The 114822-nt window shown below is 71.0% G+C and carries 99 protein-coding genes, 3 pseudogenes and 1 riboswitch (2 of these 103 cut by a window edge); of the genes and pseudogenes, 39 read left to right on the forward strand and 63 right to left on the reverse strand.

What is annotated here, in order from left to right; genetic code table 11:
* On the reverse strand, nt 1–1020 hold the 5' portion of the coding sequence (locus I8D64_RS05505) for an ATP-binding cassette domain-containing protein (RefSeq protein WP_200501694.1). 219 nt of this gene lie to the left of the window's left edge; the window shows 1020 of its 1239 coding nt (coding positions 1–1020); it begins with the start codon at nt 1018–1020; its stop codon lies off the left edge, out of view.
* Between the two features lie 53 nt (nt 1021–1073).
* The gene (locus I8D64_RS05510; RefSeq protein ID WP_228359400.1) at nt 1074–1718 is read right to left on the reverse strand and encodes an ABC transporter permease; all 645 of its coding nucleotides are present in this window, start codon (nt 1716–1718) and stop codon (nt 1074–1076) included.
* 379 nt (nt 1719–2097) lie between these two features.
* Between I8D64_RS05510 and I8D64_RS05515 the strand changes: the two genes are divergently transcribed.
* Nucleotides 2098–4278 (forward strand): prolyl oligopeptidase family serine peptidase, encoded by a 2181-nt coding sequence (locus tag I8D64_RS05515; protein ID WP_200501507.1) that lies wholly within the window; start codon nt 2098–2100, stop codon nt 4276–4278.
* A 9-nt stretch (nt 4279–4287) separates the two neighbouring features.
* On the opposite strand, the gene I8D64_RS05520 is transcribed toward I8D64_RS05515, so the two are convergent.
* Nucleotides 4288–5496, reverse strand: coding sequence for a M20 metallopeptidase family protein (locus tag I8D64_RS05520; RefSeq protein WP_200501508.1), 1209 nt, complete (start codon nt 5494–5496; stop codon nt 4288–4290).
* A gap of 307 nt (nt 5497–5803) precedes the next feature.
* Between I8D64_RS05520 and I8D64_RS05525 the strand changes: the two genes are divergently transcribed.
* Nucleotides 5804–7195: an NAD(P)/FAD-dependent oxidoreductase gene (locus tag I8D64_RS05525; protein ID WP_200501509.1), complete on the forward strand. Its 1392-nt coding sequence runs from the start codon at nt 5804–5806 to the stop codon at nt 7193–7195.
* A gap of 372 nt (nt 7196–7567) precedes the next feature.
* Here the strand turns inward: I8D64_RS05525 and I8D64_RS05530 are convergent, their stop codons facing one another.
* From I8D64_RS05530 to I8D64_RS05565, 8 genes are all read right to left on the reverse strand, one after another.
* The gene (locus I8D64_RS05530) at nt 7568–8068 is read right to left on the reverse strand and encodes an endonuclease domain-containing protein (RefSeq protein ID WP_200501510.1); all 501 of its coding nucleotides are present in this window, start codon (nt 8066–8068) and stop codon (nt 7568–7570) included.
* Nucleotides 8069–8098: 30 nt separating this feature from the next.
* Complete coding sequence (locus I8D64_RS05535) at nt 8099–8410, reverse strand: hypothetical protein (protein ID WP_200501511.1); 312 nt, start codon at nt 8408–8410, stop codon at nt 8099–8101.
* 350 nt (nt 8411–8760) lie between these two features.
* Nucleotides 8761–9312 (reverse strand): 6,7-dimethyl-8-ribityllumazine synthase, encoded by a 552-nt coding sequence (gene ribH, locus I8D64_RS05540; RefSeq protein WP_200501512.1) that lies wholly within the window; start codon nt 9310–9312, stop codon nt 8761–8763.
* Nucleotides 9309–10835, reverse strand: coding sequence for a 3,4-dihydroxy-2-butanone-4-phosphate synthase (ribB, locus tag I8D64_RS05545; RefSeq protein WP_200501695.1), 1527 nt, complete (start codon nt 10833–10835; stop codon nt 9309–9311). The genes ribH and ribB overlap by 4 nt, the downstream gene beginning before the upstream one ends.
* 35 nt (nt 10836–10870) lie before the next feature.
* Complete coding sequence (locus I8D64_RS05550; RefSeq protein WP_200501513.1) at nt 10871–11560, reverse strand: riboflavin synthase; 690 nt, start codon at nt 11558–11560, stop codon at nt 10871–10873.
* A gap of 104 nt (nt 11561–11664) precedes the next feature.
* Nucleotides 11665–12837 (reverse strand): bifunctional diaminohydroxyphosphoribosylaminopyrimidine deaminase/5-amino-6-(5-phosphoribosylamino)uracil reductase RibD, encoded by a 1173-nt coding sequence (locus I8D64_RS05555; protein WP_200501514.1) that lies wholly within the window; start codon nt 12835–12837, stop codon nt 11665–11667.
* Nucleotides 12838–12993: 156 nt separating this feature from the next.
* Nucleotides 12994–13121: riboswitch (FMN riboswitch) on the reverse strand.
* 77 nt (nt 13122–13198) lie between these two features.
* Nucleotides 13199–14557 (reverse strand): cytochrome P450, encoded by a 1359-nt coding sequence (locus I8D64_RS05560; RefSeq protein ID WP_343068446.1) that lies wholly within the window; start codon nt 14555–14557, stop codon nt 13199–13201.
* Nucleotides 14554–15813 (reverse strand): polyprenyl synthetase family protein, encoded by a 1260-nt coding sequence (locus tag I8D64_RS05565; RefSeq protein ID WP_200501515.1) that lies wholly within the window; start codon nt 15811–15813, stop codon nt 14554–14556. The genes I8D64_RS05560 and I8D64_RS05565 overlap by 4 nt, the downstream gene beginning before the upstream one ends.
* A 149-nt stretch (nt 15814–15962) precedes the next feature.
* On the opposite strand from I8D64_RS05565, the gene I8D64_RS05570 reads away from it, so the two are divergent.
* The 4 genes from I8D64_RS05570 to I8D64_RS05585 are packed head-to-tail and all read left to right on the forward strand — an operon-like array spanning nt 15963 to nt 18879.
* Complete coding sequence (locus I8D64_RS05570) at nt 15963–16598, forward strand: MarR family winged helix-turn-helix transcriptional regulator (protein ID WP_200501516.1); 636 nt, start codon at nt 15963–15965, stop codon at nt 16596–16598.
* Nucleotides 16588–16959 (forward strand): lycopene cyclase domain-containing protein, encoded by a 372-nt coding sequence (locus I8D64_RS05575; protein WP_200501517.1) that lies wholly within the window; start codon nt 16588–16590, stop codon nt 16957–16959. Before I8D64_RS05570 ends, I8D64_RS05575 begins: the two co-directional genes overlap by 11 nt.
* Nucleotides 16952–17287, forward strand: coding sequence for a lycopene cyclase domain-containing protein (locus I8D64_RS05580; protein WP_200501518.1), 336 nt, complete (start codon nt 16952–16954; stop codon nt 17285–17287). Before I8D64_RS05575 ends, I8D64_RS05580 begins: the two co-directional genes overlap by 8 nt.
* A complete protein-coding gene (locus tag I8D64_RS05585) occupies nt 17284–18879 on the forward strand; it encodes an FAD-dependent oxidoreductase (RefSeq protein ID WP_200501519.1) in 1596 nt (531 codons plus the stop codon). Before I8D64_RS05580 ends, I8D64_RS05585 begins: the two co-directional genes overlap by 4 nt.
* A 14-nt stretch (nt 18880–18893) precedes the next feature.
* Here I8D64_RS05585 and crtI read toward each other — a convergent pair whose 3' ends face one another.
* Entirely contained in the window at nt 18894–21569 is a 2676-nt protein-coding gene (crtI, locus tag I8D64_RS17760; RefSeq protein WP_200501520.1) for a phytoene desaturase family protein, read from the reverse strand.
* A 34-nt stretch (nt 21570–21603) separates the two neighbouring features.
* Nucleotides 21604–22092 carry a MarR family winged helix-turn-helix transcriptional regulator gene (locus tag I8D64_RS17200; RefSeq protein WP_343068447.1) on the reverse strand — a complete coding sequence of 163 codons (489 nt, stop codon included), beginning with the start codon at nt 22090–22092 and terminating at the stop codon, nt 21604–21606.
* Between the two features lie 127 nt (nt 22093–22219).
* Here I8D64_RS17200 and I8D64_RS05600 point away from each other — a divergent pair, with 127 nt between their 5' ends.
* Nucleotides 22220–23518, forward strand: a complete 1299-nt coding sequence (locus tag I8D64_RS05600; protein ID WP_425490270.1) for a ferrochelatase — start codon at nt 22220–22222, stop codon at nt 23516–23518.
* Complete coding sequence (locus I8D64_RS05605) at nt 23515–25224, forward strand: SDR family oxidoreductase (RefSeq protein ID WP_200501522.1); 1710 nt, start codon at nt 23515–23517, stop codon at nt 25222–25224. The genes I8D64_RS05600 and I8D64_RS05605 overlap by 4 nt, the downstream gene beginning before the upstream one ends.
* On the opposite strand, the gene I8D64_RS05610 is transcribed toward I8D64_RS05605, so the two are convergent.
* The 4 genes and pseudogenes from I8D64_RS05610 to I8D64_RS05625 form a co-directional block, all read right to left on the reverse strand.
* Complete coding sequence (locus tag I8D64_RS05610; RefSeq protein ID WP_200501711.1) at nt 25172–25582, reverse strand: DUF202 domain-containing protein; 411 nt, start codon at nt 25580–25582, stop codon at nt 25172–25174. The genes I8D64_RS05605 and I8D64_RS05610 overlap by 53 nt on opposite strands.
* Nucleotides 25579–25941 (reverse strand): YidH family protein, encoded by a 363-nt coding sequence (locus I8D64_RS05615; RefSeq protein ID WP_200501523.1) that lies wholly within the window; start codon nt 25939–25941, stop codon nt 25579–25581. Before I8D64_RS05615 ends, I8D64_RS05610 begins: the two co-directional genes overlap by 4 nt.
* Nucleotides 25938–26888: pseudogene (locus I8D64_RS05620) on the reverse strand (formylglycine-generating enzyme family protein); the annotation flags it as partial. The pseudogene I8D64_RS05620 and the gene I8D64_RS05615, both read right to left, overlap by 4 nt.
* Before the next feature lie 279 nt (nt 26889–27167).
* Nucleotides 27168–28517 (reverse strand): sulfatase family protein, encoded by a 1350-nt coding sequence (locus I8D64_RS05625; RefSeq protein WP_200501525.1) that lies wholly within the window; start codon nt 28515–28517, stop codon nt 27168–27170.
* A 128-nt stretch (nt 28518–28645) separates the two neighbouring features.
* Here I8D64_RS05625 and I8D64_RS05630 point away from each other — a divergent pair, with 128 nt between their 5' ends.
* The gene (locus I8D64_RS05630; RefSeq protein ID WP_200501526.1) at nt 28646–30031 is read left to right on the forward strand and encodes a sugar porter family MFS transporter; all 1386 of its coding nucleotides are present in this window, start codon (nt 28646–28648) and stop codon (nt 30029–30031) included.
* Between the two features lie 83 nt (nt 30032–30114).
* Here I8D64_RS05630 and I8D64_RS05635 read toward each other — a convergent pair whose 3' ends face one another.
* A complete protein-coding gene (locus I8D64_RS05635; protein ID WP_200501527.1) occupies nt 30115–31296 on the reverse strand; it encodes an ROK family transcriptional regulator in 1182 nt (393 codons plus the stop codon).
* Between the two features lie 118 nt (nt 31297–31414).
* On the opposite strand from I8D64_RS05635, the gene I8D64_RS05640 reads away from it, so the two are divergent.
* Nucleotides 31415–32836: a sulfatase family protein gene (locus I8D64_RS05640; RefSeq protein ID WP_200501528.1), complete on the forward strand. Its 1422-nt coding sequence runs from the start codon at nt 31415–31417 to the stop codon at nt 32834–32836.
* Between the two features lie 113 nt (nt 32837–32949).
* On the opposite strand, the gene I8D64_RS05645 is transcribed toward I8D64_RS05640, so the two are convergent.
* The 5 genes and pseudogenes from I8D64_RS05645 to I8D64_RS05660 form a co-directional block, all read right to left on the reverse strand.
* Entirely contained in the window at nt 32950–34506 is a 1557-nt protein-coding gene (locus I8D64_RS05645) for an arylsulfatase (protein ID WP_200501529.1), read from the reverse strand.
* Nucleotides 34507–34546: 40 nt separating this feature from the next.
* Nucleotides 34547–35239, reverse strand: a complete 693-nt coding sequence (locus tag I8D64_RS17205; RefSeq protein WP_343068461.1) for an MFS transporter — start codon at nt 35237–35239, stop codon at nt 34547–34549.
* A 109-nt stretch (nt 35240–35348) separates the two neighbouring features.
* Nucleotides 35349–35507 (reverse strand): annotated as a pseudogene (locus I8D64_RS17900) (helix-turn-helix domain-containing protein); the annotation flags it as partial.
* An 89-nt stretch (nt 35508–35596) separates the two neighbouring features.
* On the reverse strand, nt 35597–37339 hold the full coding sequence (locus I8D64_RS05655; protein WP_200501531.1) for a sulfatase: 1743 nt from the start codon (nt 37337–37339) through the stop codon (nt 35597–35599).
* Nucleotides 37336–37959, reverse strand: coding sequence for a PadR family transcriptional regulator (locus I8D64_RS05660; RefSeq protein WP_200501532.1), 624 nt, complete (start codon nt 37957–37959; stop codon nt 37336–37338). The genes I8D64_RS05655 and I8D64_RS05660 overlap by 4 nt, the downstream gene beginning before the upstream one ends.
* A gap of 233 nt (nt 37960–38192) precedes the next feature.
* On the opposite strand from I8D64_RS05660, the gene I8D64_RS05665 reads away from it, so the two are divergent.
* On the forward strand, nt 38193–39548 hold the full coding sequence (locus I8D64_RS05665) for an MFS transporter (protein WP_214651082.1): 1356 nt from the start codon (nt 38193–38195) through the stop codon (nt 39546–39548).
* A gap of 11 nt (nt 39549–39559) precedes the next feature.
* Nucleotides 39560–41248 (forward strand): sulfatase family protein, encoded by a 1689-nt coding sequence (locus I8D64_RS05670; protein WP_200501533.1) that lies wholly within the window; start codon nt 39560–39562, stop codon nt 41246–41248.
* A 12-nt stretch (nt 41249–41260) separates the two neighbouring features.
* Here the strand turns inward: I8D64_RS05670 and I8D64_RS05675 are convergent, their stop codons facing one another.
* From I8D64_RS05675 to I8D64_RS05685, 3 genes are read right to left on the reverse strand one after another with little or no spacing between them, the layout of a single operon-like run.
* Nucleotides 41261–43819 carry a transglutaminase TgpA family protein gene (locus I8D64_RS05675; RefSeq protein WP_200501534.1) on the reverse strand — a complete coding sequence of 853 codons (2559 nt, stop codon included), beginning with the start codon at nt 43817–43819 and terminating at the stop codon, nt 41261–41263.
* Nucleotides 43816–45123, reverse strand: coding sequence for a DUF58 domain-containing protein (locus I8D64_RS05680; RefSeq protein ID WP_200501535.1), 1308 nt, complete (start codon nt 45121–45123; stop codon nt 43816–43818). The genes I8D64_RS05675 and I8D64_RS05680 overlap by 4 nt, the downstream gene beginning before the upstream one ends.
* Before the next feature lie 10 nt (nt 45124–45133).
* The gene (locus I8D64_RS05685) at nt 45134–46240 is read right to left on the reverse strand and encodes an AAA family ATPase (RefSeq protein ID WP_246482758.1); all 1107 of its coding nucleotides are present in this window, start codon (nt 46238–46240) and stop codon (nt 45134–45136) included.
* Between the two features lie 431 nt (nt 46241–46671).
* Here I8D64_RS05685 and I8D64_RS05690 point away from each other — a divergent pair, with 431 nt between their 5' ends.
* A complete protein-coding gene (locus tag I8D64_RS05690; protein WP_200501536.1) occupies nt 46672–48105 on the forward strand; it encodes a hypothetical protein in 1434 nt (477 codons plus the stop codon).
* Nucleotides 48106–48463: 358 nt separating this feature from the next.
* Here I8D64_RS05690 and I8D64_RS05695 read toward each other — a convergent pair whose 3' ends face one another.
* From I8D64_RS05695 to I8D64_RS05735, 9 genes are all read right to left on the reverse strand, one after another.
* Entirely contained in the window at nt 48464–48877 is a 414-nt protein-coding gene (locus tag I8D64_RS05695) for a hypothetical protein (protein WP_200501537.1), read from the reverse strand.
* The gene (locus I8D64_RS05700; protein ID WP_200501538.1) at nt 48867–49457 is read right to left on the reverse strand and encodes a hypothetical protein; all 591 of its coding nucleotides are present in this window, start codon (nt 49455–49457) and stop codon (nt 48867–48869) included. The genes I8D64_RS05695 and I8D64_RS05700 overlap by 11 nt, the downstream gene beginning before the upstream one ends.
* Nucleotides 49458–49459: 2 nt before the next feature.
* Entirely contained in the window at nt 49460–50083 is a 624-nt protein-coding gene (locus I8D64_RS05705; RefSeq protein ID WP_343068448.1) for an RNA polymerase sigma factor, read from the reverse strand.
* A gap of 171 nt (nt 50084–50254) precedes the next feature.
* Nucleotides 50255–50425, reverse strand: coding sequence for a hypothetical protein (locus I8D64_RS05710; protein ID WP_200501539.1), 171 nt, complete (start codon nt 50423–50425; stop codon nt 50255–50257).
* A 52-nt stretch (nt 50426–50477) separates the two neighbouring features.
* Complete coding sequence (locus I8D64_RS05715; protein ID WP_200501540.1) at nt 50478–51212, reverse strand: class E sortase; 735 nt, start codon at nt 51210–51212, stop codon at nt 50478–50480.
* Complete coding sequence (locus tag I8D64_RS05720) at nt 51209–51676, reverse strand: hypothetical protein (RefSeq protein ID WP_200501541.1); 468 nt, start codon at nt 51674–51676, stop codon at nt 51209–51211. The genes I8D64_RS05715 and I8D64_RS05720 overlap by 4 nt, the downstream gene beginning before the upstream one ends.
* Nucleotides 51677–52095: 419 nt before the next feature.
* The gene (locus tag I8D64_RS05725; protein ID WP_200501542.1) at nt 52096–53115 is read right to left on the reverse strand and encodes an HTTM domain-containing protein; all 1020 of its coding nucleotides are present in this window, start codon (nt 53113–53115) and stop codon (nt 52096–52098) included.
* A 71-nt stretch (nt 53116–53186) separates the two neighbouring features.
* Complete coding sequence (locus I8D64_RS05730) at nt 53187–53939, reverse strand: DUF5819 family protein (protein ID WP_200501543.1); 753 nt, start codon at nt 53937–53939, stop codon at nt 53187–53189.
* A 112-nt stretch (nt 53940–54051) separates the two neighbouring features.
* Nucleotides 54052–57144 (reverse strand): choice-of-anchor G family protein, encoded by a 3093-nt coding sequence (locus tag I8D64_RS05735; protein WP_200501544.1) that lies wholly within the window; start codon nt 57142–57144, stop codon nt 54052–54054.
* Between the two features lie 483 nt (nt 57145–57627).
* On the opposite strand from I8D64_RS05735, the gene I8D64_RS05740 reads away from it, so the two are divergent.
* Nucleotides 57628–58983, forward strand: coding sequence for a UDP-glucose dehydrogenase family protein (locus I8D64_RS05740; protein ID WP_343068449.1), 1356 nt, complete (start codon nt 57628–57630; stop codon nt 58981–58983).
* 23 nt (nt 58984–59006) lie between these two features.
* Here the strand turns inward: I8D64_RS05740 and I8D64_RS05745 are convergent, their stop codons facing one another.
* Entirely contained in the window at nt 59007–60272 is a 1266-nt protein-coding gene (locus tag I8D64_RS05745; protein WP_200501545.1) for an arginine deiminase, read from the reverse strand.
* 293 nt (nt 60273–60565) lie between these two features.
* Here I8D64_RS05745 and I8D64_RS05750 point away from each other — a divergent pair, with 293 nt between their 5' ends.
* Nucleotides 60566–61678, forward strand: coding sequence for an adenosine deaminase (locus I8D64_RS05750; RefSeq protein ID WP_200501546.1), 1113 nt, complete (start codon nt 60566–60568; stop codon nt 61676–61678).
* A complete protein-coding gene (locus tag I8D64_RS05755) occupies nt 61678–62430 on the forward strand; it encodes a pentapeptide repeat-containing protein (protein WP_200501547.1) in 753 nt (250 codons plus the stop codon). Before I8D64_RS05750 ends, I8D64_RS05755 begins: the two co-directional genes overlap by 1 nt.
* Before the next feature lie 65 nt (nt 62431–62495).
* On the opposite strand, the gene I8D64_RS05760 is transcribed toward I8D64_RS05755, so the two are convergent.
* Nucleotides 62496–63611, reverse strand: a complete 1116-nt coding sequence (locus I8D64_RS05760) for an aspartate-semialdehyde dehydrogenase (protein WP_200501548.1) — start codon at nt 63609–63611, stop codon at nt 62496–62498.
* Nucleotides 63608–64972 carry an aspartate kinase gene (locus I8D64_RS05765; protein ID WP_200501549.1) on the reverse strand — a complete coding sequence of 455 codons (1365 nt, stop codon included), beginning with the start codon at nt 64970–64972 and terminating at the stop codon, nt 63608–63610. Before I8D64_RS05765 ends, I8D64_RS05760 begins: the two co-directional genes overlap by 4 nt.
* 658 nt (nt 64973–65630) lie before the next feature.
* On the opposite strand from I8D64_RS05765, the gene I8D64_RS17905 reads away from it, so the two are divergent.
* Nucleotides 65631–66038 carry an NUDIX hydrolase gene (locus I8D64_RS17905; protein WP_425490273.1) on the forward strand — a complete coding sequence of 136 codons (408 nt, stop codon included), beginning with the start codon at nt 65631–65633 and terminating at the stop codon, nt 66036–66038.
* Nucleotides 66039–66181: 143 nt separating this feature from the next.
* Here the strand turns inward: I8D64_RS17905 and I8D64_RS05775 are convergent, their stop codons facing one another.
* The 3 genes from I8D64_RS05775 to I8D64_RS05785 all read right to left on the reverse strand — a co-directional run bounded on the left by I8D64_RS05775 (nt 66182) and on the right by I8D64_RS05785 (nt 69170).
* The gene (locus tag I8D64_RS05775; RefSeq protein WP_200501551.1) at nt 66182–66736 is read right to left on the reverse strand and encodes an ElyC/SanA/YdcF family protein; all 555 of its coding nucleotides are present in this window, start codon (nt 66734–66736) and stop codon (nt 66182–66184) included.
* Nucleotides 66737–67034: 298 nt separating this feature from the next.
* A complete protein-coding gene (locus I8D64_RS05780) occupies nt 67035–68117 on the reverse strand; it encodes an erythromycin esterase family protein (protein WP_200501552.1) in 1083 nt (360 codons plus the stop codon).
* A gap of 174 nt (nt 68118–68291) precedes the next feature.
* The gene (locus I8D64_RS05785) at nt 68292–69170 is read right to left on the reverse strand and encodes a phosphotransferase (RefSeq protein ID WP_200501553.1); all 879 of its coding nucleotides are present in this window, start codon (nt 69168–69170) and stop codon (nt 68292–68294) included.
* A gap of 232 nt (nt 69171–69402) precedes the next feature.
* Between I8D64_RS05785 and I8D64_RS05790 the strand changes: the two genes are divergently transcribed.
* The 6 genes and pseudogenes from I8D64_RS05790 (at nt 69403) to I8D64_RS05810 (ending at nt 74358) form a co-directional block, all read left to right on the forward strand.
* Nucleotides 69403–70338 carry a GNAT family N-acetyltransferase gene (locus I8D64_RS05790; RefSeq protein ID WP_200501554.1) on the forward strand — a complete coding sequence of 312 codons (936 nt, stop codon included), beginning with the start codon at nt 69403–69405 and terminating at the stop codon, nt 70336–70338.
* 493 nt (nt 70339–70831) lie between these two features.
* Nucleotides 70832–71959: a PucR family transcriptional regulator gene (locus tag I8D64_RS05795; RefSeq protein ID WP_200501555.1), complete on the forward strand. Its 1128-nt coding sequence runs from the start codon at nt 70832–70834 to the stop codon at nt 71957–71959.
* A gap of 163 nt (nt 71960–72122) precedes the next feature.
* Complete coding sequence (locus I8D64_RS05800) at nt 72123–72839, forward strand: 3-oxoacid CoA-transferase subunit A (RefSeq protein ID WP_200501556.1); 717 nt, start codon at nt 72123–72125, stop codon at nt 72837–72839.
* A gap of 1 nt (nt 72840) precedes the next feature.
* Nucleotides 72841–73479 carry a 3-oxoacid CoA-transferase subunit B gene (locus I8D64_RS05805; RefSeq protein ID WP_200501557.1) on the forward strand — a complete coding sequence of 213 codons (639 nt, stop codon included), beginning with the start codon at nt 72841–72843 and terminating at the stop codon, nt 73477–73479.
* 60 nt (nt 73480–73539) lie between these two features.
* A pseudogene (locus I8D64_RS17910) lies at nt 73540–73611 on the forward strand (hypothetical protein); the annotation flags it as partial.
* Nucleotides 73612–73620: 9 nt separating this feature from the next.
* The gene (locus I8D64_RS05810) at nt 73621–74358 is read left to right on the forward strand and encodes a thiolase family protein (RefSeq protein WP_246482760.1); all 738 of its coding nucleotides are present in this window, start codon (nt 73621–73623) and stop codon (nt 74356–74358) included.
* 23 nt (nt 74359–74381) lie between these two features.
* On the opposite strand, the gene I8D64_RS05815 is transcribed toward I8D64_RS05810, so the two are convergent.
* The 12 genes from I8D64_RS05815 to I8D64_RS05870 form a co-directional block, all read right to left on the reverse strand.
* Nucleotides 74382–75446 carry an alpha/beta hydrolase fold domain-containing protein gene (locus I8D64_RS05815; protein WP_200501558.1) on the reverse strand — a complete coding sequence of 355 codons (1065 nt, stop codon included), beginning with the start codon at nt 75444–75446 and terminating at the stop codon, nt 74382–74384.
* Between the two features lie 22 nt (nt 75447–75468).
* On the reverse strand, nt 75469–77223 hold the full coding sequence (locus I8D64_RS05820) for an ABC transporter ATP-binding protein (protein WP_200501559.1): 1755 nt from the start codon (nt 77221–77223) through the stop codon (nt 75469–75471).
* Nucleotides 77220–78164, reverse strand: coding sequence for an ABC transporter permease (locus tag I8D64_RS05825; protein ID WP_200501560.1), 945 nt, complete (start codon nt 78162–78164; stop codon nt 77220–77222). The genes I8D64_RS05820 and I8D64_RS05825 overlap by 4 nt, the downstream gene beginning before the upstream one ends.
* Nucleotides 78161–79111, reverse strand: a complete 951-nt coding sequence (locus I8D64_RS05830) for an ABC transporter permease (protein ID WP_200501561.1) — start codon at nt 79109–79111, stop codon at nt 78161–78163. The genes I8D64_RS05825 and I8D64_RS05830 overlap by 4 nt, the downstream gene beginning before the upstream one ends.
* A complete protein-coding gene (locus tag I8D64_RS05835; protein WP_246482761.1) occupies nt 79111–80694 on the reverse strand; it encodes an ABC transporter substrate-binding protein in 1584 nt (527 codons plus the stop codon). The genes I8D64_RS05830 and I8D64_RS05835 overlap by 1 nt, the downstream gene beginning before the upstream one ends.
* A 101-nt stretch (nt 80695–80795) precedes the next feature.
* On the reverse strand, nt 80796–81236 hold the full coding sequence (locus I8D64_RS05840) for a thioesterase family protein (protein WP_200501562.1): 441 nt from the start codon (nt 81234–81236) through the stop codon (nt 80796–80798).
* On the reverse strand, nt 81233–82297 hold the full coding sequence (locus I8D64_RS05845) for a 3-hydroxyacyl-CoA dehydrogenase NAD-binding domain-containing protein (protein ID WP_200501563.1): 1065 nt from the start codon (nt 82295–82297) through the stop codon (nt 81233–81235). Before I8D64_RS05845 ends, I8D64_RS05840 begins: the two co-directional genes overlap by 4 nt.
* Nucleotides 82298–82357: 60 nt before the next feature.
* Entirely contained in the window at nt 82358–83242 is an 885-nt protein-coding gene (locus I8D64_RS05850; protein WP_200501564.1) for a beta-keto acid cleavage family enzyme, read from the reverse strand.
* 138 nt (nt 83243–83380) lie between these two features.
* Nucleotides 83381–84154, reverse strand: a complete 774-nt coding sequence (locus I8D64_RS05855; protein ID WP_246482762.1) for a TetR/AcrR family transcriptional regulator — start codon at nt 84152–84154, stop codon at nt 83381–83383.
* Between the two features lie 868 nt (nt 84155–85022).
* Nucleotides 85023–85856, reverse strand: a complete 834-nt coding sequence (locus I8D64_RS05860) for a histidine phosphatase family protein (RefSeq protein WP_200501566.1) — start codon at nt 85854–85856, stop codon at nt 85023–85025.
* 53 nt (nt 85857–85909) lie between these two features.
* Entirely contained in the window at nt 85910–87703 is a 1794-nt protein-coding gene (locus tag I8D64_RS05865; protein ID WP_200501567.1) for a glycoside hydrolase family 3 protein, read from the reverse strand.
* 79 nt (nt 87704–87782) lie between these two features.
* The gene (locus I8D64_RS05870) at nt 87783–89102 is read right to left on the reverse strand and encodes an MFS transporter (RefSeq protein WP_200501568.1); all 1320 of its coding nucleotides are present in this window, start codon (nt 89100–89102) and stop codon (nt 87783–87785) included.
* A gap of 119 nt (nt 89103–89221) precedes the next feature.
* On the opposite strand from I8D64_RS05870, the gene I8D64_RS05875 reads away from it, so the two are divergent.
* The 4 genes from I8D64_RS05875 (at nt 89222) to I8D64_RS05890 (ending at nt 92844) form a co-directional block, all read left to right on the forward strand.
* Nucleotides 89222–90370 carry a TetR family transcriptional regulator gene (locus I8D64_RS05875; RefSeq protein ID WP_200501569.1) on the forward strand — a complete coding sequence of 383 codons (1149 nt, stop codon included), beginning with the start codon at nt 89222–89224 and terminating at the stop codon, nt 90368–90370.
* Nucleotides 90371–90925: 555 nt separating this feature from the next.
* Nucleotides 90926–91132 (forward strand): hypothetical protein, encoded by a 207-nt coding sequence (locus tag I8D64_RS05880; RefSeq protein ID WP_200501570.1) that lies wholly within the window; start codon nt 90926–90928, stop codon nt 91130–91132.
* 381 nt (nt 91133–91513) lie between these two features.
* On the forward strand, nt 91514–92503 hold the full coding sequence (locus I8D64_RS05885) for a hypothetical protein (protein WP_343068450.1): 990 nt from the start codon (nt 91514–91516) through the stop codon (nt 92501–92503).
* Complete coding sequence (locus I8D64_RS05890) at nt 92500–92844, forward strand: hypothetical protein (RefSeq protein ID WP_200501572.1); 345 nt, start codon at nt 92500–92502, stop codon at nt 92842–92844. Before I8D64_RS05885 ends, I8D64_RS05890 begins: the two co-directional genes overlap by 4 nt.
* 46 nt (nt 92845–92890) lie before the next feature.
* Here the strand turns inward: I8D64_RS05890 and I8D64_RS05895 are convergent, their stop codons facing one another.
* From I8D64_RS05895 to I8D64_RS05910, 4 genes are all read right to left on the reverse strand, one after another.
* Nucleotides 92891–93046 carry a hypothetical protein gene (locus I8D64_RS05895; protein ID WP_200501573.1) on the reverse strand — a complete coding sequence of 52 codons (156 nt, stop codon included), beginning with the start codon at nt 93044–93046 and terminating at the stop codon, nt 92891–92893.
* Between the two features lie 156 nt (nt 93047–93202).
* Complete coding sequence (locus tag I8D64_RS05900; protein WP_200501574.1) at nt 93203–93379, reverse strand: hypothetical protein; 177 nt, start codon at nt 93377–93379, stop codon at nt 93203–93205.
* 113 nt (nt 93380–93492) lie between these two features.
* Complete coding sequence (locus tag I8D64_RS05905; RefSeq protein WP_200501575.1) at nt 93493–93651, reverse strand: hypothetical protein; 159 nt, start codon at nt 93649–93651, stop codon at nt 93493–93495.
* Nucleotides 93652–94181: 530 nt separating this feature from the next.
* Nucleotides 94182–94460 carry a hypothetical protein gene (locus tag I8D64_RS05910; RefSeq protein WP_200501576.1) on the reverse strand — a complete coding sequence of 93 codons (279 nt, stop codon included), beginning with the start codon at nt 94458–94460 and terminating at the stop codon, nt 94182–94184.
* A gap of 370 nt (nt 94461–94830) precedes the next feature.
* Between I8D64_RS05910 and I8D64_RS05915 the strand changes: the two genes are divergently transcribed.
* The 4 genes from I8D64_RS05915 (at nt 94831) to I8D64_RS05930 (ending at nt 98000) form a co-directional block, all read left to right on the forward strand.
* A complete protein-coding gene (locus I8D64_RS05915; RefSeq protein WP_200501577.1) occupies nt 94831–95052 on the forward strand; it encodes a hypothetical protein in 222 nt (73 codons plus the stop codon).
* A 502-nt stretch (nt 95053–95554) separates the two neighbouring features.
* Nucleotides 95555–95812 (forward strand): BatC protein, encoded by a 258-nt coding sequence (locus I8D64_RS05920; protein ID WP_200501578.1) that lies wholly within the window; start codon nt 95555–95557, stop codon nt 95810–95812.
* Nucleotides 95809–97044 (forward strand): cupin domain-containing protein, encoded by a 1236-nt coding sequence (locus I8D64_RS05925; RefSeq protein WP_343068452.1) that lies wholly within the window; start codon nt 95809–95811, stop codon nt 97042–97044. Before I8D64_RS05920 ends, I8D64_RS05925 begins: the two co-directional genes overlap by 4 nt.
* Before the next feature lie 137 nt (nt 97045–97181).
* Nucleotides 97182–98000: a ferredoxin family protein gene (locus tag I8D64_RS05930; RefSeq protein WP_343068453.1), complete on the forward strand. Its 819-nt coding sequence runs from the start codon at nt 97182–97184 to the stop codon at nt 97998–98000.
* A 320-nt stretch (nt 98001–98320) separates the two neighbouring features.
* Here I8D64_RS05930 and I8D64_RS05935 read toward each other — a convergent pair whose 3' ends face one another.
* Together I8D64_RS05935 and I8D64_RS05940 are read right to left on the reverse strand one after the other, a co-directional pair.
* Nucleotides 98321–99664 carry a PepSY domain-containing protein gene (locus I8D64_RS05935; protein WP_200501580.1) on the reverse strand — a complete coding sequence of 448 codons (1344 nt, stop codon included), beginning with the start codon at nt 99662–99664 and terminating at the stop codon, nt 98321–98323.
* Between the two features lie 70 nt (nt 99665–99734).
* A complete protein-coding gene (locus I8D64_RS05940; RefSeq protein WP_200501581.1) occupies nt 99735–100361 on the reverse strand; it encodes a DUF5134 domain-containing protein in 627 nt (208 codons plus the stop codon).
* A 235-nt stretch (nt 100362–100596) separates the two neighbouring features.
* On the opposite strand from I8D64_RS05940, the gene I8D64_RS05945 reads away from it, so the two are divergent.
* The 4 genes from I8D64_RS05945 (at nt 100597) to I8D64_RS05960 (ending at nt 104806) form a co-directional block, all read left to right on the forward strand.
* The gene (locus tag I8D64_RS05945) at nt 100597–101508 is read left to right on the forward strand and encodes a CPBP family intramembrane glutamic endopeptidase (protein ID WP_200501582.1); all 912 of its coding nucleotides are present in this window, start codon (nt 100597–100599) and stop codon (nt 101506–101508) included.
* A complete protein-coding gene (locus I8D64_RS05950) occupies nt 101505–102791 on the forward strand; it encodes a sensor histidine kinase (RefSeq protein ID WP_200501583.1) in 1287 nt (428 codons plus the stop codon). Before I8D64_RS05945 ends, I8D64_RS05950 begins: the two co-directional genes overlap by 4 nt.
* Entirely contained in the window at nt 102788–103450 is a 663-nt protein-coding gene (locus I8D64_RS05955; RefSeq protein WP_200501584.1) for a response regulator, read from the forward strand. The genes I8D64_RS05950 and I8D64_RS05955 overlap by 4 nt, the downstream gene beginning before the upstream one ends.
* A gap of 180 nt (nt 103451–103630) precedes the next feature.
* Nucleotides 103631–104806, forward strand: coding sequence for a low temperature requirement protein A (locus I8D64_RS05960; RefSeq protein WP_200501585.1), 1176 nt, complete (start codon nt 103631–103633; stop codon nt 104804–104806).
* 63 nt (nt 104807–104869) lie between these two features.
* Here I8D64_RS05960 and I8D64_RS05965 read toward each other — a convergent pair whose 3' ends face one another.
* Both I8D64_RS05965 and I8D64_RS05970 read right to left on the reverse strand, forming a co-directional pair.
* Complete coding sequence (locus I8D64_RS05965) at nt 104870–106408, reverse strand: mannitol dehydrogenase family protein (RefSeq protein ID WP_200501586.1); 1539 nt, start codon at nt 106406–106408, stop codon at nt 104870–104872.
* Nucleotides 106409–106485: 77 nt separating this feature from the next.
* Nucleotides 106486–107415 (reverse strand): sugar-binding transcriptional regulator, encoded by a 930-nt coding sequence (locus I8D64_RS05970; protein ID WP_246482764.1) that lies wholly within the window; start codon nt 107413–107415, stop codon nt 106486–106488.
* Nucleotides 107416–107848: 433 nt separating this feature from the next.
* Here I8D64_RS05970 and I8D64_RS05975 point away from each other — a divergent pair, with 433 nt between their 5' ends.
* The 4 genes from I8D64_RS05975 to I8D64_RS05990 all read left to right on the forward strand — a co-directional run bounded on the left by I8D64_RS05975 (nt 107849) and on the right by I8D64_RS05990 (nt 112272).
* Nucleotides 107849–109279, forward strand: coding sequence for an ABC transporter substrate-binding protein (locus I8D64_RS05975; RefSeq protein ID WP_200501588.1), 1431 nt, complete (start codon nt 107849–107851; stop codon nt 109277–109279).
* A gap of 3 nt (nt 109280–109282) precedes the next feature.
* A complete protein-coding gene (locus I8D64_RS05980; RefSeq protein ID WP_200501589.1) occupies nt 109283–110248 on the forward strand; it encodes a carbohydrate ABC transporter permease in 966 nt (321 codons plus the stop codon).
* A complete protein-coding gene (locus tag I8D64_RS05985) occupies nt 110245–111171 on the forward strand; it encodes a carbohydrate ABC transporter permease (protein ID WP_200501590.1) in 927 nt (308 codons plus the stop codon). The genes I8D64_RS05980 and I8D64_RS05985 overlap by 4 nt, the downstream gene beginning before the upstream one ends.
* Before the next feature lie 177 nt (nt 111172–111348).
* Nucleotides 111349–112272, forward strand: coding sequence for a hypothetical protein (locus I8D64_RS05990; RefSeq protein WP_200501591.1), 924 nt, complete (start codon nt 111349–111351; stop codon nt 112270–112272).
* Nucleotides 112273–112602: 330 nt separating this feature from the next.
* Here the strand turns inward: I8D64_RS05990 and I8D64_RS05995 are convergent, their stop codons facing one another.
* Together I8D64_RS05995 and I8D64_RS06000 are read right to left on the reverse strand one after the other, a co-directional pair.
* A complete protein-coding gene (locus I8D64_RS05995) occupies nt 112603–113142 on the reverse strand; it encodes a type 1 glutamine amidotransferase domain-containing protein (protein WP_200501592.1) in 540 nt (179 codons plus the stop codon).
* A 209-nt stretch (nt 113143–113351) separates the two neighbouring features.
* Nucleotides 113352–114822 carry the 3' portion of a heavy metal translocating P-type ATPase gene (locus tag I8D64_RS06000; protein WP_200501593.1) on the reverse strand. Its footprint extends 992 nt past the window's final position, so the window shows 1471 of its 2463 coding nt (coding positions 993–2463); its start codon lies off the right edge, out of view; the stop codon is at nt 113352–113354.

The raw sequence follows: 114822 nt of genomic DNA on the forward strand, positions 1-114822 counted from the left end.
GACGAGCATCGTGTCCAGGGCGTCGTTGAGGGTCGCGCCCGAGCCGACGACGGGCAGCGCCGGGTCGAGCTCGGTGGGCAGGCGCGTCATGCGGGAGAGCTCGCGGCGCGAGGGCCAGGAGATGGGGCGTCCGCGCTCGTCGACCACGACCGCGTGGTTGTGGCCCGCCTGCTCGGCGCGGCGCAGGGCCTCCGCGGCGTTGCCGCCGGCGTGCGCGACGACCGCGTCGGCCGCCTCGACCTCCCGCACGCGGCGCAGGCCCAGCTGCTTGAGGGCGGCGCCCGAGCCGATGAAGTTCTCGACGAACTCGTCGGCCGGCTCGGCGAGGATCCGCTCGGGGGTGTCGTACTGGACGATCTGCGCGCCCTCGCGGAAGACCACGATCCAGTCGCCGAGCTTCACGGCCTCGTCGAAGTCGTGGGTGACGATGACCATCGTCTTGCGCACTTCCTGCTGGATGCGGATCAGCTCGTCCTGCAGGCGCTGGCGGGTGATCGGGTCGACGGCGCCGAAGGGCTCGTCCATGAGCAGCACGGGCGGGTCCGCGGCGAGCGCCCGGGCCACGCCCACGCGCTGCTGCTGCCCGCCCGAGAGCTCCTTGGGGAACCGCGAGCGGTAGACGTCGGGGTCGAGGCCGACCAGCTCGAGCAGCTCCTCGACGCGCTCGGCGATGCGGGCCTTGTCCCAGCCCAGCATCTTGGGCACGAGCGCGACGTTCTGGGCGACGGTCATGTGCGGGAACAGGCCGCCGGCCTGGATGACGTAGCCGATGCGGCGGCGCAGCTCGTCGCCGTTGATCGTGGTGACGTCCTCGCCGCCCAGCACGATGCGCCCCTCGGTGGGCTCGATGAGGCGGTTGATCATCTTCAGCGTGGTCGTCTTGCCGCAGCCGGAGGGGCCGACGAGCATGACGACCTGGCCCTCGGGGATCTCGAGGGTGACGCCGTCGACGGCCGGGCGCTTCTGCCCGGGGTACCGCTTGGTGACGGCGTCCAGGAAGATCGAGCGGCCCGATGCCACGCCGGAGGCGGATTCCGCGGCGGCGGTGGTCTGGGTGCGGGGGTCTGAGTCGGTCACCGGATGCCCTTCGAGGTCGTGAGCCTGCCGAGGCCCAGCAGCAGGAGGTCGAGGATGAGGGCCAGGAGGATGACGCCGACGGTGCCGGTCACCACCGACTCGATCGCCCCGGCACCGCCGAGGCGCGAGAGGCCCTGGAAGATGAAGCCGCCCAGCCCGGGGCCGAGCACGTAGGCGGCGACCGCCGCGACGCCCATGACCATCTGGGCGGAGACGCGCACTCCGCTGAGGATCACGGGCCAGGCCAGCGGCAGCTCGACGCGGAAGAAGATGCCCAGCCGGCTCATGCCCAGGCCCCGCGCCGATTCGACGAGCGCCGGATCCACCCCGGCGAGGCCCACGATGGCGTTGCGCAGGATGGGCAGCGCCGCGAAGAAGACGACCACGATGACCGCGGGCTTCACCCCGAAGCCGAAGGGCGCGACCATCAGGCCGATGAGGGCGAAGGACGGGATGGTGAGCCCGACGGCGCTCACCGAGTTGGCGGCGGCGCGGCCGAGGCTCGAGCGGTGCACGAGCGCGGCGATCGCGACCGCGATGACCGTCGCGAGGACGACGGACTGGGCGACGAGGCTGAAGTGCTGGGCGGCGGCGAACAGGATCTCGCTCGAGCGGGAGCTGAGGAATTCGCCGAAGTCCACGGAATCGCCTGCGCTCTCGTCGGGGGTCGGGGTCTGTGGGCCGGACAATGCTGCTCGTGGGCGGTGACGGGAAGATTCTCCGGTCGGCCGCACGGATCCTTCCGGTCCGTGGCGGCAACGCGGCCCGGCGATCGCATCGGTCGTCACGCGCTGCAATGCCTCGTCGACCGTAGGGTGCCGCGCGCCCCACCTCAAACCGCGGAGGCCGACGAAACCTCTCATACCGGGAGGAAGCGGGGCGACGGCGCGCGCCGTGGAGTGGCGCCTCGGAGCGGCGTCATGGGCGGTCAGCGCCGCTTTTCGCCGACGAGCGCCGCGTGAACGGTCACGATCACGTCACGATCGGGCGCCGCTCGCCCAGCGCTGTAGGTTCGAGGGCGTGCACCCCTCGGACATCCGCCACCTGCTCTCCGTCTCCACACCCGCCCTCGCTCCCGACGCGAGCTTCGCGATCGTCGCCGTCTCCCATCCGGACGAGGGGGCCGACCGGAGCGTCGGCCAGCTCTGGAGGTTCGAGCTCGACGGCGCCGGCCGCAGGCACGGGGCTCCGCGGCGGGAGAGCGGCGCAGCCCGGCGCCTCACCCGCGGGATCTCCGACTCCGCGCCCCGTCTCTCCCCCGACGGCTCCGTCCTCGCCTTCCTGCGACCCGACGCGCGCGGCCGCGCGCAGATCCATCTCCTGGATCCCCGCGGCGGCGAGCCGATGAAGGTCACGGACGCCCCGCTGGGCGTCGGGGAGTTCGTCTTCTCGCCCGACGGCTCCCGCCTCGCGTTCCTCGCGCGGATCCCGGAGCCCGGTCGCTACGGCACCGTCGACGGCATCGGCCCCGATGCGGAGCCCGCGCGGCGGGTGGACAGCGTGCGCTGGCACGCCAACGGCGTGGGCTGGAGCATCGACCGATCCCGCCAGGTGCACGTCCTGGACCTGCCGTCCCTGGACGACGAGCCCGAGTACCCGCAGGCGCCGCGGGTGGGGACGGGCAGCGAGGGCGGGGCCGACGGGGTTCGCGGTCCCGCCGAGTCCGACGGGGCCGAGGGCGCCGACGGGGCCGAAGACGCCTCCCCTGCTCCCGGCACGGTCGTGCAGCTCACCGAGGGCCCGGACGATCACACGGCGCTCGCCTTCGACACCGACGGCACGCGCGTGCTCGCGGTGCGCGACCGCCTCGAGTCCGACGTGCGCGACCTGCGCTCGGTGCTCGTCGCGATCGATGCCGGGACCCCGTCGTCCGCATCGATCCTGCTGGAGGAGGCCGACGGCCTCTCGATCGACCAGCTCGTCGCGCTCCCCGGCGGCGCTCTCGCCCTGCTCGCCTCCGAGCCGATCGACGGCCGTGACGCGATCGCGCCGGACCGCGCCGTCTGGCTGCTGGACCCGCCGAGCGGCTCCGCGTCCGGCCGTCCGCGCCGGATCACGGATCCCGAGCAGCTCGAGCTGACCTCAGCCGGGCCACTCGAGACGGCGGGCGATCGGGTGCTCGTCCACGAGCTGACGCGCGGGCGCATCCACCTGCACCTGGTCTCCCGCGACGGCACCACGCAGGAGGTGCTCGGCGGCGACCTCGAGGCGCACGGCGCCGCGGCCGTCTCCCCGCTCGGACGGGCCGGCGAGGTCGTGGTCCTCGCCGCCGTCTCGACCCCCACCAGCGCGGGCGAGCTCGTGCAGGTGCAGGTCCCGGCGCCGGGCGAGTCCGACGCGGACGCGGCGCGTGCCCTGCCGTCGGCCCCTCGCGTGCTCACCGACCTGGGTGCCGACCTGCGCGCCTGCGGGCTCGTCGCCCCGCGCGAGCTCGAGGTGGCCGGCCGCGATGGTCACCCGGTCCACGGCTGGCTCGCGGTGCCCGAGGGCGAGGGCCCCTTCCCCGTGATCCTCATAATCCATGGCGGACCGTTCGCGCACTACGGCGTCAGCGTCTTCGACGAGGTGCAGGTGCTCGCGGGTGCCGGGTACGCGGTCGCCTACTGCAATCCGCGCGGCTCCGCCGGGTACGGACGGGCGCACGGTCGCGCGATCAGGCACCGCATGGGCACCGACGACTTCGCCGACGTCATCGACTTCCTCGAGGGCGCGATCGCGGCCGACGCCGCGGAGCATCCGGGCCGGCTGGACGCCTCGCGCCCGGGAATCATGGGCGGCTCCTACGGCGGCTACCTCACCGCGTGGACCATCGCCCACGACCATCGCTTCGCCGCGGCGATCGTCGAGCGCGGCTTCCTCGATCCGGCGAGCTTCCAGGGCACGAGCGACATCGGCTCGTACTTCGGCGACGAGTACGTGGGCACCGACCCGGCCGACATCGCGCGGCAGAGCCCGTTCGCGCACGTGGGCGACGTGCGCACGCCCACCTTCGTCATCCACTCCGAGCAGGACCTGCGCTGCCCGCTCGAGCAGGGCACCCGCTACTTCGCGGCGCTGCGCCGCAACGGGGTGCCGTCCTCGATGCTGGTGTTCCCCGGCGAGGACCACGAGCTCACCCGCTCCGGCCGCCCCCGGCACCGTCTGCAGCGCTTCGCCGCGATCCAGGACTGGTGGGAGCAGGCGTTCAGCGGCCGGGCATGAGCGCGACGCTCAGCGGCCGCTCGTGAGCGCCTCCCAGGCGAGCGTCGCGAGCAGCAGCGCCTGGTCCGCGAGCACCGAGTCGTCGAACATCGCGTACGCGGAGTGGTTCGAGGCCGGCGGGTGCTCGGGGTCCCAGTCGGCGGCCACGCCCACGAAGCCGTAGGCGCCGGGCACCGCCTCCAGCACGCGCGAGAAGTCCTCGGATCCCGTGCGGGGCCGCTCGAGCTGCTCGACGCGCTCCTCGCCGAACAGGTCGCGCGCCACGCGCGAGAACTCCTCGGCGGCGGCGGCGTCGTTCACCGTCGCGGGAAGGACCTCCCGGAACTCGACCTCCGCCTCGAGTCCGTGGGCGGCGGCCACGTGGCGCACCAGCTCGGGCAGCTCGCGCGCAGCGCGTCGGACGGCCTCGGCGCTGAACGTGCGCACGCCGGCGCGCAGCCGCGCCCGCTCGGGGATCACGTTCGGGGCGGATCCGGCATGGAGCTCGCCGACGGTGACCACGACCGGGTCGAAGACGCTGAAGCGGCGGGTGACCTCGGTCTGCAGGGCGAGCACGATCTCCGCGGCGGCGGGCACGGGGTCGCGGGCCTCCTGCGGACGCGAGCCGTGGCCCCCGGTGCCCAGCACCGTCACCTCGAGGATCGAGTAGGCGGCCATCAGGGTGCCGCCGCGCACCCCGATCCGCCCCGTCGGCGAATCGGCGTGGACGTGGATGCCGAAGGCGCTGGTGGGACGCTCGCCGGCGACGTCCAGGAGCCCCTCGGCGAGCATGCGGCCGGCCCCGTCGTACCCCTCCTCTCCCGGCTGGAACATGAGGATCACGGTGCCCGGCAGCTCGTCGATCCGCGCGGCGAGGAGGCGGGCGGCGCCGACGAGTCCGGCCACGTGCAGGTCGTGCCCGCACGCGTGCATCGCCCCGTTGGTCGAGGCGAAGGGCAGGCCCGTCGCCTCGGTGATGGGGAGCGCGTCCATGTCGCCGCGCAGCAGGGTCACCGGTCCCGGTCTGCCGCCGCGCAGCACGCCCACCACCGAGGTCAGGTCACGGCCCTGGATGATCTCGAGGCGGTCGCCGTCGAGCCCGAGGCCCTCGAGCTCGCGCAGGACCCTCTCCTGGGTCCACGGCAGCTGCAGCCCGACCTCGGGATGGGCGTGCAGGTCCCGGCGCAGCGCCTGGAGGTCGGCGAGGAAGCCGTCGGGGAGGGCGAACGGTGCGGGCATGAGGTCTCCTCGGTCGTCGTCGGATCGGGTCCAGTCTGCCCGGATCGGTGCGCCTGCGCGTCGCGGGTGCCACACTGGTGGCGCGCAGGAGGTGATCGCCTTCTCTTTCCACGCCCGGGGTGGAGACCGCGACGGAGGAGTGGACTAGCATCGATCCGGCCCTCGATACCGTCGTGGAGGACAGCCTCCGGGGACGCGGTCGATGCTCACGCCCCCTGGGATGTCCGCCCGCCGTGATCCTCGCGCCCGCCAACCCCCAGGCGTGCCCGCCGCCGACACGTCTCCATCCCGTCCATCGAGGAGAAAGATGTTCGAGTTCCCCTTCGGCAGTCGCCGGACCGTTCCTGCCAAGGACGGCGCGAGCTGGCCTCACGTCATCATCATCGGCGGTGGCTTCGCCGGCGCCAACGCCGTGCTGGGCCTGCGCGACACCCGCGTGCGCGTCACCCTCATCGACCGCAACGTCTACAAGACGTTCCAGCCGCTGCTGTACCAGGTCGCGACCGCCGGCCTGAACCCGGGCGACGTCACCATGTTCCTGCGCGGCCTGTCGCTGAACGTGCCGAACATGCGCTACCGCCAGGGCGAGGTCGTGGGCGTCGACCCGGAGCAGAAGGTCGTGCGCCTCGAGAACGGCACGGACAGCCCCGACGAGCTCTCCTACGACTACCTGGTCCTCGCCAACGGCGCGACCACCACGTACTTCGGCACCCCGGGCGCCGAGGAGCACGCGATGCCGATGTACACGCGCTCCCAGGCGATCGCCATCCGTGACCGCGTGTTCTCCGAGCTCGAGCGCACCAGCCGCATCGAGGACACCGACCGGGTGCACGTCTCGATCGTCGGCGGCGGGCCGACGGGCGTGGAGATCGCCGGCGCCCTCGCGGACTTCCGCATGCAGGAGCTGGACATCCTCTACCCGGAGATGGACCCGGGCACTCTCCAGATCACGCTGCTTCAGCGCGGCGGCGAGCTCATCAAGGAGTTCCGAGAGGAGTTCCGCGAGTACGCGGCCGAGGAGCTCGAGGCCCGCGGCGTCGAGCTGCGCCTGGGCCACGGCGTGAAGTCCGTGGGCTACGACTTCGTCGAGCTCGACGACGGCTCGATCCTCGAGTCCGACATCACCGTGTGGGCCGCGGGCGTCGCGATCGCGGAGACCGTCAAGGACTGGGGCCTGCCCCAGGATTCGCGCGGACGCCTCGACGTCGACGAGAACCTGCAGGTCAAGGGCTTCCCCGGCGTGTACGCGGCCGGCGACATCGCCGGCGGCGAGAACGCCCTCCCGCAGCTCGCGCAGCCCGCCATCCAGTCCGGCCGCGCCGTCGCCCGCATGATCGACGCCGACGTCCGCGCCCAGGGCAAGGACAAGAAGCCCTTCCACTACGTGGACCTGGGCACCATGGCCACGATCGGCCGCCGCGCCGCCATCACCGAGCTGCCCGACCTGCCGATCGCCGGCTCGATCGGCCTCTCCGGCACGGTGGGCTGGTTCGCCTGGCTGGGCGTGCACGTCACCAAGCTGCTGGGGCACCGCAACCAGCGCGCGGTCTCGATGAACCTGCTGAGCCTGTACGCCGGCACCCGCGCCACCCACCAGCCGAACCCCGTGGTCGGCGAGGTCGACTCGATCGCCGCCGCCACGACCTTCCGCGAAGAGGCCCAGCACCGCCTGTTCGGCCCCGACAAGCAGCACAGCTGAGCCCGGGCTGGGCCCGGCCGGTGCCTGGGTGGGGCAGGTCGACTGCCTGGGCGCGGTCGGCCGACTGGCTGGGCGCGACCGGTTGACTGCCTGGTATGCGCGACCGGTTGACTGCCGCGCCCGGACAGTACCGGCGCGGCTGCCCCCGGGGACTGGAACGTCGTCGATCTGCGGATCGCGGGCACTCGGCGGGCGGTCTCCAGCGGGGGCGTGCACTACGCGTAGTCATAGGTCGGGTGACGTGCTCTATTCGTCGTGACCCGACCTCCTGCTACGCGAAGTGCACGGGGCACCCGGAGACCCGTGTCAACGCCGCGGTGTCGCCCCGTCCGGCGGTCGCCCCTCGGCCCCTCGTCGCAGCGAGCCTTGTCCTCAGCGCAGTGACCGACGCTTGCGGTGCAGACGGTGGGCGACGATGGACCTCAGAAGCTCACGGGTCCGTTCCCACTCCTCGATGACGTCCTCCCAGGTCAACCGTAGAACCACATAACCCTGCGCGATCAGCAGCTGATCCCGGCGCCGGTCCTCCGCGTACGCATCCGGGTCCGTGTGGTAGGCAGCGCTGTCGCATTCGATGATCAGACGCTCACCCACACGGATGTCGGTGCGGCCCACGGTGTCGACGTACCACTGCGGCTCCACTCGAACCCCCAGGCGCTGCAGGTACCTGCGCACCCGAGTCTCCGTGCCCGACTGGGCACGCGGGTCGATGACACCGATGCTCTCGCGCAGCTTCACCGGCAGACCCGCGAGCACCCCGTCGATCTCGTCCGCGCTCAGCAACCCCTGGTTCGCCACGGACTCGAAGGCGATCGCCGCGTCCTCCGCTCCGCGGCAACGCGCGAGGCGGTCCAGTGCGATGCGGATCGGCATGATCGGCTCGAAGTCGGGCCAGCGGTGCTGTTACTTGTGGGGCACGACGCCACGATCAGGGGTGCGCGGCTTCTCCCCGCGCAGGGTCGCCACATGCAGCTTCTCGTCGCGCACCATCCAGACGCCGTGCAACTCCAGGGCGTCCCCGCAGGTGAGGCGGGCCCCGATCTTCAACGCTCGGGCAACCTTCGCGGGGGTCTCCGGCGTTCCGTACCATCCGCGCCCGAGCTGGACGAGCGTCCCCTGCGCGATCTCTCGCGCGATCACTCGGCGGGAGATCCCGCTGTCCTCGCGCACGGACGACGGGATCACGTGCAATTCCTTCTTGTGCTCCGATTCCATGTCGCGGAGCCTCTGCCGTGCGCAGTGCCCCCACCAGCCTTCCGCGCCGATTGTGGATGACAGCGCCCACCCCGGGGTTGGGGAGGACTCGCGGTGCCCGTCCCGCTGCGTCTTCGGCGCGGCGCCGACGGGCGCACTGCCCTCTCTCCGCCGGGTCTCGAGCAAGGGTGTGCACTACGCGTAGTCATGGGTCGGGTGACGTGCTCTATTCGTCGTGACCCGACCTCCTGCTACGCGAAGTGCACGGGGTGCCCGGGGACTCGCGCCGAGACGGCGACGCGGGCCCGCGCGGCCGACCACGCGACGTGCGCGTCCACCCGCATCTGCGCGCTCAGTCGACGCCTGCGGACTCAGTCGACCCCGGCGATGCGGAAGCCGACGCCTCCGGCGCGGGGCGCGGACCTGCCGATCGGCCGGCCCGAGCTCTCCGCCTCCTCCTGCAGACGACGGGTGACGTTGGCGGTCGCGACGGCGGCCTCGGCGGCCTCCGCCCCCTTGTCCTCGATGGAGCCCGCGAGGCCGGCGCGGTCGAGGGCCTGCTGTTCGGTGTCGCAGGTCAGCAGGCCGAATCCGATGGGGATGCCCGTGCGCAGGGTGACGTCGGTGAGCCCCTGGGTGGCGGCCTGGCACACGTACTCGAAGTGCGGGGTGCCGCCGCGGATCACGGTGCCGAGCGCGATGACCGCGTCGGCCGAGGCCGCGGCGTGGAGGGCGGCGACCGGCAGCTCGAACGAGCCCGGGACGCGGACCAGGTCGACCGAGCTGACCTTCGCCTCCTCCAGGGCGCGCGCGGCGCCGTCGATCAGTCCGTTCATGATCTGCTCGTGCCAGCTCGCGGCGACGATCACGACCCTCAGGTCGCTGCCGTCCGTGTTCAGCTGGGGCGCTCCTGCTCCGCTCATGACTGGGGTGTCCTTCCTGTGGTGGTGAGAGGTGTGCTGGCCTGTGTTGTGGCGGCCTGGGTTGCGGTGGCCTGGGTCGTGGTGGTGTCGAGGGGGATGAGGTGCCCCATCGCCTCGGCCTTGGTGCGCAGGTAGCGGGCGTTGTGCGGGGTGCGGCCGACGAGCAGCCGGGTCGTGCGGGCCACGTCGATCCCGTGCCGCGCGAGCTCCTGCGCCTTCTGCGGATTGTTGGTCAGCAGGTCGACGTGCTCGAGGCCCAGGTCGCGGAGGATCGCGGCGGCCGCTCCGTACTCCCGCAGGTCGCCCTCGAAACCGCGCTCCAGATTGGCGGTGAGGGTGTCGAATCCGTGGTCCTGCAGGTCGTACGCGGCGATCTTCTCGAGCAGGCCGATGCCGCGGCCCTCGTGCCCGCGCAGATAGATGACGGCGCCGCCGCGCTCGGCGACCTGGCGCAGCGACTCCTCGAGCTGCGGCCCGCACTCGCACCGCAGGGAGCCGAACGCCTCCGCCGTCAGGCACTCCGAATGCACGCGGACCAGCGCCGGGGCCACCGCGGAAGCCGGTGCCGCCGCGGGTGCCGGATGCGCCGCGGGTGCCGGATGCGCCGCGGGTGCCGGATGCGCCGCGGGTGCCGGGTGCGCCGGGACCGCCGTAACCGCCTCGGCCGGGCGCTCGGGCGGGTCCGCCACCAGGGCGACGTGGTCGGCGCCCGTGCGCAGGTCGCGGAAGCCGTGGATACGGAACGCGCCGTGCCGCGTCGGCAGGTCGGCGCTGCCCGTGTGCTCGACGCGAGCCGGCGCTGCGGCCCGAGGCTCGGGCCCGACGCTGCGCGACTCCTCCTGCCCCGCGTCCTGCCCTGCACGCCCGCGGTCACCCGGGTGCCCCGCGAGTCCGTCGACGAGGTCCGCGATCGTGAGCAGCACGAGTCCCTCGTCGGCGGCGAGGACGCTCGCCTCCTCGAGCCGCATGACTTCGCCGTCGTCCCTGACCAGCTCCCCGATCGCGCCGACGGGCGGGAGGCCTGCGGCGCGGCACAGGTCGACCGCGGCCTCGGTGTGCCCGGGCCGCTCGCCGACGCCACCGGGCACGGCGCGCAGCGGGATCACGTGGCCGGGGCGGATGAGGTCCGCGGGCACGGCCCGGGGATCGGCGAGGGCGCGCAGCGTCGTGGCGCGGTCGCTCGCAGAGATCCCGGTGGTGACACCGCGCGCGGCGTCGACGCTCACGGTGTACGCGGTGCGCAGGGAGTCCTCGGTGCGGGGCACCATGAGCGGCAGCTCGAGGTGATCCGCGATCTCGGCGGGCATGGGCGCGCACAGGTAGCCGGACGTCCGTCGCACCATCCAACCCACCCACCGCGGGGTCGCGAGCTGGGCGGAGATGATGGCGTCGACCTCGTTCTCGCGGTCCTCCGAGTCCGCGACGAGCACGGGCCGACCCGCGCGCAGCTCCGCGAGCGCCGCGTCGATCCGGGCCTCGCGCGTCCCGGGGATCAGGGCCCCGGGAGCCGTCGTGTCCGTCATCGGCGTCGTCCCGGCTGTCGTCGGCGTCGTCCCGCTCATCGCCGCGCCGCCTCGGCCTCGGGCACGTCGGGGGCCTCTGCCACGCCGGGCACGTCGGGGACGGCCTGATCAGGTGCGTGGGCCCCGACCGCGCCGGTCTGCTGCAGACGCGCGACGTATCGCGCGAGCACGTCGACCTCGATGTTCACCAGGCCCCCCTCGTCGAGGCCGCCCAGGGTGGTGGCCTCGAGTGTCGCGGGGATGAGGGAGACGCCGAAGCTGTCCTCGCCCGCGGACGTGACCGTGAGGGAGACGCCGGAGACGGTGATCGCGCCCTTCTCGGCGATCAGCGGCGCGAGCGCGGGATCGATGGCGAAGACGAGGTCGACCCAGCGTCCGCCGTCGCGGCGGCTGCGCAGGGTGGCGACGCCGTCGACGTGCCCCTGGACGATGTGGCCGCCGAGACGGGCGTCGGCCCGCAGCGCGCGTTCGAGGTTCACGCGCGCGCCGGGGGCGACGTCGCGCAGAGCGGTGCGGCGCAGGGTCTCGGGGACCGCGTCGACCGCGAATCCGCCGTCGCCGGTGAGGTCGACCACGGTGAGGCACACGCCGTCGACCGCGATCGAGTCGCCGAGGCGGGCGTCGGACGCGGCGAGCGGGCCGCGCAGCTGCAGGCGGGCCTCGCCGCCGGGCAGCGGGGTGAGGGTCTCGAGGGTGCCGATCTCCTCGACGATGCCGGTGAACATGGGGTCTCCTTCCGGGAGCGGACGGTGGGCGGTCCGGTGGTGGTGAGTCCGGTGGTGGATGGGCGACGGGTGGGGCGTGGGCGAGCGGACGACGGGGGCGGGGATCAGGTCCCCGAGCCAGGTGCGGGAGCGGTCCGACGGGCGATGAGGAGCACGTCCTCGCCCAGGCGCTGCACGTCCTCGGTGTGCCAGCGCGGGGCGTCGGCGAGGGTCGGGATGCCGAGGTCGGAGATCGCCGATCGGCCGGTCGCCCCGAGGTGCAGGGGCGCGAGGTAGGCGTGGATCTCGTCGATCAGGCCGGCGCGGAGGAAGGCGGTGGCGAGCCCCGGCCCGCCCTCCAGCACGGCGTGGCCGACGCCGCGGGCGGCGAGCGCGGCGAGGACCTCCTGCGGCTCGTGCGTACGCAGGTGCAGGAATCGCCCGTCGGTGCCGCGCACTGCAGCGTCCTCGGGGACGTCGCGACGTCCGACGACGACGCGCAGCGGCTGGCTGGACGCGGAAGGTCGGGGCTGCGCGAAAGTTTCGGGACCAGCGGCAGCGTCCCGCCGGGCGGCAGCGTCCCGCCGGGCGGCAGGGTCCGGCCGGGCGGTGAGCGACGGGTCGTCGGCGAGCACGGTGCCCGTGCCGACGATGATCGCGTCGGTCCGGGCGCGCACCGTGTGGGCGTGGGCGCGGGAGGCCTCGCCGGTGATCCACCGGCTGGTGCCGTCGGCCGCGGCGACCTTGCCGTCCAGGCTCGTCGCCATCTTCAGCACGAGGTGCACGGTGGTCGGCTCGGGACTCGGTCCCTGCTCGGAGTCCGGTGCCTGCTCCGGGGCTGTCGCCCGGTCCGGCTCCGACGCCCCGTCGGCGGCCGCCCGGGCGGCCCGCGCGAGCCAGCCGCCCAGGAGCTCGCGCGACTGCTCCTCCCGCAGGCCGCCCACCACGTCGACGCCGGCCGCCGCGAGCTCGCGGGCGCCTCCGCCCGAGGCGGCGCCGGGGTCGGCCAGGGCGAAGACGACGCGGGCGATCCCGGCGTCGCGCAGCGCCCTCGTGCAGGGGCCGGTGCGGCCGGTGTGCGCGCAGGGTTCGAGGGTGACCACGGCCGTCGCGCCCCGGGTCTCGCCGCCTCGGGAGCGCGCGTCGGCGATGGCCGCGACCTCGGCGTGGGGCGTGCCGGCGCCGCGGTGCCAGCCCTCGCCGAGGGTCGTCCCGTCGGCCGCGAGGAGGACGCAGCCCACGCGGGGGTTCGCGTCCTCGGCGAGACCGCGGGCGGCGAGCGCGAGCGCGCGGTCCATCGCGGCGCGCTCGTCGGGCGTCGCGGCTGCAGCGGATGGGGGCGTGTGGTGCCCATGCACGGAAGCCTCCGGATCGGCGGTGGTCCGGGGCGATGGCACGGCGGCAGAAGCGTCACCGGGGCGGACGACGGCGAGCCGACGCCGCGCACAGCGACGCCACATCTCCTCCCATCCGGACTTTTACCGTCGGTCCTGGAGTTCCACCAGGTCAACCGGCTCCCGAGGGAGCCGGGTCGCGGACTGTCACCGCCGGTTCAGAGTTTCACTGACCCCGGAGAATGTGGTTCATTCGCGAGCGACACTAGCACCGCGATCCGGGTGCTCGAGAAGTCGGTGTCGCGGTGTGAACACTGCCCAGCCCTCAGGCGACGCGGTCGGGGAACTCGACCCTCATGCCGTGCAGGCGGTATCCGGCGACGACGTCGTCCCAGGCGATCTCGGGGGCACATGCGAGGCGCGGGGCGGCGTCGAGCAGATGCTCCAGCAGCACCGCCGACTCGGTGATCGCGAGGTGCTCGCCGGGGCAGCGATGGGGCCCCGCGCCGAAGCTGAACCCGGCCGGCGAGACCCCGCGCGGCAGCGGGCGGTGGGGCCTGATCTCGAGCGGATCCTCCCCCATGACCTGCGCGTCCGCGTTGGCGTCCCGGACGTGGACGTCGATCAGGTCACCGGGCCGGACGTCGGCCGACGCGGGGCATCCGGACACGTCGAAGGGCTCCCGCGCGCGGCGGTAGAGGTGCCCGACCACGGGCTCGAGCCGGATGATCTCCCGCAGGATCGCGGCCTTCTCCTCGCGGTCGCCGGCGAGGAACTCCGTGCGCAGCGCCTCGTCGTCCAGGAGGCGCCAGCACGCCATCACCAGGAACTCGCGGGTGGTGATCATCCCGGCGCTCGCGTAGGTGACGCATTCGACGAGGATGTCGGCGCCGCGCGCGCCCTGGTCGAGCAGGTGGCTGATCACGTCGTCGGCGGGGTGTCGGCGTCGCCGGCGGATCGCCGGGCGGACGTCGCGCAGGTGGAAGGCGGCGAGCGGTCCGAGCCCGCGGACGGCGGCGAGCGCCCACTGCGGCAGGGAGCGGCCCCAGCGCGGGCGGGTCAGGTCGACGTCCGGCTGCCGCTGCAGGCGCACGAGCCGGCGCGACATCGCCTCCAGGGGCGAGGCGGTGAGGCCGACGATCTCGCGGCTCACCGCCACCGAGTAGAGCAGGGCGAGCTGACCGAGGTCGCAGCCGCCCTCGCGGACCGCCTCGCCGACGAGGCGGACGGCCTCGCGCTCCATGGTCTCCGCGCTGGAGCGTTCGATGCCCTGCGGGGAGAAGAAGCGGCCGACGGCGCGGCGCTGGGCGTCGTGGCCGGGTCCGTCGGACAGCAGGATCGGGTGGCGGCGCAGCCGGCCGCTCGGGATCGCCTCCGCGGTGAACCCTGCCTGCGTCGTGCCCTCGCGGCGCCGGAGCACCTCGCGCGCCGCCGGGTGCGATCGGATCCTCCAGACGCGCGGGACACGGGCGTCACCCGTCCGGTCAGTGCCCGGATCCGCGCCGGGGACGCGCGGGCCCCGGAGCAGGGACCGCAGGCCGAGGGGACCCGCGCCGGGGATGTCGCTGTGCAGCGGGCAGCCGCGTTCCTCGGGACGATCCGAGCGTCGGGAGCCGGCAGGATCGGCGCCGGAGCCGGTGGGATCGGCGCGGGCGTCGTCGGAGCCGGTGGGGTCGCGGCTCACCGCGACCTCCCGTCGAGCTCCTCGATCACGGCGCCGAGCACGCGGGCGGCGGGTGCGGGGACGACGTCCTGGGCCTCCGCGAGGACGGCGCGCGCCTGCACCACCTCCCGCGCTGCGAGCGCCTGCACGTGCGCCTCGGCGCCGCAGTCCGCGAGCAGTGAGCGCACGTGCCGACCGTCGGGAGCGCACAGGTCTGGGCTTCCCAGGGCCGCCTCGATGAGCGGCCAGTCGGGCGTGCCGCGGGCGAAGTCCGTGATCGCCGTCTGCTTTCCCTCGCGCAGGTCGGAGCTGGGGTCCTTGCCGTGCTCGGCGGCGGACCCGAACACGGAGAGGGCGTCGTCCTGATGCTGGAAGGCGATGCCCAGGTGCCGTCCGGCGCTCGTGAGCGCATCGCGTGCGGGCTCGGGGGCGCCGGCCAGGACGCAGGCCGCGCGCAGGGGCAGCTCGAAGCTGTAGGTGGCCGTCTTGGTGCGGGTCATCTCCGCGATCACGTCCGTCTCGGGGGCGACGATGCCGTCGCTGAGCGAGACGTCGAGGAACTCGCCGACGGCGGACTCGGCGACAGCATCGCCCAAGGCGTCCAGCAGCGCGAGACGCTCGGAGCGGGGCAGGTCGACGCGCGCGAACACCTGGTGGGCGAGGGCGAGCATCTGGTCGCCGACCAGGACGGCGGTGCTGCGGGCCCAGTGGCTGCGGCGGTCGTCCGTCCCCGCCGAGCCAGAGCCGGAGCCGGAGTCCGAGCGCGAGTCCGAATCCGCGGCCGAGCCGGAGCCCTGCTCCTGGGCGATCAGGGCGCCGACGAGGTTGGCGCGGCCGCGCCGGGTGAGGTCGTTGTCGATGACGTCGTCGTGGAGGAGGAAGGCGAAGTGGAGCACCTCGAGCGCCGCGGCGAGACGCACCGCCTCGGCGCGTTCGGCGACGGGACGGCCCGTGCGCGAGGGCAGGTCCGCGCTCAGGGCGTCGAAGGCCTCCAGCAGCAGTCGCGGGCGCAGCAGCTTCCCTCCTGGGAGCTGCGCGGCGGCGAGCTCCCAGAGCTGCAGGACCTCCCCTCCGTGACGGCGTGCGCGCCGGGAACCCTCGTCCATCAGCCGCGCCGTCGCCCGGCGGACGTCCTCGCTCACGTCCATCGCGGACTCACCCGAGCTGGCGGGGACGTCTCCGGCCAGGCGGAGATCCCCCGGGGCGCGAGCGTCGTGCGCCGCGACGTCGACCTGGTCCTCGACGGCATCGATCTCCTCCATCGGCTCGCTGCTCATCTCCACCATCGTCCCCTTGTCTGCATGGTGCCTGCACCTCGCGACCCACGGAACCGAGCGTCGCCGCGGAGTTCCTCAGCATGTCATCTTCCCGGGAAAGATTCCAGCCGTGGAAGCAGAATTCATCATGCGGCAGTAGGGTGGCCGCCATGACCGAGCCCGGCACGCGCGACACCGCCGCACCCGAGTCGCCCACGAGCACGCCCGACCGTCGGCCCTGGCGCGTTCACGACCTCGCCGCGAGCGATCCCGAGGGTGAACTGGCCGACCGCTCGGGACTCGACGAGACCGCCGAGCGCGAGATCGACGACCTGATGGCGGCGCTCGTCGCGCTGCGCCGGGCCGAGGAGGAGCTCTCCTCCGCATCGCGCGCCTTCATGGACCTCGGCGCGACGGACATGCGCGCCCTGCACTACCTCATCGCCGCAGCCCACACCGGTGAGCTGGCGACGCCGGGGGCCCTCGGCGAGCACCTGGGCATCTCCTCGGGCGCGACCACGAAGCTGCTGGACCGGCTCGCCCGGGGCGGGCACATCACGCGCGGGCACCACCCCGCGGACCGTCGGGCGGTGACGATCGCCGTCTCCCCCGCGACCCGCCGCGCGGCGATGGACTCGATGGGCCGCCAGCAGGCGGGGCGGGTGCGCGCCGCTGCACGTCTGAGCTCGGAGGAGCGCGGGACCGTCACCCGCTTCCTGCTCGACATGGCCGGCGAGCTGTCCCCTGCGGGTCTGGACTGGGCGGAGGGCTCGGCGAGGAGCGCTGGAGCACCGCATGCACGGTGAGTACCTGATCCTGCTGGGGCTGTGCCTGCTGGTGACGCTGCCGCTCGAGTTCGTGATCGGAGCGCGCGTGCACCGCAGCCCGCGCCGTCTGCTCGCGACCCTGCTCCCCACCGCGATCATCTTCCTGGCCTGGGACTACGTGGGAATCCACAGGCATCACTGGCGGTACGACCCCGCGAAGATCTCCGGGATCACGCTGCCCGGCGGCATGCCGCTCGAGGAGCTGCTGTTCTTCCTGGTGATCCCGATCTGCGCGCTGCTCACGCTCGAGGCCGTGGAGATCCTCCTCGGCCGGATCCGCCGACGGACCCGCCGTCGGGCCCGCCCCGCCGACGAGGAGACGAGGAGCCGGAGTGCCTGAGTACACGATCCTCACCGTCATCGCGCTCCTCGCCGTCCCCGCGCTCGAGCTGCTGTGGCTGCGCACGGGCCTGTTCCGCCGCCCCGCCTACTGGATCTCGATGGCCATCGTGCTGGGCTTCCAGATCCTGGTGGACGGCTGGCTGACGAAGCTCTCCGCCCCGATCGTCCTCTACGACGACGCGATGACCCTGGGCATCCGCTTCCCCTTCGACATCCCGATCGAGGACTTCGGATTCGGCGCCGCGATGGTCACCCTCGCGATGCTGCTGTGGACGCGCGCGGGATCGACGAAGGCGGCCGACGAGCACCGCAGGGCGCAGCGATGAGCGTACGTCCCGGCCGCGACCGCCGCGCCGTCCTGCATCGCGGGCCGACGGGGCGCGCGAGCGCACCGGCGAAGGACGTCGTGGTGGTCGGCGGCGGGATCGCGGGCATCTCGGCCGCCACCGTGCTCGCCGAGCGGGGCGTGCGCGTGCACCTCCTCGAGGCGCGCGGCACCTGGGGCGGCAGGGCGCGCTCGTGGGACCTGGGCGACGGACGCTCCATGAGCCGCGGCTTCCATGCCTTCTTCCGCCAGTACTACACGCTGCGCCGTCTGCTCGCCCGCGCCGACCCGTCCCTGGCGCACCTGCGGGACATCGGCGACTATCCGCTGCAGCTCGCGGACGGGCCCCGCGACACCTTCCGCGGCATCCCCCGCACCCCGCCGTGGAGCGTCGCGGCCTTCGCCCTGCGCAGCGACAGCTTCCCGCTGCGCGAGCTCGCCCGGGTCGACGTGCGCCGCGCCCTGGACCTGCTGCGCGTCGACTTCCCCGGCACCTTCCGCGCGCTCGACGGGACGAGCGCGCAGGACGTGCTCGATGCGCTGCGCTTCCCCCACGACGCCCGGCACCTCGCGCTCGAGGTCTTCGCGCGGTCCTTCTTCGCCGACCCCCGCGAGTTCTCCGGTGGGGAGCTCGTGGGCATGTTCCACGCCTACTTCATGGGGTCCGCGGAGGGCCTGATCTTCGACGTCCCCTGCGACGCCTACTCCCGCACGCTCTGGGATCCACTCGTCGAGCGCCTGCGCTCCCTGGGTGCGGACGCCCGCACGTCCGCCGCCGTGCACGGCATCGAGACCCTGCCGCGCCGGGCGGCCGACGGGTCGGGGTCACCGCGCGATCTCCTGGTGAGGACCGCCGACGGCGACCTGCGCACCGACGCCGTGGTGATGGCCGCCGATCCCCGCTCCGCGCGCACCCTCCTGAGCTCTACCGCCGCGGCCGTGCCGGGGTGGCAGGGCTGGCTCGATCGCGTCTCCGCGCAGCGCAACGCACCGCCCTTCGCCGTGCTGCGGCTGTGGCTCGATCGACCCGCCGCGCCGGACTCCCCCGCGTTCCTGGGCACCAGCGGCTTCGGGCCGCTGGACAACGTCTCGATGGTGGACCGCTTCGAGCGGACCGCGCACGACTGGGCGCAGCGCCACAGCGGGAGCGTGGTCGAGCTGCACGCCTACGCGCTCGACCCCGCCGCCGCGACTTCCGCCCACGGGTCCGCCGACGAGTCCGCCGACGACACCGCTCGAGGCGGGAGGCTGCGCGACGAGCTGCTGCGGCAGATGCACCGCCTGCACCCCGAGCTCGCCGACGCGCACATCCTCCACGAGCAGTGGCTGGTCGAGGACGACTGCCCGCTCGTGGGCACCGAGCCGTGGGACGAGCGCCCGGGCGTGGGCACGCCGGACGCCCGCATCGTCGCCGCCGGGGACTGGCTGCGCACGCGAGAGCCGGTCGCCCTCATGGAGCGCGCCGCGCTCACGGGGGTGCAGGCGGCGAACAGCCTGCTCGCCCGCTGGGGCGTGCGCGGCGAGGACTGGTGGACGGTGCCGATGACGGGCGTGCTGCGCCGCGCCCGGTCCCGGCGGCCCCGGCGGCCGTGAGATCCCCGCGGTCTCTATGAGATCCCCGCGGACCACAGGGGCTCCGGGAGCGGCGTGCTGGTGGTGTCCCCGCGCAGGCGCTTGAGCACGTTCTCGGCGCTGATCAGGCACATCGGCACCCCGACGCCCGGCACGGTGGTGCCCCCGGCGTACAGGAGCCCCTCGACCCTCCGGCTGCGGTTGCTGCCGCGCAGGAACGCGGACTGCCGCAGCGTGTGGGCGGGCCCGAGGGCGTTGCCGCGCCAGGAGTGGAAGGCGTCGGTGAAGTCGCCGGGGCCGACGGTGCGGCGCAGCTCGATGCGCTCGGCGAGGTCCGGCACGTGCGCCTTCTCGGCGATCTGCGCGATGGCGCGGTCCACCGCCTGCTCGACCTCCGCGTCGCCCGCGCCGTCCCGGCCGCCGCGGCCGATGCCCCGGCCGTCGGCCGTCTCCGGGGCGACGGGGATCAGCACGAAGAGGTTCTCGCTGCCCTCGGGCGCGACCGTCGGGTCCGTGCGCGAAGGCGCGCAGACGTAGACGCTCGCCGGGTCCGGCGCCCGGGTGGCGCCGCGTGCGTCCGCGGGGGTGATCTGCGCGAAGTTCCGATCCCAGTCGTCGGTGAAGAACAGGGAGTGGTGCAGCAGCTCGGGCACTTGCCCGCGCACGCCGAGCATCGCGAGCACCGCCCCCGGCCCGGAGGTGCGCGTCGTCCACGCGGATTCCGGGGAGGTCTGCAGCTCCCGTGGCAGCAGCGCGGTCTCCGTGTGGTGGAGGTCGGCCGCGGAGACGACGACATCCGCGTCGATCGTCTCGGTCGACGCCCCCGCGGCGCGGGTCTCGCCCGCGGTGCTGGTCTCACCCGAGGTGCGTGCCCCATCAGCGGCGAAGGCCCTGCCCGCGGCACGCACCTCGACGCCCGTCACCCGTGCGCGGCGCGCACCGACGCCGCGCCCTGCCGGCGCGGTGCGGATCGCGGTGACCTCGTGGCCGGTGCGGATCTCGGCGCCCGCGTCCTCGGCGAGCGCGCGCAGCACCTCGACGAAGCGCGTGAACCCGCCGCGCGGGTAGCGCACGCCGTCCTCGAGGTCCATGGCGCTCATCAGGTGGTAGAGGCTCGGCGCGGTCCGCGGGGTGGCGCCGAGGAAGACCGCCGGGTAGCCGAGCACCTGGCGCAGTCGGGTGTCGCGCACGGTGCGCGCGGCGAGGTCGTGGAGGGATTCGCCCAGCAGTCGGGCGAGGGCCGGCGAGCGCGGGGCGAGCTCCCGGAGCGTGCGCGCGGGCAGCGTCGAGAACGTGGTGTAGAGGAAGTGGGAGGTGGCCATGCGGTAGGCCGCGCCCGCCGAGTCGAGGTGGCGGCGCAGGGCGTCGCCCGCCCCCTCCTCCTCCGCCTCGAAGGCGGCGGCCGAGCGCTCCCGGTCGCCGAACAGGTCCAGCGGATGCTCGTACTCCTCGCCGAAGACGCGGTAGGCGGGGTCCAGCTCGACCAGGTCCAGATGGTCCTCGAGGCGGGTGCCCAGCAGCGCGAAGAAGTGCTCGAAGCACTCGTGCATGAGCCACCAGGAGGGCCCGGTGTCGAAGGTGAAGCCGCCCTCGCGCCAGGTGCCCGCGCGCCCGCCGACCTCCTGCCCGCGCTCGAGCACCGTGACCCGGTGCCCCTCGGTCGCGAGCAGCGCGGCCGTGGCGAGCCCTGCGATGCCGCCGCCGATGATCACGACGCGTCGGGCGTCGGCGCGCGGGGCGGGGTCCGAGGCCTGCTCCGACGCCGGGGCCGGGGCCGGCCTCGGGCCCGCGGCGGGGGCCGACGCGGGGCCCGCGGCGGGGCCCGCGGGGACCCTGCGCCCGGGGAGGGCGGCGCGCGCGGCGATGAGAGCCTTCTGCGCGGTGGGGACCCGCACGCGCCGTGCGCGCAGGACCTCGGCGGGCGTGCGCCGCAGGCGCGTCGAGAGCGCGGCGAACAGGTCGTGGGCGGACTGCACGGCCGCCCTGCTCGAGACGGGCAGGTGGGCGATCGCGCCCTGGGCGCGCGCGAGGTCCTCGTCGATGTCGTCGAGCAGGTCGAGCTTCTGGCGCTCGGTGGGTCCGTGCAGGTCGATGCCGGGGAAGTAGGTGCGTCCGCGCCCGTCGGCGTCGTCGCGCAGGTCCCGCAGGAAGTTCACCTTCTGGAACGCGGCGCCCAGGCTGCGCGCGCCCTCGACGAGGGAGGGGCTGGGCTCCACGGGGCGGTCGGCCCCGTCGGTCGCGAAGACGCGCAGGCACATCAGCCCGACCACCTCGGCGGAGCCGTCGACGTAGCGCGCGAAGCTCGCGTCGGTATGGGAGGTCACGTCGAGATCGGCCCGCATGGAGGCGAAGAAGGGACGGGTGAGATCGGTGCCGATCCCGCAGGCGCGGGAGGCCGTCGCGAAGGCGTGGATGACGAGATCTGTGCTGAAGCCCGCGGTCATGGCGGCCTCGGTGCGCTCCTCGTAGTCGTCCAGAGCCGCCGCGATCAGGCGCGCGCCGGCGCCGCTGCCGGCCGCGGCGCCGTCGACGATCTCGTCAGCGATCCGCACGAGGGCGTAGATGCTGCGCACGCGGGCGCGCACGGGCTCGCGCAGCAGGCGCGTGGCCAGTCCGAAGCTCGAGGAGTAGCGGCCGATGACGCGCTCGGCGGCGGCCTCGGCGGTGCGGCAGAAGTCGTCGGCCGCCTTCTGCTGAAGGCTGTGCTTCATCAGCGCCCCCGCCCTTCATCGCCCGCTCGGGCGATCAGCTGTTGTCCACGTCGTGGTTCATGCGCCGCAGGAAATCGATGACCACGGCCCGCTCGTGCGGGCTCAGGGAGGAGGCCACCTCGTGCATGCGCGCGTGGGTGTCCTCCAGTGTGCGCCGCACCTCCTGCTCCCCGCGAGGCGTGGGGGCGACCGCCGTCGAGCGGCGGTCGTCGGGATGGGGTGTCCGCTCGGCGAAGCCGTGGCGCACCAGCCGGTCCACGAGGGCGCTCGCCGAGGCCTCGCGCACCTCGAGCCTGGCGGCGAGGTCCCTCTGCCGCAGCACCGTCCCGGCGCTGCGGGCGGCGAGCAGATGGCGCATGGCCAGCAGGTCCTTCTCGCCCATCCGCATGTGCTCGCGGATCCGCGACCGCATGCGGTGGCCGGACTCCTGATAGACGCGCAGCTCCTCGAGCAGCTCGGTCGCCGTGGGCGAGGCCTCGTGGGAGGGCGGGTACCAGAAGCCGTCGGCCGATGCGGAGTCCACGACCGGCCACCTCCTGACTCTCGCCGATGTCGCTGAGCACATTGTGCCCGACCACGCGGGGTCGAATGGACACGCCCGACCTCTTTCCGTAGCCTGCCTAAGTATTCGACACTCTAACGGAGGTCTTGTGGACACGCACATCGAGAACCCCTTCCATGCCGACCTCCGGCCGGACACGGAGGCCTCGCCCCGGGGACGCCGCGCCGTTCCCCAGCCGTACGACGCGGTGCTGCTGGCGTCCTTCGGCGGCCCCGAGGGACAGGACGACGTGATGCCGTTCCTGCGCAACGTCACCCGCGGCCGCGGCATCCCCGACGAGCGGCTCGCGGAGGTCGGCGAGCACTACCGTGCGCTCGGCGGGCGCTCCCCCATCAACGAGCAGAACCGCCGTCTGCTCGCGGCGCTGCGCACCGAGCTCGGCGAGCGCGGCCTCGCGGTGCCCGTGCACTGGGGCAATCGCAACTGGACCCCGACCATGCGCCGAGCTGTCGAGCAGATGCACGAGGAGGGACATCGCCGCGTGCTGGCCATCGCGACCAGCGCCTACTCCTCCTACTCCTCGTGCCGGCAGTACCGGGAGGACTTCGGTGCTGCGCTCGTCGAGTCCGGCCTGCTGGGTCGGATGCGGATCGACAAGGTGCGCCCGTACTTCGACCATCCGGGGTTCCTCGACCCCTTCGTCGACCACCTGGCGGAGGCCCTGGCATCCCTCGCGCGCGCCGGCACGCCGCGCGAGCGAGTGCAGGTGCTGTTCACGACGCACTCGATCCCCCTCGCGATGGCCGCCGCATCCGGCCCCGCCGAGGAGGGGCACGAGGCGCGCGGCGGGTGGTACCTCGCCCAGCACCAGGCGGCCTGCCGGTACGTGATGGAGCACGCCTCCGGCGAGCACGCGCCGGCCGGCGTCGCGGACGACGCAGCCGTCCCGGGCGCCGCGGTCCCGTGGCGTCTGGTCTTCCAGTCGCGCTCCGGGCCGCCGCAGGTGCCATGGCTCGAGCCCGACGTGAACGACGCCCTCCGGGAGATCGCCCGCGCGGGGACGGCGGACGCGGTGGTGCTCGTACCCATCGGCTTCGTCAGCGACCACGTCGAGGTGATCTGGGACCTCGACACGGAGGCCGCGCAGACGGCGCGGGACGAGGGACTCTCGTTCCTGCGCCTGCCGACCCCCGGCACGGACCCGCGATTCGTCGCCGCGCTCGCGGATCTCGTCGAGGAGCGGATGCGCGCGGACGCACCGCGCGGGTGCGCCACAGACTTCGGGGGCACGGCGGATGTCTGCGGGACGGGCTGCTGCCTCTCCGGGAGCTCCCGTTCGAGCGCACGCCCGACCACCTCGGCGCTGGACTCCGCAGCCGACGCCCGCACGGCTCTCGGCGACGACGGCGTGAGGCGTGCGCTCCAGGGGTACGGTGTCGGGGCATGAGCAGTGACCATGCCCCTGCCCCGCGCCTGACGTCGCGGGGCCCGCAGGACGACTCCGCTCGGGCCGGGGCCGACTCGCGCCGGGTCCTGGTGACGGGCGCGACGGGCTACGTGGGGAGCAGGCTCGTGCCCTCCCTTCTCGAGGAGCGGCTGACGGTGCGCGTGGCCGGGCGCAGCCGTGAGCGCCTGCGCGCGCGCCCGTGGTCCGACGAGGTCGAGATCGCCGTGACGGACCTGGACGACCGCACCTCGGTGCGCCGAGCCCTCGCGGACGTCGACGCGGTCGTGTTCCTCGTGCACGCGATGGCCGGAGGCCGCGGTTACCAGGAGCGCGAGGCGCGGATGGCGCGGATCATGGCCGAGGAGGCGCAGCGCGCCGGCGTCGGCCGGATCGTCTACCTCTCCGGGCTGCATCCGCGCACCCAGGAGCTCAGCGAGCACATGGCCTCGCGCGAGCGAGTCGCGCAGATACTGCGCGACGGCGGTGTACCCACGCTGGTGCTGGAGGCCGCGACGGTGATCGGCGCGGGGTCGGCGAGCTTCGAGATCATCCGCCACCTGGCCGAGCGACTGCCCGTCATGCCCGCCCCGAGCTGGGTGCGCAACCGCATCGAACCGGTCGCCGTCACCGACGTGCTGCACCACCTGACCCGCGCCGTCGCCGTCCCCGAGCCGGTGGCGGGGACATACGGCCTGGGCAGCGGCGAGCGCGATCTGCGCTTCGCCGATCTGCTCGAGCAGTACGCCCAGGTGGCCGGTCTTCCGCGGCGTCGCGTGATCGCGCTGCCGCTCCCGGCGCCGTTCCTGTCGGGACTGTGGATCGGGCTGCTCACCCCCGTGCCGATCTCGATCGCTGTGCCGCTCGCGCAGTCCATGCGCCACGAGGCGATCACGCACGGACCACTCGCCGAGGAGGTCCTGGGATCACCGCCCGGCGGCCCCCTGCCGTACCGCAGCGCGGTGCAGGCCGCCCTGGAGGCGCAGAAGTCCGGCGATCTCGCCTCGAGCTGGGACGACGACGCGGAGGCCGCGCGCGGGCCCGAGGCTCCCCTGCCGGAGGATCCCGACTGGGCGGGTCACACCGTGTTCACGGACCTGCGGGAGCGTCGCGCCGAAGGCGTCGACCCGGCGCAGATCTGGCGGGTCATCGAGGGCATCGGCGGCGCGTCCGGCTGGTATTCCACGCCTCTGCTGTGGAGGCTGCGTGGGCTCGCGGACCGACTCATCGGCGGCCCGGGTCTGCGGCGCGGCCGCCGGGACCCGTGGCATCTGCGCGAGGGCGATGCGGTGGACTGGTGGCGCGTGGAGAAGGTCGAGCCCGGCCGGCTGCTCACCCTGCGCGCGGAGATGCGGATGACCGGACGGGCGTGGCTGCAGCTGGGCGTCGAGGGGACCGACGGAGCCGAGAGCGCCGACGGGTCCGGCGCGGCCGACGCTTCCCGAGGAGCCGGTACGGCCGTCTACCGCCAGCGGGCGGTCTACTTCCCCGACGGCCTGCTGGGGCGGCTCTACTGGTGGGGCATCTCGCCGTTCCACGCCCTGGTGTTCCCCTCGATGGCGCGCAACATCATCGCGGCCGCGCGGCGGCAGCAGGAGTCGGAGCGGGGCGATCAGGGAGCGGCGGGATCAGGGGCGACGGAAGGCACCTCCGCTCTCAGGCGCCGAGCAGGCCGATCGCGAGGTAGCCGGCGCAGAGGGCGCCGATGACGAGCACGGCAGCGGTGCCGGCGAGCATCGGCAGGCCGCCGCGGGCGAGGATCCCCTGTCCGCGCAGGCTGTGGTGGGCGCGCCGGTATCCGGTGGCGGCGAGCGCGTAGGCGAGGACGGCGAGGCCCGCGCCGATCACGCCGACGACCACGGCGAGGATGCCCATCGCCTCGACGGTGAACCGCATGCCCACCAGGCTCGCGACCCCGAAGGCGAGGCAGGTCCGACGCCAGGCGAGCAGCGTGCGCTCGGGCTGCAGGCCCTTGTCGAAGACGGCGTCGGGCTCGACGGGCGAGGGACCCGCCGGTCCGCCCGACGCGTCGGACCCCGCGGTCCCGTCGGAGGAATCTCGACTCACGCGTACAGCCCGATCGTGACCAGGGCGGCCGCGACGACGACGCCGATGACGAGGATCCCGCCGACGGCGAGACCCGGCAGCGGGGTGCCGGCGCGCAGCGACTTCTCGGTCGCCTTCCATCCGAGCCAGGCCTGGACGGCGGCGAGGGTGCCGAGCACGAGGAACACGATCGAGGCGGCGGCCCTCCAGCCCACGGCCTCGGGCAGGGCGAGTGCCTCGAGGGCGAAGGCTCCGGCGTACATCGCCAGGGCCGTGCGCAGCCAGGCCAGGAAGGTGCGCTCGTTGGCGAGGCTGAAGCGGGGGTCGGGCTCGTCCCCGTCGCGGTAGACGGAGGCGGGGAAGCGACGCGGGGCGGTCATGCGGTGGCCTTTCCGGGGGTGGTTTCGTCTGGGGTAGCGTCGGCAGGGGCGGTGAGGGCGACGGTGCGAAAGCCGGCGTTGCCCATCGAGGAGTCGGGGGTGTTCTGGGAGCGGGCGGAGTTGCGGTAGCGATTGCAGTAGGAGATGTGGCAGAGGTAGCTGCCGCCGCGCAGGAGCCGTGCATGCCCCTCCTCGGGTCCGGTGGGGTCGGGGACGGCGCCGTCGGCGTCCCTCTCCACGCCCGGCCGCCGGTACGTCGCGGGGTGGAAGAAGTCCTCGCACCACTCCCACACGTTGCCGACGCTCTGGAAGAGCCCGTAGCCGTTGGGGGCGAAGGCGCGCACCGGGGCGGTGGTGAGGAAGCCGTCCTCGCGCGTGTTCGTCCGCGGGAAGTCGCCCTGCCAGATGTTCGCGCGCCAGCCGCCGTGGTCGGCGTCTCCGCCGGTGTCCGGCTCCTCGTCGCCCCACGGGTACTTGGCGCCCTCGAGGCCACCGCGGGAGGCGTACTCCCATTCGGCCTCGGTGGGCAGACGCCGACCCGCCCATGCGCAGTACGCCTGGGCGTCGTTCCAGCTCACGTGCACCACGGGGTGGTCCTCGAGCCCGTCGATGCTCGAGCGCCTGCCGCCCGGGTGCCGCCAGTCGGCGCCCTGCACGCCGGCCCACCAGGGGGTCCCGGAGGCGGGTCCCATGATGTCGGCGTCGTCGGCCGCGATTGCGAGGTGGAAGACCGCGGAGTAGCCGAAGGCCTCGGCCTCGGTGCGGTGCCCGGTCGCCTCGACAAAGCGGGCGAAGTCGGCGTTCGTCACCGTGGTCGCGTCGATGTCGAGGGCGCTGATCGCGACGAGGTGGCGCGGCACCTCGCCGTCGGCGCGGTTCCTGTCCCCGGAGGAGTCGCCCATGGTGAAGGTGCCGGCGGGGAGGTGGGCCTGGGGGACGAGATCATGGCGCCCGCGCCCCGAATCACGGCGGGAGGAATGAAACGCTGGAGGCGAGACCGAGCCTCCAGCGTGCTCGAGATCGTCTCTCGTCGGGTTCCCGCAACCGCACCCACAGTCACACGCATCCGCGTTCATCATTCTCCTCGTCTGCACGATCATCCTCCAGCGCAGTGCTCGACCCAACGCTCCATCGATTCTTGCAGGCACTCAGCCGCGGCGTCGGCGCCACTGCGCCCGGAAAGGACTCCGGCCGAGCCCCTCGGCTCAACTCCCCGCACCGGGTGCTCAGATGGTTGCGAAGACGTTGAGCAGAGGGTCGGCGCTGCGCTCGAGTTCGGCCCTGAGCGCCGTGCGGGCAGCGAGCAGATCGTCGGCACGCGCGGGATCGCCCGCGAGGTTCTCGAGGCAGTCGGGGTCGTTCCGCAGGTCGTAGAGCTCCTCAGGTGCGCGTCGGAGGTAGAACGCCGTGCGCTCCTCGAGGGCGTCGTCACCCTCCGCGGCGCCGACCATCGCCCCCCAGCTGAGCCCCTGCATGTTCTCCGCGCGGTACTCCTCCTCCCCATCCGACCAGGAGTTCCAGACGTACCCCCAGTCGGCGGTCTGCACGCAGCGCATCTCGTATCGCCGCTTGGCGCTCGTCTCATGGAACACCGTGTGCACCCGATCCCGGCCGGCGATCTCGCGCGCACCGGCGCTCTCCTCGAGCAGCGGCATCAGCGTGCAGCCATCCAGGCCCTCAGGGACCTGCGATCCGATGATCTCGCAGAAGGTCGGGAAGAGATCCAGCGTGCTCACGAACGGTTCCTCGAGGACCGCGCCCTCGCGGATCCTTCCCGGCCAGGCGACGATCAGCGGCGTCGAGGTGCTGCGCAGGTAACAGTTCGCCTTGGCGAACGGGAAGGCCATGCCGTTGTCGGACAGGAACACCACGATGGTCTCCTGCGCCTGACCGCTGTCCTCGAGTGCGTCCAGTACCTCGCCGACCACGTCGTCGCAGCGCCGGGCGGAGCTCAGGTACTGCGCGACCTCTCTGCGCACCTCGGGCAGATCCGGAAGGAAGCCCGGGACCTCGACCTCCTCTGCGGAGAACACCCTCGACGGTTCGGGGTACGCGGCGCGCTGCTGTGCACTCCACTTCGCGCGCTCGTCCTCGCTCCCGTGGAACGGGCGGTGGGGGTCATGCGCGTTGGCCATCAGGAACCACGGGCGAGCATCCTCCGCGGCTTCCGCGATGAACTCCCGCGCGGCCCGTCCGTAGGCCTCCGGACTGCGACCGAGGCCCAGCTGCGACATGGACCGGGCGAAGTCCCACTTGAACCTCTCGACGGGTTCGATGTGGTCGACCTTCCCCAGGATCCCCGCGCTGAACCCCTGTTCGTGGAGGTGATCGGTGAGGACCCCGATGCCGTCCGCGATGGGGCCGAAGCCCTCAGCGCCGTTGCGGTGCGGCAGGCATCCCGTCATGATCGCCGACCTGCTGGGCTGACACACTGCGATCGGGACATGACTGCGGCGGAACGACATCCCCGCGGACGCGAGGGCGTCAAGCCGGGGCGTGGCGCAGCGATCGCCGCCGAACGCCCCCGGTGTGCGCGCATCCATGTCGTCGGCCGTGATGAGCAGGATGTTCGTCATCAGGTTCCTCTCGTTCCTCTGATCCGGAGCTTGCCGAGACTCCACTCTACTGTTATTTTCTCCTCTGGAGTAACTAACGTTGCGCCCTGCTCCAGGCATAACACTTCCCGATGAAGCGAGGTCTCCCCGTGACACACGTCGACACCGGCGCACCGCCTGCGCCCTCCCCGACGGCCCGCCGGGTCGCACCCGGAGTCATCTACTTCTTCGGAGCGCTGGGGGCGCTGATCTGGGGGTACGACAACGGAGTGCTCGCCGGCGCACTGCTGTTCATCGAACCGCAGTTCTCGATGACACCGACTGAGATAGGCCTCGTCGGGTCCTTCCTCTCCATCGGCTCCGCCCTCGGGGCCGTCACCTCCGGCCTGCTCGCGAACCCGCTCGGGCGCAAGCGACTGATCTTCATCGCGTCCCTGGTCTTCGCGGTCGGCATCGCCCTGGCGACGTTCGCCAGCGGCGTCCCGATGCTCATGCTCGCGCGCCTCGTGCTGGGACTCGGGATCGGGCTCGTGGCGGTCTCGATCCCCGTCTACCTGGCCGAGATCTCCCCGGCAGGAGTACGCGGGCGCATCGGCTCCCTCACTCAGCTGATGATCGCCTCCGGCATCCTCCTGGGGTACATCGGCAACCTCGCACTCTCCCCGTTCGGCGCCTGGCGACTCATGTTCGCGGTCATGATCGTGCCCACGATCGTCCTCGCGATCGGAGTCTGGGTCCTGCCCGAGAGCCCCCGATGGCTGCTGCGCAAGGGCCGCCTGGACGAGGCTCGCGCCCAGCTCGCGCAGCAGGTGGACGCCGAGGAGCTCGAGCGCACCGTGAGCGAGATGCAGGAGTCCCTCGCCACCCGGCGCCTGCCTCTGCGCCAGGCCTTCGCCACGGGACTGGGGAAGATCATCGTGCTCGCGATCGCCCTGGAGATGCTGACGCAGCTGCTGGGCATCAACACCATCGTCTACTACGCCCCGAGCATCCTGAAGTCGATGGGCTTCTCCGATCACGCCGCTCTCGTCAACACGATCGGCTTCGGCGTGGTCTCCGTCGTGTTCACGGTGATCGCCGGTCGCGTGATCGACCGCTTGGGCCGGCGCTTCCTGATGGGTTTCGGCGCACTGATCATGGCCGCAGCCATGATCACGATGGCCACGCTCTCCGCCACCATCGGATTCACCGTGGGGGTCAGCGGCATCATCGGGATCATCGCTCTGTGCGTGTTCAAAGCGACCTACTCGCTGAGCTGGGGCACCGCGACCCGTATCGTGGTCTCCGAGCTCCTGCCCACCCGCATCCGCGGATCGATGCAGGGGATCGCGCAGATCTTCAATTACGCCGCGACGTTCGTCCTGTCTCTGACCTTCCCGATCCTCCTGGCCACCGGTAGCGGTCTCGCCTTCGCGATCTTCGGGTGCATGGGGATCCTTGCCTCGATCGTCGTCTTCCTGTTCCTCCCCGAGACCAAGGGCAAGACCCTCGAAGAGATCGAAGCGCAGGTGACCGCCCGCAAGGTCGGGCGCTGACGCACCGCGGCGCGGCACCGGGCGACCAGAGCCCGGCGCCGCGCCGACTCCGTTCGGCCCGAGCACCGCGCCCCCAGGGACCCTCAGCCGCGCACGCTGTAGACGAACCTCTCCAGGGCGACAGCCGCGGCACCGACGACGCCCGAGGCGGACCCGAAGGTGGGCCGGGCCAGCAGCAGAGTCTCTCGCAGGAGAGGGAAGACCCGAGCGCGGGTGGCCAGGTCCAGTCGCTCCAGGAGCTCGTCGCTCGCACCGTCGAGGATGCCTCCGACGACCACGAGTTCGGGCCCCAGGAGATTGACCGCCGCGGCCAGGCCGATCGACAGATCGTCCACGGTGCGCCGCAGGAGCTCGGCCACGGCCGGGTCCTGTGGCGCATGCTCTTCCATGCGCCGCAGCGGGTTCTCCCCCTCGCTCCCGGGGATCGCAGCCAAGGCGCGCGTGAGCGCCGGCTCCGCGACGACGGCCTCGAGACACCCCGTCGATCCGCACGTGCAGGGCTCTCCCGTATCGGAGACATGGACATGGCCGAGCTCGCTCACCCCGTGCCGCCCACCCAGGAAGGGCTCGCCACGCAGGACGAGCCCCAGTCCGACGCCCGTCTTGACGTACACGAAGGCGAGACTCGACGCGCGAGCTCCGAAGCGGCTCTCCGCGAGAGCCATCGCGGAGACGTTGTGCTCCGCGATGACGGGGAGTCCGAGCTCGGCTTCGACGATGTCGGCGACCGGGGCGTCGCTCCAGCCCAGGTTCAGGGACAGTGAGTTGGTTCGACCGTCCGGCTCCACGACGCCGGGGGCCGCGACCCCCACGGCAACGGGATCGTGCGCCCCGAGGAGGTCCTCGTCCACACGCCGGGCGATCGAGCGCAGCGCCTCGTCCTGCGGCAGCCCGTCATCGAAGGTGAACACGGTCTGCTCCACCACACGGCCGAGACCGTCGACGATCGCGGCCTGTGCCGTGCCGACCCCGATCTGGATCCCGCACACGGCCAGCGTCTCGGAGCGCAGATGGAGCGCCACCGCGGGCCGTCCGATGCGCGCGCCCCCCGGGGCGGCCCCCTCTTCGACATACCCGGCCGTCACGAGCGGCGCGACCGCCTTCGTCACCGTCGTCGGCGAGAGACCGGAGATCTCTGCGATCTCGCTGCGCGAGAGCGGCCCCCGATCGCGCAGGAGCGTGAGCACGAGACCGTCGTGCCGGCCGCTGAGCGGCCCGGGGAGCTCGACACGTCGACGGCGGTTGCGTGCTGCTGTGGCGGCCATGCCTTGATCGTACAGGCGCGGTGGTTTAGTTTTGTGACTGGAGAAAAGAACGCGGACCGAGTCCGCACCGAGAACGAGAGGGGTCCCCGTGCCCACACGACGACGTCCGAATATCGTCATGATCCTGACCGACGATCACGCCTCGCATTCGATCAGCGCCTACGGGTCGCTCGTCAACACGACGCCGCGGATCGACGAGATCGGACAGGCGGGCGTGCGTTTCGAGAACTGCTTCGCGACCAACGCCCTGTGCTCACCGAGCCGGGCATCGATCCTCACCGGAACGTACTCGCACATCAACGGGGTCTCGACGCTGGTCACACCCATCGACGCCTCGCAGCCGACGTTCGTCTCACAGCTCAAGGCGGCCGGCTACCGCACGGCGATGGTCGGCAAGTGGCACATGGGCCATGGAGGGGAGCACGACCCCCAGGACTTCGACTACTGGGACGTGCTGAGCGGATCCGAGGGCCAGGGGGAGTACTGGAACCCCCTCTTCCTCAGCGCCGAGGGCGAGAGGACGGTCGAGGGATACGCGACCGATGTCATCACCGACATGGCGACGAACTGGGTGGACGCGCTCGACGGCGAAGACCCGTGGTGCGTCCTCATCTACCACAAGGCGCCCCATCGTCCCTGGCATCCGAAGCCCGAGCACGCGGACCGTCACAAGCGCGAGATCCCGCTCCCGGCGACCTTCGAGGACGACCTCTCGACGCGGTCCGCGTCGTCCCGACGCGCGCTGATGCGCCTCGCAGAGAACCTGAACCGCGACGACCTCAAGGAGGACCCGCCCGAGGGCCTCACGTACGAGCAGGCCGCGGTGTGGAAGTACCAGCGGTTCATGGAGGACTACCTCGCGTGCGTGGACAGCGTCGACGAGAACGTGGGCAGGGTCATCGACTGGCTGAAGGCCCGTGGGGACTTCGACGACACCGTGCTGATGTACGCCTCCGATCAGGGGTTCTTCCTCGGCGATCACGGCTGGTTCGACAAGCGGTTCATGTACGAGGAGTCGCTGCGCATGCCGCTGCTCATGAGCTATCCCCACGGGTTCGCCGGACAGCAGGTGCATGAGGGGCTGGTCTCGAACGTCGACTGGGCGCAGACGATCCTCGATGCGGCCGGGGTCGAGAGCCACGAACGCATGCAGGGCCGCAGCTTCTGGTCGGATCTCACAGGAGACGAGGACGGCCCCTCGCCCGCCGAGGGCATCTACTACCGGTACTGGGAGCACGACGACACGTTCCACCGCGCCCCGGCCCACTACGGCTACCGCACGGACCGCTACAAGATCATCTACTTCTACAACGACGGGCTCGGCCTGCCGGGATGCGGCCCCTTCACCTACCCCCCGGAGTGGGAGCTCTACGACCTCCACGAAGATCCTCAGGAGCTGCACAACGTCTATGACGCACCGGGATACGCGACCATCCGCGAGGAGCTCAAGGCTGCGATGTGGCGCGAACAGGAACGCCTCGGCGATGCTCCGCACGCGAGTCAGCCGCGCCCCGTGGCGCTCGAGAGCGCAGGCGCCTGAGCCCTCGAGGGCCCGACGCGCGTCACCAGGAGGGGGGGGGGGGGGGGGGGGGGGGGCCCCCCCCCCCCCCCCTCCCCGTTACGGGGTCCACACCGGCGACACCTCCGGCGCATTCACCCCGCCGCGAGGAGCCCTCGCATGCGCTCCCAGGGGATCACGCCGTGCGCATCGGCCCATTCCTGCCACGACCCGGCGAGCTCCGCGACAAGGTCCGGGTGCGCGTGCGCGAGGTTCGTCAGCTCGGACCTGTCGCTGTCGAGGTCGTAGAGCTCCCACGGCGAGTCCGCCTCGCGCACGATCTTCCAACGACCGGCGCGGGCGGCGCAGTTGCCGATGTGCTCCCAGAACAGCGGCCGCGTCTCGTCGCCGGGCTCGGCACCGCGCAGAACACCGAGCATGGAGACGCCAGGGCCCGCGGGCACCGCCACGCCGGCGGCCTCAGCCAGGGTCGGCAGCACATCGGTGAGCTGATGGGGGGCCTCGAGGATCCGACCGCCGCTCAGCGACCCGCCCGGCCACGAGACGATGAAGGGCGTCGCGATGCCCCCCTCGTGCACCCAGCGCTTGTAGAACCGGAAGGGCGTGTTCGAGAGGTTCGCCCAGGCGGCCCCGTAGCTCGCGAACGTGTCGTCGCCGCCGGGCACGATCTCGGGGCGGTTGCCGATACGCATGGGGCGACCATCGAGAGTCTCCGACGGCTGGCGCTCGAGGAAGTGAGGGGCGTCCGCAGGAGGCAGCTCCTCTGCGCATGCCCCGTTGTCCGAGAGGAACACGATGATCGTGTCCTGCAGGGCTCCGCTGTCCTCCAGCTGACGGAGCACGGCGCCGATCCCTCGGTCCATCGCCTCGACCTGAGCGGCGTACACGGCCATCCGCCGCGACTCCCATGCCGGGTCGCTCGCGTCGTCCCAGGCGGGCTGCTGGGGGTCTCGCGGGCTGAGCCCCGCGCGCTCGTCGACCACACCCTCGGCGAGCATCCGCTCGTAGCGCTGCTGGCGCAGGGCGTCCCACCCGGCGGCGTAGACCTCCTCGTATCCGGCGATGTCCTCTTCTCGTGCGTGCAGGGGCCAGTGCGGCGCATTGAACGCGAGGTAGAGGAAGAACGGATCGTCCGTCCGGGCATGGCTTCGCACGAACGAAGCCGCGCGCTGCGAGATCGCATCCGTGAGGTAGTAGTCCGGGTCCTGCGGCGCCTCCAGCTTCCGCTCTCCGTCCCACAGATGCCGGGGGTGGAAGTAGTCGTCAGCACCCGGGATGATCCCGTAGAACTCATCGAAGCCGCGGCGCGTCGGGAAGGTCTCGTTGACCTCGGCCGTGCGCCCCGTCAGGTGCCACTTCCCGAAGAGCCCGGTCGTATACCCGCCCTCGCGGAAGAGCTCGGCCATCGTCGGCACATCCTGCCGGATCTCTCCGGGGTAACCACCCCTCTCCTCCTGCCGATCCGTGAGCACGCCGATCCCCGTGCTGTGCGGATGGCGCCCCGTGAGCAGGCTCGCCCGGGACGGGCTGCAGCGCGCCGTGTTGTAGAAGCCGCTGAGGCGCACTCCGTCCCGCGCGAGGCGGTCGAGGTGGGGCGTGCGGATCTCTCCGCCGTAGCAACCGAGGTCCGAGAAGCCGAGATCGTCGGCCAGGATCAGCAGGACATTGGGGTGGGCCTCCGAGGCGCGCATACGGCTCCGTACCCGTCGTGATGACACGACGTCTCGATTTCTATTCGTCACTGGAGAAACTAATTCTCCCAGATGCCCCCGTCAAGCCCTCGCGCACCCTGAGGGCGCTGACGGCCCGACGCCCGCGGGGCCCGCAGAGCCCGGCAGCGACGAAGGGGCGCAGGCACGCACCTCCGGACGGGCGCTGGCCGCAGCGGGGGCGCTGCCGCTCACCGCACCGAGCGGATGAATTGGTTGATGATCGCCCCCAGGCTTCCGATGATCTCCCACCGATGAAGAGCGCGGGGTAGTTCTCCCCTCCCCCGCCGATCATCAGGAAGAGTGACGCGGTCACCGGAACGAGGGTCTGCGGCAGCACGTTGGCCAGGTGCAGGACGCCCATGTCCTTCGCGACGTCCTTGCGGGACGGGAGGACTTCGGCGATCAGCGCCCGGTCCACTGCCCGGTACACCCCGTTGGCGAGTCCCGCCAGCGCGATGGCCACGAGCAACACGGAGAAGCTCGGCGAGATCGCCGCGACGATGTGGGCGAGGGCGACGATCAGGGCGGAGATCAGAACGCAGATCTTGCGTCGACGGATCTTGTCCGAGACCCATCCTCCGGCGACGCTGGCAGCCACGGTGCACACGGTGAGCACCGTCGTCGTGGCGAGGACGGCCGTGCCGATGGTCGCATCGGTGCACCCGAAGCGGGAGTCGGAAGCGGGGCACGTCAGCCCTCGACTGAGTGCGATCCTTCACGAGCAGATACCTCAGGAGGGCCACGGCCCCTCCCTCGAAGCGGATCCTTCGGAGCGTCTGCGCACGAGAGGTGTTGCGCTCTCCCAGGAGCGCCATGAGCAGCCCTTCATTCGTCCCGAAGCGGCGCAGGAACCCCTGCACGCTGATCCCCACTGCTGCAGCGATCTCCTGCAGAGATCCTTGCCGGTACGCGCGCCGCCCGAAGACCTCCTCCACGGCGGCGAGTATCTGCGTACGGCGCTCGACCGGCGAAAGACGCACCCGGGCCGAGGTGTGTCGTCACGCCTCCAGCATCCCACGGCTGCCCGGGTGCGCGCCTGGAGCTCACCTCTGGCCCCCATGAGCTGACCTCACCGCGCAGCCAGCGCCTCCCCCACCCGCCGCAGCTGCGCGACGCTCACGAGCCCGGCGGCGGCCATGTCGTACAGGGTCATGCCCGCCGGCACGTTGACGGCCTCGGTGTGGACGACGCCCGGGACCTCGCGGGCGAGCGCCTCGCGGACATGGGAGCGCGAGGCGAGCTCGAGCAGCGGGAGCCCGAGCAGATCGGCACCGGGCAGCTCCTCCCGTGAGGGCATGGCGATCGCCATCTCCGCGGCGCGCTCGGCGTGCGCGCGGGCCAGCAGATGCTCGGTCGTCACCTCGCCCTCGAGGGGAAGGCCGAGGCGCTCGTACTGGCTGCGCGGTGCATCCGCGGCGCGCATCGCCTCGACGAGCTGGCCGGCCATCCGCAGCTCGACCTCGTCGTCGAGGATCGGCGAGTGCTGATCTGGATCGGCCTCCAGGTCGAACAGCAGTGTGCCGTGCTGCCAGGGGTTCATCCAGCCGCCGAGCGCGTCCATCCGCATGGTGCGCAGTCCCTTGGTGAATGCGAAGGGCTCGGCGGGCTCCCATGCGGCGAGCTCATCGACCCCGAAGCGCGAGCGCATGTGCGTGGGCATCAGCGTGAACTCCTCGAGCGGGGCGTTGTCCCTGCCCGCGCTCGAGCGCATGTACACGTACCGGCCATCGGTGATGTTCACGTGCCCGCCGTGGACGCCGAACAGGGCGGTGCGCTCGCGGGCCGAAGGATGCGCGAGGTCCCGTCCCTGCATGTCGGGGGTGGGCTCGATGCCGAAGTAGCGCAGCATCGTGGGGGCGATGTCGATGGTCTGGGCGAGATCGCCGCAGCGCTCGTCGGCCGCACCGGCGCGCGGGTCCCACAGGAACATCGGCAGGTGCACGAGCTCGTTGAACCAGGGCTGCACGGACTTCGCCCACCAGCCGTGCTCGCCGAGCAGGAAGCCGTGGTCGGTGTTGACGATGAGCATCGTGTCATCCCACAGACCGTGGGAGTCCATGGCGTCCAGCACCCGCCCCAGCGAGCGGTCGCACATCGAGACCAGCGCCGCGTATTCGCGGCGGGCATGCTCGACCTGCGCCTCGGGCTCGGTGACCTTCTGATATCCGGGCCAGTCGAAGGTGGGGCCGTCGTACTGGTGGGGGTAGAGATCCTTGTAGGCCTGGTGGCTGAAGAAGGGCTCGTGCGGGTCGAACAGCTCGATCTGCAGCATCCAGTCGTCGGCCGCCGCGTTGGTGTCGATGAAGTGGATGCCCGCATCGACCGTGCGGGTCTGCGAGTGCTCGGCCTCGGTCGCCATGTATGTGCGGTTCACGCTGTCCTGGGCGACCATGCGCTCGTGCAGCGGGGCGTCGGGGGCGCTCTGCGCGACCACGCCCTTCCACGGATCCCCCTCCTGACCACGGAAGAACTCCCAGGTCGAGTACCGGGTGTGGTACGTGGCGCCGCCGTCCTCCCAGTAGTGCGGGTGGTCGGAGGCGAGGTGCGTGTGGACACCGTGGTCCTTGAGGATCTGCGGCATCGAGTCGTCGAAGGGCTCGAGCGGACCCCAGGAGCGGTGCAGGAAGTTGTACCGGCCGGTGTGCATCTCCCGGCGGGCGGGCATGCACGGCATCGAGCCCGCGTAGAAGTTCTCGAAGGTCACGGCGCGCTGGGCGAGGCGGGCGAAGTTCGGAGCCTGCACGATCGTGTCGCGGTACTGCTCGAGCATGTGCCGGTTCAGGCTGTCGAACATCAGGATGATGGCCTTCATCGGGCGCGCTCCTCGGTGGTCTGCGGGTCGTCGGACTGCACTGCGGGCCTCCTCGGCGAGAGCGAGGGCGCATCCTGGATCTGATCGCGCAGCGCCGCGATCCGCGCGATGTGCGCGTCCTTGGCCTCCGCTCCGGCACGGTGGGACCACTCCCCGACCGCGTCCGCCAGCTCCTCGTCGAAGGGCAGCTCCGGGGTGCGCTCGAGGCGCCTGTCGCGGAACCGGTAGCGCGCGACCTCCTGGGTGCGCGCCGCGAGCTCCGTGTCCAGGAGACCGATCAGGTCATCCCGCGACATGAACCCGGCGAAGGCCAGACGCGCCTGGAGATCCGGTTCCTCGAAGCGCGTGGGCGGGCTGTACGGGCCGGTGAGCCAGTCGAGGAAGACGGTCGACCCCTCCTCGGTGAGGCGGTAGCGCTTCGCGTCCGTCGCACCGGGACGCGGCTCGACGTCGTGCACGACCCACCCGCGCTGCTCCATGCCTGCGAGCGAGCGGTAGACCTGGCTCATCTGCGTGTTGGCACGCAGGAATCGGCCGTGGGTGTCCATGTACTTCTTGAGGTCGTAGCCGGTCGCGGGCTTCATGGCCAGCACACCGAGCAGCAGGTGCTCGAGCTTCAACGCGTCCTCCTTCGGAGCTGCAGCTGTGGCTTCCCCACCATTACACATGTGGAATGGATTGCGCAACGGAGCACCTCCGGACGATCCATTGACGGAACCGTTCCAGTTGTGTCATCGTCTGCGCAGCAGGGCATTCGCATTGTGTCATGCCCGACGCGGAAGCCCCCGTCGGCCCGGACCGCTCGTCGGCGAGCAGTCACGCCCCGCACCTGACGACGACGACAGGAGTCACCATGACCCATCCCGCACAGGGCACGGCTGCACCCGCACTCGAACCCACCGGACCCGCCCCCTCCACGAAGGTGCCCCACCGCTGGCGGAACCTCATCACGATCACCGGCGCCGAGGTCGTGGACAACACCGAGGCCGGCCTGTTGAACACTCTCTTCCCCTCGATCGCCGCCGCGCTGCGCCTCGACAACGGCCACCTGGGCATCCTCAGCGCCCTGGGCAAGTTCGCGGCGATCCCGTTCGGTCCGATGTGGGTCTGGATCGCCACGCGGATCGGCCGCAAGCAGGCGCTCGTCCTCAACAACGTCATCGGCGGACTGCTCGGCATCGCCGCCGGCATGTCCCCGGGCTTCATCACCCTGCTGCTGTTCAACACGCTCCTGGCCGGCACCGTGAGCTCGGGCCAGCCGCTGACGAACGCCATCATCGCCGATTCCTTCGACGAGCGGTCCCGGGCGCGGGCCACCGGGTACTACTACGGCATCCTCACCGCCGTGTCCTCGTTCATCGGCCCCGTCCTCGCCCTGTTCTCCGGGCACCCCGACGGCTGGCGCTGGGGCATGTGGATCATCGGCGGGATCTGCCTGTTGTCGTCCCTGCTGATCTCCGCCTTCTACCACGAGCCCGGCATCGGCGCGGCCGAGGCGCAGCTCGCCGATCTCGATGAGTCGCGACGCGCGTCCAAGGTGACCGTCCGCGGCGTCCTCGCGCTCTTCCGCATCCCCACCTTCTCGATCATGATGCTCTCGCGACTGCTCTCGGGGCACCTCCTGATCACCGTCTTCGGCATCCAGTTCCTCGTCACCGAGCGAGGGTTCTCCAACGCCACCGCCGCGACGGTCCTCGTGCCCTTCGGACTGGGGTACGTGATCGCCACCTTCCTCAGCGGCTACGCCGTCGAGCTGCTCGACAGACTCCTCCCCGACCACGGACGCGTCGTGTTCATCCAGGCGGCCCAGTTCCTCTTCGCGATCGCCGCGCTTCTCGGCACTCAGTTCGAGTGGGGCTCGATCGGCGTGTACGCGATCTTCTGGGCGCTGTTCGGGGCGACGCAGGGCATGAACCCGCCGGTGAACCGCCCGATCGTCATGTCCGTGGTCCTGCCGGAGCTGCGGGGCCAGGCCTTCGCGATCTTCCTGACGTTCTTCCAGACGATCGCCTGGGCGCTGTTCTCGCTCTCCGCCGGGTACCTCGCCGAGGCCCTGGGCATCCAGGGCGTGTTCTTCTGGGTGCTGTTCGTGCTCATGGCCGTCAACGGGGTCATCCTCGGCGCCCTCTACTTCACCTACCCTCGGGACGCCCGGAGGGTCACCGACGAGCTCGAGGCGCGTCGTCGCAGCGCCGCGCCCTCCGCCTGAAAGGACCTCGGATGACACACGAGAAGACGCAGTCCCCGCCTCGCAGACCCAACATCCTGTGGATCACGACCCACGACATCAATCCCCACCTGGGCTGCTACGCCGGCGCCTACCCCGGCGCGGAGCACGCGGTGACCCCGCACCTCGACGATCTCGCGTCCGAGGGACTCCGCTTCGACAATGCGTTCGCCTCGGCGCCGATCTGCGCGCCCTCCCGCTCGGCGATCATCACGGGCTGCCATCCTGCGTCCATCGGGACGATCCACATGCGCTCGAAGGCCGTCCCGCCGGCCGGTGTCCGCATGTTCACCGAGCACTTCCGCGAGGCCGGCTACTACGTCACCAACAACTCCTTCACGGACTTCCAGATGGCGACGCCGTCGAGCGCCTTCGACGAGTGCAGCGACACCGCGCACTGGCGAGACCGTCCGGACCCTGACCAGCCGTTCTTCGCGACCTTCCATGGGCTCATCACCCACGAGTCACAGATCCATCTGGACGAGGAGTCCTTCGAGGAGCGCGTGCCGCACGTGCGTCCCGAGGACCGGCACGCCCCGGAGGACGTCGAACTGCCGCCCTACTATCCGGACACCCAGGTGTTCCGGGTCGCCTGGGCCCGCTACCTCGACCTCATCGGCGAGATGGACCATTGGGTGGGCACGATCCTCCAGCAGCTCGAGGACGACGGTCTCGCGCAGAGCACCATCGTCGTCTTCTGGAGCGACCACGGTCGCGGGATGCCCCGTGCCAAGCGCTGGGCGAACGACTCCGGCCTTCACGAACCTCTCATCATCCGCTGGCCTGGTCGCATCACCCCAGGCGCGAGGACAGAGGCGCTCGTGCACCTCATGGATCTCGCCCCGAGCATGCTCGCCGCGGCCGGTCTCGAGGTTCCCGACCACATGCAGGCGAGACCCTTCCTCGACAGCTCGGGCCGCCTCGACGAGCACACCAACGACTATGTCTTCGCCAGCAGGGACCGGATGGGCGATCTGCACGACATGTCGCGCACTGTCAGAGACTCCCGTTACCGCTACATCCGGCATTACCACCCGGACCGCTCGCCGATGCAGCACTGCACCTACCCCGACGGCTTGAGCACCTGGGCGGAGATGCGACGCCTGGCGACCGCGGAGGTCACCCAGCGGGCGATCGGCGATCTGCCGAGTTCCCTCACGCCGCTGCAGAGGACCCTCGTCGCTCCCAGCAAACCCGAGGAGGAGCTGTACGACCTGCTCGAGGACCCGCACGAGGAGCACGACCTCACGGGAGACCGAGAGCACGCAGAGACCCTGGCCCGGCTCTCGACCGCTCTCACGGACTGGCAGGAGCGGATCGGCGACCTGGGCTTCCTCACCGAGGACGAGCTGCAGGAGCGCTGGCGCCCCGGCGGAGACTGGCCGCGCACACCCGAACCCGAGGTCGTCGTCGCGCACGGCGCGGTCGAAGCCCGTTGCAGCGAATCCTCCGCCACCATCATCTGGACCGACGACCCGCCCGCGGCACACGAGCCCGAGGTCCCGCCGTCTGCCGCGGACAGCATGGGCTCACCGAGGAACGCGATCGGCTCCCCCGTCCCCGATGGACGCGCGTGGAGAATCCACTGCGCCGCGTCGCCGATCCCCGCCGACCGCCCCGCGTGGGTCAGAGCCGTGCGACTCGGCTGGCAGCCCAGCGCGGACGTGGCGCTGCGGCACTGAGGGGCAACGACCTCACCGATCTCGCTCCGGAGTGCCCCGCGAGAGCACCACACCGCGCACGGCGTCAGCGTCCTCGCGCAGCGTCTGGGCGCTGGGACGCGCCTGCCCAGCCGCAGCCGACTGCGGGGCGTACCGCGCCGTGGTGACCGCCGCAGCGATCCGCGCGGCCGCCTCGCGAGCCCCGTCCGGCACCTCCAGGCCCGCCGACTCCGCGTCGTCCAGCAGTCGGGTCAGCGCCTCGCCGGGCGGAAGCGCCGCATCGAGCTCGAGCACCACCGGATCCTTGCCGTAGAGCCGGCTCCAGCCCAGCAGGTAGAGCGCCCACGCGCGGTAGTCGACGGCGCGCACCACGTCGGACCAGGCGAGCTCGGCGGCCTGCGACGCGTCCAGCTGCGCCCAGCGCTGCTCGCGCGCGGCCAGCGCACGTCGCCGCACGCCCGAGCGGGCGAGCGCTCCGCCGCCGACGAGGGCTCCGGCGACGCCGACGCCCCCCAGGCCCCATCCCCACCAGGGGACGGCGGCGGGGCCCGCGCCGTCGTCGCTCGCGGAGCTGCTCTCGCTCGATGTTGTCGTGTCCTCCGTGGTGGTGTCGGCCTCGGTGGTCTCCTCGTCGGCGCTCGTGGTGTCCTCGGCCTGCGTCGCCTCGCTGCTGGGGGTGTCCTCGGCGCTCTCATCGGGGTCGGGAGTGTCCGTGGCGAAGGTCGGGGTCGAGACGCCGTTGTCGGCCGCGGCGGGCGTGGGCTCGAAGCGCACCCAGCCGTGGTCGGGGCCGAACCAGGTCTCGGGCCAGGCGTGCGCGTGGTGGTTGGTGATGGTGCGCGCGTCCCCGTCGACATCGCCCGCGGTGAAGCCGATGCTCACGCGCGTGGGGAAGCTCAGGTCGTTCATGACCAGGGCGAACGTGGCGGCGAACTGCTCGCAGTAGCCCACGCGCTCGGCGAGGAAGGCGTCGATCGGGTTCTCGCCGGGCTTCGAGGTGACCGTGAGCGAGTACTCGAAGTTCTCGTGGAAGTAGGCGGCGAGCGCGGTGGCGACGTCGTAGGCGGCCTCGGAATCGGCCTGCTGCGAGATCTCGGTGGCGAGCGCGTGGATCGACGGGGTCGAGCTGACGTTCACGTACCCGTTGTCGTACGGGATGCGCATGTCCGCGTCGGAGACGTCGCGCAGCTCGTCGGGGCCGAAGGAGGTGTCGTCCACGGCGACCGAGTAGCGCATGCCGGAGAGGTCCCGCGCTCCCCCGTCGACCACGAGCTCGCCGTTGCTGGCGCCCGTGCGCGCGAGCTCGGCGGAGTCCCCGGCGTCGGTCCAGCGGATCGGGAACGGCGTGGGCAGGCGGTCGCCGATCAGGTCGGTGATGTGCAGGTCGTAGACGGGATCGCCGTCGGGCCGCGAGGACGCCAGGCGTCGGTCGGAGAACGACTCCGAGGTGGTCCGGGAGGTCGATCCGCGCTGCTTGCCGGCCTGGAAGCTCTGGCCGTCGAACTGGGTGAGCGCCTGCAGGCGCAGGTAGCCGGGCTGCCCCACGTCCGTCGTCATGCGCAGCATCTCGCGCTCGCGGCCCTGCATGAGGTTGCGGCGCACGGACACGGAGTCGTCGATCATCGCCCCGCCGAGCGCCCCGGCGCGTCCCTGCCAGGCGTTGATGCGGTCGAGGTCGATCGGGAACACGGGGTCCTGGGCGCGCGGCAGCACGGCCGAGACCGCCGGCGTCGCGACCGCCACGGCGCCCGCGCCGATCAGGCCGAGCGCGGCGCGTCGGCCCATGCGGTCCCCGGCGGCGCCGGGCCCGGCGGCGCCGGGCCCGGCGGGACGAGCCGCGCCGGACGGCGCGTGCTCGCCCCCGTCGGCCCCCTGCCCACGCGGGCCGCGCGGTCTGCGCAGGCCGAGGCGATCCGGCAGGCCGCTCACGGCGAGGACGGCGAGCGCGGCGAGGATCGGGCCGACGCTGCTCGCGAAGCCGCCGCCGTCGGGCCGCATGAGGGCGGGCACGAGCATGAACCCCAGCAGGATCAGCGCGGTGACCATGTGCCAGCCGCCCTCGACGCAGAGGATGTCCAGCGCGAGCACCACGAGTCCGATGAGGGCGAGCACCACGATGCGCGAGGAGGGCGCCAGGACCAGCGGCGCCTGGGCCTGGAAGAGGATGCTCACGCCCTGGCGGATCACCTCCACCTGCCCGGTCACGAGGGCCGCCGGGCCGCCCACGGGCAGCGCACCGGTGGCCGCCTCGACCCCCACGCACAGCAGGATCAGGCCTACGACCTGCACGGGGAGGGCGCGCATCCGGCGCGGGCTGAAGGCCCGCACGATCGCCCCGAGGCCGCCGACGACGACCGCCGCTCCGAGCGGCAGGGTGAACCAGTCGGCGCCGTCCAGCAGCTGCGAGAGCGGGATGGCGGCGAGCACCACCGCGACGGCGAGCACGAGGCTCATCCGCACAGGGCGCGCCATGAGCCTCTCGCGGAGGGCCTCGCCGGGCGTGCGCGTGCGGGTGGGCGACTGAGCCTCCGAGCCGCGGCTCCCGGGGTCGGTCGAGGCGGCGGTCGCACCGGTCGGGGCTGGGGCGCTCATGATCCGGCCTCGAGCACGTCGCCGAGGCGCGCGTCGGCCGGGGCGTCCAGACGCAGCCAGGTGCCGTCGTGGGCACTGCGCACCCGCTCGTCGCCGGAGGCGGCGGGGCGCACGGCGATCGCGGTGCGCTGCGGGGCGCGGGCGGCGAAGCGGTCCAGCTCGAGGGAGCTGAAGGGGTCGCCGTGGTCGGGGCCGAGCGCGATCGCGAGGTCCACCCGGCCGGAGGCGTGGTCGAGGGCGACGGGCTTCCCCCGCTCCTGCGGGGCGTCGCCGAAGCCCACGCCCGCGAGGTCGATGAGCGCGGCGCGCACGCCGATCGCGCCGGCCTCCGCATCGAGCGGCGAGGCCCCGCCGGCGCGTCCGGCCATGCGGGTGATCTCGTCGCCGTCGGCGTCCACGACGCGCGTCTCCCATCCGTGGGAGGCGAGGCTGACCAGCAGGGATGCGGCATGGTCGAGGATCTTGTCCTGCACCGGGTCGCGGCGCTCGGCGCCCACCTCGTCGCCCTCGGCGTCGCGCGGCAGGCGCGTGTCCAGGACGATCACCGCGCCCTCGCTGCGGGGCAGCTCCTCCTCGCGGGTCATCAGCCGTCCGGCGCGGGCGCTCGCCCGCCAGTGGATGCGGCGCATGTCGTCGCCCGGGGCGTAGGGCCGCGGGATCACGCCGAGCTCTCCGCTGCCGATCGCCGCGCCGGCGCTCTCGAGGTCGCGCCGTCCGATGCCGATCCGGCTCGTTCCGGCGTCGTCGACGGGCTCGACGACGGGCAGGCCGACGACGCGGCCGGGCAGCTCCACACGCGCACCGAGCTGCAGGAGACCGAAGGGATCGCGCAACCGGATCAGGCAGGGGCCGAGCTCGTAGATGCCGCGCCCGCTCACCCGCACGTGGTGGGGCATGCGCGGGGCGAGGCGGAGGTCGCCGGGGCCGCCGAGTCCCGCGGGCAGCTGCGCGGTCACGGTCCCGCTGCCCAGTGGCACGCGGGCGGCGAGCGCCGTGGGCAGCAGGCGCAGGTCCACGCGGGCGGGAGCGCCCGCGGTCACGGCGTCGTCGAGCACGCGCCGCGAGAGCCCTAGCCCGATCCGCAGCAGGAGCACCGCGGCCAGGGACATCAGCAGGGCGAGCACGAGTGCGATGCCGATCAGGCGGCCGGCGGCGAGCCCGGTGATCTCCCCGCCCGCCCACAGCAGCACGGCGACGACCAGCAGGCAGGCGCCGCGGGCCGTCGGCCGGATCCGGGTGCGCCGGGCGCGGGCGCTCGCGACGCCCGCCGTGCCGACGGCTCCGGTCGCCGCGGTCGCCATCATGCGCTCCCCATCAGGCCACCGGGACCTGCGCGAGCACGTCCTCGAGCACGTCGTCGGCCGTGGCGCCGCGCGAGAGGGCGCCGGGGCTGAGATGCAGGCGGTGGCGCCACACGGGGCTGATCACGGCGCGCAGGTCGCCGGGCTCGACGAAGCCGCGGGCGCCCATCGCCGCGTGCGCCTTCGCGGCGCGCAGCAGGTGCACGCCGGCGCGCGGCGAGGCGCCGAGCACGCTGCGTGGATGCTCGCGGGTCGCTGCCGCCAGGCGCACCGCGTACTCGACGAGCGCGGGCGCGGCGTGGACCCGGCGGATCGCGCGCACGTACGCGGCGATCGTCGCGGGATCGGTGCGGGCGCGCACGGAGTCCACGAGCTCGCGGTCGCCGTCGGGCACGGGCCCGGCCTGGGCGGAGAGCATGCGCGCCTCGGCCGAGGCCACCGGGTAGCCCATGGTCATCTGGGCGAGGAAGCGGTCGCGCTGCGCCTCGGGCAGCCGATAGGTGCCCTCCATCTCGACGGGGTTCGCGGTCGCGACCACCATGAAGGGCTCGGGCAGGGCGTAGGTCTGGCCGTCGACGCTGACCTGCCGCTCCTCCATCGCCTCGAGCAGCGCGGACTGGGTCTTCGGGGAGGCGCGGTTGATCTCGTCGGCGAGCAGCACCTGCGTGAACACGGCGCCCGGGCGGAACTCGAAGCGGCCCGCGGCCTGGTCGAAGATGCTCGCGCCGGTGACGTCGCCGGGGAGCAGGTCGGGCGTGAACTGGATGCGGTGGCGGTCGGCGCCGAGCGCCGCGGCCAGGGACTTCGCGAGCATGGTCTTGCCGGTGCCGGGGACGTCCTCGACGAGGACGTGGCCGCCGGTGAGCAACACCATCACGGCGAGCGACGCGGCGTCGGCCTTCCCCTCGACGACCGTCGAGATCTCGTCGACGACGTCGCGCGCGGTGCCGGCGATCTCCTCGAGCGTGGCCGGGGAGAGCGGGGCGTCGGAGGCACCCGCCGCGTCGGACCCGGCCGTGCTGCCGGTCCCGTCGGACGCGCCGTTCGCCCGACGGCGGCCCGTGGGGCCGGTGCCGTCGGGTGCGGGGGTGTCCGCGGTCCTCATCGGGCTCTGTGTCATCTGCTCTCCTCGTTCGCGGACGTCGGACGCTCCGCGCGACGTCGCGTCCCGACCGGGGTCGGGGCCCGCGGGGCGGGCACGAAGCGCACAGTCGACCACTGCGGGCCGTCCCACGCACCCATCCGTGCGCCGATGCACAGGCATGCATGGACCCGGACCACATGTTTGCCAGACCTTGGCCCGGTCCGACGCGCACGGATGCTGTCCTGTTCATAGATTCTACGGAGCGGCCCGCGGGCCGACCAGGGTTCCCGGGCGGTGCACACGCACCGCGCAGTCGCGCCACAGGCGCGGCACAGCCGGAATCGGCGGCCACGAGCCGCCGCCGGCGGACCCGCCCGGCACGGACCGGGACGCAGCGGCCAGGAGCCGCACAGCCATCAGCAGTCGAGCAGCACAGGGCCAGGACCGCCCGCGAGGAGGACGACCACGTGCCCCAGGGACGACGCCGCATCGGCGCCGTGGGCGCCGCGGTGCTGCTCCCCTGCCTGCTCCTGGCCGCCCAGGCCCAGGCCGCGCAGCTCCCCGCGGTGTGCAGCGCGCTCACCGTGGTGGCGGACGCGGAGGACGTCGCCCCCGGCGACAGCGTCCAGGTGCAGGCCTGCGGCTTCTCCGACTCCACGACCTCTGTCGACGTGAACATCGTGGGCGACCGCACGACCACCACGGGCCCCGTCGCCGTCGAGCCCGACGGCACGGTCCGCACGCGCGTCGCGCTCCCCGACTCCGGCGACGTGCGCATCACCCTCGAGGGCCGCGACAGCAGCGAGTCCGGCTCGGTGCGCGTGCACGTCGGCGGGGACGACACGTCGGGGACCGATGGCAGCGGGTCCGACGGGTCCGGGAGCGGGGCCGACGGAGGCTCCGACGACGCGGGCAGCGGCTCGGGGTCGTCGGACGGCGGAGGCAGCGCCGGCAACGGCAACGGCAACGGCAACGGCAACGGCGAGGACGATGGCTCGGACTCGGGCAGCGGCTCCGGCGACGACGGTTCCTCGGGCTCCGGGTCCTCCGGCGCGGACGACGCCGACGACGACTCCGGCACGGGCTCGGGGGCCTCGAGCGGCGGGGGCTCCTCGGCCGGCGAGGACTCGGGTGACGCGGACTCGGGCGGCGCCGATGCTGGCGGCGCGGGCGACGCCGACGGGTCCGACGACTCCTCGTCCGGCGGCTCCGGCACGTCGAACGACTCCGGCAGCACGAGCGGCTCCGATGGCACGGGCGGCGACGGCGCCGGCGACGCCTCCGACGACTCTGCCTCGCAGGATGCGGGCTCGCGTCGGGGCTCGTCCTCCGGTGCGGGCTCCTCGAGCGACGAGAGCGGGGACGACGCAGGCTCCGCTGGCCCCGACAGCGCGGACGCGGCCGAGGACGGATCCGGCGCCGACCGGTCCGATGGCTCCTCGAGCGCCTCGGGCCGCGACGACTCGTCCGGCGCGGGAGCCGCAGGGTCTGACGCGGACGACGGCGAGCGCGCCGAGGGCTCCGGATCAGGAACTTCGAGCGGCACGGCGTCGGACGACTCCTCGCGCGGCACGGCCGATGATGCGCAGGCCGATGGAGAGCACGGCGATGACGCCGGGTCTGCGAGCGACGAGGGCGGCGGCTCGAACGGGGATCGGAGCGTCGACGGCGACGACCGTTCGGCCGAGGGGCACCCCGTCTCCTCCTCCGGTGGACGCGACGCAGACGCGGAGGACGCGGGGGCGCGCGCGGCGTCCGCACGCGAGGGCTCAGGGATCGGCCCGGTCCTCGCCGTCAGCGGTGCGGGGACCGTGCTGCTGGGCGCCGTGGGCGTCGCCGTCGTGATGCTGCGGCGCCGGAGCGCCGCGGTCGGCGGCCACGGCCGCCGCGCCCGCCGCTGACCCGGCGCGTCGGCCCTGGGCCCGTCGACCCGTCGGCCGGGCGTGACTCAGGGCCCCCGGCACGCCCACCTGCGCGCCGAGAGCCCCTGCTCTCCCTCGATCCCCTCGCGGGTCCCTGTCCCCCTCGCTCCCCCGGTGTCCGGGGCTCCCCCGGTTCCGGGTGGATCCCGTGTCCACGGGACTCCCCCGAGCGCCCGGTGCTCCCCCGAGCACCGGGCACTCCCCCCGGAAGTGGCCGGGTCCAATCCGACGCGCACACCCGCGCATCCGCATGGACCCGTGCCTGCCGTCGCCGCTCGCACCCCCTGCGAGCGGCGACGGACTCCTGTGTGTCCGCTCTTCTCCAGCTGACCGCAGCTCAGGCGGACTGCACGCGCACCAGCACATCGAGCTCACCGTGGCCGGCGTCCTCGAGCACCTCGGCGACCGTGGACTGGAGGTCCTCGACGACCTGCCGCAGCGGCTCCTGGGTGCGCAGACCCACCTCGACGACCACCCGGGCCTGCGCCTCCTCGAGGTGCAGGCCGTAGCGGGCGACGGCGTCGGGCCGGCGCCGCAGCCGGGCGTCGAGCGCCCGCAGCGTGCTCGTCACGCCGGGCTCGAGACCGCCGACGCCCGGCACGGCGAGCACGGCCTGCACGAGGTCGTCGGTGAGAACTCCGGTGCTGCTCCTGCTCGCGCGCTCTCCGGCTCGGCCGGTCGCGGCGGCCGCGGCGGGGGCACCGTCGCTGGTGCGGGTGCTCTCACTGATGCGGGTGCTGTCACTGGTCATGGAGGTCCTCGATGTGCACGTCGATGCGGTCGGGGTCGATGCCGAGGTCGCGGTGCAGCGCGGCCGCGGCGGCGCCGCGGACGTCCTCGGCCAGGCGCACGAGGTCGCGCGCGCCGGGGCTGCCCAGCTGGACGGAGATCCGCAGCGTCACCGCACGCGGCATCCCCCTCTCGCCGGACCAGCCGCCGTGCGAGGCGGCGCCCTCCTCCGCGTACTCGACCCGGGCGCGCAGGCTGCGCGCGTCCGGCACCGTGTCCACGGCCCGCCGCAGCACCGTGTGCAGGGTCAGCTCCGAGACCGACATCGGGCCGCGCCGCGTGGGCGGGACCGAGATCTGTGCTCCCCTGCGCACCTCGGCGCGCACGGACCGCTTGAGCGCGGCGAGCGCACCGGAGGACACGGACACGCTGGGGTCGCCGGACTTCTCCAGCGCCGCCCATTCCTGGTGGGCCGAGCGGATCAGGCTGTCGTACGCGGCCGACTGCTCCGCGGTCTCGACGGGCAGCTCGTGCTCGACGGGCAGCTCGTGCTCGATCGGCGCGCCCTGTGCGTTCTCCTCCGGCTCATGAGGCGTCTGCATGCTCACCTCCACTCCTCCATCCTCGCGATGATGTGCGCGCGGGCACGGGCCAGACGGCCGCGCACGGTGGACTCCGGCAGGTCCAGGGCGGAGGCGATCTCCGCATAGCCCAGGCCGTCGATCTCGCGCAGCACCCAGCACTCCCGCTGGCTCGCCTCGAGCCCGTCGAGCAGCTGGCGCAGCGTGCGCATCTGGGCGTCGACCACGACCGCGTCGAACGGGTCGCCGTGGCCGCCCGCGTTCGCGCCGCCGCTGCCGGAGCCGACGGCGCCCACGCTCCCGCCCACGCCCGGCTGCTCGGGGAAGTCCTCGGGGGCGAGCGGGTCCGTGCCGCGCCGCGCGCTGCGGCGCACCACGTCCGTCGACCGCCGGGCGCAGATCTGCAGCAGCCAGGACCGGAACGCGTCCGGATCCTGCAGCAGGTGCAGGCGCCGCCACGCGGTCAGCAGGGTCTCCTGGACCACGTCCTCGGCGTCGGCGCGGTTGCGCAGCGTCGCCGATGCCAGGCGCAGCAGCGCGGACTGGTGCCGGTCGATGAGCACCTCGAAGGCGTCGACGTCGCCGTCCTGGGCGCGCAGCACGAGGGTGCGCTCATCCATGCGCCGCTCCTGGGAGGCCTCGCTCACCCGCCGCTCCTTCATCCTTCGTGGTTCGGCGCCACCGCTGTCGCTGGACCGCGACCACGGGACGCCTCTGCATTCCACCAGGAGGACGTCGTCGCGGCTGGAATCCTCACGCCCGGATCCGGTGACACGCGTCACGCAGGATGACGGATGTGGGGCGGCTCGTGTCGGCTGTCAGGGCGACGGGGCGGAGTCAACGGTTCCGCCGTCGAACGGCAGGTGGGGAGCTATCGCCGGGAACACCCACTGGAAGAGCGCGCCGACGAGGACCACCGCGAGGGCGACGACGAGCACGACGCGAACCCACAACGGCCCGGGCAGGTGTCGGAACAACCAGGAGTACATCGGCAGAACCTCTCGCTTTCGAATCACCATGGACGCCTCGGAAGGCCGGTACTCACGCGCCGCCATCCGCAGGAGCCGCAGACGTCCCGACGAGCTCCTTCGGGATGCCGTCCTCGCGCTTGGTCCAGGAGGTCAGTTCGGCGTGGACGATGTATCGCTCGCGGTCCGAATACATCGGATGGCACGCGGTGAGGGTGAGGAGGCGTCGCGAGGGCTCCGCGCTCGGATCATCGGGATCAGGGGCGATCACGCCGACGTCGCTCGGCTCGACGACCTCGGAGGCCGTCACCTCATAGATGTAGAAGGTCTTCTCCGTCTCGACGACGAGCACCGAGCCCTTCCTCAGCGACGCGATGTCGTAGAACGGCCGACCATACGTGTTCCGGTGCCCGGCCACGGAGAAGTTGCCCACCTCCCCCGGCAGAGCGGTCTGGGGGTAGTGGCCTGCGCCCTTCACATTGAGGACGCGTTCACGGTCGACGCCTTCGGCCAGAGGGATGCGTTCTCGAGGGAAGTCCGGGACCCACAGAGTTCCCCACACCACGCCGTCCTCCGGCGTATCGATGACAGGAGGATCGCCGGCCTGGGGCGGCGCGATGCTCTGGGTGTCCAGGGCCCCCCACCCCTGGTCGAGCTCGCCGAGGATCTGGTCCTGGCCGCGCTGGGAGATGACGTCGGTCCACCACAGCTGCCAGACCAGGAAGAGCGCAACCAGCGCCGCGAGGGTGAGCATCACCTCCCCGAGGAGCCCCACGGCCTTCGCGCCCCGGGAGCGGGCGCGGCTCATGCCAGCCCCTCGTCGTCGCCCTCGCCGCTGGGCGGGACGAAGTAGTCCGCATCCGTGCACGCATGCGCGAACTGGTCGAGCGGCCCCTGCAGACCGTCCGACTGCAGGTCGCCGTTCAGGGCGTCCCGCAGAGGGCCGCGCACGTCCTCGAGGGAGTCCCGCACGGCTCCCGGTTCCGCGGCGTCGATCTCCTCAGTCAGCAGCTGGTCGGCCGCGCGCACGTCGTCCATCCTATCGGCCGGCACAGTCCGCGGTCCCCGGCCGACGAGCTTGAAGAGGTTGGAGGTCAGCACGTTCGCGTTGGCGAAGACGGTGAGCGTCGACGGCGTGTCCACGATGTCCGCGCATACGAGCGCCGACGGCTTCGCGCCGGCCCGGCCGTCTCCCGCCGCCCAGGTCGCGGCCGCCGAATGCGGGGCGCATGACGCCGCGAGGCCGCGCCAGGACGAGACGAATGCGTCCATGTCGGCATCCTGCCCGCGCTGGGGCTGTTCCCGCATCCATGCAGCGAGCTCGCCCGCGGCGTCGCGGGCCCCCGAGTCGGCATGAGCGAAGCCTGCGTCGATGTCATCCCCCGTCATCGAGTAGAAAGCGGGGTCGTCCGGGCCGTTGGCTGCCGCTGTCGCGGCGCGGTCGAGCACGTCACGGGACAGCGGCGCGGCGTAGGTGGGGTCGCCCCAGAACGTCGCGCAGGCGTCGACTGAAGCCGCCTCAGCACTCGGAGAGGCCGACGAGGTGGCTTCGGTTCCTTCGCCCGTGCTCGCGGACTCGTTCGGCGGTCCGGACGGCTGTGCACATCCCGGAGCGAGAAGGACCAGGAGCAACGGCGCGAGCAGGAGTGCGCCGCGCGCTGGACGGCGGGCAGGGCGGCGGGTCTCCGCCTTCATGCCCGGACTCCGGGCTCCGCCGGGGCCGTATCAGGCTCGGCCTCCTCCACCTCGTCGTCCCCGCCCTTCGCAGTGGCTCGGGAGCTGCGCTTCCGGAAGCGTGCGGCGAGGGAATCCGTGATCCTGTTGCCCAGGAGTGTCCCCTTCAGCCAGGAGACGATGGCGATCCACGTCGCGCCCGAGACGAGGACGGCATCGGCCGAAGCCATGATCCCGGAGAAGAACGGGAGGCCCATCAGCACTCCGATGCTCAGGTGCATCCCGAGCAGCGCGATGAGGACTGCGCGGCGCGTGATCGTGTTGAACAGGAGGAAGGGGAATGCGATCTGCGCAAGCACAGTCACGTAGGTCGCGATGAACACGGGCAGGGCGAAGTAGGTCAGCAGATCCGCCAGCCCGGGGAAGACCCCGTAGGCGACGGACTGCAGCGGGTAGTACACGGCCGTGCCGTTCTGCCAGAGGTCGCCCTGGACCTTGTAGAGGCCCGCCTCGAGGTAGACCGTGCAGATCTGCGCCACGACCAGGCACAGCCCGATGTTGTGCAGCACGGATCCCGTCTGCGTCTCCGCGCTGCGCTTCGCAGCTCGCCGCCGGGCGTCCAGGGACCAGCGGCGGGACACGTCGACCAGGATCAGATAGACGAGCATGATCCGGATGAAGTAGTTGCCGCCGTCGGAGATCGGCGTGTTCTGCCCGTTCAGAGTCGTGTAGGCGATGAACAGCAGGGGCGTCACGATGCGTGTGCGCCAGCCGAGAAGGAAGGCGACGACCAACGCGGTGGTGATCGCGTACCAGAGCCAGAAGAGCCCCGGCCCCGCGTGCTGGAGGATGTCGAAGGGGAAGCGGTAGCCCAGGATCTCCCGATAGGGCTGCATGTATGCGGAGCCCGGCCCCCAGATCCGGGAGGCGATGGGCAGGTTGATGAGCAGCCACCCCAGGAGGAAGATCCCGGAGGCGATCCGCATGACCGCGAACCCGTAGTCACCATGACGGTCCTCGATGAACCACGTCGTCACGCGGCGTGCCAGGCGAGCCGGGAGGTGGCGTTGACGCCGGAGCCAGGTGCGGACGGGTGCGGAGTCAGCGCTCAGGACCATGCTGCGCTCACCTGCTCGTCGAACTCCGTGGCGGGTCGCCAACCGATATTCGTCCAGGACTGCGAGCGCGTCGGGTTCTTCTCGTGCCGCTTGTCGAAGGCCGGCACGGATTCCCGCATCATCCGCACCTCGACGAGAGTGACGGAGTCCCCGTACTGCTGTCGCATGTACAGCGTGCCCAGCCCCACGGCGGTGTCTTCGAGTCGCTGGTAGGAGCGCAGGGTGCTGAGCTGAGCGGGCGAGTACTTCTCGGACGCCTTGGACGAATTCAGGTCGACGCCGAAGACGGGATCACCATCGATGTGATTGCCTTCCGCCATGTCGCGCTGCTCGTCGTTGAGCTTCGCGGCGGCGGACCAGAAGCGCCCGTGGATGACCTTCGAGATGCGGGTCTCCCTGTCGGCGAAGACGTTGTACTTCACGGCTTCCTGCTCTTCCGCGGTCACCTGCCGCCACGGCGTGAACTCGGCGCCGGCGTCGGTCCCGCCTGCGCAGACGTCACGATCGCTGACGCAGGCACGGACCAGCATGTACTCGTCCTGGGAGTACGGGCCGGGGGCGAAGAGGCTCCACCCCTGGTCCAGAGGCCCGAGGAAGTAGCGGTTCAGACCGGGCTGAAGCGACTCCTTCACGGGAGTCGCGGGGCCCGTGAAGGCGAGGGTCGCCCCGATGTGTGCGGTCGCGAGGGCACCGACCAGTACGAGGACCGCCGCGGGAAATCTGCGGATGCGGGGCGTTGCCATGCAGGGTGTCCGTTCTGCGAGCTTGTGGCAGTGAGATGGAGGACGGACTGATGGCCGCCTGGGCGACACGGGGGTGTCGCCCAGGCGGCCATCAGCGATGGGTGGGATTCACTCAGCGAGCGGCACGTCGAGAGATCACGACGCTCGCAGCACCCCCGATCAGGAGCAGCGCAGCGATGCCGACCATCGCGGCGGTGCCGGCGGCGCCGGTGTTGGCAAGTGACCCGGTGGGGTAGCTCGACGTCCCGGAGCTGCCTGAGCCGCTGGTCCCGGAGCCGGTGCCACCGGCGTTGCCCGAGGCGTTCGCACTCGAGTTGTCGCCGCTGCCGCTGCTTCCATCGGCAGCGGTCACCGTGAGATCGGCACTGGCGGTCTCACCGGAGTCCGCCGTGGCGACGACCGAGTACTCACCCGGGTCCGAACCTTCCGGAACGGTGACCACGGCAGTGAAGCTGCCGTCGTCATCGGTCGTCACGGTGACAGGATCGCCGACCGCATTGCCATCGGGATCGGTGAGCTGGACGGTGACATCGGTGTTGGGCGGGAAGCCATCGCCGGTCACGGTCGTGGAATCGCCGTCCTCGACCGTGCCGGGATCGACGTCGACCGTCGGATCCTCGGCGTTGTCGCTGCCGTTGTCCGAACCATTATCCGCAGCGTTGTCGCTGCCGTTGTCAGCAGCGTTGTCGGCGTTGCCATCCGCGGTGTTGTCGGCAGTGTTGTCACTGTCGTCATCAGTCGCGTTGTCACCACCGTTGTCGGCCGCGTTGTCACCGTCATCATCCGCGGCGTTGTCATCACCGTTGTCGCCGCCGTTGTCGGCAGTGTTATCGGCGGTGTTCACCTCGGTGTTGTCGGCCGTGTTGTCAGCGGTGTTGTCGGCCGTGTTGTCGGCAGTGTTGTCACTGTCGTCATCAGTCGCGTTGTCACCGTCATCATCCGCGGCGTTGTCATCACCGTTGTCACTGCTGTTGTCACTGCCGTTGTCGGCCGTGTTATCAGCGGTGTTCACCTCGGTGTTGTCAGCCGTGTTGTCAGCGGTGTTGTCGGCCGTGTTGTCGGCAGTGTTGTCACTGTCGTCATCAGTCGCGTTGTCATCACCGTTGTCCGCAGCGTTGTCACCGTCATCATCCGCGGCGTTGTCATCACCGTTGTCGCCGCCGTTGTCGGCAGTGTTATCGGCGGTGTTCACCTCGGTGTTGTCAGCCGTGTTGTCAGCGGTGTTGTCGGCCGTGTTGTCGGCAGTGTTGTCACTGTCGTCATCAGTCGCGTTGTCATCACCGTTGTCCGCAGCGTTGTCACCGTCATCATCCGCGGCGTTGTCATCACCGGGCTCGTCTGCGTTGGTGACCTCGAGGTCCGTCCGAGCCTCCTCGCCTGAGGAAGCGGTGCCGACGACCCCGTAGTTGGAGCCTGCCTCCGTGCCCTCCGGCACCGTCAGCTCCGTGGAGAAGTTGCCGTCGTCGTCCGTGGTGACGGAGACCGGTTCGCCCACAGGGTCACCGTTCTCATCGACCAGCTGAACCGTGACATCGGTGTTCGGCGGGTAGCCCGAACCGGTCACCGTGGTGGTCTCGCCATCCGCGACGGTCCCGGGATCGACGGTGACGGCCGGTGTCGCAGCCTCTTCGCTCACGCGAACGCTGGACGAGGCGAGATCGATGTTCACCGCATCGGCGTTCGGCAGCAGCTCCAGGCTGAGCGCGTTGACCGTGAACGATCCGTCACCGAGGTAGCCAGGCTCCGGCTGCTCGTTGATGGTGATGGAGACGACCTGAGCCAGGACACCGGAGAGCACCGGGTCAAGGGCCTCCAGGACCGGATCGACGACTGCGTCCAGGCCGTCGGCCAGCTCGTCGGTCGTCGTCGTGAGAAGCGGCCCGACGACCGCCTGCAAAGGATCAATGAGTGCGGACTGCACGACCGGCTTGAGGGGAGTCAGCAGCGCTCCGATGCTGACACCACCGGGCAGGCTGCCATCGATATCGATCTCAGGATCACCCTCGGCCGTGCCAGCGAGCTGACCCAGCGTCCCATCGACAGTGATGTCGACATTGCTGCTCAGGAGAGCGACCGTCACCTTGGCAGGGAGTTCGACGTGCACCTCGGTGGCGTTCAGCACCTCGGTCACACCCTCGGTGACCTTGGTGGGGAGGGTCGCGAGCGCTTCGTCGACCGCACCGGTGATCTTCGAGATCGTGTCGGCGGTCAACAGCTCGGTGTTGGGGCCCAGGCCGTTCAGCGTGTCGCCCTCGACGAGGTTCTCGAGGTTGACCGTGATGGTGCCGTCGTTGAGGTCGATGAGGACGATGCCGTTGGCATCGGTCAGCGGCTCGTCCAGCACCGTGGTGCTGAGCTCGTCCAGGGCAGTGTCGAGCCCGTCGATGCCGACCGTTCCACCACCGGCTTCGACCGAGGCGACACCGAGGTTGACGTCGATGTCCACGGCATCCGCGACCTGTCCCAGGGCGCCGTCGGTGCCCAGGGTGTCGTCGATCGTGCTGCCGACTCCGGTGATCGTGGAGTCGACGTCGCTGGCGACGCCGCCCACCAGAGGCGAGTGGAAGCGCAGCTGACCGTCGGCCACGGTGTAGCTGGAAGTGACGTCCTCGCCGTTCGCGGACGCGGTCGATCCGAGCGCGCCGAGCTCGAGGCTCAGCTCGTCGACGATCTCGTCGGTCAGACCGGAGACGCCGGCCTGATCGAGCAGGTCGGTGAGATTGACCCTCGCACTGCCGTACTCGCCCACACCGCCCGGGTCGGGGGTGATGGCTCCGTCCTCGCCGAGCACCCCGGCGCTGGCCGTCGAGGTCGTGGCGTCCGGGGATGAGGCGTAGCTCGAGAAGGCGCCGGCCTCGCCGAGGTACAGCAGCCCGCCGCCATCGGTGTCACTGACCAGGGGGAGGGAGATCGAGCCCAGGTCGACGTTCAGGGCGCCGAGCGCCTCAACATCCAGCGGGTTGGCGTTCGGGCCCGGGTCGCTGAGGTTCCCGCTCGCACTGGAACCTGCGTCCAGCAGGTCCTGGCCCAGCACCTGGCTCGCGATCACCTGCCCCAGCGCTTCGGACTGATCGGTATCCGCCGCGGAGGCGGAGGGGACGGACAAGAGGGTCAATCCGGCCGCCGCCACGGATGCCACCAGCGTTCGCGCCAACTTCGGCCTGGTGCTCCGCGGGGACGGCGGTGGTGTCTGCAGACGTTCCACGTTCGCTCCTGACATGAGGGTGCCCCCGGGGAAGCGTGGGGGATGTCACGGTGTGACCCTAAGCAGACTTACAGAGTCTGTTCAGCTCCGACAGGGGAATCTCGCCAGGAAAGCGCTTTGTTGCGCGATTGTTACCGTCCGGTATCCGACACCGACCCCCAGACCCGAGTCGCTTACCAGCACATTCACCCATACCGGACATCCGGCGCCGATGAGGTCGCGGCCTCCGATGCGCTCGTCGCTCGGCTCATCGGAGCCCTGCACACCACGACGGTGGCGGCCCGCGTTCGCGCCGCTCGATGGACGTCAAGAGTTCATCGCAGCATCGGGCACTGCTCACCCGCAGCGACGGACGATTCTTCGTGAGACCGCGGGACGGTGCCGAGCACAACACCCCAGGAGCTGAGGTCGCCGGGTTCTGCTCGGGCCTCGTCCGATGACGCCAACCGTTTCCCTCCACACCCTCGAGAGGTCGACATCTCCGTGAACACTCCCCGGCCGCTCCCGCCCCTCACGGTCTCCGTGATCGGCTGCGGGTACCTCGGCGCCGTCCACGCGGCGGCCATGGCCGAGCTGGGGCACCGCGTGATCGGGCTCGACGTGGACGCGCAGCGGATCGCCGCTCTGAGCGCGGCGCGTCCGCCATTCCACGAGCCGGGCTTCGCCGAGCTGCTCGCACGCACCGTGGCCTCGGGCCGTCTCACCTTCACCACGGACTACGCCGATCTCGCCGGGACCGATGTCCACTTCCTGGCGCTGGGCACGCCGCAGCGGGCCGACGGCCTGGGAGCGGACCTCGGCATGATCGAGTCGGCGCTGGACTCCCTGGTCCCGCTGCTCGCGGCGCGCGGCGGGGCGCGGACCCTGATCGCCGGGAAGTCCACCGTGCCCGTGGGCACCGCCCGCCGCCTCCACGCGCGCGTGGCCGGGATCGCCGGGGCCACGGTGGTGTGGAACCCGGAGTTCCTGCGCGAGGGCTTCGCGGTCTCCGACACCCTGCGCCCCGACCGGCTCGTCTACGGCCTCGCCGATCCCGCGGGCGCCGAGGCCGAGGACGAGGTCGCACTGCTGGACCGCGTGTACGCGCCGATGCTGGCCACGAGCATCCCGCGGAAGGTGTACTCGCTGGAATCGGCCGAGCTCGTGAAGGTCTCGGCGAACTCGTTCCTGGCCACGAAGATCTCCTTCATCAACGCGATCTCCGAGCTGTGCGACATCACCGGCGCTGACGTCGCCGACGTCGCCGAGGCGATCGGCATGGACGACCGGATCGGCCGGAAGTTCCTGCGCGCGGGCGTGGGCTTCGGCGGCGGCTGCCTGCCCAAGGACCTGCGCGGCCTCATCTCCCGGGCCGGGGAGCTCGGCGCCGTCGACTCCTTCGCGTTCCTGCGCGACATCGACGCGATCAACACCGGACGGCGGGAGTACATGCTGCGCCGCGCCCGCACCGCCCTCGGCGACAGCCTCGAGGGCCGACGCGTGGCGGTGCTCGGCGCGGCCTTCAAGCCCGATACCGACGACGTGCGCGACTCCCCCGCCCTGGACATCGCGGTGCGCCTGGTCGGCGAGGGGGCGGACGTGTCCATCACCGATCCGGCCGCGCTCGCGAACGTGCGCGCCCGCTTCCCCTCGCTGCATGCGATCGAGGACGTCGAGGAGGCCCTCGCGGGGGCCGAGCTCGTGCTGCTGCTCACCGAATGGCCCCTCTACCGGAAGCTGGACCCGGCGCGGGTCGGCACGCTCGTCGCCGCGAGGCTTCTCATCGACGGCCGCAACGTGCTCGATCTCGCGGCGTGGCGACGGGCCGGCTGGGACGCCTCCGGACTCGGCCGGCGCTGAGCCCCACCCGTCGACGCCGAACCTCACCAGTCGACGGGGTCGCGCACGATCGGGCAGGTCATGCAGTGCCCGCCGCCGCGGCCGCGGCCCAGCTCGGCGCCGCGGATCGTCAGCACCTCGACGCCGGCGTCGCGTAGGGCGGCATTGGTCTGGGTGTTGCGGTCGTAGGTGATGACGACGCCGGGCTCGAGGGCGACGGCATTGTTGCCGCTGTCCCACTGCTGGCGCTCGGAGGCGTAGAGATCGCCCGCGGTCGCGACCGTGCGCAGCTCCTTCAGACCCATGGCCTCGGCGACCACATCCACGAAGCGGCGCTCGCCCTCGTCGCGCACCTCCATGCCCAGGGGGTTGTCGGCCGGGCGGATGGAGAAGGCGTGGATGCCGTCGACGATCGCCGGGTGCACGGTCGCGAGGTCGCGGTCGGCGAAGGTGAACACGGTGTCCAGGTGCATGGCGGCCCGCAGCCGCGGCATCCCCGCGACCACGATCCGCTCCACGGCGCCTGCCGCGAAGAGCTCGGCGGCGAGCTGGGTGATGGCCTGCCGGGAGCTGCGCTCGCTCATGCCGATCAGCAGCGTCCCGTTGCCCACGGGCATCACGTCGCCGCCCTCGAGGGTCGCCTGCCCCCAGTCCCGCTCGGCGTCGCCCCACCACACGCGCGAGCCGGAGAGCTCGGGGTGGAAGCGGTAGAGGGCCTGCATGAGCAGGGTCTCGTCCTTGCGGGCCGGCCAGTACAGCGGGTTCAGGGTGAGGCCGTCGCCGATCCAGCAGGTGGTGTCGCGCGTGAACAGGGTGTTGGGCAGCGGCGGCAGCAGGTACTCGGGGGTGCCCACGGATTCGCGCGCGAGGTTCGCGTAGGCGGTGCGAAGGTCGGCGGGCAGCTCCGTCGTGGCCATGCCCCCGATGAGGACGCGTGCGAGCTCGGGGCCGTCGAGCGCGTCGAGGCTGCTGCGGGTCGCGTCCACGAGCCCCAGGCCCACGCGATTGGCGATCACCTTGCGGTCCAGCAGCCAGGTGCGGGCCTCGGGCATGTCCATGGCCTCGCCGAGCAGGTCGTGCAGCTCGAGCACCTCGACGCCGCGCGAGGTCATGGTCTCGACGAAGTCGGCGTGGTCGCGCTGGGCTGCCTCGACCCACATGACGTCGTCGAACAGCAGCTCGTCGCTCGTGGACGGGGTGAGCCGCTCATGGGCGAGCCCGGGCCGGCACACGAGCGCCTTCCGCAGCCGGCCCACCTCGGAATGGACGCCGGAGGGGGCGGGCGCGGTCTCGACGGGACGTTCGGGCATGGTGCCTCCCACGGATCGATGGTGCCGCTCGGCCCCGAGCGGCACGGCGTCGGCGTCGCCGTCAGGACGGCTTCGGACGTCGGGCGCTCCTGGCATGATCGCGCATCGAGGCCGGGATCGGGAGGAGTTCGCCGGAGGCGGGCCGCATCGACCGTCCGGCGTCCGGGGACCCCGACAGGGACCCAGGGCCCGGAGGCCCGGGCGCTGGCGGGGATACTGGACTCGCTGCCCTCCGATCCTCCGCACGGCCTCACCGGTCCGTCCGATCCGCCACCACACCCTCGGGAGAAGCGATGCCCGCCTCCGACGCCTCCGATCTCGACCTCCGCGCCCTGCCGAAGGCAGTCCTGCACGACCACCTCGACGGCGGGGTGCGCCCGCAGACCGTCCTCGACCTCTCGCGCGAACTGAGCATCGAGCCGCCCGCGCCGACCGCTGAGGGCATCGCCGACTGGTTCGCCGAGGCCGCGGACTCCGGATCCCTCCCCCGCTACCTCGAGACCTTCTCGCGCGTGCTCGCGCTGATGCAGACCCCGGAGTCCCTGCGCCGGGTGGCCCGCGAGTTCGTGGAGGACATGGCGGCCGACGGCGCCGTCTACGCCGAGACCCGCTGGGCCCCGGAGCAGCACCTCGAGGGCGGGCTGAGCATGGAGGAGGCCGTCGAGGCGGTGCAGGCGGGCCTCGACGAGGGCACCGCGCAGGTCGAGGCGTCGGGCGGGCGGATCCTCGTCGGCCAGATCCTCTGCCAGATGCGCCAGAACGCCCCGCGCGAGGAGATCGTGGACCTCGCGATCGCGCGCCGGGGCCGCGGAGTCGTCGGCATCGACCTCGCCGGTCCCGAGGACGGCTTCCCCGCCTCCCGCTTCCGCCCGCAGCTCGAGCGGGCCCGCGCCGCCGGCGTCCACGTGACGATCCACGCCGGGGAGGCCGCGGGCGTCGACTCGATCGCCGACGCCCTGGACTGCGGCGCCGAGCGCCTGGGCCACGGCGTGCGTCTCATCGACGACATCGACTCGGGCGAGGTCGGCCCGACGGCCCGCCGAGTCCGCGACCACGGCGTGGTGCTCGAGGTCTGCCCGAGCTCGAACCTGCAGACCGGCGCCTTCGCCGACATGCCCTCGCATCCCGTGGACGCTCTGCGGCGCGCGGGCATGCGGGTCGCGGTGAGCTCCGACAATCGCCTCATGAGCAGGACCCGGACCAGCCGGGAGCTCGGGCGGATCGTGGACACCTTCTCCTGGGGGCTCGACGAGCTCGAGCAGGCGACGCTCATCGGCCTGGACAGCGGCTTCGCCTCCTACGAGCAGCGCCGCGCCCTGCGCGAGGAGGTCGTCGTGCCCGCCTACCAGGCCGCACGGACCGCCGCCGGGTCCCCTGGGGACGGCAGCGCCGGGCAGGCGCTCTGATGGCCGCGCGCCGCGGCTCCCGCTCCCCCAACGCCTCCCGCTCCGGCGGGGCCTCCCGCTCCGGCGGGGCCTCGCGCTCCGGCGGGGCGGCACGTTCGTCCGACGCCGTCGCCGCGCCCCGCGTCGATACGCTCGTGCTGCGGGATCTCGAGGACTCCCCCGCCGATGCCCTCGACTCCTACGCGTCCCTCGAGGGGAGGCGGTTCGACGGGGCCGACGTCTCCGGCCGTGATCTGCACGGGCTCGCGCTCGACGAGTGCGAGCTGGTCGATGTCACGGCGCACGAGACCGACCTGCAGGATGCCCGTCTCACCGAGGTGCGCATCGAGCGCCTGAACGCCCCCGCGCTGAAGGCGGGCCGGGCCACCCTGCACGGCGCCGAGATCACGGCCTCGCGAATCGGCGCGCTCGAGCTGTTCGACGCCGACCTCGACTCTGTCGTCCTCACGGGCTGCAAGCTGGACTGGTTGAACCTGCGCGGTGCGCACCTGGTCGACGTGGTGCTGCGCGACTGCACGCTCGCGGAGCTCGACCTCGGCGAGGCCAACGCGACGCGCGTGTGCTTCGAGAACTGCCGCGCCGAGACGGTGACCTTCACCGGCGCGCGCCTCGCGGACGTGGACCTGCGCGGCCTGGAAACGAGCGCGCTCGCGGGCATCGGCGGCATGCGCGGCGCCGTGGTCTCCGTCGCGCAGGCGACCGCCTGGGCGGAGGACTTCGCCGCCCACCTGGGGATCCGCGTCAGCGGGTGACGGCTGACGAGCCGACGGCCGGCCGAATCGGCCAGGTCCGTCGGACCCGTCGGATATGTGGTCGATCAGGCCTGGCCGGAGCGCTCCGCGGCGACGAGCTCGGCGATCTGGATGGCGTTCAGCGCCGCGCCCTTGCGCAGGTTGTCCGAGACGGCGAAGAGCACGAGGCCCTTGCCACCCGGCACGGACTGGTCCTGGCGGATGCGGCCCACGAAGGTGCCGTCCTTGCCGGCCGCCTCGAGCGGCGTGGGGACATCCTCGAGGGTCACGCCGGGCGCGTCCGCGAGGGCCTCGTGGGCCCGCTCGGGGGTGATCTCCTCGTCGAACTCCGCGTGGATCGCGACGCTGTGGCCGGTGAACACGGGCACGCGCACGCAGGTCCCGGCGACGGGCAGGTCGGGGAGGTTCAGGATGCGGCGCGACTCGTTGCGCAGCTTCTGCTCCTCGTCGGTCTCGCCCGAGCCGTCCTCGACGAGGTTCCCGGCGTAGGCGAGCGCGTTGAACGCGATCGGCTTCACGTAGGTCTCGGGCGCGGGCAGCTCGACCGCCGAGCCGTCCAGGGCGAGCTCCTCGAGGTGATCGGCGGCGGCGCGGACCTGCGCGGCGAGCTCCTTCACGCCCGCGACGCCGGAGCCCGAGACCGCCTGGTAGGTGGCGACCTTGAGGCGCGCGAGGCCGGCCACGGAGTGCAGGGCCTTCAGCGCCGGCATCGCGGCCATCGTGGTGCAGTTCGGGTTCGCGATGATGCCGCGGGGGCGATCGGCGATCGCCTCGGGGTTCACCTCGGAGACGACCAGGGGGACCTCGGGGTCCTTGCGCCACGCGGAGGAGTTGTCGACCACGACCGCGCCGGCCGCGGCGAACCGCGGGGCGAGGGCCTTCGAGGTCGAGCCTCCGGCGGAGAAGATCGCGATGTGCACGGGCGAGGTCTCGAGGTCCGCGGTCTCCGCGTCCTCGACGACCAGGTCGAGCCCGGCGTAGCGCACGGTGCTGCCGGCGCTGCGCGCGGAGGCGAAGGCGCGCACGGCGGAGTGCGGCAGGGCGCGCTCGGCGAGGAGGGCGAGCATCACGCGGCCCACCTGGCCGGTGGCGCCGACGACGCCGATCACGGGCCCGTCGGCCGCATAGCCGGGCGTGGCCGAGAAGTCGACGGCGGTGCGGGTGGTGTCGGTGCTGCTCATCGTCCGGTCCCTCCGTAGACCACGGCCTCGGTCTGCTCGGCGTCCAGGCCGAAGGCGGTGTGGATCACGCGCACGGCGTCGTCGAGCCGCGAGATGTCGGTGACCACGGAGATGCGGATCTCCGAGGTCGAGATCATGTCGATGTTGATGCCGGCCTCACCGAGCGAGCGGAACAGCGTGGCCGAGACCCCCGGGGAGGACTTCATGCCGGCGCCCACCACGGAGACCTTGCCGATCTGGTTGTTGTAGCGGACCTCGGAGAAGCCGATCGTCTCCCGCGCCTGCTCGATCGCGGCGAGGGCCACGTCGGAGTCGGCCTCCGGGAGCGTCAGGGAGATCGCGACCGTGTCGTCGGTCGTCGAGGAGTTCTGCACGATCATGTCGATGTTCGCGCCGGAGGAGGCGACGACGTCGAACAGCAGCGCGGCCTTGCCGGGCTGGTCGGGCACCTCGACGACGGTGATCTTGCCCTCGCTGCGGTCATGGGCGACGCCGGAGATGATCGGCGCCTCGAGGCCGGGATCGGTGGTGTCCACGGACAGCTCCTTGCTGGGGTCGGCCGCATCCAGGTGCGGCACATCGGCGATGCGGACGGTGACGCCGGGGTCCACGGGGACCATGCGCTCGGCGTCGTCGGAGACGATCGTGCCCAGGCGTCCGGAGAACGAGCTGCGCACGTGGAGGGGGACGCCGTAGCGGCGGGCGTACTCGACGCTGCGTCCCATGAGGATCTTCGCGCCGTTCGCGGCGAGGTCCAGCATCTCCTCGCAGGAGATCACGGGGACCCGGCGGGCGCTGGGGACGATGCGGGGGTCGGCGGTGAAGACGCCGTCGACGTCGGAGTAGATCTCGCAGATGTCGGCGTCGAGCGCCGCGGCGAGCGCGACGGCGGTGGTGTCGGAGCCGCCGCGGCCCAGGGTCGTGATGTCCTTCGTCCCCTGCGAGACGCCCTGGAAGCCCGCGACGATCGCGACGTTCCCGGCGTCCAGCGCGCTGCGGATGCGGCCCGGCGTGACCTTCTGGATGAGTGCCTTGCCGTGCACCTCGTCGGTGATCACGCCCGCCTGCGAGCCGGTGTAGGCGCGGGCGGCGACACCGCTGTTGTTCAGCGCCATCGAGAGGACGGCCATCGAGATCCGCTCGCCGGCGGTCAGCAGCATGTCGAGCTCGCGCGGCGGCGGGTTCGGCGTGACCTGCTCGGCGAGGTCGATCAGCTCATCGGTGGTGTCGCCCATCGCGGAGACCACGACGACCACCTCGTGGCCGGCCTTCGCGTACTGGGCGATGCGGGAGGCCACCCGGATCACCGAAGCGGCGTCGGCGACGGAGGAACCGCCGAACTTCTGCACGACGAGGCTCATCGGGTGCGGGCTCCTTCATCTCGGTCACGGGGTCGGTCGGCGTCGGGATCGCCGGCCAGTGGTGGCCGACGAACCGTCCGATCCCGCTGAAAAGTCGGGGCGCACGTGTTCCACCAGGTCAGCGCGGGTGCGCGAGTGCGCGCTGCCGTCGGTCCGGGAGCGCGCGACCGACGGTGGGCACGGAACGCGGGCCCGCGGCGCGCGGACCCGTCGACGATTCTACGATCCGACGGCCGACGGGGCACGGGGTCGCCCGGGGAGCGGACTGCGGGGAGCGTGGGCGGAGCGATCCGGAGCGGGTCGGGCACCATGCGGAATGTGGAGTGGTCTGACCGGGCGATGTCGCTGGTCTCGCTGGCTCTCCGGAGATTCGGGGTCGGTGCTCGGCGCGCGGAACGAGCCGACGTCACCCGTGATCTCGCCGAACGTGTGCCAGTGAGGTGGCCTGCAGGCGAAGCAGAGCAGAGGCGTTGCGCAATCACCGCCTAGGACCCGATCGTGAACCGTAGCCCGTATCGAATGGGGTGTCGCGTTGAGGTATACCCCAGAGCAACAGTGACGCTGCGCCGGAGAAACTGTCGCCCAAGGTCCGCTTCACACGCGCAAGAGATCAGCCCGCCTCACGACGGTCCCGCCACTCAGATGAGAACCTGTTGCTATGCGAACGCGTCGTACGAGAGTTGGGGTCTTCGCCGTGATCTGCGACGGCGCCCGTCTTCTGCTCGCCCATCAAGTCGGGTCCGGCCGATGGTCACTGCCGGGCGGAGGGGTGCACTTTGGTGAACCGCCTGCTGAAGCGTTAATTCGCGAAGTGGACGAAGAAGTAGGGCTTCAGGTGGTTCGGGCAGAGATCCTTGGAGTGCATGACAATGTCTACGATCCCGGGGACGGCGTGCAGCGTCATGGAGTCCGACTCCTGTACAGCGCACATGTAGAGGGGGTGCCGGAGCCGCGCTCTCCCCACGAGGTAGATGAGGTGCGCTTCTTCTCCGTCGATGACCTGCCTGCTCCGTTGACGGAGTGGGCTGCGCGCGCGGCGCACCTCATTGGCACTGGACCCCGCTAGCGCGAGGCTGCCTCTTCGTGAAGAAGGCCTGCACCAACCTCTGACCCGAATGGGACCGCTTCTGGCGCGGGCGAGGGATCGGGTTCGTGCTAACTCGTTTCCGCGATGTGCTCGCGCTGCCCGGCCGTGGGGTGCACTCCCGCTCAGGGCAGGTCTTCCCGCACCGCTCGCAAGGTGCGTTGGCTGTAGGCCGCTAGTGCAGGTTTGAGCGCCGCCCACTCGCCAAATTTGTAGTCGGCAGCCTTGACTAGCTTGGAGGCCAGGTCAGGCCGTTGCCTCCGGACGTACACCCGTGCCTTGAGTGCGTGGGCGGGCAGTGACGCGATCTTGATTCGGTCGACATCTTCAATCATCGGGAGCGAGTTCGCGATGTTGTCCCAGGTTGTGCGACTCTCCTCCTCGAGCAGATAGGCGCCTTGATACCCAAGCTCGTTCACTGCGTAGTCGGCCATCACTCGGGCTTCCGACCTCGTAGCCGCGGTCGGCCCTCCGCTGAAGATCAGTCGCGTCTCAGCGGTCGGATCGATGGACCGTAGAGCTACTTGAACGCGGATCTGGTTGACGAAGTTGGCATCTGGCTGAGGGTTCTTGAATCCCAGCACCACAATCGCCTCCGAGCTTCCGGGCGGGTCGTTGACAAGGGTCAGTGACCATCGGCGGTTCTGCCACTCGCCCCAGGCCCATATTCCTGCAGCCACGGCGCCCGCAATTGCTAGTCCTCGACGCATGCGTCAGACACTAGCGCGCGATATGCCAGGGCACTACCACGTCGTCGACCTCGGCGTACAGGACCGCCGGGCTGTTGACCTCCAACCACCGATTATGGTTCGCCGTCCCCAGCGTGCTTCCAGTCTCTAGCCGGGCGCGCGGCGTCCTGAACCACGCGATCCATCCAGGGTTGGCGAGGCAGGGAGCCAATTACCCCCAGTGGAAATTAGCCGAGCTCGGCTACTTCCTCCATGTATGGTCGCGCCACCGTTAGGGGCTGATGCGAGATCAGGTGCCACCTGCTCGTGCGACAGGTCCGCTCCCCATCGAGGCATCTGCCACGCTGGACGGTAGATAGACGATGGCGTCGAAATCCGTGGAGGGGCGGTGCAGCTCGAACTCTCGACGGGCGGCGAGTTCCGTGAGGCTGCTGTCGAGCTTCCAGCCGATGAATCGGCGCGGCCCGGGGTGAGTGAACTCGGCTGCGGTGACGAAGTCCGCTCGAAGGGATTTCAAGGCCGCCTCTGTTGTATTCGGGCCGGCGGTGGGCAGCGGGACACTGCGGTAATCTTTGTCACCGCTGGAAGGGTCGACCGCTCGGCAGGCACCTTCTCCACACAGGATTCCGATCGACGTGTACCTGGTGCCGATTCGCGAGTGGAGTACCTGGCCCATTGACGGTCCGCCAAAGTTGTCGGGGTTGCGCGCGACGTGCTCGTTGTGCGCCCAGACCACAGTGATGCCTCGATGGGGACGGCTCTCCAGCAGCGTCTCGGCCATGTGCGTGTCGCGTCGGTGCAGCCCTTGCAGGTCGGGTTCAGCAAGGTAGACGTCGATGTAGCGCAGCAGTTGGCGTGCGGCTGCCGAGGTGTGCGGGTTGCGATGTCGAGCGAAGTGTCTGCAGGCCCGGCGTGTTTCGTCGAGCTCCGACTCAACAAGTGGCTCGCGTCGCGCGATCCGTCGCAAAGGCGGCACCCATGCGCCGGCGTCGAGGAGTGCGAGCGCCGAATGGTGCGCGGGCTTGGAATCGATGCCGAGGAAGCGCACGCGTTCCTGAGCCGGCAGGGTCGCGTTGATGGACTGCAGGCGCGCGATCCCCTCGCTGATCGTGGTGGTGCGCCAGAGGCTGAGAGCATCGCGCCAGGGTTCAGCGAGATCTCCCCCGTGGTTCAGAGCCTGGTCGACTCGGGTTCCGAGGACGTAGGAGTCCTCGAATGCGACCGCGCCGAGCAATCCCCTCGAGGCGAGCTCGCAGATCACATCGAACTTCCATGAGAAGGCGTTCGCACTGCCGTGGGTGGGCTCGCCCAGGCCGAGCACGCCGTCCGCCTGAACCAGAGGGAGGATTCGGTCGGTCAGGCGCACGTTCACCTTGCCAGTCTTTCATCGCGACGATGACCGAGCTCGCTCGTCGTGCGATCGGTCCACTCGCGCACCCGTCAACGTGAAGGTTGGCGCAGACCCGGCCACGACGGGCGCGCAGACGCCCGCGCGGCGGGGTGCTCCGTGGAGGGCAGCGCACGGGACAAGACCGTGTGCGACGCGTCAGTCCGGCCTGTCGCCGTTCGGGTCGAACAGGGTGCCTTCATCGGCGCGACGCTCGAAGTTCCCGAGTGCGTGGTCACGGAGGAATCGAAGCCCCGCGAGGTGCGCGGCCGCTGCAACCTGCAGAGGCAGGGCCGCTCGGTGGAGCATCGCCCTTCGGACTTCGTCCGGTGGACCCAGCGGCGCAACATTCGCCGCGCCGTGGAAGCTGATCAGAGGTGCGAGGTCGATCGCGGGATCGCCGATACAGGCATGGTCAAAGTCGATGATCGAGTCGACTCGGTCGTTCGTCCACAGAATGTTGTGAGGGCCGAAGTCGCCGTGACAGAGCGTGAGCGAGGCGCCTCTTTCGGCATCGATCAGGCTCTCCACGCGCTCTGCAGCACAGGCGCGCACCGACTCGTGGAGCAAGGGAATCAAGACGCGGCGAACGATGTCCGGCCAGCGTTCCCCTCCGCACCACGCACGTGTCGGCGGCAGGGTGTCGCCAACGCGTGATGATGCCACTCGGAGCGAATCCAGCGTCTCGGCGTACGCGGCGAGACGCTGGGACTTGCATGTTTGGAGATCGGCTGCGGATGCCCCCGGCGCGGTCGTCACCAAGGTGAGCCACGTTCGCGGAACCTCAGACCAGATCGGCCCCCCGATGACCCTGGGCACGACGAGGGACAGTCGGCAGGCTTCCAGTGCCGCGAGCACGGAAGCTTCGCGCCGACTGCGCTCGCGTCCTCGATGACCCTGGATCGCGCGCACTGTCGGGCCGTCCGGGGCAGTCAGTACGAGATGGAACGCCCCGCGGTGCATGTCGCCTGCGTTCCAGTCGTGTTCGGGCCACCGGGCAACCGCCTCCTCGACAAGGACATCCCGGATCTCTTCCACGAATCCACGGTACGGCCAACGGCCGGATTCTCGCGCGTCGCTGGTGACCCCAATTGCACACATCTGCCCCTTTGAGGCCTACCCTGCGCGGCAATTACGCGACCGTAGATTCCTCGGTCACACAGGGTCCAAAACGGCGGTTCTGTAAAAGATCTCCAGGTCGAGGTAGACCCCAGCCGGACGAACGAAGATCCCGGAAATCCCGTTGCTGCCCGGGGCTACCGTTGGCCCTATGCACTCCATTGGCTGCACACCGCACCTGTCGCCGTGGAACGGGACGATGGACGCCGATGGGTTGGGAATCCAGCGGGCACTGTCCGACATGTTCCCTGCCTGCACGCACCCTGGAGGGCTCGCGTGGGAGATCAGCACGGGCCAGCTTCCCGACCACAAGGTCATCGCTCATTCCCCCACGGGAGTCACGGGATGGGCCGCGTTCTCTGCCGATGACACACGGCTCGAGTGCGCCCCCGAGGACGACGCCACCACAGCAGCCCTCACGTCGTGGCTGTTCGACATCGCCGCCGGCTCGCGGTTCAGCATCGCCGTTCATCACGAGCAGCATTCCCTTCAACAGGATCTGATCAGCCGTGGTTTTGTCGCGGAAGATCTTCCTCTCGCCGGTCTGAGCCATGCGGCCGAGAGCGTCGCAGCGCACGCGCCCTCCGGCTATCGCATACGCCCCCTGGAGGACGGTGAACAGGGGCGGCGCATCCAGACCCACAGGCGAGCATGGAAGCCCGCGGAGCTCCCCTTCACAGATGGCTCCGGTGGGGACATCGACCCGAATGCGGAGAGCAGGTTCAGTTCTTCGGCGCTCGAGAGCATGCTGGCCGCACCGATCTACAGGCGGGACCTGGATCTGGTGATCGAAGCACCGGACGGGTCACTGGCCGGCTGCTGCACCGTCTGGCTGGACCCCGTGAGCGGTTGGGCAGAGCTGGAGCCGCTGGGCATCGTCCCCTCGCATCGAGGACTCGGCCTGGCGCAGACACTCGCACTGGACGCGTGCCGCCTCACGGGCGAGCTGGGTGGGCACTCCGTGTTCATCAACTCTGCCCCGCTGCCCTACTACCGCGCCCCCTGGGACGCGTACCTCAAGGCGGGCTTCACCCCCATGAACAGAGGTACCCGGATGACACAGGCGGAAGACGGCCATTCCCACTGACACCCGCTCCCGACTGACCTCAAACGCACAGATGCACCCCGTTGGAATGCACCCTGCATGTCATCTACGTGGCCGCAGCTACGGCGTCACACACGGTCCACGCCAGTGAGGGACTCCTGCACAGCGCGAGACACCTCGATGGCACAGATTCGTCGCGTTGAGGTCTGCCCTGGGCAACAGTTACGCGACCGAAGTCTTCTCTATTGCACAGGGTCCTAGACGGCGGTTCTGCGACAGATCTGCGGGTTGGGGTGTACCTCAAGTGACGCCAGGCGCGCCTCGTGACGCACCCTCACGCGCTCGGCGTGATGCCTTCGAGAAGCGCTGCTGCTCGAAGGTACTGAGGATCGCTTCTGACCCGACCCTCCACGCTGCGGCCCGGCACGGCCTCGACGAGGACTACTCGACCGACCAGATCGTGGGACACTTGCGCCGCTCGCCGCCGCTCGCCTCGCCCCTGCTCCGCTCCACCACCTTCCCGAGGTTCATCGCCATGATCGCCCCGCCCCGCCCCGTCCTCGACGGGGTCCTCAACGCACTCGCCCGTGCGCATGAGGAGCTCGTGGACCTGACGTGCACTCGCATCCACGACGAACTCGCCTCTTACGCCTACGTCGACGCCTCGGCGCTGGCGGAGGCCGTGGGCAGGAATCTGCGCACGGCGCTCACGGCCCTTCGCACGTCGCGGGTGCCTGATCCCGAGGAGCTGAGCGACGCGGCGCAGACCGCCCGCGAGCGGTTCCTCGCGGACATCCCCGTGGAGGAGATCGTCCGCGGCTTCCGCATCTCCATCGCCCTGATCCATGAGCGGTTCGTCGACCTCGCGATCTCGCAGCAGCTTTCGGCGGCGCAGTCGGTCGCAGGCGTCCGCGTGATGTGGGGCGTGGCCGACGCGTTCACCACCCGGATCATCACCGAATACCACGACCTGGAGGTCGACAGCGCCCTCCACGACGCCCAACGCCGCATGGCGGTAGTGCGCGACCTCCTGGCCGGGGTGCCCCGGCGAGGCATGCTCGAGCCGCGCACCGAGTACGCGGCTATCCGCTGCGCCGTGCCCGAGGGCGCGCCGGCGGAGCAGATGCGACGCCACCTGCAGCGATCCGGCTCACTGCCCGAGGCGAGGGCCCACGTGGTCACCGACGGCAGCTCCTGCTTCGGGATCGTGGCCGGGCGCCCCGCAGATCCCGGAGCGCCCGTGGGGCTGGGCCCCTTCGGACCCCCTGACCAGCTGCCGGTCTCCGACCGGACCGCGAAGGACGCGCTCCACCTCGCTCACGACCTCGGACGCGACGGGGTCCAGTCGATCGAGGACCTCGGGTGGCGGCTCGCCCTCGCCGCCCGTCCCGACGTCCGACGGCACTACGCGCAGCGCCTGCTCGACCCGATCGTCGACCAGGGCCGCTTCGGCGCCGAGGTCCTCGCCGCCGTGGACGCCTGGATCCGCTCGGGGCAGAGCATCCCGCGCACCGCCGAGCGCCTCGTCGTGCACCCCAACACGGTGCGGTACCGGCTGCGCCGGTTCGAAGCGCTCACGGGCGCGGACCTCGCGGACCCCGACGACGTGACCGGCGCCCGATGCGCCATCGAGCTCGGCAGCCCGGACGTGCCCTCGTTGTAGATCCGCACAATCCCGACCGCTCCGGCGTTGTCCGCTCGTGCGTGGCGGTCCGGCCCCGCAGCTCCTAGGCTCGAGGACGACCCGTCTCCCGTGCGCGGCGACCGCCGCGAGCGACCTCGGAGGATCGGGGCGTCCGCGCGACGATCATGCGGGAGGAACAACGGTGTCCAAGGTCTCGGACGACGTGTCGGAGCAGCTCCGGAGCGTCCTGCGCGATGGGATGACCATCGCGGTGGGCGGATTCGGTCTGTGCGGCATCCCCACCGACCTCATCAGAATCGTGCGCGAGACCGGGGTCCGGGACCTCACTGTCGCCTCGAACAACCTGGGGGTGGACGGCAAGGGCCTGGGGCTCCTGTTGGAGAACGGCCAGATCAGCAAGGTCCTCGCGAGCTACGTGGGCGAGAACGCCCTGTTCATGCGCCGATACATCGACGGCGAACTCGACGTCGAGTTCGTCCCTCAGGGCACGCTCGCCGAGCGCATGCGCGCGGGCGGCAGCGGGATCCCTGCCTTCTTCACGCCCACGGGCGTCGGCACCGAGGTCGCCGAGGGCAAGCCGACGGCCGAGTTCGACGGCCGTACCCATGTTCTCGAGCGCGCCATCGTCGCCGACCTCGGCCTGGTCCACGCGCATACCGCGGACACGGACGGCAACCTCCGCTACCGCCTCACCGCGCGCAACTTCAACCCCCTGGCCGCCATGTGCGGGCGCACGACCTTCGCGCAGGCGGAGAACATCGTCGGGGCCGGCGCGCTCGCCCCCGACGACATCCACACCCCCGGCGTCTTCGTCCACCACGTCTCGCAGGCGGTGAGCCCGACGGAGATCGAGCAGCGCACCGTGCGACCCCGGACCGACGAGCAGGAGACGGCCTGAGATGACCTGGACCCGAGACGAGATGGCCGCGATCGCCGCGTCCGAGCTGCACGACGGCGACTGCGTGAACCTGGGCATCGGGATGCCGACGCTCGTGGCGAACAACCTGCCCGAGGGCGTCGACATCGTCCTCCAGAGCGAGAACGGCGTGCTGGGGATGGGCCCCTTCCCCTATGACGGCGACGAGGACCCGGATCTCATCAACGCCGGGAAGCAGACCATCACCCTGCGCCGCGGCGCCTCGATCTTCGACTCCGCCACCTCCTTCGCGATGATCCGCGGCGGCAAGATGACCACGGCCATCCTCGGCGCCATGCAGGTTACGGGCGACGGCGACATCGCGAACTGGCAGATTCCCGGCAAGCTCGTCAAGGGCATGGGCGGTGCCATGGACCTGGTCGCCGGCGCGCGCCGGGTGATCGTGATGATGCAGCACACCGCGAAGGACGGCAGCCCGAAGATCCTCCGCGAGTGCACGCTGCCGCGCACCGGCGTGGGCGTGGTCGACCGGATCATCACCGACCGCGCGGTGCTCGACGTCGGGGAGGACGGCCTGGTGCTCTCGGCCATGGCTCCCGGCGTCACCGTCGAGGAGCTGCGCGAGGCCACCGAGCCGGGCTTCACCCTTGCCCTCGACTGACCCTCCCAACGGGACGAGTGGATCGTCGGCTGCGTCGGCTCGACCGGCCGGGACGCCTACATCTCCCGGCGCGTCAGCCTCGGGGCCGGCGCGCGCGAGAGCTCCACGGCCCTGACCGTCAACCGGCTGTGTGGCTCCGGGATGCAGGCGATCGCGCTCGGCGCCGGGGAGCTGCTCGTCGGCGAGTCGGACGTCGCCGAGCGCTTCGGCGTCGCCCGCGCGGAGCAGGACGCCTTCGCGCTCGAGTCGCAGCGCCGTGCGCGCGCCGCCCAGGGCGACCGCGCGGTTGCGGAAGAGATCATCCCGGTCACGGTCCGCGGCCATCGCGGCGACGTCATCATCGACGCCGACGAGCACCCTCGCGAGGTCACCCTCGAGAAGCTCGCGGGGATGCGCCCGGTCTTCCGCGAGGGCGGCACCGTCACGGCGGGCAACTCCTCGGGCATCAACGACGGCGCCGCCGCCCTGGTCTTCACGCGCGCCTCAGTCGCCCGCGCGCGCGGGGCGCCGCCGATCGCGGAGCTCGTGGACTTCACCAAGGTCGGCATCGACCCGGCGATCATGGGCTACGGGCCGAAGCCCGCCGTGGACCGGCTGCTCGCCCGCACCGGCGTCGACGTCGCGGACCTGGACTGGATCGAGCTCAACGAGGCCTTCGCCGCCCAGGCGGTCCCGGTGATCCGCGACCTCGGCCTCGACGAGTCGGTCGTGAACCCGCTCGGCGGCGCCATCGCCTGGGGCCACCCGATCGGCGCCACCGGCGCCATCATCAGCGCCCGCACGATCGCGGGCCTGCGCCGGACCGGCGGTGAGCTGGGGCTCGCGACCATGTGCATCGGCGGCGGCCAGGCGGTCGCGAGCCTGTGGCGCGCGCTCTGATACGCGCGGACCAGCCCTGACGCCTACCGGCGCGGGCCGGCCGCATGCGCGGCCGCGAACACCCCGGCCTCCGCGAGCGTCTCGTTCGCCGCGTCGAGGATGCGTCCGAAATGCAGGTACGAGTGCAGGATGCCGGGTGCCTCGCGGTAGTCGTGGGGGACGCCGCCGCGGCGCAGGAGCTCGGCGAAGGCGCGACTGTCGTCGGCGAGAGGGTCCAGGGCCGCCGACCGCACGAGGACCGGCGGCAGGCCGGACAGGTCCGCCGTGATCGGACGCGCCCAGGGCGCGTCCGCGTCCGCGGGGTCGGCGTAGAGGGCCTCGGCGAAGGCGGAGAGCTCCTCCATCGCCATCCCGTCCCAGTCCCCGCCCCAGAGGCGGCGTGAGGCCGAGTCCGCGAGGCCGAAGCCGCCGTAGAACAGCAGCAGCGAGCGCAGCCGGTCGAAGACCTCGGGGCCCGTGACGGCGCCGTCGGCGAAGCCGCCGACCTGGTCGTCCCGCAGCTTGAGGGCCGCCCCGATGGAGAGCCCCGCGCCCGCGGAGTCGCCGGCGAGGGCGAGCCGGCGCGGGTCGATCCCCCACTCCTCGCCGCGCACGGCGAGATGGGCGGCGACCGCGGCGGTCTCGTGCATGGCCTGCGGGTGCTTCGCCTCGGGCGAGAGCGAGTAGTCGACGGCCACCACCACCGCGCCGCTGTGGTGGGCGAGCATCCGGTGGATGCGGTCGTGCGTGTCGAGGTCCCCGAGGGTGAACCCGCCGCCGTGGAGGAAGACGATCGCGGGCGCGCCCGTGCGGGCGGCGGTCGTCGGGCGGTGGCACCGCACCGGGACCTCGGCCCCGGCGACGGGGAGCACGACATCCCGCGTGGAGGCCATCGCCGGGCCGCCGACGTTCCAGAAGGCCCGCTCCGCCCGGTAGTCCGCCCGCGCCGCCTCGAGCGGGTCCTCGGGCAGGCTCAGCTCGGCGCGTCGGCGGGCCTCGTCCGCGTACTGGTGCTCGAGCACCCGCCGCATCTGGGGACTCAGCGCCTCGATCAGGTGATCGGGCAGTTCCTCGACCCGCTGCGCCGGGGCGGCGTGTCCGTCGGTCATGGCGACTCCTCGTCCTTCGTGCTCACAGCTGCGGGATGTTCGACAGCAGCGTCCGGGTGTACTCGTGGGTGGGGTTCTCGAGCACGGCGTCGACCGTCCCGCGATCGACGATGTGCCCCTTGTTGAGCACCGCGATGTGGTCGGACACGTGCCGAGCGAGCGTGATGTTATGGGTAACGAAGAGGATCGCCAGTCCGCGTTCCTCACGCAGCGTGTTCAGCAACGCGATGATCGAGGCCTGGACCGAGACGTCGAGCGCGCTGGTCACCTCGTCGCACACGAGCACGCTCGGCGCGTTGACGAGGGCCCGGGCGATCGCCGCGCGCTGGCGCTCGCCGCCCGAGAGGTCCCCCGGACGCCGGTCGTAGAAGGAGCGCCCCAGCCGCACCGTGTCGAGCGCCTCCTCGACGACGGCCCGCCGCCCGCCGCGCGGCAGCCGACGGCTGAGCTCGAGCGGGACGGTGAGCGACTGCCCGATGGTCCGGCGCGGGTTCAGGGAGGAGAACGGGGACTGGAAGACGTACTGGATGCCCTGTCGGCTCTCTAGGGAGCGGGCGCGGGTCGAGCGCGCGAGCTCCTCCCCGTGCAGGCTGACGGAGCCCTCGTAGCCGTCGACGAGGCCCGCCACGCAGCGGGACAGGGTTGTCTTGCCCGATCCGGACTCCCCCAGCAGCATGAGCGACTCCCCCGGCTGCAGGGTCATGTCGATGCCGCTCAGCACGGTGTTCGACCCGAAGCGCATGCTGAGGTCCCTCACCTGCAACAGATCGCCCTCGCGCGCATCGTCCGCCCCGCCGTCCGGGGCCGGGGCGCTCTCGACCGCGGCGGGGGGCGTGTCCCGTCCCGCCTCCGCGTGCTCCGACCCCTCCGCGGTCCCGGCCCGCTCCGTGGCGCGGCCGGGCTCGGGGACCGCGTGGGTGAGCTGCTTGCGGCCCTGCAGGTCGGGCACGGCGGCGAGCAGCCGGCGGGTGTACGGGTGCTCGGCGTCGTGGAGCACCTTGTGGACCGGTCCCTCCTCGACGAGCTCGCCGCGCAGCATGACGGCGACGCGGTCCGCGAGCTCGGCGACGACCGCGAGATCGTGGGTGATGTAGAGGCTCGCGACGTCGTGCCTGCGCGTCATGTCGCGGATGGTGTCGAGGACGTGCGCCTGCGTGGAGACGTCCAGCCCGGTGGTCGGCTCGTCGAGGACGAGCACGTCGGGCAGCATGGCGAAGGCCATGGCGATGCCGATCCGCTGCTGCTGGCCGCCGGAGAGCTGGTGGGGCCAGCGCCGCTGGTACTCCCGCGTCGAGGGCAGCCCGACGTCCTCGAGGGCCTCGCCCACGCGGGCCTCGCGCTCCCGGGCGGAGCTGCCGTAGCCGTGGACGTCGAGGACCTCGCGGATCTGCTCGCCCACGCGCATCGCGGGGTTGAGCGAGAGGGCGGGGTCCTGCGGGATGTAGGCCACGCGGGAGCCGCGCAGCGAGCGCACCTGGTCGGCGCCCAGATCCTCCATCCGCACCGGCTCGCCCTCGCGCGGGAGCAGCTCGATGCCCCCGCCGGTGCGCTCGACGCCTGCGCGATAGTGGCCCAGGCACGCGAGCCCGGCGGTGGTCTTCCCCGATCCGGATTCGCCGACCAGGCCCAGGACCTGCCCGCGCAGCAGCTCGAGGTCGATGCCGTGGAGGATCTCGTCCCCCGCGACGGCGCTCACGCGCAGCTGGTCGATCCGCAGGACCATCGACGGCGCGCCGTCGACGGCCGGGGTCGAGGCGGTGGACGGTGCGGTACTCATAGTCCCTCCACGTTCGTCGAGGCCGTCGCCCGCGCGATGGCGTCGGCCAGCAGGTTGGTGCCGATCGTCAGCACGGCGATCGCCAGGACCGGGAGCAGGACGCCCCACGGCTGGATGCTGAGCGCGATCCGGTTCTCGTTGATCATCAGTCCCCAGTCGGCGGTGGGCGGCTGCATCCCCAGGCCCAGGAAGGACAGCGAGGCGATGGCGCCGATCGAGTAGGTCAGCCGCAGCCCGGCCTCGACGCTCAGCGGGCCGGTCACGTTCGGCACGATCTCGCGGAAGATGATGTGGCTGCGCGGCATGGCGTACATCTCGGCGGCCCGGATGTAGTCCTCGTTGATGACGTTGAGGGTCGCCGCCCGGGCGACTCTCGCCACACGCGGTGCGTGGGTCAGGCCGATGACGGCGATCAGCACCCAGCCGTGGGAGCCGAGGACGACGATCGCGAGCATCGCGAACACGAGCTGCGGGACGGCGAGCAGCACGTCGTTGCAGCGCATGAGGATCGCGTCGAGGATCCCGCCCGCGTAGGCGGCGAGCATCCCGAACGCGGCGCCCACGATCAGGCCGATGGCCGTGGCGGCGACTGCGTAGACGACCAGCAGGGTGCCGCCGGCGAGGAACCGGGAGGCGACCGAGCGGCCCAGCTCGTCGGTCCCGAAAAGGCCCCAGGACTGGAAGGGGCGGGCGGCGAACTCCGTCGGCCCGTGCCCGGTGAGCACCGGGGCGAGCGGAGGACCGGCGAAGGCCAGCACCACGATCACCGCGGTGAGGACGATGCCGATCCGGCCCTCGGACTGCGCCCAGACGCGGCGCAGGATGGGGACGGGGCGGGAGGCCGACTCCTTGACGGCCCCCGCCTCCTCGCCCGGCGCGTCGGACCGGTCGGGTCCGCCGGGTCCGTCCCCGGTGAGCGCAACAGCAGCGGAATCGCTCATGACTGGCTCCTCAGCTTCGGATTGGACAGGATCCCGACGATGTCGGCGAGCAGGTTCACCACGACGTACACGGCCGCGACGATCATCGAGACCGCCTGGACGACCTGGACGTCGCGGAAGTTGACGGCGTCGATGAGCGCCTGGCCCATGCCGGGATAGCGGAACAGGAACTCGGCGACCACGACGCCGCCCGCGAGCCAGGCCAGCTGGATCGCGATCACCTGGGCAACGGGGCCGACCGCGTGCGGCAGCGCGTGGCGCAGGATCACGCGACGCTCGGGCACGCCCTTGAGACGGGCCATCTCGACGTACCCGGAGTCGAGGACGTCGAGCATGGTCGCGCGCATCATGCGGGCGATGTACGGCGCGACCACCAGGGCGAGGGTGATGGTCGGCAGGATCATCTGCGAGGGCAGGCGCCAGGGCGCGACCCCGGGCGGAGCCATCGTCACCGCCGGCAGGACCTGGAAGACCGAGGTGGCCAGGAGCGTGACCAAGGCGATGCCGATCACGAACTCGGGCAGCGCGGCGAGCGCGAGGCTCACCCAGGTCACGGCACTGTCACGGCGGGTGCCGTGGTGCAGCGCGGAGTAGATCCCGAAGCCGATGCCGAGCGGCACGGACACGATCGCGGCCAGGCACATGAGCACGAGACTCGAGACCAGGCGCTGCGAGAGCAGCGCGCTCACGGGACCGCCCGAGGACGTCGAGTACCCGAAGTCGCCGACGAACAGCCCTCCGAGCCAGTAGAAGTACCGAACGATCGCGGGCTTGTCGAGGTCCATCTCGGCGTTGAGCGCGGCGATCCGCTCGGGGGTCGCCTGCTGGCCGAGGATGGCGCGCGCCGGATCGCCCGGCAGCAGCAGGGTCGCGCAGAAGATCACGACGGAGACGGCGAGCAGGATCACGACCGACAGGACGAGCCTGCGCAGGATGAGTCGACGCATCAGGACACCTCCCCCAGCCACACGCGGCGGAAGGTGTACCCGGACAGGGGCAGCCCCGTCGCGTTCTCCACGAGACCGACGACGTACCCCTGGTAGGCGTCGACCTGGTTGCCGAATCCCCAGATGATGTATCCGCCCTCCTCGAAGAGCTGCTTCTGCGCCTCGCGGATGAGGTTCCTGCGGGCCTTTTCGTCGAGTTCGGCGCGGATGGCGTCGATCCGCTTCGCGAACTCCTCGTCGGTGAAGTGGGTTTCGTTGAACGGCGAGCCCTCGAGCACGCAGGAGACCGCCTGCGAGGTGAAGTTGCGCGTGTACCAGAAGCTCTGCGCGAAGTCCCACTGCAGGTAGTCCTCGCCGAAGAACGTGGTGGTGTCCACGCGGCGGATGCTGATCCTGATCCCGGCGTCCTTCGCCTGCTCGGCGAACACCTGCGCGGCCTCGACCGCGCCCGACTGGATCGGGGCCGTGACCAGCTCGACGTCGATGCCGTCGGGATGCCCCGCCTCGGCGAGCAGTCGCTTTGCCTCGGCGAGGTCCTGCTCCCGCTGCGGGAAGTCCTTCGGGTAGTCCGGGTCCAGCGGCGCGAACATGTCGTTACCGGCCCGGCCGTAGCCGGAGAAGACCTGCTCGATCATCTGCGGGCGGTCGACGGCCAGGCGCATGGCCTGTCGCACGCGGACGTCGTCGAAGGGCTTCACGTCCACGCGCATGGTGAAGGGCAGCCACATGCCGGTCTCGGAGTTGAGGATCTTCATCCGCTCGTCGGACCCGAGGACATCCACGAGCGCGAGCGGGATCTGGCCGATGCAGTCCACCTGGCTGGACAGCAGCGCGTTGACCATCGCGTCGGTGTCGTTGAAGTTCAGCAGCTGCACCTGGTCGAGGTAGGGCGCGCCGTCCCAGTACTCGGTGTTGGCCTTCAGCACCGTGGACTGCCCGGGGTCGAAGGACGCGAGAGAGAACGGTCCGGTGCCGATCGGCGCCTCCGGGTCGTAGCCGTGAGGGACGATGCCCTGGGAGTACTGGCCGACGATGTCGTCCAGCGCGCTGTCAGGCTCGTGGAGGTGGAATTCGACGGTGTGGTCGTCGACCGCGACGATCTTGTCCAGGGCGGCCAGGCCCGCGGCGCCCGACTTCGGGTCGTCGGGGTCGATGATCCGCTCGAAGGTGAACACCACGTCGTCCGCCGTCAGCGGGGAGCCGTCGTGGAAGGTCACGTGCCGGCGCAGCTTCGCGGTCCAGATGGTCGCCTCAGCGTTCGGCTCGAAGGACTCGGCGAGCCGGTGCTCGAGCTGGTAGTCATCGCCGCGCAGCAGCAGCGGATCGTACAGGTTGATGACGCGGGCGGAGTCGCCGGAGTTCACGGGCGTGTGCGCGTCGACGCTGTCGGCCGACGAGCCGCCGACCAGTCCGACCCGCAGGGTTCCACCGCGGCGCGGCTCGCCGTCCACGTCGACCTCGGGGGCCGCCGCGCGGCCGCACGCCGAGAGCAGACCCAAGCATCCGATCCCTGCGGCGCCGCCCAGCAGCGTCCTGCGGCTGGGTCCCGCCGGGACCTTGCCCGCCATTCTGCGCCCGCTCATCGCTTCCTCTCCGTCACGGTGTCTCCTCCTCGTGCGTCGATCTGGCCCGATGTCCTGCCCGGGTCCGATGTCTCGCCCGCCGCTGATGTCTCCCCTGGCACTCAGACGCCCACCGACCGTCCCGCCCACGCGGGAGCTCCGGCGAGCGCCGCCTGCGCGGCGGCACGAGTCGCGGCGGGCAGGGCCGAGGCGCGCCCCGTCCCCCGGTCGACATGGATGCCGAGCAGCTCCTCGGTGGCGACCGGCTCGCCGTCGACGGTCATCTCGTGGGCCAGCTGCAGCTTCTTCTCCGCGATGGCGATCACGTCGCTGCGCACCTCGAGCCGGGCGTCCGGCCCGACCTCCCGGAGGTAGCGCACATGCGCCTCGACGGTGAACAGCGAGCAGCCCGTGCTCTCGCGGTACTCGGGCCCGAGGCCGAGGGCGGCCATCGCCTCGTCGGTCGCGTAGCCGAACACGAGGACGTAGTAGGCCTCGGAGAGGTGGCCGTTGTAGTCGATCCACTCGGGCAGGACGGGCGTCGCGAACGTCGTGAGGCTCATGCGCTCGCCCCCGTGCCGCCTGCCCTCTCGCCGGTGCTCGCGCCCATATCTCCGGTGTTCGCCCCCGCGCCGCCGGTCGTCGGCTTCTCGGCGGCACCCGGGAGGGAGGCGCGCAGCTCCTGGGAGAGCCGGCGGATAGCGATGATCGAGGCGTCGCGGGCGGCGACGAGCTCGGTGAAGCTGCGTCCGGCGATCTCGTCCTCGCAGCCGTCGATGACCTTCTGGCGCAGGTCGTCGGTGAGCTCCGGGGCGGTCAGGCGGGTCCACGGCGCGAGCAACGAGGGTCCGAAGTGGTCGAGCATGTGGGCCATTCCGCCCTCGCCGCCGGCCAGGGCGAAGGTGAGCATGGGGCCCTGCAGCGGCCAGCGCAGGCCGGGGCCGTCGGTGATCGAGCGGTCGATCTGGTCGACCGTCGCCTCGCCCGCGTCCACCATGTGCAGCGCCTCGCGCCAGAGCGCCTCCTGCAGCCGGTTAGCGATGAAGCCGGGCACCTCGCGGTCCATGCGGATCACGGACTTCCCGATCCGCTCGTAGAACTCGGCGGCCCAGTCGACGGCAGCCGCATCGGTCGCCTCGCCGCCGACGACCTCGACGAGAGGGATCAGGTACGGCGGGTTGAAGGGGTGGCCGACGACGAGCCGGTCCGCGAGACCCGCCTGCGCGGCCGTCGTGGCCATCTCGGTCATCGAGTACCCGGAGGTCGAGGACGCGATGACGACGTCCGGCGGGGCGGCGGCGGCGACCTCTGCCAGCAGGTCCTGCTTCATGGCGAGGTCTTCCGGGGCGGACTCCTGGACGAAGCCGACGCCCTCGAGCGCCTCGGCAAGGTCGCTGTGCACGCTCCAGGCGGAGGGGTCCGCTCCCTCGGCGAGCCCGAGCTCGGTCAGGGCGGGCCAGGCCGCGTCGATCAGCCGCTCGAGCTTCTCCCCGGCCGTCGGGCTGGGGTCCCAGACGCGCACGCGCAGTCCGTGGGCGAGGAAGTAGGCGGCCCAGCCGCCGCCGATCGTTCCCGCTCCGACGCATCCGACGGTGTCGATGGTTCCGGGCTCGCGCAGTGGCATGGTGTGGTGGTCTCCTCTTTCCTGGGCGGTGCTGCTGTGTGTGGTGATGTGGGACGGGCGTCAGTGGGCGGCGAGCCCGAGGATGTCGCGCGCCTCGTTCGGTGAGGCGACGCGAGCGCCCATGCCCTCGATGAGGGTGCGCGCGCGCTCGACCAGCTGGGCGTTGGTGGCCTTCACGCCCTTGGACAGGTAGAGGTTGTCCTCGAGCCCGACGCGCACGTGCCCTCCGGCGAGGACGGACTGCGCAACCCACGGGAGCTGATGGCGGCCGATGCCGAAGGACGTGAACTGCGCCGTGGCCGGGAGCATGTCCACCATGGCGGTGAGCAGTCCGGTGCTCACAGGCGCGCCGTAGGGGATGCCCATGCACAGCTGGTACATCGGCGGATCGTCCAGCAGCCCCTCCTCATACATGACGTTGGCGAACCAGAGGTTGCCGGTGTCGAAGATCTCGAGCTCTGGCTTCACGCCGAGCTCACGGATCCGCGCCGCGCCCTCGCGCATCATGTCGGGGGTCGAGACGTAGATGTTCGAGCCCTCGCCGAAGTTCAGGGTGCCGCAGTCCAGGGTGCAGATCTCCGGGCGCAGTGCCTCGACGTGTGCGAGGCGTTCCGCCTGCGGGACCAGGTCGGTGCCGTCGAGGTGGCGGGTGGGGTCCTTCGGATCGATGACGAGGTCGCCGCCCATCCCCGCGGTCATGTTGATGACCGGGTCGACATCGGACTCGCGGACGAGGCGCGCGACCTCGGCGTAGAAGGCGGTCTCGCGCGAGCCCTGACGGGTGCGGGGGTCCCGCACGTGGATGTGGATCACGGAGGCGCCAGCGCGGGCGGCGGCGATCCCGGAATCCGCGATCTCCTGCGGGGCGACCGGGACGTGCTCGCTCTTGCCCGCCGTGTCGCCGGCTCCGGTGAGCGCGCAGGTGAGGATGACGTGACGGTTCATGGGGATGTCCTCGGCTTCGTGTCGTGCTGCTGGGGTCATGGCGGTCCTGCCGCGCGCGGCAGAGGGTGATCGTCGGGTCCGTCGCCGGACCTGGCGATGCGAGGGCGGGCGGGTGCGCGGACCCGCCCGGGGATGGTGTCAGGGGTGGGCGGCGAGCTCGGCGTCGATGTGCGCATCGACCATGGCGAGCATCTGCTCCGGGCCGAGCAGCCCCGTGAGCACGCGGATCCCGAGCCCGTCGAAGAGCGCGGTCAGCCGCAGCACGGCGTCCTCGAGGGGCTGCTCGCGGAGGTCGCCCGAGGCGATCCCTTCCGCGACGATGTCCCTCACCGTGCTCTCCCAGCGGCCGTAGCTCTCGGCGTGGTGCACCCGGGTCGACTCGCTGTGCGCGGAGATCGCCCACGTCTGCGCCCAGATCGACCACTCCTCGCGGACGAGCGGCTCCTGCGGCAGCTGGATCCGCACGAGCGCGCGGAGCCGGTCGAGCGGAGGCTGGGCGAACTCCAGACCCGCGACCTGCCGGTCGTACGCAAGCTTCACGCTGTACCGCAGGGTCTCCGCGAACAGCTCTTCCTTGTCCTCGAAGTGATAGTGGACGGTCGGCGGAGAGACGCCGGCAGCGGCCGCGACCTCGGAGATTCGCACCTGGGCGAATCCCCGATCGGCGAAGAGCTGCCACGCCTCCTGGACGATGCGCCGGCGCCGCAGACTGCTCGCGGCGGGAGCCTGGGACTCCCAGGCCGGCAGGGCGCTGCGCGCGGGAGCGGCCGCCGACTCCGCATCCGAGTCCGAGCCGGTGAGCAGCCAGCTGACTGTCACGCCGGTGATGGTCGCCAGGGCGAACAGCTCGTCAGGCTGGAACCGTCGCGCGCCCTTCAAGGACTTCGAGAGCTTCGTTTCCTCCAGCCGCATCTGCCGAGCGACCTCGCGCTGCGACAACCCCGACCCCTGGATTGCGGTCCGGAACCGGACCATCCGGGTATCTCGCTGGGTCGGGGCCGTTTCTCCAAGAGCTGGCGCACCGACCCACCGCTGCTCATGGGTCACGAGCTCCGCGTCGCCACCCGGAACGCCGGGCCGCTTAGGGGGAAGATCGCTCGATGTCACCCGACGAGACTAGGGGGAGCGTGCGAGAATCGCAACTCCTCGATTCGTCGTCAGCCAGAATCGCAAGCATCATGATGTCCGAGCTGGCCGTGGCAACCCAGACAGCTCCGGCTATCCCGACAACCGCGATGAACCCGGCGAGGTCCTGCTGACGGCGCGGCCACTGTCAGAGCCCGGCGCCACGGGAAGTGACCCGCCGCGAGGCACCCATGAGGCGACCACACTGGCGGGCTACCGCGCGGTCGAGGCCGCAATGTCCTTACACCGTGCCTGCCGTCCTCCGCTCCCCCGAACACCTGCGATCACGTGCTCCTCTGCATCTGGAGTCTGACACCTCCAGAATCTTTTCCGTCAGACGGCTCCAGGCACGACTATTCGGCCCATCGGTGTCGGGTCGACTGAGCTTTTCGCTCTTACTACCAGGCCGCGGTACTGCACGGATTCACTCCCTTCACCACCGACTCTTTGTGCCCCGCCCGCGCCGGAAACGTGCTGGTCGCCAGGAGAACGAGCGCGTGGTTCAAGCACCTTCAGCAGCGGCGGCGCCTCATGCTGCTTCACCACCACGAACGTGATAGTGGAGGCACGACTGCGAAGCGGCAGACCGCAGAAGCCGGGGCGCTGCCTTCACAATCGGCCACCGCGCTCTCCGGGATGGAATCGCCTGCCGGCGTCAGTCCGCGGCACCCTCCTCGACGAAGTGGGTGTCGTTCACGGACGTCGCCTTCCACGTGCCCGCCTCGTAGACGAGGGTGCTCACGGCGGCGTTCTCGATGCCTCCGTGCACGTTGCTGAGGTCCGCCTTCAGCGTGGTCAGGACGCACATGATGGTGATGCCGCTGGAGACCACGAGGACATTGCCGCCCCCAGCCTTCGTCTGCGCAGCCCCGATCGCATCGAGTGCCTTCAAGGCGCGCTCGGAGACGTCGGCCGACGTCTCCACCGGGAGATCGGTGTCCCCTGCGACGACAGCGATCGAGTCGAGGACATCGAGGTAGTCGAGCTTCCCCATGTCCGCCATCAGCGCCTTCTGGTCCGCGTATCCCTGATCCTCGGCGATTGCGTCCCACATGACCGCGTTCCTGTCCCCCTCGAACGGGCCGAAGGCCATCTCACGGAGGCGCTCGTCGCGCTCCGGTTCGAGGCTCGACCCGGCGGTGTCGAGCGCGTCGTGCGCGGTCGTGTAGTGGCGCACCATTTCGGCGCAGTATGCGCCGCCGAACTCGATTCCCGCCTTCGCGAGCCCCGTGCCGAGCTGCTTCGCGACCTTGCTTCCCGGATCCGTGAGCGGGGAGTCCGCCCAGCCTTGGACCCGGTCGAGCTCGTTGAGCAACGTCTCCCCGTGGCGCGTGAGGTAGATCGTCACGGGCTCGCCGCCGGCACCCGCTCCGTCGGAACCCGATCCGCCAGAGCCCTTCGACGGTGCGCAGGCGACCAGGGAGGTCGTGGCCGCGGTGGCCACGGCTGCCGCGGCCAGGCCGCGCCGGGTGACTCGCGCTGTGCTCATGCTGGTCTCCGTCTCGTGTGGGGAATCCGCCGCACGCCGGATGGCGGGGCCGGTCACAGCGTCAGTCCGTGGCCGAAGCGGAACAGGGGGTCCGCGGTGTCGAAGGGGACGTCGGAGCGGCTCGCGCGGACGGCCTCCATGCTGCGCGGCACCTCGAACGGGAGCCGGCCCTTCGCCTCGGCCGCGCCGGTGAGCACGTCCAGGAGGGCGCGCGGGCTCGCGCCGAAATCGGCCACGACGGCCGCCGCGGAGTCCACGATCGGCTCGAGGATCGCCGGGCGATCGAGGAACACGTCGACGACGGTCGGCACCTGCGCCGCGACCGCGGCCACATGGTCGAGCACGTGCTGGGGGAAGTCCAGGGAGCCCGAGTGGAAGAAGTTCTCGAAGGTCGTGCCGCGCTCCTCGAAGGGCGCTCGCAGTCGCAGCACGGCGGCGTCGGCCGCGGCCGGATCGTCCACGACGGTGCCGTACTCGGCGGCGACCTCCGGGTCGATGCCCTCGACGTACAGCGAGAGGCCGGAGCGCAGCGGGAGCGCCTGATCGTTGGTCAACACTGTGATCGCCGCGCGCTGCGCGCGCTCACCGGCCTCGCGGAACGAGGCGCTCCCGACGATCGAGGAAGCGCTGAGCTCATCCACGAAGGGATCGTCGAAGAGTCCCAGCCGGAACTTCTCGCGCAGCAGACGGCGGGCGGAGACGTCCAGCCGCTCCTCGCTCACGTCCCCGGAGCGAACCAGGTCGACGAGCAGTTCGGGGCACGACTCGCCGCCGAACTGATCGACACCGGCGTCCAGGGCCGCGACGATGCGCTCGCTCGGGCTCAGGTGCTCGAGCCCCCAGGCCCTCGCGGGGAACTCGTCGCCCATGATCGCGGCGTCGGTGAGCAGTCCCCAATCCGTGCAAACGACGCCGTCGAAGCCGAAGCGCTCGCGCAGCAGCCTGGTGATGACGGCGCGGTTGAAGCCGAACCCGACCTCCTCGAGCTCGGTGCCGACCGGCATCCCGTAGTACGGCATGATCTGGCTGGTGCCCGCGGCGAACGCCGCCTCGAAGGGCTTCAGGTGGTACTCGAAGTTGTGACCGGGGTACACCTGCTCGCGCCCATGGGCGAAGTGGGGGTCCTCGCCGTCCTTCTGTGACCCGCCGCCGGGGAAGTGCTTCGTCATCGTCGCGACCGACCCCGGGCCGAGCTCCTCGCCCTGGAAGCCGCGGATGTAGGCCGTGACCAGCCGCGAGGTCAGCTCCGCGTCCTCCCCGAAGGTCGCGATCTGGCGGGACCAGCGGGGCTCGGTGGTGAGATCGATCTGCGGATGCAGTGCCACGCGCAGTCCGACCGCGGTGTACTCGGCGCGGGCTATGCGGCCGAACTCCTCGACCACGTCGGCGTCGCCGATCGCCGCGAGGCCCAGCTGCTCGGGCCACTGCGAGAAGGACCCGGCCAGCAGCGCGGCTCCCGGATTGTCGGTGAAGGAGTGCCGCGGGTCGGAGGAGAGGGTCACCGGGATGCCCAGGCGGGTCGAGCGCGCGTGGTCCTGGAGACGGTTGTGCCAGCGCGCCATGGTTGTGGCCTCGGGCGTCTCGCCGAGAACGTTGAAGTGCGTGAGCCGCCTGTCGTCGACGTACTCGGGGGTCGACGGCAGGCCGAAGGCCGGGTCCGCCTCGGCGAGCTCGCCGTCCACCCCCACCATGATCATGGCGTGGAAGAAGAGTCCAGCCTTCTCCTCGACAGTCATCTGTCCGAGCAGGTTCTCGACCCGCGCGTCGATCGGCAGCGCGGGGTCGCGGAAGGTCGGGTCGATCCCCACTGCGGTGGGGGTGGTCTCGGGTCGCGGGGTGGTGCTCATCTGTCTCCGTGTTCCTGTCCCTGGTCCTGGTCGTTCGTCTCGGATGCCTCGGCGGGCGTCCGCCGGGCGGTTGGTCGGGTCACTTCACGGACTTGATGCGGTACACCAGGAGCGCGCCGCAGAGGGCGACGAGCGAGCCGAAGAGATACCACGTGGCATAGCCGCCGAGCGGGGTCATGGCTCCGAGCCCGATGATCGTGGGTGCGATGGCCGGGGCGATCGACTGCGGGATCGCATTGGCGATGTTCAGCACGCCCAGGTCCTTCGCGGTGTCCTCCGGGTTCGGCAGCACCTGGGTGGTCAGCGCCAGGTCGACGGAGAAGAAGGAACCGGCGCCGAGGCCGATGATGCCCTGAGCGAGGATCACCAGCGGGATCGTCGGCGCCAGCGACAGCGTGACCAGGCCGATCACCATCACGATTCCTGCCACGGTGACGAAGATCCGGCGCCTGCCGATGCGATCGGACAGGATCCCGCTGAGAGGACTCGAGATCACCATCGCACCGGTCGAGGCGATGTTGGCGAGCAGAATCGTCGTGACGGCCTCCTGCTCGGAGAGCCCGAAGCTCTCGGTGAGGTAGTAGGGCAGGAACGTGGCAATGCCTGCGTAGCCGAACATGATCAGGAACTTGGTGATCCATGCCCAGCCGAAGTCGGGGTGCTTGACGGGGTTGAAGAGGAAGGATCCGAAGAACTGGCCGACCGTGAAACGGTGCGCGGGCTTCTGGGTGAGCTTGCGGTTCTTGAGCGTGATCCCGAAGAGCAGGCACAGCACGAGGGCGAGCGCCCCGGGCACGATGAACCGCGTCTGGTCGTTCGACAGGAAGTTGACGATGAGGCTGCCGGCCAGGATGCCCAGAGGCGTCGTGATGCCGACCAGGCCCGAGGCCTTACCTCTGCGCTCGGTCGGCACCTGGTCCGGCAGGGTGGCGTTCGCGGCAGCGAGCACGGCGTTCATGGCGGTCTGCGCGATGCACCAGCCCACGAGGACGATCCAGATGGAGGAGGCGATACCGATCAGGCCGAGCGCGAGGAACCCGACCACGACGCCGCCGATGATCCACGGTCGGCGCATGCCCAGGCTCGAGGTGGTGCGGTCCGAGAGTCGGCCCGCGAGCGGGTTGGCGACCAGCGCGAAAATAGCGCCGACACCCAGAACGAGACCCAGGTCCGCGGTGGCCTGGGCGGTCGTGGCCGAGAGGTGCTGCACCTTGAAAGCCATCGACACCATGACCGGCGTCAGCAGCGCCACGTAGATGCCGAAGTTCGCCCCGGCCAGCGCGGGTACGTAGCCGCGCGGCTCATGGCCAGGGGTTGTCGGGGCGCTCGACGCGGCGGCTGCGACCAGGTTCTCCGGGTCCGCGGAGAGCGATTCCGGTCGTGATGACGACTCTGTCATGGGGGTGATCCTTTCGGTGCTGGGCGCCACTGCCCACGGGGAGCGTAGCCCAAAAATCGACCGATTGGTTAGCTTCTTGGCTCTCGCATAGAATTGGCCAGCTTGCAGAGGAGGTCAGCGTGGGGACGACGACGGTGCAGCGGTACGCGGCGGGTCGAGCGCGCGAGGTCGAGCTGCTCGACGCGGCGAGCTCGCTCTTCGCCGAACGCGACTTCGGCGGCGTCTCGCTGCGCGACATCGCCGCGCGCACGGGGATTTCGCACGCATCCGTACTGCGCTACTACCCGTCGAAGGACGCGATCCTCCGGGCGCTCCTGGACCGCTGGGAGCAGGGGAACATCGCCTTCTCCCGCGAGCATCCCGAGCTGCGGGGGCCCGAGCTCACGATGGCACTCGCCCGGCGCAACGATGCCGTGCCCGGGTACGTCGAGCTGTTCGCGGTTCTCGCCGGGGAGGCGACGCCCAGCCAACACCCGGCCCATGACCATTTCGCACGCCGGTACCGCGATCTCCGCGGCGGTTTCGACAACCCTGGACAGGCACCCGAACCAGGGCTCAGTGCCCTCTGGGACGGTCTCCAGATCATGTCCTTGTACATCGACGAGCTACAGGTCCCTGACGAGCTCGCCGCGTTCCTCGGGGGCGCCGGCGCGCCAAGGCGCGCGTGGGACCTCCCCGAGCCCCCCGCGGAGGCCCTCGGGCGCGAGGCGGGAGCCGGGTACTCGAAGGGCCGGCGCCGGCGCGCAGAGATTGTCAGAAACGCCTCTCGACTCTTTGCCGAACGCGGCTTCCTCGCGACCAGCCTCAGCGAGATCGCGCGCCACGCGGGAGTCTCGAAGTCGACCCTCGTGCATCACATCGGCACGAAGAACAACTTGCTAGCCTCCGTGCTGCAGGCGCGAGACCACGCGGTCATCGAGACCTTCGACGCCGATGGCGGGATGCGACTCTCTGATCTCGTGACCGGATCCCGGTTGAACGAGCTCAGCTCAGGCCTCGTCGAGCTGTACACAGTTATGGTGTGCGAGGCGACGAGCCCTCTCCACCCCGCCCATGACTACTTCTCCCGGCGCTACCGGAACACAGTCTCCCGGTTCGCCGAGCTGTTGCGCGCCGAAGCACCGGGGATCCCCGATCCGCTACGCTCCGCGACCTGGTTCGTGGCCACGTGGGACGGCCTCCAGATCCAGTGGCTGTACGACCGCGACGCGGTGGACGTCCCCGGAACCCTCGCACGCCTGCTCGCGGACCTCTCGACGCGCGACTGACGACGGGTCGACGCCCGGGCGGACCGGAAGCACGCCCTCGCACGACAGCACCGCGCCCAGCTACGCGACCCCTGTCCTGACAACGGCACCCGTCGCGGTCCTCGTGCCTGCGCCGGTGATCGTCCTCGACATCTTCCCCCATCTCACCGTGGTGGTCATCGCTCTGCGAGCGCCCACGCCAAGCAACTCATCCTCCAGACGCCCACCATCCCCACGGCTGTCGGGTCCCCGCTCGACAGCCCCTCCCCCTCCCCCACCTTCCCCGTCACGCCACCACCGCCCACAGGAAGCACCAAGACGATTCGGTGCACCCCACGGGCCTTGCTCCCTGCGCCGCGTACTGGACGAAGGCGGACTTCCCCGGCAGACAAGCGCGGGGACGGACCCGGCGGGCCATGGTCGCCCCTGCGACTGGCCCCTGAAAGCTCATCGCGCCCACCAGAGCAAACAGTCTCCGCTTCGGTGCGGGAGGTACGATCGGTCGCAGATCCCGGGAGCGGCACAGCAGCCCAACGACGAGCAGGCGCACCTCCCCGAACATGGGTGGAGCCTCCGATGACTACCCTCGAACTCACCGACCCAGACGGCGACTGCCTCACCATCACCATCGACTCCGGATCGATCTGGATCACCTGCACCAACGACGATGACGAGGTGACCGTCGGCCCGTTCGCCCCCGACCAACTGGACTCGCTCTCTCGTACCGCAGCCAGGCACTCACGACCCTGGGCCGAAGCGAACAAGCGGCACCCGCGGCGATAAACATGCGGTCGATTGTCCGGCCCGCCGAGCACACTGCTCCCATGGCGAGGAGCATGCGTGAGCGGGACGCTGAGTGGGCGCACGAGGTGCGGATGAGGATCGAGCATCGGGTGCACCCGTACTTCGAGCCGCCCGCACCGCCAGCCGGTGACGAGTGGGCGCGCCGTGGCGAGGAGTCTCAGGATCCGGGCGACTGGGAGGCAGCGTAGTACCTGAGAGACTGGTGCACACGTTCGAGAGAGTTGGAGGCACACGATGACAGATGGCTCGTACCGTGGCGTGCGAGTGCTCCTGGTGTCGGATCCGGGGCTTCCGACTCGGCGCTCACAGTCCATAAAGGATGACCTTCAGGAACATTTGAATGAGGTGTTCAGTCCGCCGGTGGAGTTGCACACGCGCACGGCGATGCTTCGCCTACGGCCGGATAACTCTCTCGACCTCAGCGATGCAGTGCAGCTTGCGGAGGAGTACGAGCGCCCGGACGTGGTGCTGCTGTTGACGGAGATTCCTCGCCTCACTGACGGGAGACCCCTGATCGCGGAGATCTTCCCCGACGAGCAGGTGGCGGTGATCTCGTGCCCGACCCTCGGAGCGTTCGCCAGCCGGCGACGCATCCTGGACACCCTCATGGACTGCATTCTGAGGATGAAGCCGACGGGCGAACCGCGCGATCCGTCGCCGTTCGGTCGATCCTGGCTTCACTGGAGTGACGCTGAAGAAGCGGGGGCCCACTCGACTCTCCATGCCAACCCGGCGGTCGGTGGGGTGCGGACCGTTCTGGGGATGGTCGCCGGCAATGAACCGCGCAAGACCGCTCCACGGCTCTCGAGCGCGCTGGCAGCGGCCTCAGCGACCGGGGCGTTCGGGATTTTCTACAGCTCGATCTGGGCAATGTCCACGTACCTCTCGACGCCGCGCCTGCTCAGCATCGGAGTGCTCGCGATAGGCGCCATGGTGGTGTGGTTGATCGTCAGCAACGCGTTGTGGGATTCGCCGAAGCGGAGCTCTCTGGCTCGAGTCGTGCTGCTGTACAACCTCTCCACGGTCATGACGCTGCTGGTCTGCGTGGTCGCCCTCTACCTGGCTCTCGTCCTCCTGATCCTGGCCGGTGGGCTGATCGCCATCTCGCCGGATTACATGGCCACGATCATCGGGGAGACACCTACCTTCGCGACGTACCTTGACATCGCGTGGCTCAGTGCGGCGATGGGTGTCGTTGCCGGCGCACTCGGCTCGAGCTTCGATCGGGAGACGAACCTCCGCACCCTCACGCACGGGCAGCGCGAGCGCCAGCGCCGATACACCGAGGAGAACGAGCGCGACTCGGGCCCGGTCGCAACTTCGGCGAATCACGACCGTCAGTCAACGTGAGCGAGCTTGAGCGGTACACGGCATCGGAGCCCATCGAGCAGATCATCTCCTCCGTGCTCATCGGCTACCGGCTCGCGATCCGTGGCGGCACACCGGTGGAGTCGATGCCCTGGCACCGCGACGACACCCTGCCCCGCTACTCCGTGCGGGTGTCGACGCCCGACGACACCATCGTCTACACCGCGCACGTATGGGCGGGCCGCGACGACGAGCTCGAGGAGCACCTGCGCCGGTGGCTGCTCGAGCGGATCAACATCGCGGGCACGAAGCGCGGCCACGGGCGGCGACCGAACCCGTGGTGGTCCTCCGTGCGGAGGAAGGCGAACCCGGGCCGGGCATGACGAAGCCCCGACCTCGACCGTGAGGTCAGGATGGGGCGCTTCGCTGTTACTCCGGGTCGTGATGGCCTCGTCGTGCAGCGTCGCGGTGCCCCTCGGAGACGCCGCGGCGGATGATCCAGATGGCCAGCCTGATCACGAAGGCGAGCACGAGGGCCACGATGATGACGATCGCGATGATGTGGGGCGCGGAGAGTTCACTCATGCGTAGCACGCTATGCACGGCACTCCGGTGTCGGGTCCGTCATCAGTAGCGGATAGAATCCGTCCTTGGTCGGGTGCCTAGTCCCCGGAAGCAGGAAGCGCCCACATCTCCTGGAGGGGGCGGGGGCGCTTCACTGTCTATAGGTAGTCGCTCGGGTCAGCTATCACCGGCGAAGGCTTCGAGCGATGTCTCGCTATACCAGCCTTGAGACCGCTCGTCAGAGCGCACCAAGTACTTGCCTCCGGTCGCGTCGATGTCGAGGACTGTTCCGACGACGCCCCGCATAGGCATGGTGGTGATTCGTACGGTGTCGCCGATCAAGTGGTCGGCCATGAGATTCCTTCCTTGGAAAGGGATCCACCGTAACGGCCGCGCCTGGGTGCCCGTCGAGCATGAGAGCGCTCCTGGCCAGGCGGGGCGTTGCGAGGAGTGCGTCGCCGTGCGGGTTAGCCTCGCCAGCGCGCGACGGCGAGGCGCGCTTCGTGCGGACTCACCAGTGCCGAATGGCGATCCCACGCGAGGGCGACGTACTCGGAGGCCATGTCCTCCGCAGGGCCAGCGTGCAGCATGCCGGCGACGGTGCGCTGTTCGGTCTCGGTCCACATGACCGGAGACGCTACCTGTGGCACATGCTCTGGTGAAGGGGATGTGGGCAATGCGGAAACGCCCCCGCCTCCCGGAGGAGATGGGGGCGCTTAGGGTTGCGGGAGTGGCTGCTCTCGCGACGCGGGGACCTCTCCGACGTTCTACAGAAGAAGCCACCTGACGAGGATGATACGCCCGGGTTGAGAGCACTGGTGGTTGAGTGCGAGAGAGCGCTCCCCCTACCTGCGGCACGTCCATTGTGGCGGATTCCCGATGAGGGTTACCGAGCGGTCACCGCAGGGGCTACGCTTCGCCTCACCGGCCGCCTTGATGGGGGTCAAGACGGCCGGCGCACCCCATCACCGGGGAGGTCCAGGACCGTGTCATCGGGGGTGGTTCCGGACCTGGCGACCGTGGTGCTCCTTTGCTCGACGAAGCGGAGGAGCGCCACGGTTACCTCAAAGTAACCCATGTCGCCCATCTGCGCATATGGTGCCCATCATCCGATTCGAGTAGTTCCCTCGCAGCGCTGCCCCTCGGCCCTCGCGATTCAGATGAGTCGGCCGGCAATCTTGAAGGCACCGTCGACGGGCATCAGCGACCAGCTCTTTGCGGCGAGGTGCGTCCCGGCGTCCGTGACGTACCGGTCGACCTGGAGGATGAAGCCGTCACGGGAATGGTGGACCGCGCCCTCGGCCCGCGAATGGTCGCTGAACAGGATGACGACATCCGTGTGGAGCACCAGGAAAGGGTCCTCTCGGTCAGCGTGGAGCTGAGCGCCCGGGAAGAGGTGGGTGTGGCTCGCGTGGAGGGCGACGATGTCATCCATTGACGAAGGCTACTCCTGGGCGCCTTTGACGGCGGAGTCCGTAGTTGGCTCGGGTTGCGGGGTGCTGGAGGACTGAGACCGGATTGTTATGGACCGAAACCAATTCAGCTGATGGACTGCATGCGAGGGCAAACGCCGCCCTACGGTGTGAGCCCAGGGTCGCAAAGAGGCGGTCGCTGGTGATGTTGTGAATCAGGTGACGGAGGTTTGATCAGTGTCGATCGATCGACGTGCGTGGGTGCAAGCCGCTTCGCGAGGGATGAGCAAGGACCAACGTGACGCGCTCATACGGATGGTGGGCGACTACTTCTCGCGTCCAGGCGCCTCCGACCAGGACCCACCCTCTACAGAGGAGAGGGACAGCGAGGACATGGCGACCCTCGAGGCGATCGCGAAGACGATCCGTCAGGAGGACTCCCTGGAGCAGGCAGCCGCCCGCGCGCGCAGTGCTCAAGTCAAGTTGACGGGCTGGGTTCGTGCGGCAGCCCTGTTCGGCGAGACCGTGCCGATGATTGCCCGGCAAACAGGAATGATGAAACCCACGGTCAGAAGGCGACTCCGGGAGCTCCGTAAAGCCCCCGAGACTCCGTGACGGACCTGCGTGCACAGAGCAGTGCCCCCTCCCGGGCTTCAAGGACAGGAGGGGGCACCGGGATCTAGTCTACCGGCCAAGCGGGCAGAGCGTCACCCCAACGGCTCGATACGAAGGAAGCGCCCCACCCCCGGGCAGGGAGGTGGGGGCGCCGGTCGAGCGGAGCGACGACCCCGCTCGAGGCGACCAGTCCCTTCCCTGGAACTCCCGATGGCCGCCAGCGCCCACGCTACGTCACCGATGCTGTAGACGGGGGCGTTCCACCCAGCCCGCTTCCGCGTCTCGGATCATCCACAGTTATATTCGAGCTGGGTATCGTGCCTATCGACGCACCGCTGCTCAGAAGTGTCGGCACTCGCATTCCCATACCGCTCCCATCCCCTCCTTCATTGATGCCTCACCGAGCCGTGCGCCTCACGGCACCCCTCGCGTCGCATGAGCACTCCAGCTATCGTCGTGATCGGCGGCACACCCGCCGTCTCGGACGTACTAGGAGGCTCGCATGAGCATCAGTGATGACGACATCAGCAGCACGGGACCGGGCATTGGCGAAGGCCCCGCTGACGGCGGCGCTAATCCGCATGGCCACGACGGGGGTGCGGACGGCACGGCAGCAGCTGGCGAAGGCCCTGCTGACGGCGGCGCCAATCCCAATGGCCACGACGGCGGTGCCGACGGCACGGCAGCAGCTGGCGAAGGGCCCGCTGACGGTGGCGCTAATCCGCATGGCCACGATGGCGGTGCGGACGGCACAGCGTGAGCACTTTCAACATCCGTGACGAGCGCGGGTCGAGCAATCGGCCCGCGCTCGCGCGTCTCACTCGTCTCGACACAGACACCTTCTCTCGCGAGCACTGGGGCGAAATGCCCCTACTGACCCGCCGCGCGGACGACTTCCACGACCTCTTCAGCGCGGAAGCGGTCGATGAGCTCGTTGCCGAGCGGGCGCTGCGGACGCCGTTCGTGCGCATGGCATCCGAAGGAAGGGTGCTGAACCCATCGATGTTCACCGCCCCCGGCGGCGTCGGGGCCGAGGTGGGTGACCAGCTCGACTCCGGCAAGGTGCTCGAGAACTTCGCGAACGGTGCGACGCTCGTGCTGCAGGGCCTACACCGCACGTGGGAGCCGATCTCTCGGTTCACTCGCCGTCTTGTCGAGGAGTTGGGGCATCCCGCGCAGGTGAATGCCTACATCACCCCCGCCTCCTCACGCGGATTTGACCCTCACTACGACACCCACGACGTGTTCGTCATCCAGATCGCCGGTGCCAAGCGCTGGACGATCCACGAACCGGTGCATCGCCATCCGCTTCCGGGCCAGCCCTGGAGCGACTATCGCCCCGAGGTTGAAGAGGCAGCATCTGGCGAGCCCGTCATCGACGAGGTGTTCGAACCCGGTGACGTGCTCTACCTTCCTCGCGGGTGGTTGCACTCCGCAGTTGCCCGAGGGGGAACATCCATTCACCTCACGATCGGGGTACGCGCAACCACACGGCATGATCTTCTGCAGCGCATCCTCGCTGCCGCGGGGGACGAGGAGGCGCTCCGTGCTCCTCTCGCACTCGGCGTTGACTACACCGACTCCGCCTCGCTCTCGGGGGATCTGGCCGAGACCATCCGGGCCACCCGCGATCTCCTCGAGCACTCGATCGATGACACGGCGATCGCTGCTTCCATGCAGCGTCGCTTCGTCGAGGACACAAGACCGGCACCGGTCCGCCCGCTGGCAACTGTCGATCTCCTCTCCGACCTCGGCCCGCAGACTCTCCTGGCGTGGCGCGACGCCCTGCAGACGCGGATTGAAGATGACGGGGACACTGTGCGGATTGTGCTGCGCACCAAGACAGTGACGCTTCCCGCGGAGGCCAGCGCCGCCATCCACGCATTGCATCAGACCGAGCAGAGGGCTGGGAAACTACCGGCCCTCGACCACGAATCCTCTCTTGTGGTCGCCCGGCGCCTCCTGCGGGAGGGCATCGCGGTGCCACGGTGACAGCACAAGTCCCCACCAACGTCCCGCCGACTTCTCCCGACGGCGATGCAGGGAGCTGGGCTCCGTGCAGTGACCGTTCGCGGGACCGAAGGGACTCGCTCGTCGGCACCGCCGGCTTCGGAGCCAAGTGGCTGCTTGTGGAGATCGACGGCTCCTGGGGCGAACATGCTTTTCTCCAGTCCCGGATCAACACGGACATCGGAAGGGCCATCGTCCGCCGGGCCGAAGCTGCCGGGCTGCGCCCCGTCGCCATCCGCCGCTTCGGGCGACGGGCCGATGAACGCCGGGCATCATCCGGACACCGATGGGCGATCGCCGACGCCCGGCAGGGCCGAATCTCGATGCGCTGGGGCAGCGTTGATGACCCCGCTGAACTGCTCGAAATCCCGCTGGACGGCTCAACAGGTCACCCCACAACGGAACCGGCGTATCTCGTGTGCACCCACGCACGGCACGACAGATGCTGCGCCGTGCGCGGCCGGCCCGTTGCACAAGCTCTCGCCCATGCAGACCCGGAGAACACCTGGGAGTGCTCGCATCTCGGCGGCGATCGCTTCGCTACCACGATGATCGTCCTGCCCCACGGGCTCTGCTATGGCAGGGTCCCTGCCGAGCGCGCCCACGAGATCCTCACCGCAACTCGCGAGGGCAGGATCGTCCGGGATCTCTTCCGCGGTCGCAGCAGCCTCCCCAACGTCATCCAAGCCGCACAGGCTTTCGCCCGGCAAGAGCTCGACGAGGACCACATCGATACTCTCCCACCACTCCCAGACGCCATCCACCAAACAGGGTCGCAATGGACGGTTGCCCTCGCCCACGCCCACCAGACCGTTCGTGTGCGCCTGAATGAAGACTGGTCACAACCGCTTCTCAGCACCTGCGCCGCACGCATCGCAGCACCCGTGCGCACATACGAGCCCGTGTCCCTCCACTTCACCTCCCCACCTGGCCAGTGAACCACCGCGCGGACAAACTGAAAAGATGGGCACGTCCTAGAACAGCCGCAGATCGAGGTGCCTCGTCCCCGTCGCGCACCGTTCAAAACGGTGCATTTGTGACAGATCTGCAAGCTGCAGGTACGGCCCTTCGCCGACGGTCTCCTGCACCCGGGCGACACGCCGGGGCTCGGGACCGGGCCGGCGCAGCCCACGACTACTCGCCCGCTTACCTGCCGGTGAACCGGCTCACCGACGGCACCATGCACGACTGGTGACCGCCTCGCACGAATGCGCCCCGCCCTCGGCTGAAGAAGGGGCGGGGCGCTTTCATACCGCCGTCAGGACATGCTGCGGTGGGCACCGAGCAGTTGTCGGGCGAGGTCGACCGCCATGAAGATGATCAGGGACACCCCGAGAAGCGGCAGGAGGACTCCGAGCATCGCCGCGGCGGCGAGGAGGATCCCATAGGCGCCGGCGGTGTCGACCCGTCGCCCCAGCGGCTTCGGCAGCCCGGCCCCCGGTCCCTTCGGTCGCCTGCGCCACCACATGCGGTAGCCGATCACGATCAGGGTGATCACGACTGCGGCGACGGCGATGAGCACGAGCTGGTTCACCCAGCCGAACAGGATCCCCATGTGGAGCGAGATGCCCGCTTCAGCGAGCTTCCCGGCCAGCGGCCAGTCTTCGAACTTCACCGAATCCACAACGCTTCCCGAGCTGGGGTCAATCGCGAGCGAGTCCTGCTTGAGAGGCCACGATCGCTGGACCTGGCTGACAGTCCACGCTCCACCGTCGTTCGCAGGGGTGATTGCGACGGGATCACCGAGGTCGTGGCCGCGGGCGACCTCGAGGACCTTCTGAGCGGTCTGCGGGACATCATCCTGCGCAACGGCTGGGGTGTTGGTGGTGTCGGTGGCGACGGTGGGGGTGGACCAGTGCAGGCTCGCGCGTAGGGCGGAGACGTTCCCTCCGGCGAACTGGGACCAGGTCAGGCCCGTGGCAGAAAGGAAGAACAGTCCGATCGCGGCCCAGATTCCGACCGTGGCGTGGAGGCTCATCGACCGCTGCCGCTGCGGGCCCTTCCTGGTGGGCAGAAGGTAGGCGCGGGTGGAGCGCTTGCGGATCTTGCGGGTGATCCAGGTGATGATCCCGCTAAGCGCGAGGACCCATAGCCAGCTGGCGGCGAGCTCGCTGTAGACGCGACCAGGGTCCCCAAGATGCAGATGGCGATGCATGTCATCGAACCACGTCCGCAGCGGCAGCCACTCCCCGAACGTGTTCAGCACCCCGGTCACCTTGCCGGTGTGAGGGTCGACGAACGCCGTGAGCTGGCGATCCTTTTCCGCTGACGGAGAATCGAAGGTGACGCGGGTCGTGGACTCCGCGTCCTTGGGCGGCCGGATCTCGGCGATCGTGCCATCTGGCACGGCGGCTCGCGCGGCCTGCACCTGCTGCGCCAAGGCGACGCTCTCTCCGTTCGCGGGAGCGCTCGCGTGCAGCTCCTTGTCGTAGACGACCTGCTCGATCTGCGGGGTCAGCGCATACAGGATTCCCGTGACGGCAGCGACCAGGAGGAACGGGGCGATGAACAGACCCACGTAGAAGTGCAGGCGCAACAGGAGCTCGCGCAGCTCGTCTCGCAGACGTCGAGGTTTCGCGGTGCCGCCGCCAGCGGGGCGCACGGGAGCGTGAGTCGTCATGGGGCGGGCCTTTCGCAGAACAACCAGAGGAGAGAGGAGGGGAGTGGAGGGGTCACATCAGGGCGAGCATGAGGGCCATCCCTGCAGCCATCAACAGGTGGCAAGCAGCGTGAACGCGGTGCCCACGCTCGCGAAGGATCCGCACGAGCCACCACACGGCGACCACGAAGCTCAGGCTCACAGCGACCCAGTTCACGGTGGTCGCCCACGCTGGTGCGGGAGTCATCTGCATCGGCATCGAGTCCATCGACCCGCCGCCGTGGTGAGCGGCATGCTCATCCGAGGACATATCCATCGCGTGTCCCATCAGCAACGGCATCGCCAGCAGCATCCAGACCATCGCCGCGTTCAACACGAGATGCGTGAAGACGCCCACGCGCTCGACCCAGCCGTGGACCGAGGGCAATCCGGCGAGCATCAGCACACCGAACACGCTGAAGATGATGACCTGCACCCACGTGCCGACCTGCCCGACCGGGCGCCACACCATCAGCAGCATCGCCAGACTCATCACCAGGTGGTTCACGTGCACCGCGGTCGCCACCGGCCCCTGATGCGCAGCATGGTGCGGGTCTGAAGTACCGACAGAACGACGAGCCTGGGCCAAGTGCAGGATGCAGATCACCGCCGTCACTACGAAGACGACGGACAGGAGCACGGAGTACGGGGCTTCGATCACAAGCCCGTACTCTACGCGATGTAGAAGTCACGCACGACGAGTCGGCGCAGTCGGTCGATGCCCCGTCGATCCCAGGGGAGGAAGCCACCCATCCGGACACCCGCCCCCGAGGTCGCCAGAGCCGGCCTGCATCCAAAGATGCAAGATCCCGGATTCGCCCGAACGGGTCTCGAAGCGCGTCCTCGCACCGTGGACCGTGGAGGAGTCAGCGCCCCTCTACGACCGGAGGCCCTCCATGGTGCACCTCATCCGTTCTCGTCCCGTCCTCAGCTATTTCCTCCTGGCCTGCGGTCTCAGCTGGCTGGGGTGGCTCAACTACATCCTCTCCACCAGCGGCCTCGGCATCATCGACGTGGACTACCCGGTGGTGCTCGGCTCCACACAGCTGCTCGGCGTCATCCCGGGGGCGTTCCTCGGTCCCGTCGGCTCCGCGCTCATCGTCACCGCCGTCGTGGACGGCCGCGCCGGCCTGCGCGCCTGGGCGGGGCGTCTGTTCCGGTGGCGCGCGAACTGGCGCTGGTACGCGATCGCCCTGCTCGCGGTCCCCGCAGGGCTGACCGCTGTCGGCACCGCGGCCTCTCTCGCCGTCGGCGGGAGTGTCGTCGCACCCCCGGTCGCGCTGCTCGCGCTGTACGCGCCGATGCTGGTGCTGCAGCTGCTGACCACCGGCCTCGCGGAGGAGCCCGGCTGGCGGGACTTCGCCCTCAGCCGCCTCCAGCACCAGCGCAGCCCGCTCGCGTCCGCCGCGATCCTGGGGCCCGTGTGGGCCGTGTGGCACTACCCGCTGTTCCTCACCGACTGGGCCGACGGGCCCGGCCGCAGCGTGACCGGCCTGCTCGCCTTCACCCTCTTCTGCCTCGGCTTCAACATCGTCATGTCCTGGGTGTTCAACCGGACCGGTGAATCGCTGCCGCTGTCGATGCTCATGCATGTCAGCGCGAACACCTTCGCCTCCGTGCTGTGGTCGGCCATGTTCCCGTCGATCGCGGCGCAGTACGTGTACCCGCTGCTGGCCGTGGCGGCCGTCGTCGCGGCGGCAGGGATCATCCTCGCCACGCGAGGACGCCTCGGCATGCGTCCCCCGGAGCCGACGCTTCCCGCTCCGACGTCCCTCCCCCGCCGCCAGGAGCTACCGTCGAGCTCATGACGGCGAGCACGAGTCCAGCGCCGCCATGGCGAGGCCCCGCCCCACGGAGGGGCGACGCCGTGGCGGCGCTGTGCTGCCTCGCGATCGCCGCCGGAACACTGCTCGCGATCCCGCTGCTCGAACGGGCGGGAGGCGAGCCGATGGGGGCGCCTCCCGCAGGCTCGGCCGCATGGTGGGCGGTCCTGCTCACGCTGCTCGCCCAAGCGGCGGCGCTCGCCCTGCTCCGGCCCCTCCCGCGCCTCGCAGCGGTGGTGGTGAGCGCGCTCCCGCTGCTGCTCGCCGTCCTCGCCCCGGGCACCGCCTTCGGCACCACGACCGTCGCGGTGCTGTGGGCCGCCCTCGTCGCCGGGATCCGGCTCCGCCGCGAGCATCTCGCCCCTGTGGCGGGGGCGATGCTCGCGCTCACCGTGCTGGCCACGACCGTGAACACGCTCGGATCGGAAGATGCGGGCGCCGTCCAGGCCCTCCTCGCCGGGATCGGGCAGGGGGTGATCGTCATCGGCGTGCCGCTCCTCCTCGCCCTGATCGTGGTCAGCCGCCGGCAGGCGCGCACCGCCCACGAGCGGGAGCTCACGGCCCTGCGCCGGGAGCAGGACGCCCAGGTCGCCGTGGCGATCGCCGCCGAACGCACCGCCGTCGCCCGCGACCTCCACGACATCGCCGCCCACCACATGTCGGGCATCGCGATGCTGGCCTCCGCACTCGAGCGCCAGGTGGACCCTGCACCGGAGGCGGCGAAGGAATCCGCTCGCGACATCCGCATGCAGAGCACCGCCGTGCTGCGCGACCTGCGGCGCCTCGTCGGCCTGCTGCGCGACGAGCACGCGGTGCCGCTCGCCGACCGGTCCCTCGCCTCTCTCCCGCAGCTCGTGGACGAGCGGCGCGCTGCCGGGGCGGAGATCGGACTGACGGTGGAGCCGCAGGGCGCGGACCCCGGCGCCGATGTCGGCGCGCTCGCGCAGCTGGTGGGCTATCGCATGGTCCAGGAGTCACTCGCGAACGCGGCCGTCCACGCCCCCGCGGCGGACTGCGAGGTGCGCGTCGACGCGCGTTCCGCGCAGCGGGTGCGGATCGTCGTGGTCAACGGGCGACCGGCGCGCCCCGGTCCGCAGCCCGGCCGCACCGGAGGGTTCGGTCTGATCGGCATGCGGGAGCGGGCGGAACTGGTGGGTGCCGGCCTCGAGTACGGCCCCACCGGCGCAGGAGGCTGGTCCGTGACGCTGGACCTGCCCCGTGACGGCGTCGTCTCGGGGCAGCCGCAGCAGAGGGAGGAACCGACATGATCCGCGTGGTGCTGGCGGACGACCACGCTCTCGTGCGCAAGGGCCTCGCCTCGCTGCTGGAGGCCGAGCCGGACATGGAGGTGGTGGGCGTCGGGGAGGACGGCCCACAGGCGCTCGAGCTCATCCGCGAGCTGCGGCCCGACGTCGCGTGCCTCGACATCCGCATGCCCGGGATGAACGGCATCGAGGTCGCCGAGGCGGTCCGCGAGCTCGAGGTGGAGGTGCTCATGCTGACGACGTTCGACCTCGACGAGTACGTCTTCGGCGCTCTCGAGGCGGGAGTCGCGGGCTTCCTCCTCAAGGACGCGGACCCGGACCTGATTTCGCACGCTCTGCGGCAGGTGGCGGCGGGTCGCGGAACGATCGACCAGTCGCTCACCCGCCGCATCCTCCGCGAGGTCGCCGAGCGGCGACGCCTGCAGCCGGTCGTCGTGCGCCCGGACAGCGGCGCCGAGGACGTCCTCACCCCGCGGGAGCTGGAAATCCTGCGTGCGCTGGCGGAGGGCATGAGCAACGCGGACATCGCCGCGCACCTGCACGTCGAGGCCTCGACCGTGAAGTCCCACCTCGCACGGATGCTGCCGAAGCTCGGCGTGGCCTCGCGCCTGCAGGCCGTGGTGTGGGCGTATCAGAACCGCGTGGTCGATCTGCGGGAGTGAGCGATGGCGAGCGCATGGATCGGATCGAGGGGCACCGGTCCGGCCCGACGCAACGCCCGCACCCGCGCTGCACCCATGCGGCATGCGGCATGCGGATCGTTCGCCGCTCCGCGTACGCTCTTCGAGGCTCGCGCACAGGCGCAGGCACGCGCCCCCATCCCCACCCCCTCCGAGGTGCCCATGACCACGACCACCGCCTCCCGCTGGCGGCTGCTGCCGATGCACCCCCGCGACCCCCACGAGGAGGGACGGGCAGGCTCATCGCTCGAGCTGTTCTTCGACCTGGTCTTCGTGATCGCCGTGAGCATCGCGGGCGTCCAGCTCCACCACGCTCTCGCCGAGTCGCACGTGGCCGGCGGTGTGGGCCACTACGCGATGGCGCTGTTCGCGATCTGGTGGGCGTGGATGAACTTCACCTGGTTCGCCACCTCGTTCGACACCGACGACTGGCTCTACCGGGTGCTCACCATCGCCCAGATGGGCGGCGTGATGGTGGTCGCCGCGGGCATCGGCCCCGTCTTCGAGCACGATTCCTTCGGCGTGATGATCGCCGGGTACGTGGTCATGCGCCTGTCGATGGTCGTGCAGTGGCTTCGGGCGGCGGCGACGCCGTCCTCGACGGGCGAGGCGCGGCGAGCGGCCCTCCACTACGCCGTCGGCATCGCGATCGTCCAGGCGCTCTGGGTGCTCATGCTCCTGCTGCCGCACGGCCTGCTGATCCCCGCGGCGATCTTCCTGATCCTCGCGGAGATCAGCGTTCCCGTCATCGCGGAGCAGCGCGGGCGCACCCCCTGGCATCCCGAGCACATCACCGAGCGCTACGGCGGATTCACCCTGATCCTGCTGGGAGAGAGCCTGCTCGCGTCCTCCCACGCGATCATCGAGGCGCGCGACGCCGAGGTCCCGCTCGCGGACCTGGTCCCGCTCGGCGCAATGTGCCTGATCGTGACCGCCGCACTGTGGTGGATCTACTTCTGGCCGCCCCACCACGAGGCAATCGGCTCGCTGCGCAGCTCCCTGCTCTACGGCTACGGCCACTACGTGATCTTCGCGGCCGCGGGCGCATTCTCCGTGGGCGTCGAGCTCGAGGTCGATGTCGCCATGGGCGAGTCGGAGATCGGTCCGACGGCCGCCGCGTACGCGGTCTCCCTGCCGATCGCGATCTTCCTGGTGGGCATGTGGTGCGTGGTGATCCGCCGCTCGGCCGACGCCGTGGTGAGCACCTCGATCGCGCTCGCGGTGCTCGTGGTGCTGATCGATCCGCTGGTGCCCCTGCCCATCGCCCTCACCACGATCGTCATGGTGCTGCTCGTCGCGGTGATGGTCTGGCGCAGGCCGCGGACGTCGGCCCGCTGACCCGTCGGCCCGCGGACCCGCGGACCCGATCTCACCCTGGCCGACGCCGCGCGCCCACCGCGCTCACACCGTCGCGTGCAGCTCCTGGAGGAGGGCCCGGGCGCCGCGGGTGCGCAGCACCTCGAGTGCGTGGAGGTACGGGGTCGTGAACGCCTCGTGCTCGACGAGGTCGCCGAACAGCTCCGCGTCGCGCAGGAACGCGAGAGGGTCCTCGTCATGCTTCGCGGCGGCGGCCATGACGCGGTCGTGCAGACGGTCGACGACAGGCCACTCCTCGCCGTTCTCCCCCGTGCCCTCCGCGTAGCGGGCCCAGGAGGCGACGATCGCCGCGCATGCGCTCACGTCGCGCCCGGCCTCGATGTTCTCCTGGATCACGGGCACCATCCAGGTGGGGATGCGGTCGCTGGACTCGGCGGCCAGACGCGCGAGGGTGTCGCGCACGTGCGCGTTGGAGAAGCGCGCCATGAGCTCGTCCTTGTAGGCGTCGAGGTCGATGCCGGGGACGTCGGGGACCGTGGGCGTGCCCTCCCGGTCCATGTACAGGGTGCGGGTGAAGGGGGCGAGGTCCTCGTCCTGCGCGGCCTCATGGGCGAAGGTCTGCCCGAGCAGCAGCCCGAAGTAGGCGATGGCCTGGTGGGAGCAGTTGAGCAGGCGCAGCTTCATGAGCTCGTAGGGCTCGACGTCCTCGACCATCTGCACGCCCACCTCCTCCCAGGCGGGGCGGCCCAGCGGGAAGGAGTCCTCGAGAACCCACTGCACGAAGTCCTCGCTGACCACGGGCCAGGCGTCCTGGACGTCGTACTCGCGGGAGATCATCTCGATGTCGGATTCGGCGGTGACCGGGGTGATGCGGTCGACCATGCAGTTGGGGAAGGCGACGTGCTCGTCGATCCACGGGGCCATGGGCGCATCGCCGTGCAGACCGGCCTCGTCGCGCAGCTGCGCGTACGCGAGGATCATGCGCTTGGCGAGGTCGCCGTTGCCGCGCACGTTGTCGCAGGACATCACCGTGAAGGGGGGCGTGCCGGTCTCGCGGCGGCGACGCAGCGCCTCGACGACGAAGCCGAACATCGTCTGCGGGTGGCCGACTGGCGCGTCCCCGCTCCCCTCGCCGAAGGCGGTGCGCAGGTCCTCGGCGACGGCGGGCGTCTCGCGCTGGAACTCACCGGTCGAGGGGTTGTAGTTGTAGCCGCCCTCGGTGACGGTGAGGGAGACGATGCGGGTGCTCGCCTCGCTCATGCGCGCGAGCACGGCCTCCGGGTCGTCAGGCGCGAAGAGGTACTCGGCGATCGAGCCGATCACCCGCGGGTCCTGGGTGCCGTCGGGCGCCTTCGTGACCAGGGTGTACAGCCCGTCCTGCGCGCCGAGCGCGTCGCGCATGCGCGCATCGCCCGGCAGCAGGCCCACGCCGCACAGCGCCCAGTCGCGGTCGCGTCCGGCGCGCATGAGGCGGTCCAGGAACATCGCCTGGTGGGCCCGGTGGAAGCCGCCGACGCCGAAGTGGACGATGCCGACGGATCTCTCCTCGAGCGGGACATCGGGGACCGGGATCCGGCCTGCGGCCGCGATCTCGGGCAGGGCGGCGGCGTTCAGGGAGGTCATGACGCATCCTTCGTCATCGGCGGATGGAGACGGGGCCGACGATACCAGCGCCCGGATCAGATGAGCAGTCCTCGCTCTCAGCCGAGCAGATCGGCGACCTGCGTCGCGAGCTCGGCGGAGAGCACGAGGTCGTCGACGAGGCCCGCGCGGGCGGCCGCGACCACGGCTTCGGGATGGCCCACGGCCGGTGCGACCGCCACCACGTGCGCGCGCCGCAGCTGCTCGGCGCCCACCCCGATCACGCGCTCCTCGATGCCGGCCCGGGCGACCCGCCCCTCGGCGTCCACGAGGACGCCGGCGCACTCGGCGACCACGCCCGCCTCCCGCGCCCGGCCTCGCTCGTCCTCGGAGAGCCTGCTCCACAGGGTCGAGGCGCCGGGCCACCAGGCGCCGATCGAGACGGTCGCGACGTCGATCTCGTCGGCCGCCTCGAGGGCGGATCGCACCTCGTCCATGCCGCGCAGCGAGGCCGCGACCTCGGGCGAGTCGACGATCAGCGGGGTGGGCAGCGCCCAGATGCCGCCGCCCGCGAAGGATCCGAGCGTGTGGATGAGGGCCGAGGAGTGCGCGCTCGAGTAGCCGGGAGCACTGAGGGGGCCGACGAGCTGGACGACATCGACCCTGGGCAGGGCGTCGAGCGAGTCGGGCAGGTGCATGAGCGTGCGCGACCAGGCGACCCCGAGGCGCCCGCCGTCGTGCAGGAGGTCCGGCAGCAGGCGCCCGACCTGCCGGGCGAGGGCCGCGCGCATGGTCTCGTCCACACGCGGGGAGGCGACGACGACGCGGGAGATGCCGAGCTTCTCGGCGAGCGGCGCGAGATCGCGGCCCGACTCGGCGGGGTCGTGGATCTGGATCCGCACGATGCCCTGCGCACGCGCCTCCTCGAGCATCCGCGCGACCTGGAAGCGCGAGAGCCCGTGCTCCTTGGCGATGTCCACCTTCGAGCGGTTCTGGAGGTAGTACTCGGTCGCCAGATGCGCCTTGAGGGAGCCGTCGTCCGCGGGCATGGAAGCTCCTGTGGGTGGTCGAGGGGGCGTGATGGTCGTGGCAGTCGTGATGGTCATGGTGGGCGACGTCGCGTCGCGCCGGATCGGCGCGGCCGGTTCCGGGGATGCCGGCCGACGCTGCGCGCCGCACCCGCGTCCCGATTCCGTTCCGCCTGTTGCTCCGCGAAGCGTATATGACTACGCTCACGAATCAGATGAGCGCAGCCGCCCATCAGATGTGCGGCCGCTCGCGACGGCCCATCGACCGCACCGACCACCTGCGGGTCCGACTCCGACGTCGGCCCGCGACCCGGCCCGACCGACCCCGGTTCCAATTCCGTACCAGGACCGACCGACTCCGGCTCCGGACCCGGACCCGGACCCGGACCCGGACCGACGTTCCGACGCGAGACCCGTCGACACCGACGCCGACACCGCCCAGAGGGGACAGCCCATGCCGCACCTCCGATCCCGCACCTCACCACCGCCGTCGGCCGACCCGGCCCCGTCGGCCCTCCGCACCACCCCCTCCCCTCCGGCCCGGCGCACGGTCCTGGGCGCGGGCGCGCTCGGCGCCGGCGCGGCGAGCCTGGGCCTGGCCGGCTGCGGCTCGGGCAGCAGCGGCGGCAAGCAGTCCATCGTCGTCGCGATCGTCTCGAACCCGCAGATGCAGGACGCGATCGGGCTCGTCGACCACTTCCGGGCCGACCACCCCGACGTGGACGTGCGCTTCGTGTCCCTCCCGGAGAACGAGGCCCGCGCGAAGATCACCGCGTCGGTGGCCTCGGGTGGCGGCGAGTTCGACGTCGTGATGATCTCCAACTACGAGACCCCGCTGTGGGCGAAGAACGGCTGGCTCACCGACCTGCAGCCCTTCATCGACAAGACCGAGGGCTACGAGCCCGAGGACTTCATCCCCACCATCCGCGAGGCCCTGACCTCCGGGAAGTCCATGTACTCGGTGCCGTTCTACGGCGAGAGCGCGTTCCTCGTCTACCGCAAGGACCTCTTCGACGAGGCCGGGCTGACGATGCCCGGCCACCCCAGCTGGGACGACATCCGCTCCTTCGCGAAGACCCTGCACGACCCCGAGAACGGCATGTCCGGCATCGCCCTGCGCGGCCTCGCCGGCTGGGGCGAGAACCTCGCGCCCATCAACACCGCCATCAACACCTTCGGCGGCTGCTGGTTCGACATGGACTGGGCGCCGCGACTGGACTCCGAAGAGGTCCACGAGGCCGTCTCCACCTACGTCGACACCGTGCGCACCTGGGGCCAGCCGGGCGCGGCGACCTCCGGCTTCGGCGAGTGCCTCACCCAGTTCGCCCAGGGCAACGCCGCCATGTGGTTCGACGCCTCCTCGATGGTCTCCGGGATCGAGAACCCCGACTCCTCGACCGTGGCCGGCAAGACCGACTACACGCTGGGGCCGACGGTCGACACCGAGTCCACCGGCTGGCTCTACTCGTGGGCGCTCGCGATCCCCGAGACCTCCACGAAGAAGCAGGCCGCCTGGGACTTCATCGCCTGGATGACCCACCCCGACTACTTCCAGCTGGTCGGGAAGGAGGTGGGCTGGGAGTCGCTGCCCCCGGGCTCCCGCAGCTCGACCTACGAGATCCCCGAGTACAAGAAGCTCGCCGCCCACTACGCGACCCCCACCCTCGACTCGATGGACAACGCGACCCAGGAGAAGGCCATGACCCAGGAGGTCCCCTACCCCGGACTGCAGTTCGTGGGCATCCCCGAGTTCCAGGACCTGGGCACGCGGGTGGGCCAGCAGCTCTCGGCCGCGATCGCGGGCGGGCAGAGCGTCGAGGACGCCCTCTCCCAGGCGCAGACCTTCGCCGCGTCCGTCGCCCGCACCTACGGATGGGAGGGCTGAACGATGACGACCGCCGCCGCAACCGGGACCCCGCAGTCCCGCGGGAGCTCGCAGCCCCGTCGCACCGCGCCGCCGCGCGGCGCCGCGCAGTCCCGGGCCGACGGGTGGAGCCGGCGCCTGCCGCTCCTGCCCGCCTTCGTGTTCGTGGTGATCTGCACGCAGATCCCGTTCCTGCTGACCATCTGGTACTCGCTGCGCTCGCGGAACCTCCTGCGCCCCGAGGGCGAGGAGTTCGTGGGCCTGCAGAACTTCCTCGACATCTTCCGCGACTCGACCTTCCGCGGCGCCGCGCTGAACTCGATCCTCATCACGCTCGCCTGCGTGGCCGTCGCACTGCTGCTGGGGCTCGGGCTCGCGCTGCTGCTGGACCGCAAGTTCCTGGGCCGCGGGATCGTGCGCACCCTGCTCATCACGCCGTTCCTCATCATGCCGGTCGCCGGCGCGATGCTCTGGTCGATCTCGATGTTCGACCCCACCTACGGGCTCGTGAACTGGCTGATCTCCCTCGTGGGCGTCGGCCCCGTGGACTGGACCAGCCAGCTGCCGGTGTTCTCCATCGTGGTGGCGCTGGTGTGGCAGTGGACGCCGTTCATGATGCTCCTGCTGCTCGCGGGCCTGCAGTCGCAGACCGGCGACGTGCTCGAGGCCGCCTCGATGGACGGCGCCTCCCCGTGGCAGACGTTCCGCCACATCACGCTCCCCCACCTGCGCTTCTACATCGAGCTCTCGGTGCTGCTGGGCGCGATCTACGTGGTCAACACCTTCGACCAGATCTACCTGATGACCGCGGGCGGACCGGGCACGGCGAGCGCGAACCTGCCGTTCTACATCTACCAGCGCGCGTTCCTCGGCTTCGACATCGGCCAGTCCGCCGCGATGGGCGTGGTCACCGTCGTCGCCACCATCATCATCTCGACGCTCGCGCTGCGCCTGATCTTCCGCAGCATCAACGCCAAGGAGCAGTCATGAGCACCGTCGCCGACGCCTCCCCCGCCCCGTCGCCGCGGCCCTCGCCCGCGGGATCCGCAGCCACCCGTACGTCGGCCCCCGACGCCCCCGCGATCCGACCCAAGCGCGCCCGCGGCACCACGACCGGACACCTGCTGGGCATCCTCGCCTGGATCGTCGGGCTGATCTTCTTCGCGCCGGTCGCCTGGATGGTGCTCACGAGCTTCAAGCAGGAGTCGCAGGCCGCCTCGAACCCGCCCACCTTCCTGTTCACCCCCACCCTCGACCAGTACAAGGCGGTGCTCGCCTCCGGCGCGGGCAGCTACCTGCTGAACTCGGTGATCGCGACGGCGTGCTCGACGCTGCTGGTGCTCGTGCTCGCCATCCCCGCCGCCTACGCGCTCAGCATCCGGCCGGTAAAGAAGACCCAGGACGTGCTGTTCTTCTTCATCTCCACCAAGATGCTTCCGGTGGTCGCGGTGATCATGCCGATCTACGTGATCGCCGGACAGCTGCGGATGCTCGACAACCTGCTCACGCTGATCGTGCTCTACACAGCGATGAACCTGCCGATCGCGGTGTGGATGATGCGCTCGTTCTTCCTCGAGGTGCCCGGCGAAGTGCTCGAGGCGGCCTCGATAGACGGCGCCTCCCTCATGCGCACGATGCGCACCGTGCTGCTGCCGATGGTGGCACCCGGCGTCGCGGCGACCGCGCTGATCTGCGTGATCTTCGCGTGGAACGAGTTCTTCTTCGCCCTGAACCTCACCGCCGCGAACGCCGCCACGGTGCCGATCTACCTCATGAGCACGATGACATCCGAGGGCCTGTTCCTCGCGCGGCTCTCCGCCGCCTCGGTCATCGCCTCCCTGCCCGTGGTGCTCGCCGGCTGGATCGCCCAGAAGCAGCTGGTGCGCGGGCTCTCGATGGGCGCGGTGAAGTAAGGGGGCCGCGGAGGGGCGGGGGCGAGGAAGAGCTCGTTCGGCGAGGCGCGGTCGTAAGGTGCGGGTGAGGCGGAGGCTTCGTGACTCGCCCGGCCTGACCTGGGTTTCAGTCGGGGCTGACCAGGGGAATGTGGATGATCGGCCGACGCTCCGCCCCGCCGCGTGCACCCTGGGGCGATGACACGGACCCCGGAACCGCTCCCGAGCAGCCTCGGGCCCGTGTTCACCGCTGCCGAGGCGTTCGCGGCCGGCGTCAGCGCTCGCCGGCTGCGGGCGCCGGACCTGGGACGGGTGCAGCGTGGCCTCTACCGTCGGGGTCCACGGTTCACTGCCGAGGACGTCGCGCGGGCACTGCGCTGGTCGGACGCGAGCGTGATGCTGTGCGGCCCCACCGCCGCGCAGGTCCTCAGCATGCCGCTCCCCTCAACCCTCGACGTGGCGAACACCCAGCAGATCCACCTCACCAGCGCCCATGCACGGCGCAGCTCGAGGATGCTGGTCTGGCACCGCCTCACGATCGACCGTGACGACGTCTTCGACGCACAGGGATGCCGCCTCACCGGTCGGGTCCGCACGGCGATGGACCTCGTCGAGCATCTGACGCCCGACGACCTCGTCTCCGTGCTCGATCACCTGATCCGCCACCCGCGCCCCCGCTTCGAGGGACGCTCCGCTCCGTACGCGACCCCCGAGGGCCTGCGCATCGCGATCGACTCCTCCCGACGCACCGGGCGGGCTCCCCTGCGCGCAGCGCTCGGGCGAGCCAGGGTCGGCAGCGACTCCCCGGCCGAGACGTCGCTCAGGCTGTCGCTCGTGCGCGCCGGCATCCCCGATCCCCAGCTCAACGTCAGGGTCTGGGAGGGCGGCGTCGACCTGGGGGAACCGGATCTGAGCTGGCCGGAGTGGAAGGTCTGCGTCGAGCACGAGGGGCCCAGCCACCTCACGCCCGAGCAGCTGGCGAAGGACATCCGTCGCGCCAAGCGGCGCGCGGCCCACGGGTGGCTCGAGATCCGCACCGTCGCCGAGCACCTCCGCGCCGGAGGACGACTCGCGGTGCACGAGGTGCGAGACGCCCTCCGCTCGCGCGGCTGGGAAGGCTGAGCTGGGGGTGTGGGGGCTGAGCGTTGGCCCCTGGGTCCTGGCTCTCGACTCCTGGGCCCAGCTCCTGGGTCGTGGGTCCCGGCCCCGACTCCTGGCTCGACGCGAAAGTGCTGCGCAACAGTCGTTATGAGCCCTCAGAACGACCACTACGCAGCACTCAAGCTCCGAGCACCACTCCCAAGCACCCCAAAACAGGGGCCACACACGAACAGTGCTGCGAAACGGTCGTTATGAGCCCTCAGAACGACCACTACGCAGCACTCAAACGCAACGCGCAGTGGGAGGCACGGTGCGCTCCGCGCCCCGCGCTATGCGCCCCGGGCGACCTCGTCAGCCGGCGAGGCGCGCGATGACCTCGGCGTTGAAGGCGTCGAGGTCGCCGGGGTTGCGGCTCGTGGTGATGCCGCGGTCGGTGACGACCTGCTCATCGACCCAGTCGGCTCCCGCGTTGCGCAGGTCGGTCGCGACCGAGGTGAAGCTGGTCATCCGCAGACCGTCGACGAGGCCCGCCTCGATGAGGATCCAGGGGGCGTGGCAGATCGCGGCGATGGGCTTGCCCGCGGTGGCGCAGGCCTTCACGAGGCCCACCGCGTCCTCGTCGATCCGCAGGGAATCGGCGTTCAGCGTGCCGCCGGGCAGGACCAGGGCGTCGAAATCATCGGCGTTCGCGCCCTTGATGGGGCCGTCGACGGGGAACTCCTTGCCGCGATCCCAGTCGCCGTTCAGGGCGACGACGGTGCCGTCCTCGGCGGAGAGCAGCACGGTCTTCGCGCCGGCCTCCTGGAGGGCGGCGAGGGGCTTGGCGAGCTCGGGCTCCTCGACGCCTCGGTTCGCGATGAGTGCGACGGTGCGTCCGGTCAGGTCGGTCATGATGCTTCCCTTCGCTCGGGGGTTCCCGCGAGGCGGGACTCGACGTCCACGTTATGCCCGGCGGGTGCGGTCGTGAAGTGGTCGCGCCAGGAGCGAACAGGGCGCCGCGTTCCGGAAGGTGACCCGTCGCCACGCGACCCAGGAGCGAACAGGGGCACCATCGGCACTGTGCCCGCCTCGCACGCCCGCCCCGCGCGACCCCCGACCCCTCAGCGCGCGTCGGCGCGGAAGGTGCGCAGGCGCAGGCTGTTGAGCACCACGAACACGCTCGAGAAGGCCATGGCCGCGCCGGCGAGCATGGGGTTCAGCAGGCCGAGTGCTGCCAACGGGATCGCGGCGACGTTGTAGGCGAAGGCCCAGAACAGGTTCCCGCGGATCGTGCGCAGGGTGCGGCGTGCGAGGCGGACAGCGTCGGCCGCGGAGCGCAGGTCGCTGCGCACCAGAGTGATGTCGGCGGCCTGGATGGCCGCGTCGGTGCCGCCGCCCATGGCCAGGCCCAGGTCGGCCTGGGCGAGGGCGGCTGCGTCGTTCACGCCGTCGCCGACCATCGCGACCTTCCGGCCCTCGCTCTGCAGGCGGGCGATCACGGAGACCTTGTCCTCCGGCATGACCTCGGCGATCACCTCGTCGATGCCGACCTCGGAGGCGACGCGCTCGGCGACCGTGCGGCCGTCGCCTGTGAGGAGCACGGGGCGCAGTCCCAGTTCGCGCAGACGCGAGATCGCGTCCGCGCTCGAGGGGCGCAGGGCGTCGGCGACGGTGAGGACGCCGCGCGCCTGGCCGTCCCAGGCGACGAGCACGGCGGTGCGCCCCGCGTCCTGTGCGCTCTCCTGGAACGCGGCGAGCTCGGAGGGCACGCGGATCGCGTCGACCTCATCGGCTCTATCGGCCCCGACGACCCCGTCAGCCCCGTCAGCCCCGTCAGCCCCGGCCACACGTCCCACGCTCACGAGCACGCCGTCGACGACCCCGCGGGCGCCGCGGCCGGGCAGGGCCTCGAAGTCGATCGCCTCGGGCAGGTCGCCGATGCGCTCGCCGACGCCGCGGGCGATGGCCTGGGCGATCGGGTGCTCGGAGGAGTCCTCGACGGCGCCCGCGCGGCGCAGCAGCGTCTCCGTGTCGACACCGTCGGCCGGATGGACGTCGACCAGGGTCATCCTCCCCGTGGTCACGGTGCCGGTCTTGTCCAGGACCACCGTGTCGAGGTCGCCGGTGCTCTCGAGCACCTCGGGGCCCTTGATGAGGATGCCCAGCTGGGCGCCGCGGCCGGTGCCCACCAGCAGAGCCGTGGGGGTCGCGAGGCCCAGCGCGCACGGGCAGGCGATGATGAGGACGGCCACGGCCGCGGTGAACGCGGCCTCCGCTCCGTGCCCGGTGAGCAGCCAGACGACGAGCGTGACCAGCGCGATCCCCAGCACGATCGGCACGAACACGCCGGAGATCCGGTCCGCCAGGCGCTGCACCCGCGCCTTGCCGGACTGGGCGTCCTTCACGAGCTGCGCCATCTGGGCGAGCTGGGTGTCGGCGCCCACGCGGGTCGCGCGCACCACGAGCCGTCCGCCGCTGTTGACGGTCGCGCCGGTGACCGCGTCGCCCGCGGCGACCTCCTGGGGCACCGACTCGCCGGTGAGCATGGAGGCGTCCACGGCGCTGTGCCCGGAGACGACCTCGCCGTCGGTC

The sequence above is a fragment of the Brachybacterium halotolerans genome (genome assembly GCF_016623465.1).
GTDB classification, from domain to species: domain Bacteria; phylum Actinomycetota; class Actinomycetes; order Actinomycetales; family Dermabacteraceae; genus Brachybacterium; species Brachybacterium halotolerans.

Bases quoted from the DNA above. Each gene is read 5' to 3' on its own strand.
- I8D64_RS05520 (WP_200501508.1), bottom strand. From the start codon at position 5,496: ATGCCCGCACCGTTCGCCCTCCCCGACGGCTTCCTCGCCGACCTCCAG.
- I8D64_RS05525 (WP_200501509.1), top strand. From the start codon at position 5,804: ATGTTCGAGTTCCCCTTCGGCAGTCGCCGGACCGTTCCTGCCAAGGAC.
- I8D64_RS05530 (WP_200501510.1), bottom strand. From the start codon at position 8,068: ATGCCGATCCGCATCGCACTGGACCGCCTCGCGCGTTGCCGCGGAGCG.
- I8D64_RS05535 (WP_200501511.1), bottom strand. From the start codon at position 8,410: ATGGAATCGGAGCACAAGAAGGAATTGCACGTGATCCCGTCGTCCGTG.
- ribH (WP_200501512.1), bottom strand. From the start codon at position 9,312: ATGAGCGGAGCAGGAGCGCCCCAGCTGAACACGGACGGCAGCGACCTG.
- ribB (WP_200501695.1), bottom strand. From the start codon at position 10,835: ATGACGGACACGACGGCTCCCGGGGCCCTGATCCCCGGGACGCGCGAG.
- I8D64_RS05550 (WP_200501513.1), bottom strand. From the start codon at position 11,560: ATGTTCACCGGCATCGTCGAGGAGATCGGCACCCTCGAGACCCTCACC.
- I8D64_RS05555 (WP_200501514.1), bottom strand. From the start codon at position 12,837: ATGGACCGCGCGCTCGCGCTCGCCGCCCGCGGTCTCGCCGAGGACGCG.
- I8D64_RS05565 (WP_200501515.1), bottom strand. From the start codon at position 15,813: ATGAGCAGCGAGCCGATGGAGGAGATCGATGCCGTCGAGGACCAGGTC.
- I8D64_RS05570 (WP_200501516.1), top strand. From the start codon at position 15,963: ATGACCGAGCCCGGCACGCGCGACACCGCCGCACCCGAGTCGCCCACG.
- I8D64_RS05575 (WP_200501517.1), top strand. From the start codon at position 16,588: ATGCACGGTGAGTACCTGATCCTGCTGGGGCTGTGCCTGCTGGTGACG.
- I8D64_RS05585 (WP_200501519.1), top strand. From the start codon at position 17,284: ATGAGCGTACGTCCCGGCCGCGACCGCCGCGCCGTCCTGCATCGCGGG.
- crtI (WP_200501520.1), bottom strand. From the start codon at position 21,569: ATGAAGCACAGCCTTCAGCAGAAGGCGGCCGACGACTTCTGCCGCACC.
- I8D64_RS05605 (WP_200501522.1), top strand. From the start codon at position 23,515: ATGAGCAGTGACCATGCCCCTGCCCCGCGCCTGACGTCGCGGGGCCCG.
- I8D64_RS05615 (WP_200501523.1), bottom strand. From the start codon at position 25,941: ATGACCGCCCCGCGTCGCTTCCCCGCCTCCGTCTACCGCGACGGGGAC.
- I8D64_RS05625 (WP_200501525.1), bottom strand. From the start codon at position 28,517: ATGACGAACATCCTGCTCATCACGGCCGACGACATGGATGCGCGCACA.
- I8D64_RS05635 (WP_200501527.1), bottom strand. From the start codon at position 31,296: ATGGCCGCCACAGCAGCACGCAACCGCCGTCGACGTGTCGAGCTCCCC.
- I8D64_RS05640 (WP_200501528.1), top strand. From the start codon at position 31,415: ATGATCCTGACCGACGATCACGCCTCGCATTCGATCAGCGCCTACGGG.
- I8D64_RS05645 (WP_200501529.1), bottom strand. From the start codon at position 34,506: ATGCGCGCCTCGGAGGCCCACCCCAATGTCCTGCTGATCCTGGCCGAC.
- I8D64_RS05655 (WP_200501531.1), bottom strand. From the start codon at position 37,339: ATGAAGGCCATCATCCTGATGTTCGACAGCCTGAACCGGCACATGCTC.
- I8D64_RS05665 (WP_214651082.1), top strand. From the start codon at position 38,193: ATGACCCATCCCGCACAGGGCACGGCTGCACCCGCACTCGAACCCACC.
- I8D64_RS05670 (WP_200501533.1), top strand. From the start codon at position 39,560: ATGACACACGAGAAGACGCAGTCCCCGCCTCGCAGACCCAACATCCTG.
- I8D64_RS05675 (WP_200501534.1), bottom strand. From the start codon at position 43,819: ATGAGCGCCCCAGCCCCGACCGGTGCGACCGCCGCCTCGACCGACCCC.
- I8D64_RS05680 (WP_200501535.1), bottom strand. From the start codon at position 45,123: ATGATGGCGACCGCGGCGACCGGAGCCGTCGGCACGGCGGGCGTCGCG.
- I8D64_RS05685 (WP_246482758.1), bottom strand. From the start codon at position 46,240: ATGACACAGAGCCCGATGAGGACCGCGGACACCCCCGCACCCGACGGC.
- I8D64_RS05695 (WP_200501537.1), bottom strand. From the start codon at position 48,877: ATGACCAGTGACAGCACCCGCATCAGTGAGAGCACCCGCACCAGCGAC.
- I8D64_RS05700 (WP_200501538.1), bottom strand. From the start codon at position 49,457: ATGCAGACGCCTCATGAGCCGGAGGAGAACGCACAGGGCGCGCCGATC.
- I8D64_RS05710 (WP_200501539.1), bottom strand. From the start codon at position 50,425: ATGTACTCCTGGTTGTTCCGACACCTGCCCGGGCCGTTGTGGGTTCGC.
- I8D64_RS05715 (WP_200501540.1), bottom strand. From the start codon at position 51,212: ATGAGCCGCGCCCGCTCCCGGGGCGCGAAGGCCGTGGGGCTCCTCGGG.
- I8D64_RS05720 (WP_200501541.1), bottom strand. From the start codon at position 51,676: ATGGACGCATTCGTCTCGTCCTGGCGCGGCCTCGCGGCGTCATGCGCC.
- I8D64_RS05730 (WP_200501543.1), bottom strand. From the start codon at position 53,939: ATGGCAACGCCCCGCATCCGCAGATTTCCCGCGGCGGTCCTCGTACTG.
- I8D64_RS05745 (WP_200501545.1), bottom strand. From the start codon at position 60,272: ATGCCCGAACGTCCCGTCGAGACCGCGCCCGCCCCCTCCGGCGTCCAT.
- I8D64_RS05750 (WP_200501546.1), top strand. From the start codon at position 60,566: ATGCCCGCCTCCGACGCCTCCGATCTCGACCTCCGCGCCCTGCCGAAG.
- I8D64_RS05755 (WP_200501547.1), top strand. From the start codon at position 61,678: ATGGCCGCGCGCCGCGGCTCCCGCTCCCCCAACGCCTCCCGCTCCGGC.
- I8D64_RS05760 (WP_200501548.1), bottom strand. From the start codon at position 63,611: ATGAGCAGCACCGACACCACCCGCACCGCCGTCGACTTCTCGGCCACG.
- I8D64_RS05765 (WP_200501549.1), bottom strand. From the start codon at position 64,972: ATGAGCCTCGTCGTGCAGAAGTTCGGCGGTTCCTCCGTCGCCGACGCC.
- I8D64_RS17905 (WP_425490273.1), top strand. From the start codon at position 65,631: ATGCGAACGCGTCGTACGAGAGTTGGGGTCTTCGCCGTGATCTGCGAC.
- I8D64_RS05790 (WP_200501554.1), top strand. From the start codon at position 69,403: ATGCACTCCATTGGCTGCACACCGCACCTGTCGCCGTGGAACGGGACG.
- I8D64_RS05795 (WP_200501555.1), top strand. From the start codon at position 70,832: ATGATCGCCCCGCCCCGCCCCGTCCTCGACGGGGTCCTCAACGCACTC.
- I8D64_RS05805 (WP_200501557.1), top strand. From the start codon at position 72,841: ATGACCTGGACCCGAGACGAGATGGCCGCGATCGCCGCGTCCGAGCTG.
- I8D64_RS05810 (WP_246482760.1), top strand. From the start codon at position 73,621: ATGCAGGCGATCGCGCTCGGCGCCGGGGAGCTGCTCGTCGGCGAGTCG.
- I8D64_RS05815 (WP_200501558.1), bottom strand. From the start codon at position 75,446: ATGACCGACGGACACGCCGCCCCGGCGCAGCGGGTCGAGGAACTGCCC.
- I8D64_RS05820 (WP_200501559.1), bottom strand. From the start codon at position 77,223: ATGAGTACCGCACCGTCCACCGCCTCGACCCCGGCCGTCGACGGCGCG.
- I8D64_RS05825 (WP_200501560.1), bottom strand. From the start codon at position 78,164: ATGAGCGATTCCGCTGCTGTTGCGCTCACCGGGGACGGACCCGGCGGA.
- I8D64_RS05830 (WP_200501561.1), bottom strand. From the start codon at position 79,111: ATGCGTCGACTCATCCTGCGCAGGCTCGTCCTGTCGGTCGTGATCCTG.
- I8D64_RS05835 (WP_246482761.1), bottom strand. From the start codon at position 80,694: ATGAGCGGGCGCAGAATGGCGGGCAAGGTCCCGGCGGGACCCAGCCGC.
- I8D64_RS05840 (WP_200501562.1), bottom strand. From the start codon at position 81,236: ATGAGCCTCACGACGTTCGCGACGCCCGTCCTGCCCGAGTGGATCGAC.
- I8D64_RS05845 (WP_200501563.1), bottom strand. From the start codon at position 82,297: ATGCCACTGCGCGAGCCCGGAACCATCGACACCGTCGGATGCGTCGGA.
- I8D64_RS05850 (WP_200501564.1), bottom strand. From the start codon at position 83,242: ATGAACCGTCACGTCATCCTCACCTGCGCGCTCACCGGAGCCGGCGAC.
- I8D64_RS05855 (WP_246482762.1), bottom strand. From the start codon at position 84,154: ATGCGGCTGGAGGAAACGAAGCTCTCGAAGTCCTTGAAGGGCGCGCGA.
- I8D64_RS05860 (WP_200501566.1), bottom strand. From the start codon at position 85,856: ATGAGCACAGCGCGAGTCACCCGGCGCGGCCTGGCCGCGGCAGCCGTG.
- I8D64_RS05865 (WP_200501567.1), bottom strand. From the start codon at position 87,703: ATGAGCACCACCCCGCGACCCGAGACCACCCCCACCGCAGTGGGGATC.
- I8D64_RS05870 (WP_200501568.1), bottom strand. From the start codon at position 89,102: ATGACAGAGTCGTCATCACGACCGGAATCGCTCTCCGCGGACCCGGAG.
- I8D64_RS05880 (WP_200501570.1), top strand. From the start codon at position 90,926: ATGACTACCCTCGAACTCACCGACCCAGACGGCGACTGCCTCACCATC.
- I8D64_RS05895 (WP_200501573.1), bottom strand. From the start codon at position 93,046: ATGAGTGAACTCTCCGCGCCCCACATCATCGCGATCGTCATCATCGTG.
- I8D64_RS05900 (WP_200501574.1), bottom strand. From the start codon at position 93,379: ATGGCCGACCACTTGATCGGCGACACCGTACGAATCACCACCATGCCT.
- I8D64_RS05905 (WP_200501575.1), bottom strand. From the start codon at position 93,651: ATGTGGACCGAGACCGAACAGCGCACCGTCGCCGGCATGCTGCACGCT.
- I8D64_RS05910 (WP_200501576.1), bottom strand. From the start codon at position 94,460: ATGGATGACATCGTCGCCCTCCACGCGAGCCACACCCACCTCTTCCCG.
- I8D64_RS05915 (WP_200501577.1), top strand. From the start codon at position 94,831: ATGGCGACCCTCGAGGCGATCGCGAAGACGATCCGTCAGGAGGACTCC.
- I8D64_RS05920 (WP_200501578.1), top strand. From the start codon at position 95,555: ATGAGCATCAGTGATGACGACATCAGCAGCACGGGACCGGGCATTGGC.
- I8D64_RS05945 (WP_200501582.1), top strand. From the start codon at position 100,597: ATGGTGCACCTCATCCGTTCTCGTCCCGTCCTCAGCTATTTCCTCCTG.
- I8D64_RS05950 (WP_200501583.1), top strand. From the start codon at position 101,505: ATGACGGCGAGCACGAGTCCAGCGCCGCCATGGCGAGGCCCCGCCCCA.
- I8D64_RS05955 (WP_200501584.1), top strand. From the start codon at position 102,788: ATGATCCGCGTGGTGCTGGCGGACGACCACGCTCTCGTGCGCAAGGGC.
- I8D64_RS05960 (WP_200501585.1), top strand. From the start codon at position 103,631: ATGACCACGACCACCGCCTCCCGCTGGCGGCTGCTGCCGATGCACCCC.
- I8D64_RS05965 (WP_200501586.1), bottom strand. From the start codon at position 106,408: ATGACCTCCCTGAACGCCGCCGCCCTGCCCGAGATCGCGGCCGCAGGC.
- I8D64_RS05970 (WP_246482764.1), bottom strand. From the start codon at position 107,415: ATGCCCGCGGACGACGGCTCCCTCAAGGCGCATCTGGCGACCGAGTAC.
- I8D64_RS05975 (WP_200501588.1), top strand. From the start codon at position 107,849: ATGCCGCACCTCCGATCCCGCACCTCACCACCGCCGTCGGCCGACCCG.
- I8D64_RS05980 (WP_200501589.1), top strand. From the start codon at position 109,283: ATGACGACCGCCGCCGCAACCGGGACCCCGCAGTCCCGCGGGAGCTCG.
- I8D64_RS05985 (WP_200501590.1), top strand. From the start codon at position 110,245: ATGAGCACCGTCGCCGACGCCTCCCCCGCCCCGTCGCCGCGGCCCTCG.
- I8D64_RS05990 (WP_200501591.1), top strand. From the start codon at position 111,349: ATGACACGGACCCCGGAACCGCTCCCGAGCAGCCTCGGGCCCGTGTTC.
- I8D64_RS05995 (WP_200501592.1), bottom strand. From the start codon at position 113,142: ATGACCGACCTGACCGGACGCACCGTCGCACTCATCGCGAACCGAGGC.